This window comes from Microbacterium sp. SL75 (genome assembly GCF_026625865.1).
In the GTDB taxonomy this organism is placed as follows: Bacteria; Actinomycetota; Actinomycetes; order Actinomycetales; family Microbacteriaceae; genus Microbacterium.
This window is the reverse complement of the sequence record NZ_CP113067.1, coordinates 3239586-3354928: the sequence shown is the minus strand read 5'-3', so window position 1 is coordinate 3354928 and position 115343 is coordinate 3239586. Positions and strand designations below refer to the sequence as shown.

General features: G+C 71.3%; 99 protein-coding genes, 2 tRNA genes and 2 pseudogenes (2 of these 103 cut by a window edge). 46 read left to right on the top strand and 57 right to left on the bottom strand.

The features are described from left to right. Window positions 1-425: the 5' portion of a TetR/AcrR family transcriptional regulator gene (locus OVA17_RS15995; protein ID WP_267789418.1), read on the bottom strand. 202 nt of this gene lie to the left of the window's left edge; the window shows 425 of its 627 coding nt (coding positions 1-425); the start codon lies at window positions 423-425; its stop codon lies beyond the left edge, outside the window. On the opposite strand from OVA17_RS15995, the gene OVA17_RS15990 reads away from it, so the two are divergent. The 6 genes and pseudogenes from OVA17_RS15990 (at window position 318) to OVA17_RS15965 (ending at window position 7344) form a co-directional block, all read left to right on the top strand. Beyond that, window positions 318-563: a hypothetical protein gene (locus OVA17_RS15990; protein WP_267787433.1), complete on the top strand. Its 246-nt coding sequence runs from the start codon at window positions 318-320 to the stop codon at window positions 561-563. The two genes, OVA17_RS15995 and OVA17_RS15990, sit on opposite strands and share 108 nt — an antisense overlap. A 105-nt stretch (window positions 564-668) precedes the next feature. Next, window positions 669-2258, top strand: a complete 1590-nt coding sequence (locus OVA17_RS15985; RefSeq protein WP_267787432.1) for a carboxyl transferase domain-containing protein — start codon at window positions 669-671, stop codon at window positions 2256-2258. A gap of 77 nt (window positions 2259-2335) precedes the next feature. Then, a pseudogene (locus tag OVA17_RS15980) lies at window positions 2336-4125 on the top strand (acetyl/propionyl/methylcrotonyl-CoA carboxylase subunit alpha); the annotation flags it as partial. A gap of 740 nt (window positions 4126-4865) precedes the next feature. Beyond that, the gene (locus tag OVA17_RS15975) at window positions 4866-6041 is read left to right on the top strand and encodes an acyl-CoA dehydrogenase family protein (protein ID WP_267787431.1); all 1176 of its coding nucleotides are present in this window, start codon (window positions 4866-4868) and stop codon (window positions 6039-6041) included. After that, window positions 6038-6505, top strand: a complete 468-nt coding sequence (locus tag OVA17_RS15970; RefSeq protein WP_267787430.1) for a MaoC family dehydratase — start codon at window positions 6038-6040, stop codon at window positions 6503-6505. The genes OVA17_RS15975 and OVA17_RS15970 overlap by 4 nt, the downstream gene beginning before the upstream one ends. Then, complete coding sequence (locus tag OVA17_RS15965) at window positions 6502-7344, top strand: HpcH/HpaI aldolase/citrate lyase family protein (protein ID WP_267787429.1); 843 nt, start codon at window positions 6502-6504, stop codon at window positions 7342-7344. Before OVA17_RS15970 ends, OVA17_RS15965 begins: the two co-directional genes overlap by 4 nt. Window positions 7345-7396: 52 nt before the next feature. On the opposite strand, the gene OVA17_RS15960 is transcribed toward OVA17_RS15965, so the two are convergent. Next, the gene (locus OVA17_RS15960) at window positions 7397-7984 is read right to left on the bottom strand and encodes a histidine phosphatase family protein (RefSeq protein ID WP_267787428.1); all 588 of its coding nucleotides are present in this window, start codon (window positions 7982-7984) and stop codon (window positions 7397-7399) included. 183 nt (window positions 7985-8167) lie between these two features. Then, entirely contained in the window at window positions 8168-8980 is an 813-nt protein-coding gene (locus tag OVA17_RS15955) for an alpha/beta fold hydrolase (protein ID WP_267787427.1), read from the bottom strand. A 202-nt stretch (window positions 8981-9182) separates the two neighbouring features. Between OVA17_RS15955 and OVA17_RS15950 the strand changes: the two genes are divergently transcribed. From OVA17_RS15950 to OVA17_RS15940, 3 genes are all read left to right on the top strand, one after another. Beyond that, window positions 9183-10283 (top strand): cupin domain-containing protein, encoded by a 1101-nt coding sequence (locus OVA17_RS15950; protein ID WP_267787426.1) that lies wholly within the window; start codon window positions 9183-9185, stop codon window positions 10281-10283. A 136-nt stretch (window positions 10284-10419) separates the two neighbouring features. Continuing rightward, window positions 10420-11244: a fumarylacetoacetate hydrolase family protein gene (locus OVA17_RS15945; RefSeq protein ID WP_267787425.1), complete on the top strand. Its 825-nt coding sequence runs from the start codon at window positions 10420-10422 to the stop codon at window positions 11242-11244. After that, window positions 11241-12026, top strand: coding sequence for a maleylpyruvate isomerase family mycothiol-dependent enzyme (locus tag OVA17_RS15940; RefSeq protein WP_267787424.1), 786 nt, complete (start codon window positions 11241-11243; stop codon window positions 12024-12026). Before OVA17_RS15945 ends, OVA17_RS15940 begins: the two co-directional genes overlap by 4 nt. Window positions 12027-12361: 335 nt before the next feature. Here the strand turns inward: OVA17_RS15940 and OVA17_RS15935 are convergent, their stop codons facing one another. The 3 genes from OVA17_RS15935 to OVA17_RS15925 are packed head-to-tail and all read right to left on the bottom strand — an operon-like array spanning window position 12362 to window position 16142. Continuing rightward, window positions 12362-12973, bottom strand: coding sequence for a flavin reductase family protein (locus OVA17_RS15935; protein WP_210076552.1), 612 nt, complete (start codon window positions 12971-12973; stop codon window positions 12362-12364). A gap of 17 nt (window positions 12974-12990) precedes the next feature. Then, entirely contained in the window at window positions 12991-14655 is a 1665-nt protein-coding gene (locus OVA17_RS15930; RefSeq protein WP_267787423.1) for a (2,3-dihydroxybenzoyl)adenylate synthase, read from the bottom strand. After that, window positions 14652-16142 carry an FAD-dependent monooxygenase gene (locus OVA17_RS15925; protein ID WP_267787422.1) on the bottom strand — a complete coding sequence of 497 codons (1491 nt, stop codon included), beginning with the start codon at window positions 16140-16142 and terminating at the stop codon, window positions 14652-14654. The genes OVA17_RS15930 and OVA17_RS15925 overlap by 4 nt, the downstream gene beginning before the upstream one ends. A 108-nt stretch (window positions 16143-16250) precedes the next feature. On the opposite strand from OVA17_RS15925, the gene OVA17_RS15920 reads away from it, so the two are divergent. After that, window positions 16251-17090 carry a PaaX family transcriptional regulator C-terminal domain-containing protein gene (locus tag OVA17_RS15920; RefSeq protein WP_267787421.1) on the top strand — a complete coding sequence of 280 codons (840 nt, stop codon included), beginning with the start codon at window positions 16251-16253 and terminating at the stop codon, window positions 17088-17090. A gap of 127 nt (window positions 17091-17217) precedes the next feature. On the opposite strand, the gene OVA17_RS15915 is transcribed toward OVA17_RS15920, so the two are convergent. Continuing rightward, window positions 17218-18066 carry a Sir2 family NAD-dependent protein deacetylase gene (locus OVA17_RS15915; RefSeq protein ID WP_267787420.1) on the bottom strand — a complete coding sequence of 283 codons (849 nt, stop codon included), beginning with the start codon at window positions 18064-18066 and terminating at the stop codon, window positions 17218-17220. A 118-nt stretch (window positions 18067-18184) separates the two neighbouring features. On the opposite strand from OVA17_RS15915, the gene OVA17_RS15910 reads away from it, so the two are divergent. Then, window positions 18185-19387, top strand: coding sequence for an amidohydrolase family protein (locus OVA17_RS15910; RefSeq protein WP_267787419.1), 1203 nt, complete (start codon window positions 18185-18187; stop codon window positions 19385-19387). Between the two features lie 152 nt (window positions 19388-19539). Then, on the top strand, window positions 19540-20346 hold the full coding sequence (locus tag OVA17_RS15905; protein ID WP_267787418.1) for a TrmH family RNA methyltransferase: 807 nt from the start codon (window positions 19540-19542) through the stop codon (window positions 20344-20346). A gap of 201 nt (window positions 20347-20547) precedes the next feature. Here the strand turns inward: OVA17_RS15905 and OVA17_RS15900 are convergent, their stop codons facing one another. Together OVA17_RS15900 and OVA17_RS15895 are read right to left on the bottom strand one after the other, a co-directional pair. Next, window positions 20548-21615: a FecCD family ABC transporter permease gene (locus tag OVA17_RS15900; RefSeq protein ID WP_267787417.1), complete on the bottom strand. Its 1068-nt coding sequence runs from the start codon at window positions 21613-21615 to the stop codon at window positions 20548-20550. A 120-nt stretch (window positions 21616-21735) separates the two neighbouring features. Then, entirely contained in the window at window positions 21736-22737 is a 1002-nt protein-coding gene (locus OVA17_RS15895) for a FecCD family ABC transporter permease (protein ID WP_210076688.1), read from the bottom strand. Between the two features lie 201 nt (window positions 22738-22938). Here OVA17_RS15895 and OVA17_RS15890 point away from each other — a divergent pair, with 201 nt between their 5' ends. Genes OVA17_RS15890 through OVA17_RS15875 form a run of 4 tightly spaced genes read left to right on the top strand, consistent with a single transcriptional unit; the run spans window position 22939 to window position 26907 of the window. Next, window positions 22939-23589 (top strand): isochorismatase family protein, encoded by a 651-nt coding sequence (locus OVA17_RS15890; RefSeq protein WP_267787416.1) that lies wholly within the window; start codon window positions 22939-22941, stop codon window positions 23587-23589. Beyond that, entirely contained in the window at window positions 23586-24899 is a 1314-nt protein-coding gene (locus OVA17_RS15885) for a lysine N(6)-hydroxylase/L-ornithine N(5)-oxygenase family protein (RefSeq protein ID WP_267787415.1), read from the top strand. The genes OVA17_RS15890 and OVA17_RS15885 overlap by 4 nt, the downstream gene beginning before the upstream one ends. Then, window positions 24896-25633, top strand: a complete 738-nt coding sequence (locus OVA17_RS15880; RefSeq protein WP_267787414.1) for an SDR family oxidoreductase — start codon at window positions 24896-24898, stop codon at window positions 25631-25633. Before OVA17_RS15885 ends, OVA17_RS15880 begins: the two co-directional genes overlap by 4 nt. Further along, window positions 25630-26907: an isochorismate synthase gene (locus OVA17_RS15875; protein WP_267787413.1), complete on the top strand. Its 1278-nt coding sequence runs from the start codon at window positions 25630-25632 to the stop codon at window positions 26905-26907. The genes OVA17_RS15880 and OVA17_RS15875 overlap by 4 nt, the downstream gene beginning before the upstream one ends. Here OVA17_RS15875 and OVA17_RS15870 read toward each other — a convergent pair. Continuing rightward, window positions 26838-27653: a siderophore-interacting protein gene (locus OVA17_RS15870; protein WP_267787412.1), complete on the bottom strand. Its 816-nt coding sequence runs from the start codon at window positions 27651-27653 to the stop codon at window positions 26838-26840. The genes OVA17_RS15875 and OVA17_RS15870 overlap by 70 nt on opposite strands. Before the next feature lie 148 nt (window positions 27654-27801). Between OVA17_RS15870 and OVA17_RS15865 the strand changes: the two genes are divergently transcribed. The 6 genes from OVA17_RS15865 to OVA17_RS15840 all read left to right on the top strand — a co-directional run bounded on the left by OVA17_RS15865 (window position 27802) and on the right by OVA17_RS15840 (window position 36845). Next, on the top strand, window positions 27802-28815 hold the full coding sequence (locus OVA17_RS15865; protein ID WP_210076527.1) for an ABC transporter substrate-binding protein: 1014 nt from the start codon (window positions 27802-27804) through the stop codon (window positions 28813-28815). Window positions 28816-28888: 73 nt separating this feature from the next. Next, window positions 28889-30673 (top strand): AMP-binding protein, encoded by a 1785-nt coding sequence (locus OVA17_RS15860; RefSeq protein WP_267787411.1) that lies wholly within the window; start codon window positions 28889-28891, stop codon window positions 30671-30673. Then, on the top strand, window positions 30670-31437 hold the full coding sequence (locus tag OVA17_RS15855; RefSeq protein ID WP_267787410.1) for a thioesterase II family protein: 768 nt from the start codon (window positions 30670-30672) through the stop codon (window positions 31435-31437). The genes OVA17_RS15860 and OVA17_RS15855 overlap by 4 nt, the downstream gene beginning before the upstream one ends. Further along, the gene (locus OVA17_RS15850; RefSeq protein ID WP_267787409.1) at window positions 31434-32252 is read left to right on the top strand and encodes a 4'-phosphopantetheinyl transferase family protein; all 819 of its coding nucleotides are present in this window, start codon (window positions 31434-31436) and stop codon (window positions 32250-32252) included. Before OVA17_RS15855 ends, OVA17_RS15850 begins: the two co-directional genes overlap by 4 nt. An 8-nt stretch (window positions 32253-32260) precedes the next feature. Continuing rightward, on the top strand, window positions 32261-35638 hold the full coding sequence (locus tag OVA17_RS15845) for an amino acid adenylation domain-containing protein (protein WP_267787408.1): 3378 nt from the start codon (window positions 32261-32263) through the stop codon (window positions 35636-35638). Beyond that, window positions 35631-36845 (top strand): hypothetical protein, encoded by a 1215-nt coding sequence (locus tag OVA17_RS15840; protein ID WP_267787407.1) that lies wholly within the window; start codon window positions 35631-35633, stop codon window positions 36843-36845. Before OVA17_RS15845 ends, OVA17_RS15840 begins: the two co-directional genes overlap by 8 nt. Before the next feature lie 643 nt (window positions 36846-37488). Here the strand turns inward: OVA17_RS15840 and OVA17_RS15835 are convergent. Further along, window positions 37489-38334: a hypothetical protein gene (locus tag OVA17_RS15835; protein ID WP_267787406.1), complete on the bottom strand. Its 846-nt coding sequence runs from the start codon at window positions 38332-38334 to the stop codon at window positions 37489-37491. Here OVA17_RS15835 and OVA17_RS16440 point away from each other — a divergent pair. From OVA17_RS16440 to OVA17_RS15825, 3 genes and pseudogenes are all read left to right on the top strand, one after another. Continuing rightward, window positions 38273-38548, top strand: a pseudogene (locus OVA17_RS16440) (phosphopantetheine-binding protein); the annotation flags it as partial. The gene OVA17_RS15835 and the pseudogene OVA17_RS16440 overlap by 62 nt on opposite strands. Window positions 38549-38589: 41 nt before the next feature. Continuing rightward, a complete protein-coding gene (locus OVA17_RS15830) occupies window positions 38590-40359 on the top strand; it encodes a condensation domain-containing protein (RefSeq protein WP_324289940.1) in 1770 nt (589 codons plus the stop codon). 55 nt (window positions 40360-40414) lie between these two features. Beyond that, entirely contained in the window at window positions 40415-43555 is a 3141-nt protein-coding gene (locus OVA17_RS15825; protein ID WP_267787405.1) for a non-ribosomal peptide synthetase, read from the top strand. A 220-nt stretch (window positions 43556-43775) separates the two neighbouring features. Here the strand turns inward: OVA17_RS15825 and OVA17_RS15820 are convergent, their stop codons facing one another. Continuing rightward, complete coding sequence (locus OVA17_RS15820) at window positions 43776-44462, bottom strand: hypothetical protein (protein ID WP_267787404.1); 687 nt, start codon at window positions 44460-44462, stop codon at window positions 43776-43778. A gap of 5 nt (window positions 44463-44467) precedes the next feature. Then, window positions 44468-45331 carry an SGNH/GDSL hydrolase family protein gene (locus OVA17_RS15815; RefSeq protein ID WP_267787403.1) on the bottom strand — a complete coding sequence of 288 codons (864 nt, stop codon included), beginning with the start codon at window positions 45329-45331 and terminating at the stop codon, window positions 44468-44470. A 748-nt stretch (window positions 45332-46079) separates the two neighbouring features. On the opposite strand from OVA17_RS15815, the gene OVA17_RS15810 reads away from it, so the two are divergent. Together OVA17_RS15810 and OVA17_RS15805 are read left to right on the top strand one after the other, a co-directional pair. Further along, window positions 46080-47936 (top strand): DEAD/DEAH box helicase, encoded by a 1857-nt coding sequence (locus OVA17_RS15810; RefSeq protein ID WP_267789416.1) that lies wholly within the window; start codon window positions 46080-46082, stop codon window positions 47934-47936. Window positions 47937-48481: 545 nt separating this feature from the next. Further along, the gene (locus OVA17_RS15805) at window positions 48482-49561 is read left to right on the top strand and encodes a VIT1/CCC1 transporter family protein (RefSeq protein WP_267787402.1); all 1080 of its coding nucleotides are present in this window, start codon (window positions 48482-48484) and stop codon (window positions 49559-49561) included. 795 nt (window positions 49562-50356) lie between these two features. Here OVA17_RS15805 and OVA17_RS15800 read toward each other — a convergent pair. Together OVA17_RS15800 and OVA17_RS15795 are read right to left on the bottom strand one after the other, a co-directional pair. Further along, the gene (locus tag OVA17_RS15800; protein ID WP_267787401.1) at window positions 50357-51403 is read right to left on the bottom strand and encodes an isopenicillin N synthase family dioxygenase; all 1047 of its coding nucleotides are present in this window, start codon (window positions 51401-51403) and stop codon (window positions 50357-50359) included. 229 nt (window positions 51404-51632) lie between these two features. Beyond that, window positions 51633-51718: transfer RNA gene (locus OVA17_RS15795), tRNA-Leu, on the bottom strand. Window positions 51719-51860: 142 nt separating this feature from the next. Between OVA17_RS15795 and OVA17_RS15790 the strand changes: the two genes are divergently transcribed. Together OVA17_RS15790 and OVA17_RS15785 are read left to right on the top strand one after the other, a co-directional pair. Then, window positions 51861-53162, top strand: coding sequence for a M20/M25/M40 family metallo-hydrolase (locus OVA17_RS15790; RefSeq protein ID WP_267787400.1), 1302 nt, complete (start codon window positions 51861-51863; stop codon window positions 53160-53162). 8 nt (window positions 53163-53170) lie between these two features. After that, a complete protein-coding gene (locus OVA17_RS15785; RefSeq protein ID WP_267787399.1) occupies window positions 53171-54016 on the top strand; it encodes an undecaprenyl-diphosphate phosphatase in 846 nt (281 codons plus the stop codon). A gap of 100 nt (window positions 54017-54116) precedes the next feature. On the opposite strand, the gene OVA17_RS15780 is transcribed toward OVA17_RS15785, so the two are convergent. Then, window positions 54117-54983, bottom strand: coding sequence for a PAC2 family protein (locus tag OVA17_RS15780; protein ID WP_267787398.1), 867 nt, complete (start codon window positions 54981-54983; stop codon window positions 54117-54119). Window positions 54984-55111: 128 nt separating this feature from the next. On the opposite strand from OVA17_RS15780, the gene OVA17_RS15775 reads away from it, so the two are divergent. The 9 genes from OVA17_RS15775 to lnt all read left to right on the top strand — a co-directional run bounded on the left by OVA17_RS15775 (window position 55112) and on the right by lnt (window position 65093). Continuing rightward, complete coding sequence (locus tag OVA17_RS15775; protein ID WP_267787397.1) at window positions 55112-55810, top strand: HAD family hydrolase; 699 nt, start codon at window positions 55112-55114, stop codon at window positions 55808-55810. After that, a complete protein-coding gene (locus OVA17_RS15770; RefSeq protein WP_267787396.1) occupies window positions 55807-56826 on the top strand; it encodes a tRNA (adenine-N1)-methyltransferase in 1020 nt (339 codons plus the stop codon). Before OVA17_RS15775 ends, OVA17_RS15770 begins: the two co-directional genes overlap by 4 nt. Window positions 56827-56835: 9 nt before the next feature. Continuing rightward, window positions 56836-57807, top strand: a complete 972-nt coding sequence (locus tag OVA17_RS15765) for an FKBP-type peptidyl-prolyl cis-trans isomerase (protein WP_267787395.1) — start codon at window positions 56836-56838, stop codon at window positions 57805-57807. 88 nt (window positions 57808-57895) lie between these two features. Continuing rightward, window positions 57896-58888 (top strand): helix-turn-helix transcriptional regulator, encoded by a 993-nt coding sequence (locus OVA17_RS15760; protein WP_267787394.1) that lies wholly within the window; start codon window positions 57896-57898, stop codon window positions 58886-58888. After that, entirely contained in the window at window positions 58885-59859 is a 975-nt protein-coding gene (locus OVA17_RS15755; protein WP_267787393.1) for a WYL domain-containing protein, read from the top strand. Before OVA17_RS15760 ends, OVA17_RS15755 begins: the two co-directional genes overlap by 4 nt. An 88-nt stretch (window positions 59860-59947) precedes the next feature. After that, window positions 59948-60199, top strand: a complete 252-nt coding sequence (tatA, locus tag OVA17_RS15750) for a Sec-independent protein translocase subunit TatA (protein WP_094733007.1) — start codon at window positions 59948-59950, stop codon at window positions 60197-60199. 63 nt (window positions 60200-60262) lie between these two features. Beyond that, a complete protein-coding gene (tatC, locus tag OVA17_RS15745) occupies window positions 60263-61024 on the top strand; it encodes a twin-arginine translocase subunit TatC (protein WP_210075391.1) in 762 nt (253 codons plus the stop codon). Continuing rightward, window positions 61021-63504 (top strand): DEAD/DEAH box helicase, encoded by a 2484-nt coding sequence (locus tag OVA17_RS15740; protein WP_267787392.1) that lies wholly within the window; start codon window positions 61021-61023, stop codon window positions 63502-63504. Before tatC ends, OVA17_RS15740 begins: the two co-directional genes overlap by 4 nt. After that, entirely contained in the window at window positions 63501-65093 is a 1593-nt protein-coding gene (lnt, locus tag OVA17_RS15735) for an apolipoprotein N-acyltransferase (protein ID WP_267787391.1), read from the top strand. The genes OVA17_RS15740 and lnt overlap by 4 nt, the downstream gene beginning before the upstream one ends. A 15-nt stretch (window positions 65094-65108) precedes the next feature. Here the strand turns inward: lnt and OVA17_RS15730 are convergent, their stop codons facing one another. From OVA17_RS15730 to OVA17_RS15715, 4 genes are all read right to left on the bottom strand, one after another. Continuing rightward, window positions 65109-65480 carry an RNA polymerase-binding protein RbpA gene (locus OVA17_RS15730; protein ID WP_150956331.1) on the bottom strand — a complete coding sequence of 124 codons (372 nt, stop codon included), beginning with the start codon at window positions 65478-65480 and terminating at the stop codon, window positions 65109-65111. 93 nt (window positions 65481-65573) lie between these two features. Then, the gene (locus OVA17_RS15725; RefSeq protein WP_267787390.1) at window positions 65574-66371 is read right to left on the bottom strand and encodes a glycerophosphodiester phosphodiesterase family protein; all 798 of its coding nucleotides are present in this window, start codon (window positions 66369-66371) and stop codon (window positions 65574-65576) included. Beyond that, entirely contained in the window at window positions 66371-67318 is a 948-nt protein-coding gene (locus tag OVA17_RS15720; RefSeq protein WP_103209654.1) for an SPFH domain-containing protein, read from the bottom strand. The genes OVA17_RS15725 and OVA17_RS15720 overlap by 1 nt, the downstream gene beginning before the upstream one ends. After that, window positions 67315-67806, bottom strand: a complete 492-nt coding sequence (locus tag OVA17_RS15715; protein ID WP_141376818.1) for an NfeD family protein — start codon at window positions 67804-67806, stop codon at window positions 67315-67317. The genes OVA17_RS15720 and OVA17_RS15715 overlap by 4 nt, the downstream gene beginning before the upstream one ends. Before the next feature lie 144 nt (window positions 67807-67950). On the opposite strand from OVA17_RS15715, the gene OVA17_RS15710 reads away from it, so the two are divergent. Beyond that, window positions 67951-68715, top strand: a complete 765-nt coding sequence (locus tag OVA17_RS15710) for an SDR family oxidoreductase (protein ID WP_103209650.1) — start codon at window positions 67951-67953, stop codon at window positions 68713-68715. A 2-nt stretch (window positions 68716-68717) separates the two neighbouring features. Next, a complete protein-coding gene (locus OVA17_RS15705; RefSeq protein ID WP_267787389.1) occupies window positions 68718-70688 on the top strand; it encodes an alpha/beta hydrolase family protein in 1971 nt (656 codons plus the stop codon). Between the two features lie 52 nt (window positions 70689-70740). Here OVA17_RS15705 and OVA17_RS15700 read toward each other — a convergent pair whose 3' ends face one another. Continuing rightward, entirely contained in the window at window positions 70741-71289 is a 549-nt protein-coding gene (locus OVA17_RS15700) for an HdeD family acid-resistance protein (protein ID WP_267787388.1), read from the bottom strand. A gap of 72 nt (window positions 71290-71361) precedes the next feature. Then, the gene (locus tag OVA17_RS15695; RefSeq protein WP_267787387.1) at window positions 71362-72291 is read right to left on the bottom strand and encodes an AEC family transporter; all 930 of its coding nucleotides are present in this window, start codon (window positions 72289-72291) and stop codon (window positions 71362-71364) included. A 97-nt stretch (window positions 72292-72388) separates the two neighbouring features. Between OVA17_RS15695 and OVA17_RS15690 the strand changes: the two genes are divergently transcribed. Next, entirely contained in the window at window positions 72389-73081 is a 693-nt protein-coding gene (locus OVA17_RS15690) for a class I SAM-dependent DNA methyltransferase (RefSeq protein WP_267787386.1), read from the top strand. A gap of 77 nt (window positions 73082-73158) precedes the next feature. Further along, complete coding sequence (locus tag OVA17_RS15685; RefSeq protein WP_267787385.1) at window positions 73159-73932, top strand: dienelactone hydrolase family protein; 774 nt, start codon at window positions 73159-73161, stop codon at window positions 73930-73932. A 374-nt stretch (window positions 73933-74306) separates the two neighbouring features. Here OVA17_RS15685 and OVA17_RS15680 read toward each other — a convergent pair whose 3' ends face one another. Beyond that, the gene (locus tag OVA17_RS15680) at window positions 74307-74948 is read right to left on the bottom strand and encodes a hypothetical protein (protein WP_267787384.1); all 642 of its coding nucleotides are present in this window, start codon (window positions 74946-74948) and stop codon (window positions 74307-74309) included. Between the two features lie 285 nt (window positions 74949-75233). Between OVA17_RS15680 and OVA17_RS15675 the strand changes: the two genes are divergently transcribed. Next, entirely contained in the window at window positions 75234-75779 is a 546-nt protein-coding gene (locus OVA17_RS15675) for a hypothetical protein (protein ID WP_267787383.1), read from the top strand. A gap of 19 nt (window positions 75780-75798) precedes the next feature. Here the strand turns inward: OVA17_RS15675 and OVA17_RS15670 are convergent, their stop codons facing one another. After that, window positions 75799-76167: a hypothetical protein gene (locus OVA17_RS15670; protein ID WP_267787382.1), complete on the bottom strand. Its 369-nt coding sequence runs from the start codon at window positions 76165-76167 to the stop codon at window positions 75799-75801. Window positions 76168-76210: 43 nt separating this feature from the next. On the opposite strand from OVA17_RS15670, the gene OVA17_RS15665 reads away from it, so the two are divergent. Further along, window positions 76211-77152 carry a linear amide C-N hydrolase gene (locus OVA17_RS15665; protein ID WP_267787381.1) on the top strand — a complete coding sequence of 314 codons (942 nt, stop codon included), beginning with the start codon at window positions 76211-76213 and terminating at the stop codon, window positions 77150-77152. A 50-nt stretch (window positions 77153-77202) separates the two neighbouring features. On the opposite strand, the gene OVA17_RS15660 is transcribed toward OVA17_RS15665, so the two are convergent. Further along, complete coding sequence (locus OVA17_RS15660) at window positions 77203-78012, bottom strand: SDR family oxidoreductase (protein WP_267787380.1); 810 nt, start codon at window positions 78010-78012, stop codon at window positions 77203-77205. 76 nt (window positions 78013-78088) lie between these two features. Here OVA17_RS15660 and OVA17_RS15655 point away from each other — a divergent pair, with 76 nt between their 5' ends. Then, the gene (locus tag OVA17_RS15655; protein WP_267787379.1) at window positions 78089-78748 is read left to right on the top strand and encodes a hypothetical protein; all 660 of its coding nucleotides are present in this window, start codon (window positions 78089-78091) and stop codon (window positions 78746-78748) included. Between the two features lie 19 nt (window positions 78749-78767). Here the strand turns inward: OVA17_RS15655 and OVA17_RS15650 are convergent, their stop codons facing one another. From OVA17_RS15650 to polA, 6 genes are all read right to left on the bottom strand, one after another. Then, window positions 78768-79139 carry a hypothetical protein gene (locus tag OVA17_RS15650; RefSeq protein WP_267787378.1) on the bottom strand — a complete coding sequence of 124 codons (372 nt, stop codon included), beginning with the start codon at window positions 79137-79139 and terminating at the stop codon, window positions 78768-78770. 237 nt (window positions 79140-79376) lie between these two features. Then, window positions 79377-80141: an SGNH/GDSL hydrolase family protein gene (locus OVA17_RS15645; protein ID WP_267787377.1), complete on the bottom strand. Its 765-nt coding sequence runs from the start codon at window positions 80139-80141 to the stop codon at window positions 79377-79379. Window positions 80142-80257: 116 nt separating this feature from the next. Further along, entirely contained in the window at window positions 80258-81592 is a 1335-nt protein-coding gene (locus tag OVA17_RS15640; protein WP_267787376.1) for an MFS transporter, read from the bottom strand. Next, on the bottom strand, window positions 81589-82659 hold the full coding sequence (locus OVA17_RS15635; protein WP_267787375.1) for an LLM class flavin-dependent oxidoreductase: 1071 nt from the start codon (window positions 82657-82659) through the stop codon (window positions 81589-81591). Before OVA17_RS15635 ends, OVA17_RS15640 begins: the two co-directional genes overlap by 4 nt. 98 nt (window positions 82660-82757) lie before the next feature. Then, window positions 82758-84434, bottom strand: coding sequence for a DUF885 domain-containing protein (locus tag OVA17_RS15630; protein WP_267787374.1), 1677 nt, complete (start codon window positions 84432-84434; stop codon window positions 82758-82760). Between the two features lie 193 nt (window positions 84435-84627). Further along, window positions 84628-87264: a DNA polymerase I gene (gene polA, locus OVA17_RS15625; RefSeq protein WP_267787373.1), complete on the bottom strand. Its 2637-nt coding sequence runs from the start codon at window positions 87262-87264 to the stop codon at window positions 84628-84630. Window positions 87265-87324: 60 nt separating this feature from the next. On the opposite strand from polA, the gene OVA17_RS15620 reads away from it, so the two are divergent. Beyond that, window positions 87325-87756 carry a hotdog fold thioesterase gene (locus tag OVA17_RS15620; protein WP_267787372.1) on the top strand — a complete coding sequence of 144 codons (432 nt, stop codon included), beginning with the start codon at window positions 87325-87327 and terminating at the stop codon, window positions 87754-87756. Between the two features lie 143 nt (window positions 87757-87899). On the opposite strand, the gene OVA17_RS15615 is transcribed toward OVA17_RS15620, so the two are convergent. From OVA17_RS15615 to pyrF, 26 genes are all read right to left on the bottom strand, one after another. Then, on the bottom strand, window positions 87900-88520 hold the full coding sequence (locus tag OVA17_RS15615) for an ANTAR domain-containing response regulator (RefSeq protein WP_115918621.1): 621 nt from the start codon (window positions 88518-88520) through the stop codon (window positions 87900-87902). Between the two features lie 70 nt (window positions 88521-88590). After that, window positions 88591-88671 (bottom strand) — tRNA-Leu (locus OVA17_RS15610). A gap of 89 nt (window positions 88672-88760) precedes the next feature. Next, a complete protein-coding gene (pyk, locus tag OVA17_RS15605; protein ID WP_210075209.1) occupies window positions 88761-90206 on the bottom strand; it encodes a pyruvate kinase in 1446 nt (481 codons plus the stop codon). A gap of 54 nt (window positions 90207-90260) precedes the next feature. Beyond that, the gene (locus OVA17_RS15600) at window positions 90261-91727 is read right to left on the bottom strand and encodes a glutamate synthase subunit beta (protein WP_267787371.1); all 1467 of its coding nucleotides are present in this window, start codon (window positions 91725-91727) and stop codon (window positions 90261-90263) included. Further along, window positions 91720-96297, bottom strand: coding sequence for a glutamate synthase large subunit (gene gltB, locus OVA17_RS15595; RefSeq protein WP_267787370.1), 4578 nt, complete (start codon window positions 96295-96297; stop codon window positions 91720-91722). The genes OVA17_RS15600 and gltB overlap by 8 nt, the downstream gene beginning before the upstream one ends. 52 nt (window positions 96298-96349) lie before the next feature. Beyond that, a complete protein-coding gene (gene lgt, locus OVA17_RS15590) occupies window positions 96350-97354 on the bottom strand; it encodes a prolipoprotein diacylglyceryl transferase (RefSeq protein WP_267787369.1) in 1005 nt (334 codons plus the stop codon). 10 nt (window positions 97355-97364) lie between these two features. Beyond that, the gene (trpA, locus tag OVA17_RS15585) at window positions 97365-98156 is read right to left on the bottom strand and encodes a tryptophan synthase subunit alpha (RefSeq protein WP_267787368.1); all 792 of its coding nucleotides are present in this window, start codon (window positions 98154-98156) and stop codon (window positions 97365-97367) included. Beyond that, on the bottom strand, window positions 98153-99496 hold the full coding sequence (gene trpB, locus OVA17_RS15580; protein WP_267787367.1) for a tryptophan synthase subunit beta: 1344 nt from the start codon (window positions 99494-99496) through the stop codon (window positions 98153-98155). The genes trpA and trpB overlap by 4 nt, the downstream gene beginning before the upstream one ends. Beyond that, on the bottom strand, window positions 99493-100272 hold the full coding sequence (gene trpC / locus OVA17_RS15575; RefSeq protein ID WP_267787366.1) for an indole-3-glycerol phosphate synthase TrpC: 780 nt from the start codon (window positions 100270-100272) through the stop codon (window positions 99493-99495). Before trpC ends, trpB begins: the two co-directional genes overlap by 4 nt. Continuing rightward, window positions 100272-100502: a DUF6704 family protein gene (locus OVA17_RS15570; RefSeq protein ID WP_103209588.1), complete on the bottom strand. Its 231-nt coding sequence runs from the start codon at window positions 100500-100502 to the stop codon at window positions 100272-100274. Before OVA17_RS15570 ends, trpC begins: the two co-directional genes overlap by 1 nt. Before the next feature lie 241 nt (window positions 100503-100743). Continuing rightward, window positions 100744-101331, bottom strand: coding sequence for a Trp biosynthesis-associated membrane protein (locus OVA17_RS15565; protein WP_210075195.1), 588 nt, complete (start codon window positions 101329-101331; stop codon window positions 100744-100746). Continuing rightward, window positions 101331-101669 carry a phosphoribosyl-AMP cyclohydrolase gene (hisI, locus tag OVA17_RS15560; protein ID WP_267787365.1) on the bottom strand — a complete coding sequence of 113 codons (339 nt, stop codon included), beginning with the start codon at window positions 101667-101669 and terminating at the stop codon, window positions 101331-101333. Before hisI ends, OVA17_RS15565 begins: the two co-directional genes overlap by 1 nt. Next, window positions 101666-102430, bottom strand: a complete 765-nt coding sequence (hisF, locus tag OVA17_RS15555) for an imidazole glycerol phosphate synthase subunit HisF (protein WP_267787364.1) — start codon at window positions 102428-102430, stop codon at window positions 101666-101668. Before hisF ends, hisI begins: the two co-directional genes overlap by 4 nt. Then, on the bottom strand, window positions 102430-103272 hold the full coding sequence (gene hisG, locus OVA17_RS15550; RefSeq protein WP_210075190.1) for an ATP phosphoribosyltransferase: 843 nt from the start codon (window positions 103270-103272) through the stop codon (window positions 102430-102432). The genes hisF and hisG overlap by 1 nt, the downstream gene beginning before the upstream one ends. 46 nt (window positions 103273-103318) lie before the next feature. Next, entirely contained in the window at window positions 103319-103582 is a 264-nt protein-coding gene (locus tag OVA17_RS15545; RefSeq protein WP_094732978.1) for a phosphoribosyl-ATP diphosphatase, read from the bottom strand. Between the two features lie 652 nt (window positions 103583-104234). After that, entirely contained in the window at window positions 104235-104906 is a 672-nt protein-coding gene (rpe, locus tag OVA17_RS15540) for a ribulose-phosphate 3-epimerase (protein WP_267787363.1), read from the bottom strand. An 82-nt stretch (window positions 104907-104988) separates the two neighbouring features. Then, window positions 104989-106359, bottom strand: coding sequence for a transcription antitermination factor NusB (locus OVA17_RS15535; RefSeq protein ID WP_210075187.1), 1371 nt, complete (start codon window positions 106357-106359; stop codon window positions 104989-104991). Beyond that, the gene (fmt, locus tag OVA17_RS15530) at window positions 106356-107273 is read right to left on the bottom strand and encodes a methionyl-tRNA formyltransferase (RefSeq protein ID WP_267787362.1); all 918 of its coding nucleotides are present in this window, start codon (window positions 107271-107273) and stop codon (window positions 106356-106358) included. Before fmt ends, OVA17_RS15535 begins: the two co-directional genes overlap by 4 nt. 50 nt (window positions 107274-107323) lie before the next feature. Continuing rightward, window positions 107324-109306 carry a primosomal protein N' gene (locus OVA17_RS15525; protein WP_267787361.1) on the bottom strand — a complete coding sequence of 661 codons (1983 nt, stop codon included), beginning with the start codon at window positions 109304-109306 and terminating at the stop codon, window positions 107324-107326. Between the two features lie 76 nt (window positions 109307-109382). Beyond that, window positions 109383-110576 carry a methionine adenosyltransferase gene (metK, locus tag OVA17_RS15520; RefSeq protein ID WP_267787360.1) on the bottom strand — a complete coding sequence of 398 codons (1194 nt, stop codon included), beginning with the start codon at window positions 110574-110576 and terminating at the stop codon, window positions 109383-109385. A gap of 116 nt (window positions 110577-110692) precedes the next feature. Continuing rightward, on the bottom strand, window positions 110693-110947 hold the full coding sequence (gene rpoZ, locus OVA17_RS15515) for a DNA-directed RNA polymerase subunit omega (protein ID WP_055837405.1): 255 nt from the start codon (window positions 110945-110947) through the stop codon (window positions 110693-110695). A 103-nt stretch (window positions 110948-111050) separates the two neighbouring features. Further along, window positions 111051-111905 (bottom strand): ABC transporter permease, encoded by an 855-nt coding sequence (locus tag OVA17_RS15510; RefSeq protein WP_267787359.1) that lies wholly within the window; start codon window positions 111903-111905, stop codon window positions 111051-111053. Further along, a complete protein-coding gene (locus OVA17_RS15505) occupies window positions 111902-112945 on the bottom strand; it encodes an aliphatic sulfonate ABC transporter substrate-binding protein (protein ID WP_267787358.1) in 1044 nt (347 codons plus the stop codon). The genes OVA17_RS15510 and OVA17_RS15505 overlap by 4 nt, the downstream gene beginning before the upstream one ends. Continuing rightward, window positions 112942-113769 carry an ABC transporter ATP-binding protein gene (locus OVA17_RS15500; RefSeq protein ID WP_267787357.1) on the bottom strand — a complete coding sequence of 276 codons (828 nt, stop codon included), beginning with the start codon at window positions 113767-113769 and terminating at the stop codon, window positions 112942-112944. The genes OVA17_RS15505 and OVA17_RS15500 overlap by 4 nt, the downstream gene beginning before the upstream one ends. Before the next feature lie 128 nt (window positions 113770-113897). Beyond that, on the bottom strand, window positions 113898-114803 hold the full coding sequence (gene gmk / locus OVA17_RS15495) for a guanylate kinase (RefSeq protein ID WP_267787356.1): 906 nt from the start codon (window positions 114801-114803) through the stop codon (window positions 113898-113900). Beyond that, window positions 114796-115343, bottom strand: partial view of an orotidine-5'-phosphate decarboxylase gene (gene pyrF / locus OVA17_RS15490; RefSeq protein ID WP_267787355.1) — the 3' portion only. 313 nt of this gene lie beyond the right edge of the window; only the last 548 of its 861 coding nucleotides appear in the window; its start codon lies beyond the right edge, outside the window — the gene reads right to left on this strand; its stop codon occupies window positions 114796-114798. Before pyrF ends, gmk begins: the two co-directional genes overlap by 8 nt.

The window sequence follows — 115343 nt, the reverse complement described above, 5'->3', positions numbered from 1 at the left end:
TCGCGGACGGCGCGACGGTCGTCGGGGGATAGGCGGTCGAGGTCGCGATCCTGCACGCGGATCACGTCGGCCTCGGCGAGCGCGAACGTGACGTGGAAGTCGACCAGGGCTTCGAGGACGCCGCCCGGGCCTTTCGTCGTGCGGGGGTCGGTCTCGGGACCGGGGTTCTCGAACGCCGGGGCGGGTGTGTCGGGGCTGCATCGCGCGAGACGGTCGTCGGGTGTCTGGGGATCGTGTCCGACCCCACGTCCGCCCCGCAGCAACCGCTCGCTGACGTCGACCAGGATCGCGCCGAGCAGCGCCTGCTTGCTGGAGACGTGCCGGTACACGGCGGGGCCGCTCACCCCCGCCGCTTCGCCGATGTCGCCGAGGGTGACGCCGTCGAAGCCGCGTTCGGCGAAGAGGCGGGCCGCGGCGGCGAGCAGGGCCGCGCGGCGATCGGCCTTGGCGCGGTCGCGCGCCGTGCCCGCGGGGGCGGGGGAGTCGCCGCGTCGGCTCGTGGCGTACCGGCGATCGCCGGGGGGCCCTCGTTCGCTCTTGTCATCGGCATCCGCTCGGGTTAGCCTGGCATTTCAGTTAGCCAACATTAACTGAAACCCCACCCCGCGGGAACGACCCCGACGGGAACGACGGTGCCGTCGACGATGCGGCACCGAGACGGAGCCGCCATGAGCACAGCACCGGTCATCGACACCGCCGCACCCGCGCCGACCCAACGCGGCCTCGTCGAAGAGCTCCGCGCGATCCTGGCCCGCGCAGCCCGCGGCGGCTCGGACACCGCGCGCGAACGGCACACGGGCCGCGGCAAACTCCTCGCGCGCGAGCGTATCGACCGGCTCCTCGACGAGGGCAGCCCCTTTCTCGAGGTCGCCCCGCTCGCGGCCCACGGCCTCTACGACGGCGAGGCGCCCGGAGCCGGCGTCGTCGCGGGGATCGGGCTCGTGCACGGGCGCCACGTCATGGTGCTCGCGAACGACGCGACCGTGAAGGGCGGAGCCTACTTCCCGCTCACGGTGAAGAAGCACCTGCGCGCGCAGGAGATCGCGCGCGAGAACCGCCTGCCCTGCGTCTACCTCGTCGACTCCGGCGGGGCCTTCCTGCCGATGCAGGACGAGGTGTTCCCCGACCGCGATCACTTCGGGCGCATCTTCCGCAATCAGGCGCAGCTGTCGGCCCTCGGCATCCCGCAGATCGCCGCCGTCATGGGCTCGTGCACAGCGGGCGGCGCCTACGTCCCCGCGATGAGCGACGAGAGCGTCATCGTGCGCGGCCAGGGCACGGTGTTCCTGGGCGGACCGCCCCTGGTCAAGGCCGCGATCGGCGAAGATGTCACCGCCGAACAGCTCGGCGGCGGTGATCTGCACGCCCGCCGCTCGGGGGTGGTCGACCACCTCGCCGACGACGACGAGCACGCGCTCGAGATCGTGCGGGACATCGTCGCCACGCTGCCGCCGACGCCCGCCCCGGTATGGGACGTGGTCGAACAAGCGCCCCCGGCACGCGCCCCCGAGGAGCTCTACGACATCGTCCCCGCCGACGTCTCGCAGCCCGTCGACATGCGCGCGATCATCGACACCCTCGTCGACGCCGATTCCCTGCACGAGTTCAAGGCGCTCTACGGCGAGAGCGTCATCACGACCTTCGCCCGCCTGCACGGACACCCCGTCGCCGTCATCGCCAACGACGGCGTGCTCTTCAGCGAGTCCGCCCTCAAGGCCGCGCACTTCATCGAGCTCGCCGATCAGCGCGGCATCCCCCTGCTCTTCCTCCAGAACATCACCGGGTTCATGGTGGGGCGCGATGCCGAGGCCGGCGGCATCGCGAAAGACGGCGCCAAGATGGTCACCGCCGTCGCCTCCACCCGCGTCCCCAAGCTCACGGTGCTCGTGGGCGGCTCGTACGGCGCCGGCAACTACGCGATGTGCGGGCGCGCGTACGACCCGAGATTCCTCTGGACCTGGCCGTCGAGCCGCATCTCGGTCATGGGCGGGGCGCAGGCGGCCTCCGTCCTCTCGACCGTCACGCGCGAGCAGCGCGCCGCGCGCGGTCAGGAGTGGACGGATGCCGACGACCAGGCGTTCCAGCGGCCCATCCGCGAACGCTACGAAGAGCAGGGCAGCCCCTACTACGCCACCGCCCGGCTCTGGGACGACGGCGTGATCGACCCCGCCGACACCCGCACGATGCTCGGGCTCGCTCTCGATGTCGTCAGCCGGGTGCCGCTGGCAGACCGAGCCTTCGGGCTCTTCCGGATGTGAGCGAGATGACCGAGATCTCCAGCCCGCCGGCGTCGGTCGTGACGTCGATCCCGCGCTCCGGTGCCGACGCGCCCCGGATGTTCGCGTCCGTTCTCGTCGCCAACCGCGGCGAGATCGCGCGCCGGGTGTTCCGGACGCTGCGGCGTCTCGGCATCCGCTCGGTCGCGGTCTTCACCGATGCGGATGCCGACGCCCCCCACGCCCGTGAGGCCGACCGCGCCGTGCGCGTGCCGTCGTATCTCGACGTCGACGCGGTGGTGGCCGCCGCGGTGGCCTCGGGCGCGGGGGCCGTGCACCCGGGCTACGGCTTTCTCAGCGAGAACGCCGGTTTCGCGCGCGCGTGCGCCGCGGCCGGGATCGTGTTCGTCGGCCCGGGAGTTGAGGCGCTCGAGGTGATGGGCGACAAGATCCGCGCGAAGGAGCACGTCGCGGAGCACGACGTGCCGACCGTGCCGGGCTTCTCCGCGATGGGGTTGAGCGACGACGAGATCGCCGCCGAGGCCGACCACGCCGGATACCCCCTGCTCGTGAAGCCGTCCGCCGGCGGGGGCGGCAAGGGTATGACCGTGGCTACCGGCCCCGCCGACCTGGCCGACGCCCTCGCGACCGCCCGCCGGGTCGCCGCCGCGGCCTTCGGCGACGACACCCTGCTGCTCGAGCGCCTGCTGGAGCGCCCGCGCCACATCGAGGTGCAGGTGCTCGCCGACGCGCACGGCACCACCCTCTCTCTCGGCGAGCGCGAGTGCACTCTGCAGCGGCGGCACCAGAAGGTGATCGAGGAGGCGCCCTCGCCCGTGGTCGACCCCGTGACACGCGCGCGTCTGGGGGAGGCGGCCGTCGCCGCGGCGCGGAGCGTCGGCTACCTCGGCGCCGGCACCGTGGAATTCCTGGTCGCGGGCGACCGACTCGACGAGCCGTTCTTCATCGAGATGAACACGCGCCTGCAGGTCGAGCACCCCGTGACCGAGATGATCACCGGCATCGACCTCGTCGAGCAGCAACTGCGGGTCGCGGCGGGCTTCGCGCTGGATCTGCCCGAGATCCGCCTCGAGGGCCACGCGATCGAGGCGCGCGTGTACGCCGAGACGCCCTCGCGCGGCTACCTGCCCTCGACCGGGACCGTGAGTCTGTGGCATCCGGGATCCGCTCGCGTCGACAGCGCCGTCGAGACCGGAAGCGTCGTCAGCTCGCTGTACGACCCGATGATCGCCAAGATCATCGCGCACGGCCCCGATCGCGAGAGCGCGATCGCCCGCCTCGACGCGGCGCTGGCCGAGACGGTCGTGCTCGGCGTCGACACGAACATCGCCGACCTGCGGGCGCTGCTGGCCGACGCCGCCGTGCGCGCGGGGGATCTCGACACCGGGCTGCTGGACCGGCGGGGACCCCCGCGGCCCCGGAACCGTCGCCGACCGCGTTGGCCGCGGTGGCCGCGCGGGCGAGGGCGGATGCCGAGACCCCGGGCGACGGCTCGGTGTGGCATCGCGTCGGAGCCTGGCGTGCCGGGGGAGCGACGCCCGCCCGGACGGTGGCGCTCGAGGACGACGGCGGCCGTGTGCACCTGGTCAGCCCGGCCGAGGTCGATGCCCGTGTGACGGGCGGTCCGGTCGAGTACTGGGTGCACGCCGACGGCGTCGCGCACCGCCTGCGTCTCGTTTCGCGCCGGGCCGCCGCCGAGCGTCGCCGAACCGCCGCGGGCCGCGGCCCCGGGGTCGTGGCGCCCGACCTCGTCGCCCCCCTTCCGGGCACCGTCGTCGCGGTGCACGTCGCCGATGCGGACGCCGTCGAGGCCGGTGCCCGGCTCGTCACGATCGAGGCCATGAAGATGGAGCACACGGTCACCGCACCACACGCCGGCATCGTGCGGCTGCACACGGCGACGGGCGCGCAGGTCGCCCGCGACGCGGTCGTCGCGACGGTGACCCCCGCGGTCTCCGAGCCCGACGGTCACGCCGGAGCCTCGGCATCCGCCGGCGTCGCGCGCAGGACTTCAGCGATTCGCGCAACCTCCGTTACGGGGGCGGCGGGTGGGGCTGAGGATGTGCGGATCGCGGAGGATGTGCGCGCCGACGCGGTGCCCCCGGGTGTCCCTGGGCCCCGCGATCGCGTCGGCGTCGCGGAGGACATGCGCGCCGACGTGATGCGCCCGGGCGTCCCCGACCCCCATGATCGCGTCGGCGTCGCGAGCAGAACCTCAGCGATTCGCGCAACCTCCGTCGCGGGGGCGGCGGGTGGGGCTGAGGATGTGCGGATCGCGGAGGATGTGCGCGCCGACGTGGTGCGCCCGGGTGTCCCCGGCCCCCACGATCGCGCCGGCGTCGCGAGCAGAACCTCAGCGATTCGCGCAACCTCCGTTGCGGGGGCGGCGGGTGGGGCTGAGGATGTGCGGATCGCGGAGGATGTGCGCGCCGACGCGGTGCCCCCGGGCGTCCCCGGGCCCCGCGATCACGCCGGCACCCCGGGATCCGCCGGCACCCCGGGATCCGCCGGCACCCCGGGATCCGCCGGCACCCCGGGATCCGCCCCCACCCCGGCATCCGCGCCCGTCCCGGCATCCGCGCCCGTCCAGGCATCCGCCACCATCCCTTCCCACAAGGAGACCCTCCCGTGAGCATCGACGGCCAGCAGGCCTTCACCGACGACGAGCGCGAACTGAGCGCGATGGTGCGCGAGTTCGCCGACGAGGTCATCGCGCCGCGCTCGTACGAAGCCGACCGTGCGCACGAGCTGCCCCTCGACCTGGTCGAGCAGATGGGCGAGCTCGGGCTGTTCGGGCTGCCCTTCCCCGAGGAGGTCGGCGGACAGGGCGGCGACTACGCGAGCCTCTGCGTCGCGATCGAGGGTATCGCGCGCGTCGATCAGTCGATGGCGATCACCCTCGAGGCGGGCGTGGGGCTGGGCGCCATGCCCATCTACCGCTACGGCACCGAGGATCAGAAGGCCCGGTACCTGCCCGACCTCGTCGCGGGTCGTGCCCTCGCCGGATTCGGACTCACCGAGGCCGAGGCGGGCAGCGACGCCGGGGCCACCCGCACCACCGCGACGCTCGAGGGCGGCGAGTGGGTGATCGAAGGGTCGAAGCAGTTCATCACCAACTCCGGCACCGACATCACCCGGTTCGTCACCGTCACCGCCGTCACCGGCCGCACGGGCGAGCGCTCCGAGATCTCGACGATCATCGTGCCCAACGGCACGCCCGGCTTCACCGTCGGCCCCGCGTACGACAAGGTCGGCTGGAACGCCTCCGACACCCACCCGCTGACCTTCGACGGCGTGCGCGTGCCCGAGGCCAACCTGCTCGGCGAGCGCGGGCACGGGTTCAAGAACTTCCTGCGCACGCTCGACGAGGGCCGCGTCGCGATCGCGGCGCTCGCCACGGGTGCCGCGGAGGGGTGCCTCGAGGCCGCCGTCGACTACGCCCGCAGCCGCACCGTCTTCGGCGAGCGGCTGTCGACGCGCCAGAGCATGCAGTTCCTGCTCGCGCGCATGCATGCCCGCGTCCACACCGCGCGCCTGGCGTGGGTGCACGCCGCGCGGCTGTGCGACGCCGGCAAGCCCTTCACGGTCGATGCGGCCGTGGCGAAGATGACCGCGAGCGACGCCGCGATGGCGAACGCGCGGGATGCGACACAGGTGTTCGGCGGCAACGGATTCATCAACGAGTACCCCGTGGCGCGGCACTACCGCGACTCGAAGATCCTCGAGATCGGAGAGGGCACCACCGAGGTGCAGCTCATGGTGATCTCGCGCGCGCTGGGGCTCGCGGGTACCGTTGCCGCATGATCGAGCAGCGCGGCCTGTATTTGGAGGAGTTCATCGTCGGCGAGAGGTACGCGCACCGCCCCGGGCGCACCGTGACCGATGCCGACAACGTCCTGTTCACGACCCTGACGATGAACGCGCAGGCCCTGCATCTCGATTCCGCCTATGCGGCGACCCAGCCTTTCGGTCGTCCCCTGGTCAACTCGATGTGGACGCTGTCGACCCTCGTCGGCCTCTCCGTCGGGCAGCTGACGCAGGGAACACTCGTGGCGCAGCTGGGGCTGACCGACGTGAGCTTTCCCGCGCCGCTGTTCGTCGGCGACACCCTGGCCGCCGAGACCGAGATCGTGTCGGTGCGGCCCTCCGCCTCCCGCCAGGGGCAGGGCGTGGTCGTCATGGCGCACACCGGGCGCTCGCAGAACGACGAGGTCGTGGCCACCGCCACCCGCACGGTGCTGGTCTGGGCGAGCGAGGGGCGGGCATGAGCGGGATTCACCCCGACGCCCGCTCGGCAACACGCGCGTTCGCCCTCGGACCCGCGTTGTTGTTCGTTCCGGCCGATCGCCCCGAACGGCTGCCGAAGGCCCTCGAGCGGGCGGATGCCGCGATCCTCGACCTCGAGGATGCCGTGTCCGCAGAGGCGAAGGCATCGGCGCGCGAGGCGATGATCGCCGCCGATCCCGACCCCGAGCGCGTGATCGTGCGGGTGAACGCACCGGAGACACCGGACTTCGCGCTCGACCTCGAGGCGCTGGCGCTCACGCGCGTGCGGCGCGTGATGGTCGCGAAGGCCGAGACGCCGGCATCCCTCGATCCCACGGGCGGGTTCGAGGTGATCGCTCTGTGCGAGACCGCGCGAGGGATCGTCAACGCCGAGCAGCTCGCGGCGCTCCCACAGGTCGTGGCGCTGATGTGGGGTGCGGAAGACCTCGTCGCCAGCCTCGGCGGTACCTCGAGCCGTCGTGACGACGGGGGCTACCGCGACGTCGCACGCGTCGCGCGGGCGCGCGTGCTGCTGGCCGCGGGGGCGTTCGACAAGCGGGCCATCGACGCCGTGCACGTCGACATCGCCGACCTGGAGGGGCTCACCGAGGAGGCTCAGGATGCCGCTGCCTCCGGGTTCGCCGCCACGGCGTGCATCCACCCGGGGCAGGTCGCGACGATCCGCGAGGCATACGCCCCGAGCGCCGATCTCATCTCGTGGGCGCGGGGCGTCCTCGACGCGGCACAGGGGGAGCGGGGCGTGTTCCGTTACGAGGGACGCATGATCGACGAGCCGATCCTGCGGCACGCGCGGTCGGTGGTGGCGCGCGCGGGGGAGTGAGGAGATCCCTCAGGTTCTCACGTGACGCCGGGTCTGTGCGGAGACGGGGATCTCAGCTCGCGACGCCGGCGTACGCCAGCATCTCCCAGCGGTCGCCTTCGAGGCGGAACGTCGTCGCCGAGCAGTTCGGCAGGCGCTCGCCCTCGCGGGGAAACTCCCCGTCGGTGGCGAACATGATGACCTCGCGGATGAGTGCGCCGTGGGCGACGGCGATCACGTCGACGCCCGCGGGAGCGGATGCCACGGCCTCGGCGATCGCGGCGAGGGCGCGCTCGCGCACCACCGGCCAGGTCTCGGCGCCGGGGACGTCGGCCGCGTGCCACGGGCCGTAGGTCCGGTAGAAGGTCGGGGCGTCCATCCCCTCGGCGTCGCCGTACGAGCGCTCCTGCAATCCGGGCAAACGGCGCGACACGGTGGTGCCCAGGGCCGCGGCGATGATGTCGGCGGTCTCGGCAGCACGACCCAGGTCGCTCGACACGACGATGACGTCGCGCCCCGCGTACTCGGCGGCGAGCGTGTCGGCGATGCCCCGCGCCTGCAGACGACCGGTGTCGTTCAGGGGGATGTCGGTCGAGCCCTGGATCCGCCCCTCGTAGTTCCACGCGGTCTCGCCATGTCGCACCAGAGTCAGGATGGTCACCGTTCGAGCCTAACCCGGGGGTGGGGTGCGCATCCCGCCGCCTGTACCCCGCCGCCCGCTCCCTCGCACCGCGTGCGGAGGCTCCGGGCGCCCGAGCGCTCCGTCGGACGGCGGAACCGTCCAGACTCGTGGGGCCCCCGGCGCGGTCGGGGCGCGCGCCGGGGGCCGGTCCGGGGGCGGGGGTTACCGAACGACCGCGGCGGTATCGAGCGCGTCGACCACGACGCGGGTGAAGCCTCGCGGATCGGCGAGATGCGCGAAGTGGTCGGCGCCCTGGATGTCGGTGATGCCCGCGCCGGGGATGATGTTCGCCAGATCGTGAGCGGACTGATACAGAAATGACGTGGTCGCCGTGCCCGCGATGAGGTGGGTGGGGTCGTCGATCTCCGCGTAGGGCGCGAGGTCGCTGCCGAGGGCGTCGATCTCGGCGAGCTCGCGCACCCACGTGGGGGTCAGGGGCACGCTGGCGCCCCACAGCGGTGTCTCGCGGATGAACGGGATCGCCTCGGCGGGCACGCGCACGAAGTTCACCAGCGCGTACTCGAGGGCGGCGTCGAGGTCACCGGCATCCACGAGTTCTCGGTATCCGGCGAGGCGGTCGCCCGCGACGGGCCCCTGCACGGCGAGCGGAGGCTCGTAGGCGAGGAGGGTGCCGCCGCCGAGGCCGTGCTCGCGCGCGTAGGCGAGGGTGGCGAGGGCGCCGAACGAGTGACCCAGGAGGTGGGCTCCGTGGCCGGCGACCTCCCTCATCGCGGCGATGTCGGCGACCTCGTGGGCGAGGGAATAGTCGTCGGCATCCCCGGTGCCGCCGCGGCCGCGTCGGTCGTACACGTAGAGCGTGACGTGCTCGGCGAGCGCTTCGCTGACGGGGATCCACTGCTCCTTCGTCGCGATGCTCCCGTGCGTCACGACGAGCGCGGGTCCCCGGCCACGTCGGAAGTACGAGATGGGAGTGCCATCGGACGAAGTGGTCGAGTGGTGCTCGAGTTCGGACATGCTCTGCCTCCTTGCAGATCGGCGTCGATGCTCTCACCGGGACCGTGGCACCGTGCCGCGGCATCCCGTGGCGACATGGTGTAACAAATTCGCGTCTTGCGCAAGGGAAATGTCTCGCCTCGTCGAAACGTGTGACAAAAGTGCGTTGCGCAACGAAGCAAAGTAATGCAACCTGGAACCACGCCGACGTCGAGGAGGACCGATGAGCGAGACCATCACCCCGGTCGAGAACGCGATGCAGCCCGAGGACACCCCCGAACTGCGCGCTCTGTACCGAGGATTCGACGAGCAGCACCTCATTCCCCTGTGGACGCAGCTCGACGACCTCATGCCGCAGACCCCGCAGCCCAAGGCCCTGCCGTGGGTCTGGCGGTGGAGCGCCCTGCAGCCCCTGGCCGAGCGCGCCGGCGACCTCGTGCCCGTCGGGCGCGGCGGAGAGCGCCGTGCGATCGGTCTGGCCAACCCCGGAATGGGCGGACGCGCCTACATCTCGCCGACGCTGTGGGCGGCGATCCAGCAACTCGGCCCCCGCGAAACGGCGCCCGAGCACCGGCATTCGCAGAACGCCTTCCGCTTCGTGACCTCCGGCGAGGGCGTCTGGACCGTCGTCAACGGCGATCCGGTGCGGATGAGCCGCGGCGACTTCCTGCTCACCCCGGGCTGGCATTTCCACGGGCACCACAACGAGACCGACGAGTCGATGACGTGGATCGACGGCCTCGACATCCCCTTCGCCTACCAGATGGACTCGGGGTTCTTCGAGTTCGGTTCCGAGCGGGTCACCGACGAGGCGACCCCCAACTACTCCCGCTCGGAACGCCTGTGGGCGCATCCGGGCCTCTTGCCGCTGGCCGGCCTGCGTCGCACCGTATCGAGCCCGATCGGCGCCTACCGCTGGGAGCACACCGACGCCGCCCTGACCGACCAGCTGCTGCTCGAGAGCGAGGGGATGCCGGCCACCGTCGGTCCCGGTCACGCCGCCGTGCGCTTCGCGAACCCCACCACCGGGGGAGACGTCATGCCCACCATCCGCGCGCAGTTTCACCGCCTGCGCGAGGGGGCCTCGACGCCGGTGCGACAGGAGGTCGGCTCAAACGTCTACCAGGTGTTCGACGGCGCCGGCCGGGTCCTGCTCGGCGACACCGAGCACACCGTCGAGCACGGCGACATCTTCGTCGTGCCCAGCTGGTGCCGCTTCCGCGTGCAGGCCGAAACGCGCCTGGACCTGTTCCATTTCAGCGACACCCCGATCTTCGAGGGGCTGGGGCTGTACCGCGAGTTCGAAGAGGAGACCGACCGATGACCCCCCGCAGAAATCCCTCCGATTCACACCGGGCGAACGGCCCGCGACGAGGGGAGGCTTCGATGACGCTCCGCACAACTCTCCCGGCCCTCGGTGTGATCGCTCCGTATGCCGGAGTCGTCGAGGGGAACCGCCCATGAAGCTCTGCACCATCCTGTGGAACGGTGACACCGCCGCCGCCCGTGTCGAGGGCGATCGCGCTGTCGTGCTGGAGGGGTTCGCCGACGTCGGAGCCGTGCTGCGCGCCGGGACTCCTTCGGCGGTGGCGTCGCTGGAGGGGGCGGTGATCGCGCTGGATGCCGTGCGCTATGCGCCCGTGATCGTGGCACCGAGCAAGATCGTGTGCGTCGGCCTGAACTACCGCGCCCACATCCTGGAGATGAAGCGCGAGCTGCCCGAGTATCCGGTGCTGTTCGCGAAGTTCGCCGACACCCTCGCCGCGGCCGGTGAAGAGATCGCCTTGCCGCCGGAGAGCCCCGAGGTCGACTGGGAGGGCGAGCTCGCGGTCGTCATCGGCGCCACCGTGCGCCGTGCGTCGGACGAGGAGGCCGAAGACGCGATCGCCGGCTACACCATCGCGAACGACGTCTCGATGCGCGATTGGCAATTCCGCACCCGCGAGTGGCTGCAGGGCAAGACCTGGGAGCGCTCGACGCCGCTCGGGCCGGTGCTCGCCACCCCCGAGGAGATCCCCTCCGACGCCCGGATGACCACGACCGTCGACGGCGTGCAGAAGCAGGTCGGCGACATCCACGACCTCGTCCACGGCCCCGTCGACCTCGTGCGCTACGTCTCGACCATCACGACCCTGCGCCCCGGTGACGTCATCCTCACCGGAACCCCCGGCGGCGTCGGGCACGCCCGCGAACCCCGCGAGTATCTGGCATCCGGAAGCGTGGTCGAGGTCACGATCGACGGGATCGGGACGTTGACCAACCGATTCGTCCCGGAAGAGCCGTGAGCGGCGCCCCGCTGAGCCCCGAGCAGCTCGCCCTGCGCGAGCGCCAGGGGGCGGGCGCGCGCTACGACGCCGACGCCGCCCCGCACGCGCACCTCGATCTCGCGCGCCGGGGCACCGCGTACTTCGCCCGGCGGCTCATGCAGCTCGACGACGCCGACCTCGACGCGCCGAGCCTGCTGCCCGGATGGACGCGTCGTCACCTCGTGGCGCATGTCGGCTACAACGCCCGCGCCGTCGCCCGACTCGTCGAATGGGCGCGGACGGGCGTGGAGAACCGCATGTACGCCTCCGACACGCAGCGGTGGGACGAGATCGTGCTCGGCGCGACCCTGCCGACCCGGGCGCTGCGCCACCTCGTCGACCACGCCGCCGTGCACCTCGACGTCGAGTGGCGTGATCTCACCGATGCGCAGTGGGATGCCGAGGTCGTCACCGCGCAGGGACGCACGGTGCCCGCGCGCGAGACGGCGTGGATGCGGGCCAAGGAAGTGTGGGTGCACACGGTCGACCTCGACAATGGCGGCTCGTTCCTCGACTTCCCGCCCGAGATGGTCGACGGCATCATCGCCGACGTGCTGCGCGCCTGGACGCGCCGCACCGAGCCCGGCGCGGTGGTGCTGCGGGCCACCGACCGAGACGCCGCACCGGGGGAGTACGGCGAGGGCGGCCCCGTGGTCGAGGGCGCCGCGGCCGATCTCGCGCGTTGGCTCGCCGGCCGCGGTGCGCGGCGACTGCGGGTCGTGGGCGGTGGGGAGCTGCCGGCGATCGCACGCTGGTTCTGAGGGCGCTCCGTCGCGACCGCGCGCGGAGGTGCTCCGCGTCGGGCGACGCGACTGGCATGCGGATGTCACCCGAGCGGAACTGCGGGACGGCACGCGCGGGGCCCACGCCGAACCATGCGCCCGGGCGTCGCCCGTGACGCACTCGATGACGACGCTGCCGCCGTCGGCCTCGGGTATCCCCGGATCGTGCGGACCTTCGTGTTCTCGAGATCGCCGTTCTCGATCTCGGACACCTCAGGTCGTCCGACGCCGATGCGCTCCGCTCCCAAGCCGGGGTGAGTCGACGTCTCGCACGGCCCCCGTGCAGACCCCATGGGGTCTTACGCGTGGAGCAATCACCCGCCCGGAACCGGCGGCAGCTCGACCACCTCGCCGAGCGGGGTGTAGCGCGGGCCGGCGAGACGGCCGATCGGCCGCAGCAGTTCGGTGTCGATGCTGGCCGCACCGGTCGAGCCGAGCCGCACGACGTCGTCGCGGATCGACCAGGCGACCACCGTGCCGACGACGAACTCGCCGCCCGTCGGGCTGAACGCGGTCGTGGAGTGGTATCGGCACTCCATGCGCACGGGGGCGTCGGCCAGGCCCGGGATGCCGATGACGCGCGACTCTGCGAGGGCGAGACCCAGGCGGTCGGCCTCGCCGACCTCCGGCGGCATCCATTCCGAACTCGCGTGCAGCGCTTCGAGCATCGCCTCGTCGGCGATGTTCACCACGAACTCGCCCTGCTCCTCGATGTTGCGCACGGTGTCTTTGCGGCCGTTCGCACGCTTGTTGACGGTGAAGCCCAGCATCGCGGGATGCTGGCTCACCCAGGTGAACGAACTGAACGGGGCGAGGTTCACGGGCTCCCGCCCGCTCGTCACCCACGCGATCGGGCGGGGCACGACCGATCCGACGAGCAGACGGTACGTGTCGGCGGGGGAGAGCCCCGCGGCGTCGATGAACATCGAACGCTCCTTCCGGTTCAGGATGCGGTGAGCTCGGCGGACCGCTCGGCGACGAGACGTTCGCGCAGGGCCTTCTTGTCGATCTTGCCGACCTTCGTCAACGGCAGTTCGTTCACCGTCACGAGGTGGTCGGGGCGTTTGAATGCCGCGACGCCACAGGCATCGAAGTGCGCCCTCACCGCGCCGAGATCGAGGTCGTGCCCGTCGGACAGCACGGCGAACAGGCACACCGTCTCACCCAGGGTGTCGTGCGGCATGGCCACCGCCGCGGCGAGGCGCACCCCCGCCAGGGCGTAGGCGAGATTCTCGACCTCTTCGGCCGAGATGTTCTCGCCGCCGCGGTTGATCATGTCTTTACTGCGTCCCTCGACGACGAGATTTCCGTCGGGACGTCGGCGCACGATGTCGCCGGTGATGTAGAAGCCGTCGGGGGTGAAGGAGCGCGCGTTCGTCTCCGGAGCGTCGAAGTACCCGCGCGGCGTGTAGGGGCCTCGGGTGAGCAGCACGCCGGGTGCGCCCGGGGCGACGTCGAGCCCACTCGTCTCGTCGACCACGCGGAGCTCGTCGAGGGGCGACACGGGACGCCCCTGCGTACCGACGACGACCTCGACCGGATCGTCGAGCCGCGTGACGTTGATGAGCCCCTCGGCCATGCCGAACACCTGCTGCAGCGTGCCCGGCAGCCCCTTCACGACGCGCTCGGCCAGTTCGTCGGCGAGGCGCGCTCCGCCCACCTGCAGCACGCGGAGGCTCCCGAGCGCGTCGAACCCCACGGCGCCGGCGTGATCGAGCCACGAGGCGACCACCGCGGGCACCGCGGCGGTGTGGGTGACCCCGTGCCGCTCGATGGCCGCGAACGCGCGCTCGGGCCGCGGAGAAACCAACGGCACGACAGCGCCGCCGGCGAGCAGGGTGCCCAGGATGCCGGGGCACGCGAGCGGGAAGTTGTGTCCCATGGGCAGCGTCGCGAGGTATACCGTGTCGCGATCGACCGCCGAGGGCGGCGAGGTCAGGACGATGTTGCAGAGGTAGTCGTCGTGCGTGCGGGCGATGAGCTTGGGAAGGCCCGTCGTGCCGCCCGAGAGCAGGAACACGGCGACGTCGGCGGCATCCGGTCTCGGAAGCGCCCGACCGCGGATCGAGTCGTCGGACGGTGCGCACAGGGCCCTGAGGCTGACGGCGTCGGGAGCGTCGTCACCGTCGCTCAGCACGATCAGGTGCCGCACGGTCGGGCTCGACGCCCGTAGAGCGCGGGCGAGCGCCAGGTGATCGAAGTCGCGCAGGGCGTCGGGAGTGACGAGCGCGACGGCCTCGGATGCCGAGACCAGGTGCCGCAACTCGTGCTCACGGTGGGCGGGCAGCGCCATGACCGGCACGATCCCGGCCCGCAGGCACGCGACCGTCAGAACGACGAACGTCCAGTGGTTCGGCAGCTGCACGACGACGCGATCGTCGGGGGCGAGGCCCAGCTCGATCAGGCGCGCCGCGCACGCCTCGACCCTGTCGTGCAGCTCGGTGTAGGTCAGGGAGACCTCGTCGTCGACGAGAGCGACCCGGTCGGCGTGCACGTGCGCGGCTTCGGCGAACGCGTCACCGAGCGTGCGGCCCTGCCACAGCCCCTCGGCGCGGTACCGCGCGGCGACGTCGGAGGGCCAGGGCGTCGTCCCCTCGCGCGTCTTCATCGCAGCACCGCATCCGCGCGGCCCGAGAGCACAAGGGTCATGGCGCGATCCTCGTCGCATTCGGGCTCGTCGATGATCGCCGCCACGCCGTGTCGCAGGCGGGCGGCCTCGGCGGTGAGCTGGCGATCGAGCGCGCTGCCGCCCGTGACGAGCACCGCCGACGCGTCGGCGTGACCGGCGAGGGCCTCGCGCACCGCGTCGTCGGGACGGATCCCGTCGCCCGCAGCGACCGTGACGACCGGGGGCAGCTGGTCGCGGTCGAGCACACGTCTGTCGAGGAGCCCCGTCACCGCCGACTCGAGGGGCGGGGCGCCGTGCCTGTTCTGCCACTGTCGCAGGGCACGGTCCACGGCATCCGGGTCGCGGCGCGCGATCTTGGCCGCGGGAAGGGCGCGCGAGAAGAAGTGGAAACCGAACTGCCAGGGCTCGAACGCGTGGAAGTACGTCCCGAAGTTCTCCCACCAGGACAGGCTCGGCCGCGCCGCGCCCTGAATGCGGGCGACCTGCGGCTGTCGCACGCCCTCGTACGCGAGGAACGCGGCCTCGACGTCGTCGGGGTGCGCCGCGAGAGCGTCGGCGAGGGCGATGGCGTCTTCGAGCGACATCTTCGTGCCGCTGCCCACCGAGAAGTGCGCGGTGTGCACGGCGTCACCGAGCAGCGCGACGTTGCCGCGGTGCCAGCTGCGCGCGCGGATGGTGCGGAAGTTGCCCCACCGGGAGTTGTTGCCGATCAGGCGCGCGCCGCCGATGAGGGGGGCGAAGATCTGCTCGAGCCGGTGCTGGCTGTGCTCGTCGCTCGGGCCCGGGGGAGTGGTGGGGGCGAAGGCGTCGAGACCGGCGGCGCGCCAGGTGTCTTCGTCGGTCTCGACGATGAAGGTCGACAGGCCGCCGCCGATCGGATAGGCGTGCGCCGCGAAGACGCCGGCGACGTCGTCGGGAAGACCCTCGGCGTGGGTGTGCAGGAACGTGAGGCCCTCGAAGGGGGCGTCGGTGGCGAACCAGATGAACTTCGCCGCGGCCGTCTCGTACGTCACCCCCAGGGTGTCGTCGCCGATCGCGGCGCGCGTCTGCGAGTTCGCTCCGTCGGCGGCCACGATCACGTCGTAGTCGCCGAGTTCGTCGATGCATCGCGGGGCGGAGAAGTGCAGATGCGCCCCGGCGGCGACGGCCCGCTGCTGGAGGGCGGCGAGCAGATCCTTGCGCAGCACGGCGCCCATGCCGTTGCCGGCGAAGGTCATGGTCTCGCCCTTCGCGGTGACGCGGATGGCGTCCCACCGCACCCCCGACGCGTCGAGGGTCTCGCGCAGCGCCGAGTCGGCGGCATCCACCCCGCTCTGCGTCGCGTTCGAGAAGACGACGCCGAAGCCGAAGGCCTCGTCGGCGCGATTGCGCTCGAACAGGTCGACGTGAGCCCCGGGGATGTTCCGCGCGGCCAGGGCGGCGAAGAGCAGCCCGCCCGGGCCGCCTCCGATGATTGCGATACGCATGTCAGCCTCCTCGCTGAGAATGTCGAACCGTCACGACGCAACGAGTATGCAACATAAACGCGTTCTGCGCCATAGCTGCGTTACATGATGGTCGGGTAACGTTCTCGCATGCGCCCCCGCTCTCTCGTCTTCACGCTCTTCGGAGACTACTTCCGCTACTGCGGCGACGGGGAGGCTCCGCTGCGCGGACTCAGCGACGTGCTCCAGCTCTTCGAGGTCGAACCGGCCACCACCCGCGTGGTGATGTCGCGCCTGCGGGCCGAGGGATGGTTCGAGACCCGCCGTGACGGTCGTTTGACCACCTACGTGCTCTCGCCCAAGGCCTGGCAGCTGCTCGACGAGGGACGCGAACGCATCTTCCGTCACGTGTCGGGCGAGTGGGGCGGCCAGTGGACGCTCATCGCGACGCGCGCGGGCGACCGCTCGGCCCGCGACGAGGTGCGCAAACAGCTCACCTGGCTGGGCTTCGGGCAGCTGCAGCCCGCGATCTGGGTCGCACCCGGCGACCGCATGGCCGCAGCGCGCGACCTGATGGAGACCAACGGCGTGAGCTCCGACGTGTTCCTCAGCCGCAGCGGCGACCTCGACCACGACCGATCGATCGCCGCGCGCGGGTGGGACCTCGACGCGCTCGACGCGCTGTACGGCACGTTCGTGGCGCGGCACGACAGCCCGGCCGACGGCGGGACCGACGACGATGCCCTGGTGGCCCGCGTGCGCCTCACCGACGACTACCGCCGCTTCCCCTTCACCGATCCCGACTTGCCGGCCGACCTGCTGCCCGCGGGGTGGAACGCGCCCCGCGCCCACGAGGTCTTCGTGCGACGCCACGACGAGCTGCGCCCCGGGGCGACCTCCGCGATCGAGCGTCTCACCGGCATGACCGTGCGCGGGGCGCACCGGGCGTTCCTCGACGGCGGAGTGGTGGGCTTCACGCGGGAGCGGTGACGGCGGTGGGCGCGGCACCGGATGGCGCGGGCCGCCCCTCCCCGCGGGCGCATGCGGCCGCGGAGTCGTCGCGCGATCACAGCGTCGCCGTTCGCCTGGCAGTTCGCCGCGCGAGAGGAGCCGGGTCTCAGAGCAGGGCCGGCAGTCGGTCGGCGAGAGCGCGCAGCACGTGCGTCGTGCCGCCGTCGATCTTGACCGCCGCGCGCTGGTCGGCGCGGGTCTCGCCGCGGTTGACGATGACCACCGGGAGGCGCCTGCGCCGCGCCCGCTCGACCAGTCGGATGCCGGAGTTGACCACGAGCGACGAACCGGCGATGACCAGAGCCTCGCTCGCGTGGACGAGCTGCTCGGCCTCGCGGAACTTCTCGACCGGGATGTATTCGCCGAAGAACACGACGTCGGGCTTGAGCGTGCCCTCGCACACCGAGCACACCGGGACGACGAACCCGTCGGCCGAAGCCGGGGTCACGTCGCCGTCGGGGCCGAGCTCGACGTTCTCGGGCAGCGTGATCCAGGGGTTGTCGGCTTCGACGCGCTCGGCCAGATCGCTGCGGTCGAACACCTGCCCGCACTGGAGGCAGCCGACCCGGCGCATCGTGCCGTGCAGCTCGACCACCCGGCCGCTGCCCGCGCGCACGTGCAGACCGTCGACGTTCTGGGTGACGACGCCGTTGGCGACTCCCGCGGACTCGAGATCGGCGAGGGCGCGATGGCCGTCGTTCGGCTGCGCGGCCGCGAACACCTTCCAGCCCAGGTGGCTGCCCACCCAGTAGCGGCGACGGGCGTCGGCGCTCGAGAGGAACTGCTGCGCCGTCATGGGCGTGCGCGTGGGTGCACCCTTGCCCCGGTAGTCGGGGATCCCCGAGTCGGTCGACACGCCCGCGCCCGTCAGCACGGCGATCTTGCGGCCAGCGAGCACGTCGACGGCGCGATCGATGGATGCCGAGAACTCGGTCTCCTCCGTCGTGTCGGTCATGCACACCTCCGTGTCGTCGAGTCTACGGCGGGGCACCGCGTCCGGTCCGCGCGTACCGGACGCGGTGCAGCGGGCACACCCCCGGTGGCCGCGGGCCTGTGGCGTCGATACTGGAGGGATGAGCGCTCTCCCCCCACCCGCCATGCTCGAGATCACCTGCCTCCGCCGTGTGCGGCCCTGGGGCGGCGATCCCGTCGACATCGCGATGGCCGACGGGGTCATCACCGCGATCACCCCCGCCGGGACCGCCCCGATCGGGGTGCGCGAGTTCGATGGACGGGGTCTGCTGGCGCTGCCGGGCCTCGTGAACGCCCACGCCCACCTCGACAAGTCGTGGTGGGGACTGCCCTGGCAGTCCTACGGCGGTGAGGGGAGCACCGAGGGGCGCATCCGGCACGAACGCGCCGAGCGCGATCGCCTCGGCATCCCCTCTCTCGAGCGCTCCGCGTACGTGCTGCGCGAGCTCGTCCGCCACGGCACCACCGCGATCCGCACCCACGTCGACGTCGACGCCGAGCTCGGCCTGCGCGGCATCGACGCGGTCGACGAAGCCGCCGCCGCCTATCAGGGGGCGCTCGACGTGCGCATCGTCGCCTTCCCGCAGGACGGAGTCCTCCGTCGCCCCGGTGTCCTCGACCTTCTCCGCGAGGCAGCGACCCGCCCAAGCGTCGAGTGGATCGGCGGGCTGGACCCCGCCACCATCGACCGCGACCCGGTGGGGCAGATCGACGCGATCGCCGAGCTCGCCGCCGACACGGGCGCGGGAATCGACATCCACCTGCATGACCCCGCCGAGCTCGGCGCGTTCCAGATCGAGCTGCTCGTGGACCGCGCCGCGCGTCTCGGGCTCGCGGGCCGCGTGAACGTCGCCCACGGCTTCGCCGTCGCGCAGCTCGACCCGGCGCGTCGCCGCGACCTGCTCGCGGCCATGGCCGAGGTCGGGGTCACGATGACCACGGTCGCCCCGCTCCGCGTGCCGCAGCTGCCCCTCGCCGAGCTCGACGCGGCCGGCGTGCGCTTCGCGTTCGGCACCGACGGCATCCGGGATCTGTGGAGCCCCTACGGCACCGGTGACACCCTGGGTATCGCGTGGCAGTACGCCCGCGCGGCGGGCCTCGCACGTGACGAAGACCTGCTGCGCGTGATGCGGCTGGCGACCAGCGCGGGCGCCTGGGCCGTGGGGCGCGAGGTGCACGACCTCGTCGAGGGCGCGCGCGCCGACATCGTGCTCGTCGAGGCCGAGAACCCCCTCGACGCTCTGGTGCGCGTGCCCGAGCGGATGCTCGTGGTCGCGGGCGGGAGTGTGCTGCACGTCGCGTGAGGCGGGCGCGGTCGCGTCCATCCCGCGGCGAGCCCTGCTCGCCGGTCGAGTGCCCACGACACGCCGCCACGGCCCGCGGGGTCGCGGTGTGTCGTGGACACTCGGCGGGGGCGCGCGCGGCCGGAGCGCGGCTCGGCTGGCACGATGGGACGATGCCCGTCATCCCTCTCGACTCCGCCGACGACCCGCGCCTCGCCGACTACCGCGACCTCACCGATGTGTCGCTGCGCCGGGTGACCGAGCCCGCGGGCGGGCTCTACATCGCCGAGTCCTTGAAGGTGCTCGACCGCGCCCTCCGCGCGGGGCACCGTCCGCGCTCCGTGCTCGTGCAGGACAAGTTCCTCGCCGACGCCCTCGCCCTCGTCGGAGAGGATGCCGAGATCTACGTCGTCGCGGCCGAGATCGCCGAGCAGGTGACGGGGTACACCGTGCATCGGGGGCTCTTGGCGTCCATGCATCGTCCGGCGCTGGCATCCGTCGAAGAGGTCGTGAGAGACGCGCGGCTCGTCGTCGTGCTCGAGGACATCGTCGACCATACGAATATCGGGGCGGCTTTCCGTTCGGCGGCGGCCCTCGGTGCGGATGCCGTGCTCGTCACGCCCCGCTGCGCCGACCCGCTGTACCGCCGGAGTGTGCGCGTGAGCATGGGCACGGTGTTCCAGGTGCCGTGGACGCGACTGCCCGAATGGTCGGAGGCCGCCCCCCTGCTGCACGATGCGGGGCTGCATCTCGCGGCCCTCGCGCTGTCGGACGATGCGGTCACCCTCGACGACTTCTCGGCGGCGGGGCACGAGCGCGTCGCCCTGCTGATGGGGGCCGAGGGCGACGGGCTGTCGCGTCGCGCGCTGGACGCGGCCGACACCGTGGTGACGATCCCGATGGCCGGGGGAGTGGACTCTCTCAACGTCGCCGCGGCGAGCGCGGTGGCTCTGTGGGAGCTGGGGCGCGGGCGGCGCTGAACGATACGCGGCGGCCGACTCCGCGGGCCGCCGTCTCCGCGGGAGGTCGGTCAACCACGGCGTGACCGCCCGACGAAACGCCGCGGGCTGCGCCCGTCCACGGGTCGTGGCCGCGGTCGTCGAGCAGCTCCGGCCGTGCGCCGAGAGCGTCGGTGCACGCGCGCACGCACAGGGCGGCGTCTCGACCCGTCGTCCCGCCGCTCACCGCCGCCGCACACCCACGAGCAGCGTCAGCAGGTACGCGCCGCCGAGCGAGAGGGTGACCAGACCCACGGGAGCAGCGATACCCGCGAGACGCAGCACGAGCGCGACGAGCTGCGCGGAGGCGAGGAGGAACGCCCCGGCGCCGATCGCCGGGATGAGCCCCGTGCCGGGAGCGAGGCGCCGGGCGACGTGGGGAGCCGCGAGTGCGACGAACGCGAGCGGACCGGTGTTGGCGGTCACGACCGCGGTCAAGACGACGGCGAGAGCGACCAGCGTCAGACGCAAACGCACGACCGCGACGCCGTGAGCGGTGGCGACGTCGTCGCCGAGATCGAGGCTGCGCAGCGACCGGGTGGTGAGCAGCGCCGCGACGGCGACGAGCGCGAGGATGGCCGCGCTCGGCCCGAGGCTCTGCCACGACACCCGGTCGAGCGAGCCTGCGCCCCAGAGACCGACCGACATCGCGTCGCCCACGTCGGCGCGGGTAAGGAGGTAGGCGTTGATGGACCCGAGCGCCGCGGCCACCGCGATGCCGACGACGATGAGGCGGAACGTCGACAGCCCGCCCCGATACGCGAGCACCGTCACGAGCGCGGCCGTGAGCAGACCGCCGAGGGATGCCGCGGCGGCGACCGACCAGAAGCCCTTGGCGCCGAGCAGGATCATCGCGATCGCCACGCCCGTGAACGCGCCCACGTCGATGCCGACGAGGTCGGGGGAGCCGAGGGGGTTGCGGGTGAGGCGCTGGACGATCGCGCCCGCGAGTCCCAGGGCGGCGCCGAACACGACCGCGGCGATCGCCGTCGGAAGACGCCACTCGACGAGCACGAGTCGTTCGAAATCGCTGCCGGCACCCAGGGCCACCGCGAGGAGGCGGTCGGGAGCGATGGGGTACTTCCCGAGCGTCAGGGACAGGACCGCGAGCACGACGGCGGCGAGGAACAGCGCGGTCGTGACCACCACGACACGGCGCCGTGCGCCGCGGGGCCGGATGGCGGGATGCCGTGCGGCGGGGGCGGCGGTCGGCTCGCCCTCGCGTGAGGACGGCGGGGGAGCGAGCGTCACAGTCCGCTCACCTCCCGACGGCGGAGCGTCATGATGGGGGACGGCGCGGCGACCGCGTTCACAGTCCGCTCACCTCCCGGCGGCGGAGCGTCATGATGGGGGGCGGCGTGGCGATCGCGTTCACAGTCCGCTCACCTCCCGGCGGCGGACCATCGCGATGAGCACCGGCGCCCCGACGACCGCGACGACCACGCCCACGGGGATCTCCCCGGGTGCGGCGACGAGACGCCCGATGACGTCGGCGACGAGCACGAGCGCGGGTCCGGCCAGCAGCGATGTCGCCAGGATCCACCGCTGGTCGGGGCCGACGATCCAGCGCATCGCGTGCGGCACCATGAGGCCCAGGAAGACGATCCCGCCGGTGAGAGCCGTCGCCCCACCGGCGGTCAGGGCGATCGCGACGACGCCGGCGCCGCGGACCCATGCCGCGCGGGTGCCGAGCGAGGTGGCGAGTTCGTCGCCGAGGGCGAGAGCGTTGAGCCCCGGGGCGCACACGAACGCCAGCACCACCCCGGCCGCGATGACGAGGCCCATGACCTGCGCCTGGTCGTAGCCCGTCGCCACGATCGAGCCGAGCGCCCAGTTGCGCACGGCGGTGAAAGCCGAGGTGTCGCGTAGGGCGATGCCCGTCGACAGGCCGCCGAGGATCGCCGCGATCGCGACCCCGGCCAGCAGCATGCGCGCCGAGCCTCCCGGGCGGCCGGTGCGCCCGATCGCCAGGACGACGGCCGTGGTGACCAGTGCTCCCGCGAAGGCCACGCCCGCCACGGCGGAGGGCGAGGCGACGCCCCACGCCGCGGCGGCGACCGTGACGGCGAAACCGGCGCCGGCGCTCACCCCGACGATCCCGGGCTCGGCGAGCGGGTTGCGCGAGACGGCCTGGATGAGGGCTCCCGCGACGGCGAAACCAGCCCCGGCGAGGATTCCGACCGCGGTGCGCGGCGCACGGAGTCCCCACACCACGGCGGATTGGTCGGAGGTGCTCGGCGAAAAGACGGCGTCCATCAGGGACGGGAAGGAGATCTCCCGACCCCCCAGAGCCAGGCTCAGTGCCACGGCGACGAGCAGCATCGCGCCGAGCAGCGGGATCGCCGCCCGGCGTCGGCGCTGCAGGCGCGGCATCCCGACATCCCGTCGTTCGGGCACGCGGAAGAGCGTCACGTCGCGGGGTCCTCTCGACCGGGGCATGCTTGACAAAGTTTGGTTAGCCTAACTTTACTTACTCGGGCGCCGGCTCGCATCGACGAGCCGCCCCGGCCCCCGATCGGAGGGCCGTCCCCCCAGCTGCACCGACCGCAGCCGACCCGAGACGAGAGGGTGCCCATGGCTCTTCCCCGCATCCGGCCCTACACCGCGCCGACCGAGATCCCCGCGTCGACGCTGGACTGGCGCATCGATCCGGAGCGCAGCGTGCTGCTCGTGCACGACATGCAGGAGCACTTCGCCGGCGCGTTCGTGCGCGGCGCCGAGCCCTTCGCCCCCGCGGTCACGGCGATCCAGAGCCTGCGCGAGGTCGCCGACGCCGCGGGCGTTCCCGTCGTCTATACGGCCCAGCCCGGCGGGCAGTCACCGATCGAACGCGGGCTGCAGCTCGACCTCTGGGGCGCCGGCGTGCCGAGCGGCGACGGCGAGCGCATCGTCGCCGAACTCGAACCGCGCGCGCATGACCACCGCCTCACCAAGTGGCGGTACGACGCGTTCGTCCGCTCGGGCCTCGAAGACCTGCTCGCCGACCTCGGCCGCGACCAGATCATCATCACCGGCGTGTACGCGCACATCGGGTGCCTCATGACCGCGGCGAGCGCGTTCATGGGCGACCGGCAGGCGTTCCTCGTCGCCGACGCCGTCGCCGACTTCTCGCGGGACGACCACGAGATGGCGCTGTCGTACGTCGCCCGCCGCTGCGGCGTCGTCACCACCGCCGACCAGGCGTCGCGGGCGCTCGCCGGCGCCGTGGCGGCGGTTCCCCGATGACCGCGCGCTACGACGCCGTCGGCATCGGCTTCGGTCCCTCCAACCTCGCCCTTGCCATCGCGCTCGAGGAACGCGCAGGCACCGGCCGGATGCGGTTCTTCGAGCGCCAGGAGTGCTTCGGATGGCACCGCGACATGCTGCTTCCCGGCGCGACGCTGCAGGTCAACCACCTCAAAGACCTCGTGACCCTCCGTGACCCGCGAAGCTCCTTCAGCTTCGTCAACTACCTGCACGAGCAGCGGCGCCTGATCGACTACATCAACCTCAAGACGTCGTTCCCCACCCGCCTCGAATTCCACGACTACCTGCAATGGGCCGCCGCGCGCCTCGCCCCCGTATGCGACTACGGCACCGAGGTGATCGAGGTGCGCCCCGTGGGCGAAGGCGACCGGGTCGACCTCCTCGCCGTCGACATCGTGCGCGACGGCGTCCGCGAGAGCGTCGAGGCCGACAGCGTGGTCGTCGGAGCGGGCCTGCGCCCGCGCCTGCCCCGCGGCGTCGAGCCCTCTCCGCGCGTCTGGCACTCCGACGCGTTCCTGTCCGCGCTCGCCGCGCTCCCGGCATCCGCCCATCGCCGATTCGCGGTCGTGGGAGCCGGCCAGAGCGCGGCCGAGATCGTCGAGTATCTGCACGCCGGGTATCCGGATGCCGCGGTGCACGCGATCTTCGGGCGCTTCGGGTTCGCGCCCGCCGACGACAGCCCCTACGCCAACCGCATCTTCGACCCGGCGACGATCGATGAGTTCCACGGCGCCCCCGCCGACATCCGCGAGCGACTGCTCCGCGTGCACGCCAACACGAACTACTCCGTCGTCGATCTCGACCTCATCGAAGCGCTGTACCGCCGGGAGTACTCCGAGCTGGTGCAGGGCAGTCGTCGGCTGCACATCGAGAACGTCAGCTGCGTCGAACGCGTCGTCGACGGCCCCGACGGGGTCGCCCTGACCATCCGCGACGAGTCGCGCGGCACGACCCGCGAGATCGAGGTCGACGCCGTCGTGTTCGCCACCGGCTACGAGCCCGTCTCGGTCGACGACCTTCTGCCCGCGCTCGCCTCGCGATTCGCGCGCGACGAGCAGGGCCGGGTGATCGTCGAACGCGACTATCGCCTGCGCACCGACGACGCGTTCGCGCCCGCCGTGTACCTACAGGGCGGCACCGAGCACTCGCACGGTCTCACGTCGTCGCTGCTGTCGGCGGTCGCGGTGCGCGCCGGCGAGATCGCGGACTCGCTCGACGCGCGACGCGCGGCGGCCCTCGGTCACCGGGATGCGCTCGCCGACGCCCTCGTCGGAAACGGCGTCTCATGAGCGCGGTCGTTGTCACGGGAGCGGCGGGCGGCATCGGTCGCGCGGTCGTCGCCGATCTGGCTGCCCGGGGTTTCTCGGTCGGGGCGATCGATCGCGCACGGCCCGAGATCGTCGAAGGCGTGATCCCGCTGGTCGCCGACGTCACCGACGAGGCCGCCCTGGGGGAGGCCGTCGCCGAGGCCCGCGACCGGCTCGGTCCGCTCGTGGGAGCCGTGAGCGTGGCGGGCGTGTTCCACGTGGCATCCGCGCTGGAGACCTCGATCGACGACCTGCTCGATCTCGTCCGCGTCAACGCCGGGGGCGTGCTCGCCCTCGCGCGCGCGGCGATGCCGCACCTGGTCGAGGCGGGCGGTGGATCGTTCGTCGCCGTCACCTCCAACGCCGCGGCGATCCCGCGCGCGGGCATGGCCGCCTACGGTGCCTCGAAGGCAGCCGCGAACGCCCTCGTGCGCACCCTCGGACTCGAGGCGTCGGCTCTCGGCATCCGGTGCAACATCGTCGCTCCCGGATCCACCGACACCGCGATGCAGCGCGACTTCCACGCGATCACCGGCGCCGGTCGCGACAGTGTGGTGGCGGGAGACGCCGAGGCGTTCCGGCTCGGCATCCCGCTGGGGCGGATCGCCGACCCGGTGGACATCGCCCGGGTGGTCGGATTCCTGGTGTCGGACGACGCCCGGCACGTGACGATGCAGACGCTCACGGTCGACGGGGGAGCGGGGCTCGGAGCATGAGCGCCCTCGCCCCCCTCCCCGGTGGCGCCTCGGCGATCTACCGCGGCAGCAAGCGGACGGTCGTCGCCTTCGGGCGTCGGCGAGCGGATGCCACGGGCCCGGTGCTGCAGCGCATCGCGGCCGCTCACGACGACGGGGTGCCCCTCGTGCTGGGTTCGCTCGGCTTCGACCCCTCACGCGACGCGCACCTCATCGTTCCGGCACGCGTCGCGACGACCGACACGCTGCGCGAGGGCGTGCAGGCGCGCACCGCCGTGGCCGCCACCGCGCCGCGCGACGTCGGTCTGCGCTTCGTGCCCGAGCCGGAGGCGCACGTCTTCGGCGCGCTCGTCGACGAGGCGCTCGACGCCCTGCGGGCAGGGCGGCTCGACAAGGTCGTGCTCGCGCGCACCCTCGTCGCCGATCTTCCGTCCGACGTGCCGCGCGCCGCTCTCGTACAGGCACTGTTCGACGCGAACCCGACCGCGTTCGGCTTCGCCTTCGACCTCGGCACCACCGCCGACCCGCGCGTGTTCTTCGGCGCGAGCCCCGAACTCTTGATCCGCCGGGTGGGAACGGCGGTGCGCAGCGTCCCGCTCGCGGGCTCCCTGCCGCGCAGCGCCGATCCCGAGGTCGATCGGGCGCGGGCCGCGGCTCTGGCAACCTCGACGAAAGACCTCGGCGAGCACCGCTTCGTCGTCGACGCGATCGCGGCCGCCCTCGGCCCGTTCTGCCGCAGCCTACGCGTGCCCGATCGCCCCGACGTCGTCGCGACGCCGACGATGTGGCACCTCGGGACGACGATCGAGGGTGTGCTCGACGACCCGACGGTCACCTCCGCCGAGCTGGCTCTCGCCCTTCATCCCACCCCGGCCGTCGGCGGGGTGCCCACGGCGGACGCGGTCGCGACGATCGAGGCGCTCGAGCCGGTCCCGCGCGGGCCGTTCGCGGGGCCCGTCGGCTGGACCGACGCCGCGGGCGACGGGGAGTGGGCCCTCGGCATCCGCAGCGCCGAGATCGCCGGACGCACGATCCGGCTCTTCGCGGGCGCGGGGATCGTGGCCGACTCCGAGCCCGAGCGCGAGATCGAGGAGACGGGGGCGAAGTTCCGCACCCTTCTGCGCGCGCTCGGGGCCGCGGAGCCGGTGGCTCAGATGTCGGTGTCTGCGGTGCGGGGGGCTTCGTCGCCCGGATCTTCGGAGCCGGGGGCTCCGACACCGGTGTCTCAGATGTCGATGTCGAAGTCGTCGGCGCCGTCGGTCGAGCCGGTCGCCTTCAGGAGCGCGGCGAAGTGATCGAGGCGCTTGGCGTCGATGATGCTGTTGCTCACGCCCTGCTTCCAGTAGCCGAAGACGCGCAGGTCGGCCTTGTCCATGCCGGCGGCGAGGCACCGCGCGCGCAGCGCCCGCATGGCGTCGCGTTCCCCGGCGGCCCACAGCACGGCGCCGACCGGGGCCTCGACGGCGTCGACATCGGCGATGCGCTCGACCGACACGTCGGGCGCGGGCGGCAGCTGCGCCAGCACCACGTCGTCTCGGCTCGTCGTGCGGACGCGCCCGCGGCTGCCCGCGGGCCACGCCGCGAGGATCGAGGCTACGGCCGGGAGCGCGGAGTCGTCGGCGACGAGCTCGATCGGGCGCCCGTCGTGGGCGGGCAGCAGGTGCGTGCGCGGACCGATCACGCGCACGCTGTCACCGGGGCGGATGCCGGCGAGCCACGCCGTCATCGGGGTGCGGTGACCGTGCCGCACGACGTCTACCTCGATCGTGCGCGGCGCCTCGAAACGGCGGACGGTGTACACGCGCGACACGAGCGCGGTGTCGTCGTCGAGCGCGGGGACCTCGATGCGGATCGCCGTGTTCGGCTTCGCCCACTCCGCCGCGTCGGGCGTGCCGCCCAGATCGATCGTCACGCGCGTGACGATCGGCGAGATCTCCGCGGCATCCCGCACGAGAGAGATCTCGTCCGCGAGCCCGTGCGCATGGGCCGGGTGGGCGATCACGTCGCGCTGGTTCTCGGTCAGGCGCAGGCTGCGGCTCATGGGGATCCTCTCGGTGGGCGGCCGGTTTCCTCGACGCCACGAGAAGCGGGCGTCACAGATGGTTAGGTTAGGCTAACCTACATCGGGGCGTGCTCGCCGACCTGCGGCATCCCGCCCCCTCCACAGCTCACCACCCGTAAGGAGTTCCATGTCTCTCGCCCGCTTCCTCCGTCCGGCCCGCGCGGTCGCCGCGGCCGCCGCTCTCGCGGTCAGCGCTGCGCTCCTGTCGGGCTGCGCCACGGGCACGCCCGATGCCGGCAGCACGCCCGCAGCCACCTCGGGCGGGTTCCCCGTCACGGTCGACCACGCCTACGGCGAAGCGACCATCCCCGCGGCCCCGGAGCGCGTGGTGACCCTCGGCTGGATGGAGGCCGACATCGTCACGGCACTGGGCGTCGAGCCCGTCGCGACCTCCGCGTTCCCGTTCGACAAATCCGGCATCGCTCCGTGGCTCGCCCCGAAGCTCACCACGACCCCCGCGCTCATCCAGACCGCCGCGGCCGGGGCCGACCGCGCGCCCCTCGACCTCGAGGCCATCGCGGCGCTGCACCCCGACCTGATCGTCGCGACCTCGTACGTCGACCTCGAAGCCAACTACGCCGGCCTCTCGGCCATCGCTCCGGTCGTGGGCCCGAGCGCGAAGAACATCCACCACCTCGACTGGAAGGTCGAGGCGCCGCTCATCGCCGAGGCGCTCGGCAAGACCGATGCCGTGCAGCCGCTCATCGACGCCGACACGGCCACCTTCGCCGAGGCGGGGGAGAGCCACCCCGAGCTGAAGGGGCTCACCTACACGCTCTCGCTCGCCACGCCCAACGCCCTCAAGGTCGTCAACGACGCCGAAGACGGCAGCGTCCGCGCCTTCGACGCCCTGGGCATGACGTTCAGCCCGACCGCGGCCGCCCTTCCCGCGCTCGATGACGGCTCGGGAGCCGCGGGCCTGTCGTTCGAGACCGTCGACAAGGCAGATGCCGACCGCATGTACGTCGCCTTCCTGAGCCCCGACGTCAAGACCGCGTGGCAGAGCAGCGCCGTCTTCCCGACGCTCACGGCCGTCAAGGACGGTCACCTCGTCGACCTGTCGATGGTGCAGATCGCGGCGCTGCGCAACCCGTCGCCGCTGAACGCCTCGTACGCGCTCAGCGCGATCACGGGCTCCTGACGCACCGGTCGTGGCGGGCCCCGCGCCCGCCACGACCCTTCCCTCCTCGCTTTTCACACAAAGGTTCCCCCCGATGCCGAATCCCTTCGACGACCCCGACGCCCGTTTCCACGTGCTGGTCAACGACGAGGGCCAGCACTCGCTCTGGCCGGTGGGACCACCCCTGCCAGCCGGGTGGACCTCCGTGACCGAGCCGCTGCCGCGCCCCGACGCGCTGCGCGTCGTCGACGACGCCTGGACCGACCTGCGCCCGGCGTCGCTGCGCGTGGAGCACGCCCTACGCGCTGTGCGCCCGTACCCCGACGACGTCGCCGTCGCGTATCGCGCACGCGGGTACTGGATCGGTCAGACCTTCACCGGGCTGCTCGAGCAGACCGTCGCGCGCCACGGCGCGCGCCCCGCGGTGATCGACGGCGATCGCGTGCTCGACTACCGCGGACTCGACCGCGCCGCGCGGGCCCTCGCCGAGCGGCTCGCCGCCGACGGCATCCGCCCGGGGGATCGGATCGTGCTCTTCCTGCCGAACGTCGCCGAGCACCCCGTCGCGGTGTTCGCGCTCGCCCTCGTCGGGGCGCTGCCCGTCTTCGCGCTCCCCGCCCACCGCGAGCACGAGCTCGCCGACGTCGCGACCCGCTCGGCCGCGCGCGCGATCCTCACCCTCGGTCGTCCCGCCGACGCCGACTACGCCGACATCGCCCGCCGCGGCGCACCCGCGGGCGTGCGCGTGCTGCTCGTGGCATCCGCTGATCTCGACGCCCCCGCGCCCGCCGAGCGCCGCGAGAGCCCGTCGCGACCGGATGCCATCGCCTTCCTGCAGCTGTCGGGTGGGACCACGGGCGGGCCCAAGCTCATCCCGCGCACGCACGACGACTACCTCTATTCCGTGCGCGAGAGCGCCGTGATCTGCGGACTCGACGAGAACAGCGTGATGCTCGTCGCCCTACCCGCCTCCCACAACTTCACGATGAGCTCCCCCGGCATCCTGGGCGCGATCGCCGTCGGCGCATCGGTGGTCATGTGTCCTGCGCCGAGCCCCGACATCGCCTTCCCCCTCATCGAGCGGCACGGCGTGACCACCGTCGCCCTCGTGCCGCCGCTGCTGATCGCCTGGCTCGACTCCGCGCGCGGTGAGCGGTTACGCACGCTCCGGTCCGTCCAGGTCGGCGGGGCCAAGCTCAGCGAGGCCGTCGCCCGGCGGGTGCAGCCCGAACTGGGGTGCACGCTGCAGCAGGTGTTCGGTATGGCCGAGGGGCTCGTGAACTACACCCGCCTCGACGACGACGAGGAGACGATCGTCACCACCCAGGGGCGGCCGATCTCGCCCGACGACGAGGTACGCGTCGTCGACGATCACGATCAGCCGGTGCCGACGGGAACACCGGGGCATCTGCTGACGCGCGGGCCGTACACGATCCGCGCGTACCTCGCCGACGAAGCGGTCAACCGCGCCTCTTTCACGGCCGACGGCTTCTACCGGACGGGCGATCTCGTCTCGGTCGACGAGCGGGGGTACGTCCGCGTCGTGGGGCGCGCGAAGGACCAGATCAACCGCGGCGGCGAGAAGGTCGCGCCCGAAGAGCTGGAGAACCTCCTGCTCGGCCATCCCGTCGTGCACGACGTGTCGGTCGTGGGCGTGCCCGACGACACCCTCGGCGAGCGCATCGCCGCCTACGTCATCCCGCGTCGCGACCTCGACCGCGCCCCGCGGGCGATCGAGCTGCGCAGATTCCTCGCGGATCGCGGCGTCGCGCGGTTCAAGCTGCCCGACACGATCGAGTTCGTCACGGCGTTTCCGACCACGGGGGTGGGCAAGGTGAGCAAGGTGCGCCAGCGCACGCCCGAGCGGACCGCCCCGTGACCCCCACGCTCGATCTCGGTGCGCTCGCGCGGGTGAGCGGACCGGCCGACGCCGCCTGGCGGCTCGTATGCCTGCCGCACGCGGGGGGATCGGCAGGGGCCTACGCACGACTCGGCGCCGGTCTCGCCGACCCGCCGCACATCGTCGCCCTGCAGTACCCCGGTCACGAGACCCGCATCGCCGAGGAGCCGCTCACCTCGTACCCGGAGTTCGTCGCGGCGTTCGCGGGCGTGCTCGGACAGCTGACGTCCGACGGCATCCCCACGGTGCTGCTCGGGCACAGCTTCGGCGCGTCGCTCGCGGCGGCGCTGTCGGCCCTGATCCCGGTCGATCTCCTCGTGCTGTCGGGTCGCCCCGCACCGGGGCGACGACGCGGCGGACGCCTCCCCGCCGACGACGACCGCGAGGCGTGGCGCGCGTGGCTGCGTCGTCTGGGCGGTACCCCCGAGGTGCTGCTCGGCGACGAGCCGTTCCTGACGCTCGCGATCCGGGCCCTTCGCGGTGACCTCACCGCCGCGGCCGAGTTCGACCGCCCGGGCGCAGCCGCCGACGCCGAGCGCGGTCCGTTGCGCGCCGGGGGACTGCTCACCGTCGCCGGGCGCGACGACCCCGTCGCCGGTCCCGTCGCGGTCCGCGGATGGATACCGTTGCTGCAGGCCGGCGCGATCGATCACGGAACGCTCGTGCTGGAGGGAGCACACTTCGCCCTCCTCGATCACCCCGAACTGCTGCTGTCGCGCATCCGCACGGCGGTGGGCGCGTGATCGTCGCCGCCCGCGTGCTCGCACCGGGGCACCCGTGGCTGAGCGACCGCGAGCGCGAGCGTCTGAGGGCGATGCGCCCGGCTCGCGCGGCCGAGTTCACCACCGGCCGCGTGCTCGCGCGGGCGCTCGTCGCCGCCGCCACCGGCAGGGGCCCCGCCGACGTGACGATCGACGTACGCCCGCCGGGTGACCCGCGCGCCGGCATGCCGTCGACTCCGGATGCCGCCGGGGGGATCTCGATCGCCCACTCCGGCGGCGTGGTGCTCGTGGCGTACCGACCCGAGGGCGACGTGGGCGTGGACGTCGAGGCGGGGATCGGTGCGGCGAACGACGCCGTCGCCGACTACCTCCCCGTCCGCGAACGTCCGCGGAGCGGCTGGGACGCAGCGTTGCTCGCGCGGGCGTGGGTGCGCCGCGAAGCGGTCGTGAAGTGCCTCGGCACCGGCCTCGTCGCCGAGCCCGAGGCCCTCACCCTCGCCCCCGCCGACGCGGCGCCGGCCGTCGTGACGTGCGCTCTCGACCCCGCGGCCCGGCTGCAGCTCGTCGACCTCGATGTCGGGGGACTGCCGGGCGCCCTCGCCGTGCGCGACGAGGCCCCGCGCGGCGCCCGGGCGGTGCGCGCCCACACCGGGCGCCACGCGGCGCTCCCCGCGGGCGTCGGCATGCCCCCGTTCTTTTCCGAGGTCGTCAACGCCGGTGATCTCGTTCCCGGCGCCGAGGGCGTCGGCATCCGTCTTGCCCCTTTCGCGGGCGCCCCCGCGAACGTCGGCGCCGAGGGCGTCGGCATCCGTCTTTCCGTTCCCGTTGGAGTCTGAGGAGAACCGTGTTCGACCGCACCCGCATCACTGCCGAGATCGCCGCCCAGGTGGGCATCGCCGCGCACGAGATCGAGCCCGACGACGACCTGCTCATGCACGGCCTGCACTCGCTCGCCATCATCCGCCTCGCCGAGCGATGGCGGGCCGAAGGCGCCGAGGTGGGCTTCGGCGCGCTGGCCGCCACCCCGACCGTCGCCGCGTGGGAGCGCCTTCTCGCCGGGGCCGGCGCACCCGTCTCGCGCGAGGTGGCACGCGCCGCCGTGCACGACGACCCCCGCTTCGCGCTCGCGCCAATGCAGCACGCCTACTGGAGCGGCCGGCAGACGCAGCATCGGCTGGGCGGGGTCGCCGCGCACCTCTACGTCGAATTCGACGGCCACGGCATCGACCCCGGCCGTCTCTCGCGCGCGGTGACGGCGCTCGTCACACGCCACCCGATGCTGCGCGCGGCCTTCACCGACGACGCGATGCAGTGGATCGTTCCCGCGGGAGCGGTGTCGTCGACGGTGCGGGTCGACGACCTGCGCGACCTCGACGACGCCGGGGTCGCTCGCGAGCTGGAGCGTCTGCGCGACGAACGATCCCACCAGATGCTCGACGTGGTCGACGGCCAGGTCGTCCAGGTGGCCCTGACCCTCTTGCCCGCCGGGCGCACTCGCCTGCACGTCGACGTCGACATGCTCGCCGCCGACGCGCAGAGCTACCGTCGCATCCTCGAAGACCTCGCTCGCGCCTACGACGACGATGACGCGCTCGGCGTTCCCGCCCACCCCGGCTACCGCGAATACCTCGCCGTCGAGGGCGACCCCGCGGCCCGCGAGCGCGACCGGGCCTGGTGGGCCGAGCGGGTGCCGACGTTCCCCGGTGCCCCGGCGCTCCCGGCGCGGGCGGAGGGCGACCGGCCCGACCCGCACGCGAGCGTCCGCCTCGCCGAGACCTTCGACCACGACCGCGCCGACGCCCTCGCCGCGCGCGCCCGGAGCCTCGGGGTGACGCCGTCGGTCGTGCTCGCCACCGCCTTCGCCGAGGTCGTGGCGCGCTGGTCGACCCAGCAGCGGTTCCTCCTGAACGTGCCGCTCTTCACGCGCGCGCCCGTCGTGCCCGACGTCGACGACCTCGTCGGCGACTTCACCAACTCGGTGCTCCTGGCCGTCGACCACGCCGCTCCGGAGTCGTTCGCCGAGCGCGCCCGGCGGCTGCAGAGCCAGTTGCACGCGGCCGTCGACCACGCCGCGTACGGCGGGCTCGACGTGCTGCGCGACCTCGGCCGTGCAGCCGGCGAACCCGTGCTCGCCCCGATCGTGTTCACCTCGGGCCTCAACCTCGGCCGGCTGTTCTCGGAGCGGGTGCTCGGCGTGTTCGGCACGCCGTCGTGGATCATCTCGCAGGGACCGCAGGTCGAGCTCGACGCGCAGGTGGTGGACGTCGCCGAGGGGATGCTCGTCAACTGGGACGTGCGCCGCGACGCCTTCCCGCCCGGAGTGATCGCCGACATGTTCCGCGCGTTCATCGACCTCGTCGACACCGTGATCGACCACGGCGACGGCGCCGTTCCCCTCCCGGCGGGGCAGCTCGAGCGGCGCACCGCGCACGACGTGCCCGCACCCGCCGCCCGCACCCTGCACGACGCGTTCTTCACCCGCGCCCGCTCGCACCCCGACGGCATCGTCGTCCGCTCCGCGCGCGGCACCCTCACCGCCGGTGAGCTCGCGGAGAAGGCCCTCACCCTCGCGGCGCGTCTCGCCGCGATCGGCGTCGGCGCGGGCGACACGGTCGCGGTGCGCCTGCCCAAGGGCGTCGACCAGGCGATCGCGGTGCTCGGTGTGCTCGCGGCGGGGGCGGCCTACGTGCCGATCAACGTCGACGATCCCGCCGCCCGCCGCGACCGCATCCTCGCGCGCTCCGGCGCCCAGGCGCTCGTGGGCGCGGCCGAGGGCGTCGACGTGCCGGTGCTCGCGGTTGCGGGGGATTCCGTCCCCCTCGCCGCCCCCGTGCCGGTCGAGCCGTCGGCGATCGCCTACGTCCTGTTCACCTCGGGGTCGACGGGCGAGCCGAAGGGCGTCGAGGTGCCGCACTCCGCGGCGGCGGCGACGATCGACGCGATCGCCGCGCACTTCGGCCTCACCGGAGACGAGCGCACGATCGCGCTGTCGTCGCTGCAGTTCGACCTGTCGGTGTACGACCTGTTCGCCCCGCTCGCCCTCGACGGCTCGGTGGTCATGCCCGAGGCCTCCGACACGGGCGACGCTTTCGCGTGGGCCGAGCTCATCGAGCGGCACGGTGTCACGGTGGTCAACGCGGCGCCCGCCCTGCTGCGGATGCTGCTGGATGCGGCATCCGACGATCAGCTCGTGAGCGTTCGCACCGTGATCACCGGGGGCGACTGGGTGCCCGGCTCGACAGCCGCGGCCTTCGCTGCGCGCGTGCCCGGCGTGCGCTTCGCGGGACTCGGCGGCACGACCGAGACGGCGATCCACTCGACCGTTCACGAACCGGATGCCGACCACCCCGAGGCCGTCGTCCCGTACGGCGTTCCGATGGCGGGCGTCCGCTGCCGCGTCGTCAACGAGCGCGGCGAGGACTGCCCCGACCACGTCGTCGGCGAGCTGTGGATCGGGGGAGCGGGCGTGGCGCGCGGCTACCGCGGCGACCCCGAGCGCACCAGCGACCGCTTCGTCGTGCACGAGGGGGTGCGGTGGTATCGCACCGGCGATCTGGCGAGCTACCGCCCCGACGGGGTGATCGAGTTCCACGGGCGCCGCGACCACCAGATCCAGCTGCGTGGATACCGCATCGAGCTGGGCGAGATCGAGCGCGCTCTCGACGGCGTGCCCGGCGTCGATCGCGCGATCGCGTCGCTGCTGCCCGTGCGGTCGGGGGTGCTCGCGGTCACCGTGGCGCGCCGTGCCGGCGCGGTCGTCGACGAGCGGGGCATCCGCGCCGCTTTCGCGGAACGCCTGCCGGCGTACATGCTGCCCGAGGTCATCGTGCTCGTGGACCGCCTGCCGCTGACCGTCAACGGCAAGATCGACCGCGCCGCTCTGGCCGAGGGGGCCGCGCGCGCGGCGATGCCCACGACGGCCGCGTCCGACGAGACGCCGCTCGAGCGCGCCGTGGCCCTGGTCATGGCCGAGGTGGTCGGAACGGCCGACCTGAGCGCCGACGACGACTTCTTCCGCATCGGCGGTGACTCCGTGCGCGCCGTCGCGTGCGTCGCAGCCCTGCGCGACGAGCTGCGGGTGAGCGACCTCACGGTCGCCGAGCTGTTCGAGGCGCGCACGCCTCGCCGGCTCGCCGCCGTGCTCGCCGATCGCGGAGGCGACGACGTGCACGTCATCGCCGAACTGTTCGTCGAGCTCGTGACGGAGGGCGCCGATGTCTGAGCACGCAAACTCCGCACCCCTCACCCCGCTGCAGCGGGCGTACCTCGCCGCGCGCGACGGCGCGGCTCCCCTCGGGGCGACCGGGATGCTCGACGTGCGCGTCTGGGAGAGCGACGTCGACGCCGATCGGCTGCGCGAGGTCGTGGCATCCCTGGTCGCCCGTCACGAGGCGCTGCGACTGCGGATCGACGCGACGGCGGGAACGCAGAGCGTCGCGCCCGAGGCGGACGTGCTGCGGGTGGTCGACCTGCACGGACGCGGCGACGACGCCTTCGTCGATCTGCTGGCGGAGCTGCGGACCGCACCTCGGCCCCTCGACGCGCTGGTCGAGGTCGTGCACGTGCGCCGCGACGACCGCGACGCGGTGGTGCTGTGCTCCGACGCGCTCGCCCTCGACGGGCAGGGCCTCGCACGCGTCATCTCCGAGGCTCGGCGTCTGCTGGCCGACCCGACGCTCTCCCTGCCGCCCGCACCGACGGGGCTGCTCGACGCTCTGCGCGCGTTCCCTGCGGGCGCCGACGCCGACCGGGCGCAGCGCGCGGCCGACGACCTGCCCGCGGCTCCCCGTCTGCCCTGGCGCGCGGCCCTCGACGGCCTGGGACCGATCCGCACGGAGCGGACCTCTCGGGTCGTCGACGCGGCGATCTGGCGGCGAGCGGTGCTCGCAGGCGGAGCGGCGGGCCTGTCGGCGCACTCCGTCGCCGCGGGTGCGATCGGCGACGAGCTGGCCGCGCGGTCCGGCGGCCCGGTGCGGCTGTCGGTGCCGACCGCGGGGGCGGCGAAGATGCGCCGGTGGGGCCGTTCGCCGGCTTCGTCGTCGTGGGCGCCGGAGCCGATCCGGCCGACGCCGTCAGCAGCGCCCGGGTGCTGCAGGCCGAGCTGTTCGCTCGCCTCGACGGACCCGACGGCCCCGCGGTCGCCACCGCTCTGGCCCGACGCGACCGCACGGCGGTCGCCTGCCCGGTCGTCGTCACGAACGGCCTCGCCTGGCCCGCTACCCCCGCCCCGGTCGCCGCATGGACGGCGACGCCCCAGGTCGTGCTCGACATCCGACTCGGTGAGAGTGACGGTGCCCTCGTGCTCACCGCCGACGTCGCCGTCGACGCCCTCGCGCTCGAGACGGCGGACGAGATCCTGGATGCCGTGTCCCGGCGCCTCGACGCAGTGGGTCGTCCGCGGCCCGCCGCGCGCGCGTCGTCGCTCTTGAGCGGCGCGAAGCGCGCCCGCATGGACGCCCTGCTGAAAGCGCGGGGGATCGCCAGCGCTGCCGCTCCGGCATCGGTCGACGAGGTGGTCGCCTCGCCCTCGGAGGAGCGTATGTGGCTCCTGCACGAGCTCGACCCGTACGCGGCGACGGGCGCCGTCGCCCTCGCCGTGCGGTTCGACGGCGACGTCGACGCCGATCGGCTCGCCACGGCGCTGCGCCGCACGATCGAGGACTTCCCGGCGCTGCGCACCGTCTGGGATGCCGTGGAGGGCGGCGTACGCCCGCGGGAGCTGTCCGCCGACGCGGTCCACGTCGAGCGGATCGCGCTCGCCCCCGACGAGGTGCGCGCGTACGTCGTGGGCCGCGCGCGCGTGGCCTTCGACCTCGCCACCGAGGCGCCGCTGCGCGTCTCGCTCATCGACACCGGCTCCGGGGACACCCGCGATCGGGGCACTGCTGCGGGCGCCACCGCAGCAGGAACCTCCGGGGAGGCCCACACCGGTGCGGACGACGCCCATCGACCCGGACTCGTGCTCGGGATCGTGGGGCACCACATCGCCCTCGACGATGCCTCCTGGCATCCGTTCTTCGCCCGGCTGAGCGCTCATTACGACGGCGACGCCCCCGCCATCGATCGGGGCGCCTACCGGCGCTTCGCCGCCGAGAAGGTGCGCTGGCTGCGGGGGACGGGCAGTGCGCCCGTGCTCGAGCGGTGGCGTGCGGTGCTCGACGGGGCGGTGCCGCTGACGCTCCCCGCGGCCTGGCGTCGCTCGGTCGCCGAGCCGACACCGGTCGGGGCCGAGGCACACGGCATCCGGCGCCTGCGCGCCGAGCTGCCGCGGCTCGCCGAGGCGGTCGCCCGCACCGGAGCCGGTGGACTGCACACGCTCGCGGTGGCCGCGGCGGCGGTGCTGACGGCGGCCACGGGGCGCACCGATGGCGTCATCGACCTGCCCGTCCTCGACGTCGAGGGCATGGGAGCGCACGCCGTGGGCGCGCGAGGCAATCTCGTGCCGCTGCGGCTCGGGGTGCGCGGCGACGACACGGTGGCGTCGTTGACCGCCCGCACCGTCGAGGCGGTGCGCGCGGCGACGGCCGGGGGCGTCGTTCCCGTCGAGCTGATCCGCCGCGCGCAGCCCGCGCTGCGCGAGCGGGCCGGGTTCTTGCTCGTCGGCGTCGGCGACGTGCTCGGCTCCGCCCGCATCGGCGGCGCCGCGGCCCGCGAGATCGAGCTGCCGCCGCTGGCGACCGAGCCGGGGATCACCATCGCCCTCCGCGAAGGTACGACGCCCGCGCTGGAGGTGACGTGGTCGTCCGACGTGTCCGAGACGGCGGCGCGCACGGTGCTCGACGCGCTGTGCACGGCCGTCGAGGCCCTCGCGACAGCGGAGGGCGACGAGCCCGCCGGGCGTCTGCTGCGCGACGTCATGCTGCTGCGACCGGCATCTGTCGCGACGGGGGTCGTCGACGCCTCGGCTCCGGTACGCACCGCGACGGTGTCTGCAGACGCCGAGCTCACCGAGCGGGCGGATGCCGTGCTCGAGGCGTTCCGCGGCGCCCTGGAAGCTTTCGACCTGGGGCCCGACGACGACTTCTTCGACGCCGGCGGACACTCCTTGCTGGCCACCCGCGTCATCGCGACTCTTCGCGCGCGCGGTATCGACGGCCTGCGCATCGGCGACTTCTTCGCCCACCCCACCGCGCGGGCGCTCGGTGCGGTGGCGGGTGAGCCCGTGACGGCGAGATCGGGGGCCGCCCGCGCCGACGCTCCCGCACCCCCGGTGCGCCGCGTTCCGCCGAAACGGAGGAGTCCGGTGCGGCCACGCGCGCCGACGCGGTTGCGCTGCTCCCGCAGCAGCGCGGCATCTGGTTCCTCGACCGCTTCGACGACGGCGGTCTCGGCTACGCCATCCCGTACGTGCTGCGCTTCACCAGTGCTCCCGATGCCGCCGCGCTCCGCGCAGCCGTCCGCGACGTGCTCGTGCGCCACGAGGGCCTGCGCGTCCTGGTCGATGTCGTCGACGGCACCCCCCGGCAGCGCGTGGTGCCGACGCACCGGCTCGACGACCTCGCCTGGTGGTCGACGGATGCCGAGGACCTCCGTCGCGGCTTCGACCTCGACCGTGAGATCGGGGTGCGCGCGGTGCACACCGACGACGGCCGGTCGCTGGGTCTGTTGCTGCACCATCTGGTCGCCGACGAGTGGTCCACCGGCATCCTGTTGCGCGATCTCGCCACCGCCTACGACGCGCGTGCCGCCGGACGCGCGCCGGCATGGCCGACCCCCGCGCCCTCGCCGCTCGACCTGGTCACGGAACGCGCCGACACAGACGCGTCCCTGGCGTTCTGGCGTGCGCGGCTCGCCGACGCGCCCGCGGGGCTGCCCCTCGCCGCCGATCGCGCGCCCGATCCCCTCGCCCCGGCCGACGGCGGGTGGCACGCGTTCACGATCGCCGACGGAGCCGCCGCGGGCTTGCGCGGCGTCGCCCGGCGCACCCGCTCGAGCCTGTTCGTGGTGCTCGAGGCCGCGGTCGTCGCCACGCTCGCCCGCCTCGGCGAGAGCGACGACATCCTCGTCGCCGTTCCCGTGGCGGGCCGCGACGAGCGCACGGCCGAAATGGTGGGCATGCTCGCCAACACGGTCGTGCTGCGGCATCGGGTTCCGGCCGACACGTCGCTCGACGCCCTCGTGGTCTCGGCGCGCGAGACCCTCGTCAACGCGCTCGAGCACGAGACGGTGCCGTTCGAGAACGTCGTGCTCGCGGTCGGTCCCGACCGCTCGACCGGCCTGAGCCCCCTCGCCACGACGATGGTGCAGCTGCACAGCGGGGGAGAGTTGCGCGGCACGCTCCCGCACCCGGGCGGCGAGATCGCCTACGAGATCGCCGAGCCCGAGCGCACGCACGCGAAGTTCGAGTTGTCGTTCGAGTTCATCGACGACGCCGAGGGCTTGCGCGGCGGAATCGCGTTCCGCACCGCGCTGTTCGACTCGCGCACGGTCGCCCGTCTCGCCGAACGGCTGCTGGCCGTCATCGGCGCGCTGGCCGACTCCGACGAAACCGCGACCCTCGCCGATCTCCCGATCCCGCGCGGCGAGGCGCGGCCGACCGAGTCGAATGCTCCGGATGCCGAGCCCGTCCGCAGTTCCGGGGCGGGGGCTGCGGCGGGTTCCGTTCCCGCCGCCGCGGGCGCGGGAAACGATCCCGACATCGACACCCTGAACGCGGTCCTCGCGTGCGCGGCCGAGGCGCTCGGCATCCCCGATCCCTCGCCCGAGGCGTCGTTCTTCGCCCTCGGCGGCGACAGCATCTCATCGATCGCGTTCGTCGCGCGCCTCCGGGAGCGCGGTCTCGCCGCCGTCCCGCGCCAGGTGTTCGCGCACCCGGTGCTCGTCGAGCTCGCGCGTGCGCTCCGGCCCGCCGAGACCGCCGCGACCGCGACCGAAAGCACCCCGCTGTCGGCCTCCGGGCTCAGCCCCGAACTCCTCGTCGCTCTGGTGGGGGACCCCCGATGATCGCGGGCGTCGTGACCCCGCGTGCCCCGCGTCCCGCCTCGACAGGAGATTGCCGATGATCGCCGACGTCCTCCAGGCCACCCCGCTGCAGCGCGGACTGCTGGCCCTGGCCGCCGAGACCGACGACGCGTACGTCATCCAGGTGCGTCTCGAACTCGACGGGCGAGTGGATGCCACTCGCTTGCGCTCCGCCGTCGACACGGTCGCTGCGCGTCACCCGGTCGTGCTCGGGCGCTTCGTCGACGAGGGACTGCCGCACCCGGTCCACGTCATTCCCGCGCGGGGCACGATCCCCGTCGAAGAACGCTCCGGCGACGGCATGACGATCGCCGACGAGGAACGCGGGCGCGGGTTCGACGTGCGCACCGGTCCGCTGCTGCGGGTGACCCTCGTCCATGCCGACGCGGGCGACGAGGTCGTGCTCACCGGGCACCACATCGCACTCGACGGGTGGTCGTTCGGCATCGTGATCGACGAGATCCAGCGTGCCTACGCAGACGCCGCGCTCCCCGCGGTGCGCCCCTTCCGCGATCAGGTGCTCCACCTGCAGCAGAAAGACATGACCGCAGCGCTCGACCACTGGCGCGCGCGTCTCGGCGACGGCTTCGTCCCGTTGCAGCTGGCCGACCGTGCGACCGAGCCCGGCGACGGCCGCTTCGGCGCCGCCACGATCGAGCGGCGGGGGTGGTCGGCATCCGACACCGATCGCCTCCTGTCGTTCGCCCGCAGCCACGACGTGACCCTGAACACGCTCGCCCAGCTCGCCACCGCCGTGATGCTGTCGCGCCTGACCGACCGCGACGACGTCGTCTTCGGCACCACCGTGTCGGGCCGCGACCCCGAGCTCGTCGGCAGCGAGAGCATGGTGGGGCTGTTCATCACGACCGTGCCGGTGCGTATCGGCCTCGACGACGCTCCCGTGGCCGCCGTGCTCGAGCGGCTGCAGCACGACTTCGCCCTCGACGTCGCACACGCCCACCCCGGGCTGCGCGCGATCGCCCGCACCGCCGGCGCCGGGTCGCTCTTCGACACCCTGCTCGTCTTCCAGAACGCGCCCGTCTCGCGTCACGACGGCACCGGTTTCGCTCCGGATGCCGCTGTCCGCCACGCCGAAGCGCACAGCCTCACGCACTACCCGCTCGTCGTCGCCCCCGCGGTGATCGAGGGTCGGTTCGTCGTCGATGTCGAGGTGCGCGCTGAGCAGCTCGTCGGGCACTCCGCGTCGGGGCTCGCCGATCTGTGGCAGGCCGCGCTGGACGAGATCATCGCCCGACCCGCCGCGCCGGTCGACGGCATCCGGGCCGAACGGCACGTGGACCGCGCGGCGTGGACGCGGCTGGCCGGCCACGCGTATGCAGTCGGGCGCGACAGCGATCTCACCGCGGGGATGGATGCCGCCGTCTCTCGCCGCGACCCGAGCGCGGCGGACGACCGGGGCGCCCCGCTCGAAGACCGCCGAACCGTTCCCGACCTGTTCGCCGGGACCGTGGCATCCGGCCCCGACGCGATCGCCCTCGCCGATGGCACCCGCGCCTGGACCTACCGCGAGCTCGACGATCGCACGGCCCGCCTCGCCGCCGGACTCGCCGCCGCGGGGATCGGCGGGGGAGACGTGGTCGGCATCGCCCTGCCGCGCTCGATCGAGGTGGTCGAGGCGCTGTTCGGCATCGCCCGGGCCGGTGCGTGCGCGGTGTACCTCGACCCGACGCTACCCGCCGGTCGCCTCGACGCGATCCGCCGCCTGTCCGACCCTCGAGCGGTGATCGGCGTCTCGCCGTGGCACGACGTGCCGAAGGTCGAGCCCGCGGACGCCGCCCCGCCCGTCGTCGAAGTGCACCCCGACGACGCGCTGTACATGATCTTCACCTCCGGGTCGACGGGGGAGCCCAAGGGCGTTGTCGCCACGCACCGCGGCATCGTGGCCCTCCACGCCGACCACGCCGAGCGTGCGTACTCCGGCGCCGCACCGGGGTCGCTTACCGTCGGGCACGCGTGGTCGTTCGGGTTCGACGCGTCGTGGCAGCCGTTGCTGGCCCTGTTCTCGGGACACCGGGTGGAGCTGCTCGACGCCGACACGATGCGCGATCCGGTCAGCCTCGAGGCCGAGATCCTGGGCCGCGGCATCACGATGATCGAGCTGTCGCCCACGCTTTTCGGGTGCCTGCCGGCCGACAGCCCGGTGCACGAGCGCTTGCGCGTGCTGGGACTCGGGGGAGAGGCGGTCGGTGTCGAGGCGTGGCGCACGCTGGGGGATTCGCCGGTGCGCGCGATGAACTTCTACGGACCCACCGAGACGACCGTCGACGCCGTGTCGGCGGTGATGAGCGAGACCGACGAGGTCGTGCTGGGTCGACCGGTCGCCGGGATGCGCGCGTACGTCCTCGACCGGCGGCTGCGGCCCACACCCGTGGGAGCCGTCGGCGAGCTCTACCTCGCCGGCCCGCAGCTCGCGCGCGGGTACGCGGCGCGCGCAGCCCTCACCGCCGAGCGGTTCGTCGCCGACCCCTTCCGGCACGGCGGACGCATGTACCGCACCGCCGACCTGGTCCGCGTGCGACCCGACGGACGACTCGCGTACCTCGGCCGCTCCGACGACCAGGTCAAGATCCGCGGGCACCGCATCGAACTCGGCGAGGTCGCGACGGCAGTGCGCAGCCTCGGCGGGGTGCGCGAGGCCGCGGTGCTCCCGCGGCCCCGCGGGCGCGGGACGGTGCTGCGGGCCTTCCTCGTCACCGACGAGCCGGGTCCCTTCCCCCGATTCATGGATGCCGCCTCCTTCCGCACGAAGCTCGCCGCGGTGCTGCCGGGGTACATGGTCCCCGCCGACGCGGTACTGGTCGAGGCGCTGCCGCTGACGCCGAACGGCAAGCTCGACGCGCGCGCGCTGCAGGCGCTGGAGCCCGCCGTGGCCGTCTCTGCGGGGGGCGTTCTCGCTGAGACCACCTCTGCGCGAGCCGATCTCGCGGAGGTGGCTCTCGCGGAGGCCGTTCTCGATGAGGCCGCCGAAGCCGTGCTCGGTCACCCGGTCGACCGCGACGACGACCTCCTCGACGCCGGAATGGACAGCATCGACCTCGTCTCGTTCACCCACGCCCTCGCCGCGCGCGGGGTCTCCGTGACGATCGCCGACGTGCTGAGTCACCGCACGCTCGCAGAGCTCGCGGGGGCGGTGGAGGGCGCCCCGGCGTTCGCGTGAGCGGGCGGCGGGGGTGGGTCGCGGGGCGGCTCATCCGCGCGCGCGGACTCCGCGCGGGGCCGAGACGGCGGTCGTGAGCGCACTCGCGCCCATCGCTCGTGGAGTTGGAGGGAGCAGATCGCGAGACGGCCGGCTTCGTGACGGGCCTGCCTGCGCTCACTCCGCCCGAGGGAGCTCGCACGCCGTGAGACGGCCGGCTTCGTGACGGGCCCGCCTGCTCTCACTCCGTCCGAGGGAGCTCGCCCTCCGCTCGTTCGCGGATCCAGCGCTCCGACTCCGCGGCGGCCCGCACGCGAGCGTCGGAGTCGTTCTCGAGCGCCTGGACCACGTCAGCGGGAAGCTCGTGCTCACCCGAGAGATACCAGCGCGCGACGACGGAGCCCTCGCGCAGCACGCGGCGTGCGCGATCGTCGTCACGGGGAAGACCCTCGGACGGGGTATCGGCGCGTTCGATCGCGAGCTGCAGGTGCGCCGGGAGCGGGCCCGATGCGGCGGTCGACTCTCCCGCGGTGAACAGCAGCACCACCACGCCTGACCCCGCCCACGTGAGCCAGTCGGTGTCTTCCTTCGCCCACCGCTCGTCGTCGGCAGCCCACGTCGACCAGTCAGGACCCTCGGAGCGGAACGTCCATCGATGCGGATCGTCGTTGAGTGCCGCGGCGACCGACAGCGCAGCCTCCCGCACCGTGCGATCGTCGCCGTCACAGAACACCGACACGTTCGGCGCCCATGCCGTCGACAGCAGGTCCCATCCGTCGGCGCTGAAGCGCCCGCTCTCGACCTCGAGCGTCCATCCCGCGTCGGTGAGCCCGTCGGCGAGACCGTCAGCGTCGCGGAGCAGGGTGTCGGCGTCGGCGACGCGCAGCAGCGCGGCGACGGCCTCGGGGACGAGGGCCTCGAGCGGCACGGCGGTCAGACCCGCGTCTCGCCCGAGGCCGTGGCATCCCGCCCTGGCGCCAGCGTGATGACGGGCAGCGGCTCGGGACGCTTGGCTTGGATGTGGTCGCCCGACGACTGATGCCGCAGACGCCGCAGCACCCACGGCACGAGGTACGACCGCGCCCACACGAGGTCTTTCTCGCGCGCGGCACGCCACGTGGTGGCGTTCAGGGCCTCTGGCTGCATCGGCTGCAGGTCGTTGGGCACGTTCAACGCCCTCAGCACCATGCGCGCCACCTCGTGGTGGCCGAGAGCGTTGTAGTGCAGCCGGTCGTCGTCGAAGAAGCGCATGTCCTGCACCTCTTTCAGTCCCCACTGGTCGGCGACGACGCAGTCGTGGGCGTCGGCGATCGCGCGGATGTTCTCGTTGTAGATTGCGACCTTGCCGCGAATGCCGCGGAACACGGGCGTGAACTCGGTATCGATGCCGGTGAACACGACGACGGTGGCGTTGTTGTCGCGACGCAGGCGGATGACGGCATCTTCGAACTGCTGAGCCACGGCATCCGGATCGGTCCCGGGACGGATGACGTCGTTGCCGCCCGCCGAGAACGTGATGAGGTCGGGCTTGAGCGCGAGCGCGGGCTCGATCTGGTCGGCCACGATCTGCCCGATGAGCTTGCCGCGCACGGCGAGGTTGGCGTAGGCGAAGTCGTCGACCGCCGAGGCGAGGACCTCGGCGACGCGGTCGGCCCACCCCCGATGGCCGCCGTCGGGCAGCGGGTCGCCGATGCCTTCGGTGAACGAATCGCCCAGGGCGACGTACCGGCGCCAGGGGTGCGGACCGGGGTTGTCGGGCGAGGGCGAGGTGCGGGGCGAGTGCGGATCGAGTGTCATCGAAACCTCCGACCCCCAGGCTAACCCCGGCCTCCGACATCGCTCCAGGCTCCGGTGCGGCCTGCCCCGCCACTCGTCGAGACGCCCCGACGGCAGACACGCCCGACGTGCCGTCTCCTCGACGCATAAACGCGATGTCCGCGCGAAAACGCGCGGAGAGAGCGTTTCTGCGTGCGGAGAGCGTTTATCGACGGTGAGACGGCGGAACGACTCACCGGCCGCCGCCACGACCGATCCGCTTCGCCTATCGTGGATGTTCGCGCACACACGGGACGGAGGTTCGATGCTGGAAGAAGAAGCCCGCACCCCGAACCTCCCGCACACCCCCGCAGACCCGGATGCCGTGCCCTCGACACGCATCGCCAGCCCCGGCCCCGTGGCGTCCCCGGGTCCGATCGCGAGTCCGGGGCCCGTCGCGAGTCCGGGTCCCGTCGCGAGTCCTGGGCCCGTCGCGTCTCCGGGGCCGATCGCCAGCCCCGGCCCCGTGGCGTCCCCGGGTCCGATCGCGAGTCCTGGGTCCGTCGCGGCTCCTGGGCCCGTGGCGTCTCAGGGTCCGATCGCGAGTCCCGGCCCCGTGGCGTCCCCGGGTCCCATTGCCAGTCCGGACGCCGCGGCCGGTCCCCGCCCGGTCGCCAGCCCCGGCCCCGCGGCGGTCAGCTCCGCCGCGCCCGCCTCCGCGGACGCCCCCGCCGCCCCCACCCACGCCACCGCGCCCGTCGCCGACCACCCCCTCCCCGGCGAGGCGCCGTTGCCTCTCGACGCCGCGACGGCCGACGGCGTCGAACCCCACTTCGGCTCGTTCGCCGCCGAGCACCTGTCGCCCTCGTTCCCGCAGCGCGCCCCCTGGGGAACGGCGCAGCGCCTGCGCGCCTGGCAGGCCGAGGCGCTCGACCTCTACTTCGGCCTCGACGGGCCCGACGGCGAGGGCAAGGGCCCGCGCGATTTCCTCGCCGCGGCCACCCCCGGCGCCGGCAAGACGACCTTCGCCCTCCGCCTCGCCTCCGAGCTGATGCGTCGTCGCGTCGTCGACCGCATCGTCGTGGTGGCCCCCACCGAGCACCTCAAGACCCAGTGGGCCGAGGCGGCCGCGCGGGTCGGCATCCGTCTCGATCCCTTCTTCTCCAATCGGCACGCCACCCCCTCCCGGCAGTATCACGGCGTCGCGGTCACCTACGCCCAGGTCGCGGTGAAGGCCGAGGTGCATCAGCGTCTGACGATGGATGCCAGAACCCTCGTCATCCTCGACGAGGTGCATCACGGTGGAGATGCGCTGAGCTGGGGCGACGCCCTGCGCGAGGCCTACAACCGCGCGACTCGCCGACTGCTGCTGTCGGGAACGCCGTTCCGCAGTGACACCGCGCCCATTCCGTTCGTGGAGTACCACCCGAACGCGAAGGGCATCCGCCTCTCACGCACCGACTACGCCTACGGGTACCGGCGCGCTCTCGAGGACGGCGTCGTGCGGCCCGTCTTCTTCCTCGTCTATGCGGGGCAGATGCGCTGGCGCACGAAGGCCGGCGAAGAGATGGAGGCCCAGCTCGGGCAGGACAACACCAAGGACATTACCTCGCAGGCCTGGCGCACCGCGCTCGATCCGAACGGCGATTGGATCCCCGCGGTCCTTCGATCCGCGGATCGGCGCCTCACCGAGGTGCGCGAGACGGTCCCGGATGCCGGGGGCCTGGTCATCGCGACGGACCAGACCGCCGCACGCGCCTACGCCGCCATCCTCGAAGACATCAGCGGCGAGAAGGTCACCATCGTCCTCTCGGACGAAGCCGAGGCCTCGGGGCGGATCGAGACGTTCTCGAAGGGCACGAGCCGCTGGATGGTCGCCGTCCGCATGGTGTCCGAGGGGGTCGACGTCCCGCGCCTCGCCGTCGGCGTGTACGCCACGAGCGCTTCGACTCCGCTGTTCTTCGCCCAGGCCATCGGGCGTTTCGTCCGTGCGCGCCGTCGCGGTGAGACCGCGAGCGTGTTCCTTCCCAACGTCCCGCAGCTGCTCGCTCTCGCCGGCGAGATGGAGGCGCAGCGCGAGCACGCCCTCGATCGCGACAGCGACGCGGAAGACCAATGGAACGCCGAAGAAGACATGATGGATGCCGCCGAGCGCGAGGACAAAGCCTCCGACGCGCTCGAGCAGGAATTCGAGTACCAGGCGCTCGGATCCCTCGCGCATTTTGATCGCGTGATGTTCGACGGGCAGGAGTTCGGTCAACTCGCGGTTCCCGGAACCATCGAAGAGGAGGAGTTCCTCGGCATCCCGGGTCTTCTCGAACCCGAACAGGTGCACGAGGTGCTCATGTCGCGCGCCACGCGGCAGTCACGCCACCGGTCCACCCGCGAGGCGACCGAGAAGGAGAGCGGCGTCGAGCCGCCGAGCGTCGACGACGGGGGGCTTCCGGCCCCGCTGCACCGCACGCTGAAAGAACAACGTCAGCTGCTCAACACGATGGTGGGCCTCTATGCCCGCCAGAGCGGCGAGCCGCACGGACTCGTGCACGCCGAGCTCCGGCGCATCTGCGGCGGCCCCGCCGTGTCGCACGCGACGGTCGCCCAACTGCAGGCGCGCATCGACGTCCTGCGCAAGCGCGTGCATTCCTGAGGCGCGCGCAAGCCCCGGCCCCGCGCCGGCCGGCTCCGCGTCGGGGCGGCCGCGGTGGCGACCCTGCGCGGTGGGCCGGCCGCAGTGGCGACCCGGGCGGCGCATCGGCCGCGGGGAGCCGCCGCGAGCGTACCTAACTCCTGAGACTCGCGCCGCTGCGGCTCAGCCCGCCGGCCGGTGATACCCGTAGCCCCCTGAGAATCGGACCCCGGGCCTCGCCGCCGCGGGCGCCGCGCCCGGAACTCAGGAATTGCGTACGCCGCGGCCGTCTATGGCGTCGTTGCGGCGTACCGTCTCGTGACGCTGGCAGCGCCGCGCGCCGGTGATGCGCCGGCCCCCGGTGACGCCGCCGCGCGCGGTGCGATGCGCCGGCCCCTGTGACGCCGCCACCGACCCGCTTTCGCGGTCCCGAAATGCTGGCACCGAAGCCCCGGCATCCGCGGGATCACGCTCTTCGGAGGCCCGAAATGCTGTCAGTGTGAGCCGACGCGCCCGAGAGGGGGAATCCCCCTCACTACGGTGGGGGGCGACCCGAAGGAGCCCCCGTGACGACCCCCGCCACACCCACCGCCCGCGATCGCCGCCGCTGGGCTCGCTATCTCGTCGACGAACGCGCCGAGGCGCGCGTGTACCGCGAGCTCGCGTCGCGCCGCACCGGTGAAGAACGCGACATCCTCCTCGCCCTCGCCGAGGCCGAGGGGCGCCACGAGCAGCACTGGATCGACCTGCTCGGCGAGCAGCCGCCGCGCCTGCCGCAACCCGGCATCGGCACGCGTCTCCTGGCGTGGATGGCCCGCCGATTCGGCTCGATCTTCGTGCTGGCCCTGGCCCAGAACGCCGAGGCCCGCTCGCCCTACGCCGATGAGCCCTACGCCACCCCCGCGATGGCCGCCGACGAGCGCGTGCACCACGAGGTCGTGCGGGGCCTCGCCGCCCGCGGCCGTCGACGCCTCTCGGGGACCTTCCGCGCCGCCGTCTTCGGCGCCAACGACGGTCTTGTGTCGAACCTCGCGCTCGTGATGGGTGTCGGCGCGACCGGTGTCGCCCCGAGTTTCGTGCTGTTCAGCGGCATCGCGGGCCTGCTCGCGGGAGCCCTCTCGATGGGCGCCGGTGAGTTCGTGTCGGTGCGTTCGCAGCGCGAGTTGCTCGAGGCCACCGAAGAGAGCGACTTCGCCGACTCTGCTCTTCCTCACCTCGACCTGGATGCCAACGAGCTCGCGCTGGTCTACCGCACCCGCGGGATGCACCCCGATGAGGCCCTCGAAAAGGCTCGCGAGGTCGTCACCGCGGCCCAGGCGGGTACCGCACCCGCCGCGGCCGCCCCGGGCGAGTCCTCGCACGACGTCGTCGGCAGCGCATGGGGTGCGGCTCTGTCGAGCTTCCTGTTCTTCGCCTCGGGCGCGATCATCCCGGTGCTGCCGTGGATCTTCGGGATGTCGGGCTTCGCGGCCGTGGCCCTCGCCCTCGGCCTCGTCGGCGTCGCGCTGATGGGCACCGGTGCGATGGTCGGTCTGCTCTCGGGCGCCTCACCCCTCAAGCGCGGTCTGCGTCAGCTCGCGATCGGCTTCGGCGCCGCCGCGGTCACCTACGTGCTGGGTCTGCTGTTCGGGGTGTCGGCGGCCTGATTCGCCCCCGCGGCGATCGCGTCCCCGGCGCACATAAACGCGATCGACGCGCAGAAACGCGGGGAGCGCGTGTTTCTGGTCGCTGATCGCGTTTATGCGTGTGGGCGTGAGGTCGTTCGCCGGCGCTCGCCCCCGCGATGCGCGTCCGGCCCGGCGTTGGTCCGGTCCGGTGTTGGTCCGGTGCCGGGTTCGGCCGTTGCGTCGCGCATAAACACGATTTACGCGCAGAAACGCGGGGAGCGCGTGTTTGTGGTCGCTGATCGCGTTTATGCGTGAGGTCGTTCGCCGGGGCTCGCCCTCGCGATGCGCGTCCGGCCCGGCGTTGGTCCGGCCTGGCGTTGGTCTGGTGCCGGGTTTGGCCGTTGCGTCGCGCAGAAACGCGATTTACGCGCAGAAACGCGAGGAGCGCGTGTTTGTGGTCGCTGATCGCGTTTATGCGTGTGGGCGTGAGGTCGTCCTCCGGCGCTCGCCCCCGCCATGCGCGTCCGGCCCGACGTTGGTCTGGTGCCGGGTTCGGCCGTCGTGTCGCGCATAAACGCGATTGGCGCGCATAAACGCGGGGAGCGCGTGTTTTTGGTCGCTGATCGCGTTTATGCGTGTGGGTGCGAGCCGCGTCCGCCGTCGCCCGCGTGTGGGTGCGAGCCGCGTCCGCCGTCGCTCGCGTGTGGGTGCGAGCCGCGTCCGCCGTCGCCCGCCTGTGGGTGCGAGCCGCGTCCGCCGTCACCGGCGCGTGGGCGCGCCGCCCGCCGTCACCCGCGTGCGGGCGCAAGCCCCGCCCGCCGCCCGCGGCTCGGCTCAGCCTCTGCTCGCTGCCGTCACCCGCGCTGCCTCGCGCTGTGCACCGGTGTTCTTGCGCCCCGCGCGCGACCCGGCGAGCTTCGCCGCGATGTGCTCGCGGATCGTCACCGGGTCGTACAGGGCCGGAGCCTCGTCCGAGACGAAGTGCGGCAGCGGGGCGATGACGGCGTCGGCATTGCCGTCGTGGAAGAAGGCGGCGGATCGGCGGCGCTCGATCGTCCCGTCGACGACGGGTGGCTTCACCCGGTGCAGCGTCGACATCCAGCGGTCGTTGGTCAGGCGGGCGGCGACGTCGCCGAGATTGACGAGCAGCGCGCCGCGCGCGGGGGAGACGTCGTTCCACGAGCCGTCCTGGCCGAGCACCTGCAGGCCCGCGACCTGATCCGCCCACAGCACCGTCACGAGGCCGAAGTCGGTGTGCTCGCCCATGCCGGTGAGTTCGGCGCCGAGCTCGATCTCGCCGGGCGGGAGGGCGTAGTTGTTCATGCGCATCACATCGATCGAATGGTCGGTGACGCCGTCGAAGAAGTCGTCGGGCACCCGAAGCGCCGAAGCGAAGATCCGCGTGAGAGTGTGCGCGACCCGGCGCGCTTCGCCGTAGTAGGCGTGCACCGCGGGCTCAAACAGCCGCGTCTCGGCCGGCCAGGTGTTCTCGGCGTAGTCCGCTTCGGTCGCGGTGCTGCCGGGGTACTCGGCGGCAGAGGTTCCCACGTTGAACGCCTCGAAGAAGTCGTTCATCCGCGTCACCGGGTCGACGCCCAGGCTGTAGCTGAGCGACTCGCTCTTCGGCGGGCTGTACCCGCGATTCTCCGCCGCGGGCCGCACGTACGCCTTCTTCGCCTCCAACGGCAGGGCGAAGAACTCGTCGATTCCCTCGGTCAGCTCCGAGATCACGGCATCCGGGATGCCGTGACCCACCACCTGCATGAACCCCACGGTGCGACACGCGTGGTCGACGGCGGCGACCACCGCCGCTCGCGCATCGGGGGAGCCCGGGGCGACCCAGGCGGAGATGTCGATCGTCGGGATGGTGAAAGCGGGCATGCCTCGACGCTAAGCGGCCGATGTCACGCGGGTGTTTCTGCGGAGTCACGGCGGGCGCGGGAAAGACTCTCGGCGAGGGCGACGCGGACAGAACGTGCGGCTGCGCCGGGAACCGCCGGCGCGCGCCCTCCCGCGGCGCCGAGCGCGCACGCTCTCAGGCCACCCGTGACAGAGCCTCCGATAGACGACGAAGAAGGCCCCGGATGAATCCGGGGCCTTCTTCGTTCTGTGCGCGAGGGGGGACTTGAACCCCCACGCCCGTTAAAGGGCACTAGCACCTCAAGCTAGCGCGTCTACCTATTCCGCCACCCGCGCATCTGGGTGATTTGCTGCTTTCGCAACGAAGAACGACATTACCACGCTCCCGACGCCGCCTCGAATCGATGCCGCCCCCCGGGCGCGTCTCACGGCGACGCGGGGGCGGGGGAGCATGCTCGCCCCCGGTACCGTAGTGCGCATGCCCGAGCTCGAAACCGACGTCCCCGAGGTCGCCCGCGTCGCGCGCGACCTGATCCGGTTCGATACCTCGAACTACGGCGGAGGCCGTGCCGAGGGCGAGCGCGAAGCGGCCGAGTACGTCGGCGCATACCTCGAGGCCCTCGGCCTCCCGGTCGAGTACTACGAGCCCATCGCGCGTCGCACGAACGTCTGCGCCCGCATTCCCGGACGCAACCCCCACAAGCCCGCCCTGATCCTGCACGGCCACCTCGACGTGGTGCCGGCGGTCGCCGCCGACTGGAGCGTCGACCCCTTCGCGGGCGAGATCCGCGACGGCGTGCTCTGGGGGCGCGGTGCCGTCGACATGAAGGACATGGATGCCATGATCCTCACCGCCGTCGCCGACGTGCTGCGCGCGGGGGAGCAGCCCGAACGCGACATCATCGTGACCTTCTTCGCCGACGAGGAGAACGGTGGCGTCGAAGGCTCGGCACTCGTGGTGAAGAACCGTCCCGAGTGGTTCGCCGGCGCGACCGAGGCCATCAGCGAGGTGGGCGGATACTCGATCGCGGTGGGCGACCGCCGCGCGTACCTGCTCCAGGTCGGCGAGAAGGCCCTCGTCTGGATCAAGCTCGTCGCCCGCGGCCGCGCGGGCCACGGCAGCGGCCTGCACGCCGACAACGCCGTGACGAAGCTCGCCGAGGCCGTCGCCGCCCTCGGTCGCACCGAGTGGCCGATCCGCCTCACCGACACGACCTCGCAGTTGCTCCAGGGGCTGGCCGAGATCACCGGCGACGATGCGGGCGATCCCGACGCTCTCGCCCTGCGCACCGGCGCGGCATCCAGCTTCATCCGCTCCACCCTGCGCACGACGACGAACCCGACCGGCCTCACCGCCGGCTACAAGCACAACGTCATCCCCGACCGTGCCGAGGCGCTCATCGACGTTCGCGTTCTCCCCGGTACCGAAGAGGCCGCTCTGGTGGACATCCGCCGGATCGTCGGACCCGACATCGAGATCGAGATCGTCCATCAGGACATCGGTCTCGAGGTGCCCTTCTCGGGGGACCTCGTCGACGCGATGATCGCGCAGCTCGGTCGGCACGATCCCGGCGTGCCGGTCGTGCCGTACCTCATGGGCGGCGGCACCGACAACAAGGCCCTCGCCGGCCTCGGCATCGCCGGTTACGGATTCGCGCCGCTGCGCCTCCCCGCCGACCTCGACTTCACCGGGATGTTCCACGGGGTCGACGAGCGCGTCCCCGTCGACGCGCTCCAGTTCGGTCAGCGAGTCCTCGCCGACCTCATCCGCACGTACTGAAGGACCGCATGCATATCTTCGAGGTCATCGTCCTCGGGCTCGTCCAGGGCCTCACCGAGTTCCTCCCCATCTCCTCGAGCGCCCACCTGCGCATCGTGGGGGAGTTCCTCCCGTCGAAGACCGACCCCGGCGCGACGTTCACCGCCATCACCCAGATCGGCACCGAGCTCGCGGTGCTGATCTACTTCCGCAAGAAGATCGTCCGGGTCATCTCACGATGGTTCGGCTCGCTCACCGGCAAGGTGCCCCGCACCGACCCCGACGCCCGCATGGGCTGGCTGGTCATCATCGGCACACTGCCGATCGCGTTGCTCGGCGTGCTGCTGCAGAGCCTCATCCGCGACAACTTCCGGAGTCTGTGGATCACCGCGGTGGTGCTCATCGTCTTCGGCATCCTGCTCGGTCTCGCCGACCACTACGGAAAGCGTCGTCGCGAGCTCGACGACCTGACCTACCCGCACGGTGTCGCCTTCGGCGTCGCCCAGGCCCTCGCCCTCGTTCCCGGGGTCTCGCGTTCGGGAGCGACCACGACCCTCGGTCGTGCCCTCGGCTACAAGCGCACCGCCGCCGCGGAGTACTCGTTCCTCCTCGCGGTGCCGGCGGTCTTCGCCAGCGGGTTCTTCGAGTTGTACAAGAGCTTCGACGAGGGCACCGGCCCGTACACCCTGGGTGAGACCGCGCTGGCGACCGTCATCGCGTTCGTCGTCGGCTACCTCGTGATCGCCTTCCTCATGCAGTACCTCAAGCGCGGCAGCTTCCTGCCGTTCGTGATCTATCGCGTCGCTCTCGGCGTGCTGATCATGGTGCTGCTGACGCTCGGTGTGCTGCCGGCGTACTCCGCCATCACCGGCTGAGTCCCGGATGCCGCGAAGGCGCCGTCCCGCTCGGGGACGGCGCCTTCGTCATGTCGGATGAGGGCGAGAGTGCGTCGCGCGATCGGCGACCGACTCGTACTCAGCGGCGGGGCGGGTCGTCGCGGCCGGGCTTGGTGGGGCCTTCGCCGCCGCGGCGCAGGTAGCGCTCGAACTCCTGGGCGATGGCGTCTCCGGACGCCTCGGGGGAGTCCCACGTGTCACGCGTCTGCTCGAGCTGGCGGATGTACTCGCTCATCTCCTCGTCGTCGGCCGCTGCCGCATCGATCGACGCCTCCCACAGGCGCGACTCGTTCTCGAGGTCTCCCCGCGGAACGGCGATGCCCGTGATCGACTCGAGCTTCTCGAGCAGGGCCAGGGTGGCCTTGGGCGAGGGCGTGTGCCCGGCGACGTAGTGCGGCACGCTCGCCCACAGGCTCGCGGTCGGGATGCCCACGGTCTCCGAGACGTGACCGATGGCGCTCAGGATGCCGACCGGCCCCTCGTACAGGCTCCGTTCGAGCGACAGGGACTGGCGCACGGCCTCGTTGTCGCTGCCGGCGAACACCGAGATGGGGCGCGTGTGGGGTACATCGGACATCATCGAGCCGAGCGCGACGAAGCCCGAGACGTCCTCGCGCAGGGCGACGTCGATGAACTCGGCGGCGAACGCCTGCCAGGCGCGGGCGGGCTCGACGCCCACGAGGAGCCAGATCTCGGCGTCGTCGGAGCGTTCGACGGGACGCAGCAGCGTGGCCTCGGGCCAGCTCAGGGTGCGACGCCCCTCGGCGTCCAATCCGACCTGCGGGCGCGTGTACTGGTAGTCGAAGTACAGTTCGGGGTCGACCGTGTGGACGACCGCGTACTCGACGTCGGCTCGCAGCATCGCCGCTGCCGCCGACGCGGCTTCTCCGGCATCGTTCCACCCGTCGAACGCGGCGACGATGATCCGGCGACCCAGTGCGTCCACGCAACCTCCTCTGCCCCGTCGGGGCTGGCTTCCAGGATAGGCGCACCCGCACGGACCGAGCCGGTCCCGCCCGCGCCGGGCCCAGCGGGCCGGACGGGCGGGAGTCGCGCCCTCAATAGGATGGAACGATGACTTCCCCCGCTCCCGCCGCCGTCCTCTGGGACATGGACGGCACGCTCGTCGACACCGAGCCGTACTGGATGGCCGCGGAGACCCCGCTCGTGGAGCGGTTCGGTGGCACGTGGTCGCACGAGCAGGCTCTCGGCATGGTCGGTCTCGCTCTCGAGGACTCCGCGCGGTTGCTCCAGAACGCGGGCGTGCCGTGGGGTGTCGACGAGATCATCTCGTACCTCACCGACGAGGTGCAGCGACAGCTCGCCGTGACCGGCGTGCCGTTCCGCCCGGGCGCTCGCGAGCTGCTCGCCGACCTGCGTTCCGAGGGCGTCAAGACGGCGCTGGTGACGATGTCGATGCGTCGCATGGCGCTCTCGGTGGTCGACCTCATCGACTTCCCGGCCTTCGACCTCGTGGTGGCCGGCGACGACGTCGAGCGTCCCAAGCCCTACCCCGACCCCTATCTCCAGGCCGCCGCGGCCCTCGGCGTCCACATCGGCGACACCGTCGCGATAGAGGACTCCCCGAACGGACTGCGCTCCGCGATCGCCAGCGGAGCCGTCGCCCTCGGCGTGCCGCTGATGGTGCCGCTCGAGGGGGTCGGCGCCCACGCGCTGTGGCCGAGCCTCGAGGGGCGCACGACCTCCGACCTGCGGGCGCTCCACGCCGCACACACCCCGACCCACGCCGAAGAGACACGAGCCACCCGATGAGCGAGACCCCCCACCTGAGCGGCCCCTTCCGGGTCGGCGACCGGGTGCAGCTGACCGGCCCCAAGGGGCGGATGCACACGATCACCCTGCGCGAGGCAGGCGAGCTGCACACCCACAACGGCGTGCTCAAGCACGAGCTCCTCGTCGGCCAGCCCGACGGCAGCGTGGTGACCAACAGCTCCGGCCACGAGTACCTGGCCGTCCGCCCCCTGCTGCGCGACTTCGTCATGTCCATGCCGCGCGGCGCCGCGATCGTCTACCCGAAGGACGCCGCACAGATCCTCGCGCAGGCCGACATCTTCCCCGGCGCCACCGTCGTCGAAGCCGGCGTCGGGTCGGGTGCGTTGTCGCTGTGGCTGCTGCGCGCGATCGGCCCGGCGGGTCGGCTGCTCTCGTTCGAGCGCCGTGAGGAGTTCGCCGAGGTCGCCCGCGCCAACGTCGAGACGTTCCACGGCGAGCTGCCCGCGACCTGGGAGGTCGTCGTCGGCGATCTGGTCGAGAGCCTCCCGGATGCCGTGGCCCCCGCCTCCGTCGACCGCATCGTGCTCGACATGCTCGCGCCGTGGGAGTGCATCGACGCCGCGGCCGACGCCCTGACCCCGGGCGGTGTCGTGCTCTGCTACATCGCCACCGCCACCCAGCTCAGCCGCGTGGCCGAGTACATCCGCGCGACCGGGCTGTTCACCGAGCCGGATGCCAGCGAGACCATGGTCCGCGGGTGGCACGTCGAGGGCCTCGCGGTCCGCCCCGACCACCGTATGGTGGCGCACACGGGCTTCCTCATCACCGCGCGCCGCCTGGCGCCCGGCGCGATTCCTCCCGAGGTCAAGCGCCGAGCGTCGAAGTCGAGCTACGGCGACGAAGACGTGGAGCTGTGGACCCCCGGGGCCGTGGGGGATCGTCAGATCACCGACAAGAATCTCCGCAAGCGTGTGCGCGAGGCGCAGAAGTCCGCCGAGGGGGTCCGGCAGTCCGTCGCGGGCGCCTCGTCGGAGGAGCCCGGTTCGACCGCCTAAACTGTTCCGGTGCGTAGACTCCCCGCTCTCGTGGCCGTGACCGCCCTGGCCGGATTCGGCCTCGTCGGGTGCTCGGCATCCGCCTCTTCGTCGTGCCCGACGCCCACCGACAGTGCGATCGCCTCGACCACCGACAGTGCGATCGCCTCGGTGGTCGAGGCCAGCGGCGACTTCGGCACCGCGCCCACCGTGTCGGTGCGCTCGCCCTTCATCCCCGAGACCGCCGGTACGCAGACACTCATCCAGGGCGACGGGCAGCGCATCACGAGCGACGACCAGCTCTCGCTCGTCGACGTGACGGTGTTCGACGCCGCCACCGGCTCGCAGCTGGTCGCGACGACCTACGCCGCCGACGTGAAGTCGGCGACGCCCCTGCCGCGCCTGACGCAGGCGATCCCCGCGATCGCGCCGTTGCTGCACTGCGTGGCCGAGGGGTCGCGCGTCGCCGTGGCCATCCCCGGCTCCGAGCTGGGTACCCAGGGTGCTCAGGCTCTCGGCGTCAACGAGGGCGACGGCGCGGTCTTCGTCTTCGATGTGCGCAAGGTCTTCCTCCCCGCGGCCGACGGCGCCGACCAGTACAACGCCGACTCGGGCATGCCCTCGGTCGTGCGGGCTCCCGACGGCACTCCCGGTGTGGTCATGCCCGCCGGTGACGCGCCCACGCAGGTGCGTTCGCAGACCATCAAGAAGGGCGACGGCGACGTGCTGGCCGCCGACTCGTCGGTCGTCATCCACGTCCAGGGCGTCGCGTGGGGCGCGACCACCACCTTCGCCTCGACGTGGAAGAACGGCGCGCCCGGGCAGGCGACCGTGTCGCAGTTGCCGCCGGCCCTCGCCTCGGCACTCGAGGGACAGACCGTCGGTTCGCAGGTGCTCGTCGTCGTCCCGGCCGATCAGACCGCGCAGGATCAGCAGATCCTCAAGGCGCCCGCCAATGCGGCTCTCGTCTACGTCATCGACGTACTCGGGACCGTCAGCTGATCGGCATCCGCTGACGCGGGGTTGTCTCGGGCGGTCGCGGAACGCACTGCTCTGCACCCGCTCCGCGCTCGACGCCTAGGATGGGCGGGTGCCCGCCACCGTGTCCCGCAGCGCTCCCGAGGAGCGTCTGGTGAACCTCGTCGTCGCCCTCATGGCGACCGAGCAGGGGCTGACGAAGGACACCATCTTGTCGTCGGTGGCCGGCTACCGCGAACAGCTCGAAGCGGGCGCGTCGAAAGACGCACTCGAGAAGATGTTCGAGCGCGACAAAGAGAGCCTGCGCGGCCTGGGCGTGCCGATCGAGACGATCGGCAATCGCGCGGACCCCGACGACCTTCGCGAAGCGCGCTACCGCGTGCCGACCGCCGAGTACGCGCTTCCCGAGGACATCACGTTCAGCCCCGCCGAGGTCGCATTGCTGAACATCGCGGGGGGCGTCTGGGGGAGCGAGTCGCTGTCCGCCGACGCGCGCAGCGGACTGCGCAAGATCCGGGCCCTCGGCATCCCCGTCGACGAGCCGATCATCGGCTATGCCCCGCGCATCCGCGTGCGCGACGCCTCGTTCGCCGCCCTCCAGCGGGCGATCGAGCAATGCCGTGTCGTGACCTTCGCCTACCTTCGACCCGGAGAAGCACGGCCGCGAGAGCGACGCGTGCAGCCCCTCGCGCTCGTCGAGTACGAGGCACGGTGGCATGTCTACGGCTACGACCTCAACGTCGACGCGGATCGCACCTTCCTTCTCTCGCGGATCGTCGGCGAGGTGGCGGCCACGCGCAAGAGCTTCCCCGCCGAACAGCGCGAGGGCGCGGGGGAGCGCGCGCTCGACGGCCTGCGCGCCGTCGCCGCCCGTCAACGCGCTCTGCTGGAAGTGCACCCCGGCACCGAGGCGGCGCTGCGGCTCGACCGCCGCGCCCAAGCGGCGCCCCAGGGCATCTACGTCCCGTACGTGGACCTGCACGTCTTCGCCGACGAGCTCGCCTCGTACGGCCCCGAGGTGCGCGTCGTCGAGCCCGCGGACCTGCGCTCCGAGGTCATCCGCCGGCTCGAGGCGACGCTCGCTCTCCACGGGGGTGCCGCGTGAGCACCGACCGTCCCGTCGCCGCTCTCGACCGCGCCGCGCTCCTGCTGCAGCTCGTCCCCTACCTCCTGGGCAAGGGCGAGGTCTCGGTCGCCGAGGCCGCGGCGGAGTTCGAGGTCGCCCCCGACCAGATGCGCGCGATGGTCGAGCGTCTGACCGTGATCGGTCTGCCCGGCGAGCGGGGGTACTGGCAGCTTCCCCACGACCTGTTCGACATCGACTGGGATCTGCTGGATCGCGACGATGTGATCGCCATCACGAACACCGTGGGTCTGGAGCGATCTCCGCGCCTGACCGCACGTGAGGCGGCGGCGCTGCTGGCAGGCCTTCAGCTGGCGCGGAGTCTGCCGGGCTTCGGGGATAGCGAGCTCGTCACCGAGCTCCTGTCGAAGCTCGCGCGGGGCGCCGCGACCGCTCCGGCCGCCGTCATCGTCGCCCCGGGTCCCGTCGACGGCGTGCGCGACGTGGTCGACGAGGCCCTGCGCTCGCGCGTCGCCGTGACCTTCACCTATCACGCCCCCGGTGCCGACCCCATCACCCGAACGGTCGACCCGATCAAGGTGCACATCGCGAACGGGCAGTGGTACCTGCAGGGCTGGGATCACCTGCGACAGGCCGTACGCACCTTCCATCTCGACCGCGTCAGCGACGCGTGCGTCACCGACATCGCGGCCGTGCACGGCGCCGACCCGGTGCCCGAGCTCTTCGCACCCACCGATGACGAGGTCGTCGCACGCTTCCGCTTCCCCCGAGCGGTGGCGCCCCTGTTGTCCGACTACCTCGAGCGCGCCGAGATCGAGGGAGCAGACGATGCTCTGGCCGTCGCCTCCCTCCGGCTGGCGGATGAGCAGAGCCTCAAGCGGCTCGCGGCGCGTCGTGGGGGAGAGGTCGAGTTGCTGGAGCCCGCGGGGGCGCGGCGCGCGGCCGCTGCCTGGGCGGCTGCCGGACTCGCGCAGTACACGCCCGAATCCTGACCGATTCCGCCGGGTTCCCGCGCGGCGGAGCACGCTCCCAGCGCCCGGGTTAGACTGAAGCACCGCCCGAACGAGACGAGGAGTCCCCATGTTCCAGGGTTTGACCGGATGGCACCTGTTGATCGTTCTCGCTGTCATCCTTCTTCTGTTCGGTGCCGCCAAGCTCCCCGCTCTCGCGAAGAGCATGGGTCAGTCGGCACGAGTGTTCAAGAGTGAGATGAAGGAGATGAAGCGCGACGACGAGGTCGCTGCCGCATCCGAAGCCCCGCGCGCCACCGACGTCGGCACTACGCCGACCGTCGCTCCCGAGCCGCGCAGGTCGACCGACCCCACCGTCTAACCCGTGGCGACGGCAGGACCGCCGCGGATCGACGTGCCCGAAGGGCCGCGGCGCGACAAGCGCATGTCGATCGGGGCGCACCTGGTCGAGCTGCGCAAGCGTCTGATGATCGCGGCGCTCGCGCTCGTTGTCGGCATGGTGGTGGCCTTCATCATCACCGATCCGATCATCCACCTCATCACCGAGCCGATCCGCGTGATCGCCGAGCGCCGCGGTGACGACTTCTCGGCGCTGAACTTCACCTCGGTGACCTCGGCTTTCGATCTGCGCATGCGCATCGCCTTCTCGATCGGCATCTTCCTGTCGGCGCCGGTGTGGCTGTGGCAGATCTGGGCGTTCATCATGCCCGGGCTCACGCGCAAAGAGATCCGGTACACGGTCGGGTTCGTGGCATCCGCCGTGCCGCTCTTCTTCGTCGGCTGCTGGGTCGGCCTGCTGATCGTCCCGCACGTGATCGAGCTGATGTGGGGCTTCACCCCCGAGGGCGGCGTCAACTTCTACAACGCCACCGATTACTACGATTTCGTCTTCAAGCTGATGATCGTGGTGGGCGTCGCGTTCGTGCTGCCGGTGTTCCTGGTCGCCCTGAACGTCGCGGGCATCATGAGCGGCAAGGCGATCCTCAAGGGGTGGCGCGTGGCGATCCTCATCGCGACCCTGTTCTCGGCTCTCGCGACCCCCGCGGCCGACATCATCAGCATGCTGATGCTGGCCGGCATCCTGACCGTGCTGTTCTTCGCTGCGGCCGGGGTGTCGATGCTGTTCGACCGGCGCAAGGCCCGCCGACTCGCGGCGTCCGAGATGCCGTCGGGGCCCATCGCGTGAGCTCGCCCAGTCCGGCCGAGCGATTCGCTCGAGCCGCCGCCCGTTCCACGCACCCGCACACGGCGGACTTCGCCGAGATGCAGCGTTTCGAGCTCGACGACTTCCAGATCGCCGGATGCCATGCCCTCGAGGACGGCCGCAGCGTCCTGGTGGCCGCCCCCACGGGCGCAGGAAAGACGATCGTCGGAGAGTTCGCGATCCATCTCGCGATGCTCGAGCCCGGTGACAAGGCGTTCTACACCACCCCGATCAAGGCGCTGTCGAACCAGAAGTTCCACGAGCTGCAAGAGGTCTACGGCGACGACGAGGTCGGCCTGCTCACGGGCGACACGAACATCAACGCCTCGGCGCGCATCGTCGTGATGACGACCGAGGTGCTGCGCAACATGCTCTACGCCGACTCGCCGGCCCTCCGCGGCCTGCGATTCGTCGTGATGGACGAGGTGCACTACCTCGCCGACCGCTTCCGCGGGGCGGTGTGGGAAGAGGTCATCATCCACCTCCCGCCGTCGGTCAAGCTCGTGTCGCTGTCGGCGACGGTGTCGAACGCCGAGGAGTTCGGCGACTGGCTCGACACCGTGCGCGGCGACACCGAGGTGATCGTGTCCGAGACCCGGCCGGTGCCCCTGGAACAGCACGTCCTGGTCCGGGGCGATCTGCTGCCCCTGTTCGACGATCGTGCGGGGGTCGCCACGGCGCAGGTGAACCAGGAGCTGTTGCTCATCCGCGGCGGAAACGCCGGCGGGTACGAGAACAACCGTCGCGCGCAGGAGTACCGCTCCCAGCGGCATGCGGGCGGCCCGCGGCACGCTCACCAGCGTCGCGGCGGACACAAGCCGCTGCGCGCGCAGCAGGGGCCGCGCATCGAGCGCATCGACCGCCCCGAGGTCGTCGAACTGCTGCAGCGGAATCATCTGCTCCCCGCGATCTTCTTCATCTTCAGCCGCGCCGGGTGCGATGCCGCCGTGCAGCAGTTGCGCCGGGCGAACGTGCGTCTGACCTCGGCCGAGGAGCGCGTCGAGATCCGCCAGATCGTCGACGAACTGACATTCACGCTCAAAGACGAAGACCTCGCCGTGCTGCACTTCTGGGAGTGGCGCGACAACCTCGAGCGGGGTATGGCCTCGCATCACGCGGGGTTGCTCCCGGCGTTCAAAGAGGTCGTCGAAGAACTGTTCCGCCGCAAGCTCGTCAAGGTGGTCTTCGCAACCGAGACCCTCGCCCTGGGCATCAACATGCCCGCGCGCACGGTCGTGCTCGAGAAGCTCGAGAAGTTCAACGGTGAGGCGCGCGTCGCCATCACCTCGGGCGAGTACACCCAGTTGACCGGTCGCGCCGGTCGCCGCGGGATCGACGTCGAGGGTCACGCTGTCGTGCAGTTCACCGAGGGGCTCGACCCGCAATCGGTCGCCGCCCTCGCCTCGCGGCGCACGTATCCGCTCAACTCGAGTTTCCGGCCCACGTACAACATGGCCGTCAACCTCATCGATCAGTTCGGTCGCGCCCGCGCCCGCGAGATCCTCGAGTCGTCGTTCGCGCAGTTCCAGGCCGATCGCTCGGTCGTCGGCCTCGCCCGTCAGGTGAAAGAGGCCGAGGAGTCGCTCGACGGCTACGAGAAGGCCATGACGTGCGATCGCGGCGACTTCCGCGAGTACTCCACGATCCGCCGCGAGCTCAGCGACCTCGAGAAGATCAATAGGCGCGATGCCACGGCGCCCCGCCGTCTGCGCGACGAGCGACAGCAGCAGATCCAGTCGCTGCGCAAGCGGATGCAGCGGCATCCCTGCAACTCGTGCCCCGATCGTGAGGCGCACGCGCGCTGGGCGGAGCGGTACTGGAAGCTCAAGCGCACCACCGACAAGACCCGCCATCAGATCGACCAGCGCACGGGCACCGTCGCGCGCGTCTTCGACCGCGTGGTCGAGGTGCTCGCGACCCTCGAGTACGTGGCGATCGAGGAAGACGGCGCAACCGTGCTCACACCGGCCGGCCGCACGATGCGGCGCATCTACGGCGAGCGGGACCTGTTGGTGGCCGAATCGCTGCGGCAGGGCCTGTGGCAGGGACTCGACGCCCCCTCTCTGGCAGCGCTCGCGTGCTGCCTGGTCTACGAACCGCGTCGAGACGAGGCGGGCCCGGGTGAGCGGAGGCTGCCGCGCGGTGCCTTCCGCGAGGCTCTGGACACCACGCAGACCCTGTGGCAGCAACTCGACGACCTCGAGCGCGACCACCGTCTGCCCGGCTCCGAGCCGCCCGCTTCCGGGCTTGCCCCTGCCATGCACGCGTGGGCGAAAGGTCTGCCGCTCGATAGCGTGCTGACGCTCGCGGACATGGCCGCGGGCGATTTCGTCCGCTGGGCGAAGCAGACCATCGACCTGCTCGACCAGATCTCGCTCGTCGCCGAGCCCAAGCTCGCCAAGACCGCTCGCACCGCGCTCGATTCCGTTCGACGCGGCATCGTGGCCTACACCTCGGCATGAGCCGTTCGTCCGTGGCCGTCGATGCAGCGCCGGCCGCAGCCCCCGCGCCACCGCTACGCCTCGCGTTCGCCGCGCCCCTCGCCGTGGTGGCGGGTTTGTTGCTGGTCACCGCCTTCCCGGCCCTCGCCTGGTGGCCGATGGCGTTCCCCGCCGTCGCGCTCGCGCTCGTCACCCTCATCGGTCGCCGGTTCTGGTCGGCCGTTCTGATCGGATTCCTCTTCGGGGTGGCGTTCTTCTCGGTGAACCTGCTCTTCACCGCCCGCTACCTCGGGCCCATCCCGTGGGCGGCCCTGTTCGTACTCGAGGCGTTGCTGACGGCCGTTCTGGCGGCACCGATCGCGCTGGCGTATCGCTGGCTGCCCCGTGTCGCACCGGGGCGTGTGGGACGGCTCCTGCTGCTTCCGGCGCTGGTGGCCGCCCTCTGGACCCTGCGCGAACAGATCGTGGGTTCGTGGCCCTACGGTGGCTTCCCCTGGGGGCGGATCGGCGTCTCGCAGGTCAACAGCCCCTTCGCCGAGGTCGCGTCGTGGGTGGGCATGTCGGGGTTGTCGTTCCTGGTCGTGCTGTTCTGCGCGATGGCGATCGAGTTCGTGCGCGGCGGGCGCATGCGCCGCGTCGCCGGCGCCCTCCCCGCGGCGCTGGTGCTGGTGGTGCTGTTGGCCCTTCCGGCATTCCCCACCACCGACGCGGGCTCGATCCGCGTCGGTGCGGTGCAGGGCAATGGTCCGGCGGGGTACTTCGACCAGCGCTCGCGCAACGCCGTGCTGAATGCGCAGCTCGCGGCATCCGCTCCGCTGTTCGGACAGAAGATGGACGTGCTGCTGTGGCCCGAGGGCGGCGTCGATTCCGACCCGACCTCCAACCCGGCGACGGCGGCGACGCTCGCGGAGCTCTCGCGGCGCATGGATGCGCCCCTGCTGGTCTCGGCGGTCACCGAGCGCGGCTCGGAGCTGTTCAACTCCTCACTGCTGTGGACGGCTTCCGGGCAGGAGGGGTCGACCTATGACAAGCGGCATCCCGTGCCGTTCGGAGAGTACGTTCCCGATCGCGCGTTCTGGGAACCCTTCGCCCCCGATCTGATCGGGCTCATCGGCCGTGAGTACACTCCCGGAACGGCCCCGCCGCTGATCGATCTCAACGGGGTCGGTGTCGGGCTCGCGATCTGCTTCGACGTCATCTACGACGACGTCGTCTGGGACGGCGCGAACGAGGGCGCCGAGGTCTACATGTTCCAGACGAACAACGCCGATTTCCGCGGCACCGACGAGAACCTCCAACAGCTGGCCTTCGCGCAGATGCGCGCGATCGAGACCGGCCGCGCGGTGGTGAACCTGTCGACGGTGGGTACCAGCCAGGTCATCGCGCCCGACGGGTCGACGCTCGACTCCCTTCCGCCGGACACTGCAGGACACATGCTCACCGACGTGCCGCTTCGCACCGGACTGACCCCGGCGGTCGTGATCGGGCCGGCCGTGAAGATCGTTCTCGGGTGGGGGAGCCTCGCGGGGCTGATCGCCGCCGGGCTCGTCCTGGCCATCCGCTCGCGGGCGACGAAGAAGACGCCGACCCCCGAAGGGGCCGGCGTCTGAATCGGCGGGTCAGCGTCAGGCGCTGAGCTTCTCGTTCCCGGCGCCGCGACGAGCGCGGACGAAAGCGAGGCGCTCTTCGAGGAGTTCCTCGAGCTCGGGGATCGTGCGACGCTCCAGGAGCATGTCCCAGTGTGTGCGGGCGGCCTTGTCGGCGCTGTGGTCGACGGTCGCCGTGCCCTCGCCGATGCGCAGGAGAGCCTCGGCGCCGCAGGTACGGCACTCCCAGGCGTCGGGAACCTCGGCGTCGGCAGCGAAGGTCAGGACGGTGTCGCGTCCGCAGGTGCTGCAGGAATAGGTGTGTTGTGCACGGTCGTGGAACACGACGCCGTCTTCGCTCTGGAGGCTTTGGGCGCCGAGTCGGATGCCGCGGAGACTGCGGTCTGCCATTTTGTGGTCCTCTCGTCGGTCCCCATGTATAACGTTCGCACCTGTGCGCTTTATTCGAACTGCGCGCGTCCTGACGAGTTTCACAGTGGATGCTCAGACAGATGCTGTTCCCCGTCTGTTCACGAGCGCGAGGGCGACGTCCGCGCGGTCGGTGACCAGACCGTCGACACCGAGGTCGAGCAGGCGCGACATGTCGTCCTCGTCGTTCACCGTCCACACGTGTACTTCGACACCGGCCGCGTGCGCGTCGCGGATCAGTCCTCGAGAGACGACCCGGATCGGTCCCTGGCGCTCGGGGATCTGAAGGGCGTCGATGTCGTCGAGGATGCCGCGGACACGCCCTGTCCGGCGCAGGGCGCGAGCGGCCAGGAGCCGCGCGATCGTCCCGGATCCGGGGGAGGTGGCGGGTCGCGTCGTAGCGCCCGCCGCCCGGGTCGCGGCCAGAGTGTCGAGGCGTCGCTCGTCGGAGAAACTCGTGATGAGAACGCGCTCGGTGTGCGGGGCGACGAGCCGACCGACCTCGGCCGCCGCGGCCGCGGCCTTCACATCGAGGTTGAAGCGCACCTCGGGGAATGCCTCGAGCGCTTGGGCGAGCGTGACGAGACCCCCGCGCTCGGCCATCAGCTCCTCGATCTCGTGCAGGCGCACGTCGGCGATCGCCCGGGGGTCGCCGGCCACCCGCTGCAGGTCGTCGTCATGGAACAGCACGACCTCGCCGTCGGCGGTGAGGTGGCAGTCGGATTCGACGTAGTCGGCCCCGGCCGCGTGGGCCTCGGCGACCGCGGCGAACGAGTTCTCGACGACGCCCTGGGTGGCGGCATCCGGGGTCACCAGTCCGCGATGGGCGAGCACGCGCGGGGTGGAGCGGGACAGGAAGGGATGCCGTGTCATCAGGGGGCCGAGTCGCTCGAGCCGGGCGCGACGATGGGGGAGTCGTCGCCACCGGTCCGCGAGGCGAATGCTCCCGAGATGCCCTTGAGGGCCTCGGTGAACTCGCTCGGGATGATCCACAGCTTGCTGGAGGAGCTGTCGCTGATCTTCGGCAGCGTCTGCAGGTACTGGTAGGCGAGGAGCTTGTCGTCGGGGCGCCCCTCGTGGATGGCGGTGAACACCGAGTGGATCGCTTCGGCTTCGCCCTGCGCGCGCAGAACGGCCGCCTGCTTGTCTCCCTCGGCCTCGAGGATCGCGGCCTGGCGCCGACCCTCGGCTTCGAGAATCTGGGACTGCTTCGAGCCCTCGGCGGTCAGGATCGCGGCACGGCGATCGCGTTCGGCTCTCATCTGCTTCTCCATCGAGTCCTGGATCGAATGGGGAGGGTCGATCGCCTTGAGCTCGACACGTCCGACCCGGATGCCCCATTTTCCCGTGGCTTCGTCGAGGACGACGCGCAACTGGCCGTTGATGTTGTCGCGGCTCGTCAACGCCTGCTCGAGGTTCAGCCCGCCGACCACGTTGCGCAGCGTCGTCGTCGTCAACTGTTCGACCGCTCCGAGGTAGTTGGCGATCTCGTAGGTGGCGGCGCGCGCGTCGGTCACCTGGAAGTACACGACGGTGTCGATCGAGACGACGAGGTTGTCTTCGGTGATGACCGGCTGCGGAGGGAACGAGACCACCTGCTCGCGCATGTCGATGAGCGGACGCACCCGGTCGACCAGCGGGACGACGAGGTTCAGGCCGGGCGTGAGGGTCTTGTGGTACCGCCCGAGGCGCTCGACCACGCCCGCCCGCGCTTGCGGGATGATGCGGACGGCGCGGAAGAGGACGACGACCACGAAGACCACCACCGCCGCCGCGAGGATCCATCCGATCGTGACGGGGATGATGTTGTCGGCGTTCATGTCGCGACCTCCTTTTCGTGCGCGCGCGGAACGACGGCGCGGACGACGGCGGTGGCGCCGTCGATGCGGACGACCTCGACGCGCGTCGCGGGGTCGAGTCGGATGCCGGTGTCGCTGCGCGCGGTCCACACGTCGCCGTTGGTGAGTTTGACCTGCCCCGGGACAGAGGGCGACACACGCGACAGCACGAGACCCTGGAGGCCGAGCAGGGCGTCGACACCGGACGGGCGTTCGTCGGCGCCGCGGTGCAGACGCCGGAGCAGCGGAGGCCGCAGGAAGGTCAGCAGGGCGACGGCGGCCAGTGCGGCCACGATCGCCTGCATCCACAGCGGCGCGCCAAGCAGGTCGGAGAGGAGCCCCGCGGCGCTGCCCCCCGAGAGCATGAGGAAGGTCAGTTCGCCCGTCAGCATCTCGATGACGACGAAGACGAGGATCAACACGATCCAGCCGATCCAGGCCCACGTGTCGGGAGTGGAGAGAACGTCCATTTCGTGCCTCCTGGCCCGAACGTAGCACCGGGGCGCGCCGCCGGGGTCGGTTCTCATCCAGCACACAGGCTGCCCGCCCCCGGGAGGTGCCGGGTCGGTCGGTAGGCTGGGGAGTCGATCTTTCGAATCGTCAGGAGAACTTCCGTGTCCCAGACCCTTCCGTCCGGCTCCCTGAGCGGCAAGACCGCTCTCGTCACCGGCTCGTCGCGCGGTATCGGCGCCGACACCGTCCGCTACTTCGCCGAGGCCGGCGCGAACGTCGTCATCAACTTCCGCAACAAGGCGCCGCGCGCCGAGAAGCTTGCCGCGCAGCTGCGCGAGCTCGGCGTCGAGGCTCTCGTCGTCGGTGCCGACCTCACCGATCCCGAATCGGTGAAGGCGATGTTCGACGAGGTCGAGCGCACCTTCGGCGGTCTCGACATCCTCGTGCTCAACGCCTCGGGCGGCATGGAGTCGGGCATGGCCGAGGACTACGCGCTGCTGCTCAACCGAGACGCGCAGGTCAACGTGCTCGAGACGGCCCTGCCCCTGCTCACGGCCGAGGCCCGCGTGGTCTTCGTCACCAGCCACCAGGCGCACTTCATCCGCACCACCCCGACCATGCCCGAGTACGAGCCGGTCGCCCTGTCCAAGCGCGCCGGCGAAGACGCTCTGCGCCAGAAGATCCCCGCCCTCGAGGAGCGCGGCATCGGCTTCACCGTCGTCTCGGGAGACATGATCGAGGGCACCATCACGGCCACCCTGCTCGAGCGCGCGAACCCCGGCGCGATCTCGGCCCGCCGCGAAGACGCCGGCAAGCTCTACAACGTCTCGGAGTTCGCGGCCGAGGTGGCCCGCGCCGCGGTCGACCCGGTGCCCGCCGACAACACCCGCCTCGTCGGAGACACGGGTTCGTTCGGAGGCGAGTGATCATGCGGCCGACCGACATCCAGACACTGATCGGGGTCGGTCGGCCCGCGATCGCTGCTACGGGGGCGTTCGCGGTCTTCGCGACCTCGCGCCCCGATCTCGCCGCCGACCGGGCGGTCGGTCAGCTGTGGCGGGTCGACGTGCCGGACGGCTCCCCGCGCCGCATCACGCGCGGGGTAGCGGACCGCGCGCCGCGGCTGTCGCCCGACGACAGCACCATCGCATTCCTCCGTTCCGATGAGAAGGGCCGCGCCCAGATCTTCGTCGTCGCCGCACAGGGCGGCGAACCCGTGCAGGTCACCGACCAGCCCGGGGGAGTGACAGACCTCGCATGGTCGCCCGACGGCTCGCGCCTCGGCTTCACCGCGCGCGTTCCCGAACCCGGGCGGTACGGCACCGTGGAGGGCCGGGATGCCGCAGCCGAACCGCCGCGCCGGATCACTGGCATCCGCTGGCATGCGAACGGTCTCGGCTATCTCGATCGACCCGCGCACGTGTTCGTCGTGGACGCGCCCGCCACCGATGCGGAACCGTTCTACGAGCCGGCACCCGGACTCGACGCACCCGAGAAGACGGTCGTCGCCGCTGCGTCCACCGCGCTGACGCACGGGGAGACGAGCTGGAGCGGCGTGGTCTGGACGAACGACGGCGCCGAACTGCTCAGCGTGCCCGACGTGATCGAGACGGCGCGCCGCGACCTGCGCGATCGGATCGTCGCGATCGCGGTCGACAGCGGCGAACAGCGCGAGATCCTGGGCCGCGCAGAGAACCTCTCCGTAGCGAGCGTCGACGTCGCCCCCGACGGCACCGTCTTCCTGCTCGCGAACGACGTGGGCGACGAGGGCACCGACTTCGTCGCTCCCGGCGTCGCGCTCTTCGCGCTCGACGCCGACGGCCCCCGTCTGCTCACCGATCCCGAGTCGATCGACCTCGGCGAGGTCGGCAGCCACCTCTCGTTCGACGGCGACGACGTCCTCGTGCAGGACCGCACCCGCGGGCGTCTGAGGCTGCTGCGGGTGTCGCGCGGCGGGCGGGTCGATCAGGTGCTGGGTGGCGACCTCGAGGTCTCGGGGCACGCGGTCGCGCGGGGGCGGGTCGTGGCATCCGTGGCGTCTCCCGAGTCTTCCGGCGAGCTCGTGACGATCGACGGGCCCGAGGTGCGGGCGCTCACCGCGTTCGGCGGAGCCGCGCGCGAGACGGGCATCGCGGTGCCGGTCGAACACGAGATCGCCGGCCGTGACGGCTATCCGGTGCACGGGTGGGTCGCGGTGCCCGAGGGGGAGGGGCCGTTCCCCGTCATCCTGCAGATCCACGGCGGGCCCTACGCCTCCTACGGCGTGCACCTGTTCGACGAGACGCAGGTCCTCGTCGACGCCGGCTACGCCGTGGTCTACAGCAATCCGCGGGGGAGCGCGGGGTACGGCCGTGCGCACGGGCGGTCGATCCGTCGCCGCATGGGGACGCTCGACTTCTTCGACGTCATGGACTTCTTCGACGGCGTGGTCGGGGCCGACCCGCGGCTCGACGCGCAGCGGGTCGGCGTGATGGGCGGCTCCTACGGCGGCTACATGACCGCCTGGATCATCGCGCACGACCACCGCTTCGCCGGAGCGATCGTCGAGCGCGGATTCCTCGATCCCGCCGCCTTCCCGGGATCGAGCGACATCGGCTCGTTCTTCGGCGACGAGTACGTCGGCACCGACCCGGCGCTCGTGGCCGCCCAGAGCCCCATGGCCGTCGTCGATCGGGTCGCCACGCCCACGCTCGTGCTGCACTCCGAGCTCGATTACCGCTGCCCGCTCGATCAGGCGACCCGGTATTACGCGGCCCTGAAGCGCAACGGCGTCGACGCCGAGATGCTCGTCTTCCCCGGCGAGGATCACGAGCTCACGCGTTCCGGCCGCCCGCAGCACCGCGTGCAACGCTTCGAGGCGGTCCTCGACTGGTGGAGCCGGTACCTGCCCGTGCGGTGACAGAAGAAGGGGCCCGGATGCCGTGGCATCCGGGCCCCTTCTTCTATCGGCGTCAGACGGCCTTGCCGAACTGGATCGCGCGCACGATCTGGAAGGCGCCGAGGATGACCAGTGAGATGCCGATCAGCAGGAACAGCGTCACCGCGCCCAGCAGCGGCGAGAACAGCAGAACGATTCCGGCGACGATGCTGACGATCGCGAAGAAGACCGTCCACGCGCGCGCCTTCGAGGCGTGACCGGCGGTCGTGAGCGAGACGACGCCCTCGATGATCCACAGGATGCCGACCAGGGTGCCGATGAAGACACCGAACCACGCGGTCGTGGCCGAGAGGTTCGCGAACGAGAAGATGCCCGCGACGATGAAGAGCACGCCGAGGACGAGGTAGCCGATGCGGGCCCAGCCGGAGCGCCAGAACAGGCCGATGCCGATGTTCACCAGGCCCGCGATGATCACGTAGACCGAGATGATGCCGACGGCGACCTCGGCGGTGCGGCCGGGCCAGATGAGGATGAGCAGACCGATGACGAGCGAGAGGACTCCGCTGACGCCGAGCGCAGTGCGGACGGCGCCGACGGCGGGACTGGTCGTGGAGGGCGACATGGCGAGCCTTTCTGAGTAAAAGCTGAGAACAGGTCTCACCCTAGACCCGAGGGTCGACGAGTGCGACCGGTGCTACGCGGGGGAGTGCTCGAGCAGGAGCGCCACGGTGAACAGCACCGGAAGGCAGCCGAGGGTGGAGATGAAGACGACGTCGCGCGACAGGATCTCGCCGACTCCGTAGCGCTGCGCGAAGTTGAAGACGTTCTGCGCCGTCGGGAGAGCCGCGAGCACGACGACGATGAACACCTGGTCGGTGGGCAGGGCGAACAGCGTCGCGACGAGCCACGCCAACGCCGGCATCGCGAGGAGTTTGAGCGCCGAGGCCATCACGACGTCGACACGCCTCCCCGGCTCGGTGAGCACGCGCTGGCCGTACAGCGACATGCCGTACGACATCAGCAGCACCGGCACGCAGGCTCCCGCGATGAGGTGCAGCGGGTCGAAGACGATGGGCGGCAGGTCGACGTCGAGGAGGGCCACGAGGACACCCAGAGCGGAACCGATGAGCATCGGGTTCTTCGCCGTCTGCAAGAGGATGCGCCCGATGTTGCGGGATCCCGAGGTCGCGGCATCCAGGATCGACAGCGCGATGGGCATGAGCACCAGCAACTGGAACAGGATCACCGGAGCCGAGTACGCCGCGTTCCCGAGCATGTACAGCGAGATCGGGATGCCGATGTTGTTGCTGTTCACCTGGCCCGCCGACAGAGCGCCGATCACCGTCTCGCCGACACGGCGACGCAGGACCAGGGCCGAGAAGAGGGCGTAGACGCCGATGATGACCGCGGCGGTGATCATCGACACCGGAAGCAGCGCCGAGAACAGCGTCGCGACGTCGGCCTTCGCGAGCACCGTGAACAGCAGGAACGGCGAGAGGACGAAGAACGTCAGGCGGCTGAGCACGTGTCGCGCGTGCGGGCCCAGCAGGTCGATGCGGGCGATGACGTAGCCGACGACGACAGCGAGTCCGACGACGGCGAATCCGGTGAAGACGCCGCTCATGCGCCGAGGGCTGGCACGGGGGCGGCTGGGGGAGTCATCGCTTCGAGCGTAGCGGGGGTCTTGGTCCCGTCCGTGACGTCGTGGTGGGATGAGGCCCATGTACTCCGAGTTCGCACCCTTCTACGACACCGTCCAGAGCGGGGCGGCCGAGGCCTTCGCCGGGTGGGTCGAACGGCGTGCGGGGGAGTCGGGGGTCGTGCCGGGTTCGCTGCTCGAGCTCGGCTGCGGCACCGGAGCCGTCCTCGAGCTGCTGCCCGCGGAGTGGGAGAAGGTGGGCGTCGACGTCTCGCCCGAGATGCTCGAGATCGCCCGGACGAAGGGAATGGATGCCGCGTTCGTCGCAGCCGACATCCGGTCGCTGTCGCTGGGACGCACGTTCGACGTGGTTGCGTGCGTCTACGACACGATCAATCACCTGCCCGGCAGCGATTGGCCCTCGGTCTTCGCCACGGCCGCGGTGCACCTGGCGGACGACGGGGTGTTCCTGTTCGACATGAACACCCTCGGTCGTTTGAGGATGGATGCCGGCGAGGAGCACACCGCCGAGGCCGACGGGGCAACGGTGTCGATGCGTATTCACGCCGTCGGTGACGACCGCTTCGACTGGCACGTGCGGATCGAGCGCGAGGACACGGTCGTCGAAGACAGGATCGCCGAGTACGCCGTGGCTCTGTCGGAGGTGCGGGCGATGCTGGCAGACGCCGGCTTCGCACGGGTCGAGGCGAGCGGTGGGCGCGATCAGCCGATTTCAGACGACGCGCGGCGGCTGTTCTTCGTCTGTCGGCGCTGAGGGGCAAGACCCGGCTGTCTCCGGCGTCGGGGGTTTAGTCTCCGAACGACACGATTCCTCACCCCCTGGAGAACCGCATGACCATGTACTCCGCCGCCCTCTCCGGCATCCTTGATCGCGAACCCGCCCCGGCATCCGGTATCGAATCGTTTGATGTCGATTACCGCGTCGACGGGGTCGACTACCGCGGATACCTCGCTCGACCGGCAGGGGAGGAGCGACACCCGGGAGTCCTCGTCGTCCACGACTGGCTCGGAGTGACCGACTACGTGCGCATGCGCTGCGACATGCTCGCTCGCCTCGGCTACACGGGCTTCGCGGCGGATGTGTACGGCGCGGACGTGCGCCCGTCGGCGGAAGAGGCCGCGGCTGTCGCCGGAGGGTTCTATCAAGACCGGCCGCTGTGGCGTAAGCGGATGACCGAGGCGTTCGACCAGATGATCTCGCAACCCTCGGTCGACTCGCAGCGCACCGCGGCGATCGGCTACTGCTTCGGCGGTTCGTCCGTGCTCGAGCTCGCCCGCACGGGCGCCGCCGTCGATGCGGTGGTGAGTTTCCACGGCGGATTGCTGACCGGACCGGCGGGCGAGGCGGAACGAATCACCGCGAAGCTGCTCGTCCTCCACGGGGCCGCCGACCCCGTCGTTCCCGACGACGCCCTGCTCGCCTTTGAGAACGACCTGCGCACCGCGCCGTCGGTGGACTGGCAGGTGGTCTCGTACGCCAACGCCCTGCACGCGTTCACGCTTCCGGATGCCGACGCCCCCGAGCACGGAGCGCAGTTCCAGGCCGTCGCGGAGCGCCGGAGCTGGACGGCGATGAAGGCGTTCCTGGCGGAGGTTCTCGGCTGAAGGGCCGGCCGACGCACGCATGAACGCGATCTGCGCACATGAACGCGCTGTGCTCGTGTTTGTGCGCGCGGGAAGCGTTGATGGATGCCGTCGTCGCGCCATGGGGTCGGTGCAGGGTCGAGGTCGATCAGCGGGCTCCGCTGAGGCATGAGCCGCGCCGTCGGGCCCTGATCCCGACGCATAAACGCTCCCAGCGACCAAAAACACGCTGTGCTCGCGTTTCTGGTCGCTCGGAGCGTTTATGCGTCGTCGCGGGACGGCCGGTGGCGCGATGCGTGTGCGCCGATAATGCACATTATGTCAGCTTGAACCGACGAAGCCCTCCCCGTCATGTCCCTGGCGCGATCGGGCAGGCGTCAGGTGATGCTGACACGTCAGAGGCCGAGCACTGCGAGCGCGACGGTCACCGTGGTGTCATCGCTGGGTGCGTAGGACTCGGCGCCCGAGCCGCCGTGCCGACCATCATGCAGTTCGATCGACACTCCGGGCACGTACACATTGGAGTATCCGGGGCTGTCGGGCGCGCCGTCCGTCGTCCACCGGACGCCGAGTCCACGGACATCGTCCAGGCGCGGGTCGTCGATGCGCGTCGGAGTGAGGTGGAGCATCGTGCCCTGCATCTCCAGCGCGTCACGGGTCGGAACGTCATCGGCGGCAGCCACGGTCACGCTGGCGAAGGGGCCTTCGTCGGGCGCGGCCCACTGGCAGAGCACGCCGTCATCGGCGATGCTCTCGCCGACCAGCGTCATGCCGCTCACGAAGGACGCAAGCGCGCCGGCGACCTGATCGCAACTCGTGATGCGTGGGAAGGGGGTCGTCGTGGATAGGGTCCCCACGCCGTCGGAGACGTCCATGTCGTTCGAAGATGAGTCCTCGCCCGGGGTGAGTGCGTCGTGCGTGTCGTCGATGGCGATGGCGCATCCGGCAAGAAGGGATGCGCCGACGAGGCAGGCGGCAAGCGCGGTCGTTGCCCGGCTGGCCGCGCGCCGGCGGGTGAAGATCTGGTTGCGGGTCATCGCGATCCTCGCTTTCGAGATCGTTGTTATCGCCCGATAACTCTATGGCAGGCACACGTGTGCTCGCGAGGTGTCTTGATTAAAGTCTGATGAGTTGATGCCGCTCCGCGGACCTCCCCCAGGCCTCTCGGGCTGGCGTCGAAAGCGACGAAGGGTGGAAACCGGAATGAGCAGCACCATGACGATCGAGCTCGCGTCGGCATCGACCTCGGCGACCACCGGCGGTGCTCTGCGCGTCGACGGCGGGTACGTCGACAGCATCCTGCCCTGACGGGACCCGGCGAGATGAATGTTTCCCGCCTGCACATCCTGGGCGCGAGCGGCAGCGGAACGACCACGCTGGGTCACGCGCTGGCCGCGCGGTGGGCGGTTCCGCACGCCGATGCGGACGACTACTTCTGGATGCCGACCACTCCCCCGTTCCTCCAGAAGAGGGACGAGATGCAGAGGGTCGCGCTGATGCGCGAGATCTTCGTGTCGCGCCCCGCCTGGGTACTCTCCGGGTCGATGCTCGGGTGGGGCGAGTCGGTCGTCGCCGAGTGCGACGCGATCGTCTTCCTCACCCTGGACCCCACGGAACGCCTGCGTCGGCTCGAAGCGCGCGAGGTCATCCGCCGCAGAGGTCAGCCGCACGACGACGAGGCCTGGCGCGTGTTCAGAACGTGGGCCGAGGGGTACGACGAACCCACCTTCGACGGCCGCAACCGTTTCGAGCACGACACGTGGCTCGCGGCGACGGGTAAGCCGGTGCTCCATCTCGACAGCCGGTCGACGGTAGCGGAGCTGGCGGATGCTGTGTGCTCATGGGATCCGCCGGCCGTGCCGTCGTAAGCGCCAAGGAAGACGAGGGCTAGCGCAGCAGGTCCGTTGCTATGCCGATCGCGATGGCAACCGATGCGAGCAGCAGCACGATCGCCACGATGATGTGCCAGCTTCGCGAGCTTCCCGCGCGGCCCCGTGCTCGGGCGCTCCGGAGCAGGTGAACGCTACCCGTGACCAGGACGCCGCACGCGACGATGCCGAGAGCCAGCAGAAGACCTGCCCCGATCTCGGGCGTGTGCAGGTACCCGAGGAGCAGGGCGCCGGAGTAGACGACGGCCGCGGTGATCACGCCCGCGAGCACGCGCGCGCCGATGTCGCGCCAGAACTTCTCCTCGCGCACCCACATGCCGACCCACCCCCAGGGGCTGGTCGGTCGGGTCTCCGTGATGTCGGGCATTTCTGCACCATATCGCCCCGCGGCGACGGGATACGCTGCACGCGTGTGCACACGAATCCTCTGGAACACGAACGACGTCGCCAAGACGGTCAGTCGCTGCATGGACTGGGCGGTGAGCGACGAACCCGAACTGTGGTTCGTTCCCCGCGGCACGGCCCGCGACGGTCGCGCCGATGATCACTCGCTGGCCTGGACGTCGTCGTACTCGAGCGTCGTCACGAGCATGTGGGGCCTCGGCACCGTCGACGGGCTGAACGAGAAGGGACTCGGGGCGCACGCCCTGTACCTCGATCCCGAGGACGTCGCATTTCCCGAGCCGGACGGGCGCCCCTCTGTCGCCAATGCTCTCTGGGTGCAGTATCTGCTCGACAACTTCGCCACCGTCGCCGAGGCCGTCGCGCATATCGGCCGCGTGCGCATCACTTCGCCGGAGTTCCGCGGCATGCAGCTCGGGGTGCACATCGCGATCGAGGATCCGACCGGCGACTCGGCGATCATCGAGCCGCTCGGAGGTGAGCTCGTCGTGCACCACGGCCCCGAGTACACGGTCATGGCCAACTCCCCCACGCTCGACAAGCAGCTGGAGAACCTGTCGCGATACCGACCTTTCGGCGGCGAACTCCAGCCGCCCGGTGACATCACCTCGGCCGACAGGTTCGTGCGTTCGGCGTACTTCCTGCACTACCTGCCCGAGCCGGAGAACACCGAGGAGGCCGTGGCGGGGGTATTCCAGCTCATCGCCAACGTCTCGGTCCCCTACGGCGCACCGTACTCGACGGGCGACGTCTACCCCACGTGGTGGCGCGCCGGCGCCGACCTGACCAATCGGGTCTACTACTTCGGTTCGACGCGGAGCCCCAACATCTTCTGGATCAGTCTCGACGACCTGGCCGACACGGCCGAGGTCCGCAAGATCGATCCGCGCGAACTCTCCCTGGTGGGTGACCAGACCTCCCACCTCGAGCCGGCGGCCCTTCTGTACTGACCGCGGGGCGATCAGGCGGGGCGGGGCGCCCCCGCGAACGGGGCGACCCCTCAGTCGCGTTGCACCCACCCCGACGTCACGTTCAGCACACTCGAACCGTCGAGGTCGCCCAGCGACAGGCCGGCGAACTGGGTCGCGGCATCCGAGGTCTGCCAGCGGAACCGCGGGGCCGAGGTGGTGGCGGCCTCGACGACGGTCTTCGCAGCGTCCTCCGCCGACTGCGCCGATGCGAACGAGGTCGCCGCGCGGTCGAGGTACGCCTGCTGCAGTTCCGCGTACGGGCCGGGGGCGGCGCGGTGCACCGAGTCGACGAACGACGAGGCGACGGCGGCCGGTTCGACGATCGACACATCGACTCCGAAGGGGGCGACCACCGGGGCGAGCGACTGCATGAGACCCTCGACGGCGAACTTCGCGCCGCAGTACGCGTCGGAGAACGGTTGCCCCACCGCTCCCCCGACGCTCGTCACCGTCACGATGCGGCCGCTCCCCCGCTCACGCATATCGGGGAGGACGAGACGGGTCAGACGCGCGACCGAGAGGTAGTTCGTCTCGAGCTGCTCCTGCAGCTCGTCGTCGCTCACCTGTTCGAGGGTGCCCACGGCGCCGCGCCCGGCGTTGTTCACGAGGATGTCCACGGGGCCCGTGGCCTCGATCAGGGCGCGGGCGCCCTCGGCATCCGTCACATCCAGGGCCCGGATGTCGAGCTCGACACCCGCCTCGGATGCCGCGGAGCGCAGGGCGTCGGCGCGCGCGGTGTCGCGGACGGTGGCGACGACCGTCACCCCCCGTTGCGCGAGCTGGATCGCGGTGTGCATGCCGATGCCGCTGGTGGTTCCGGTGACGAGTGCGAGAGTCATGGTCTCATCATGCGCCTCGGATCCCATGGGTTCGGTGTGCGGGGGTTGTCCAGGGGATGCTGCCAGGGTGGGGCGGGTGACCGACGTCCCCGCCTCACCGGTTCGACAGCAATCCGCCCGCCCGTGGCGAGGGCTCGTCATCCTCGTCGCTGCCACGCTGCTGGCGTTAGCCATCGCGATCATCACCGGCGTGGGGGCTCTCTCCCGGCAGGGCGACGGCAAGACCGAGTTGCTCGTGGGGTCATGGGATGCGGGCAAGATCGTCGTGGCAGCGTGGATGGCGTCCGCCGTCGCCTTCTTCGCGCTTGTCTGCGCGATACCGGCACCGCGGTGGTGGTTGGTGCTCTTCCTCCCGCTACGCTTCCTCGCCTTCTGCGCAATCATCCCCGCGGGGATTCTGGTGGCCCTGTTCTTGGAGAGCTCGGTGGTGCCGCTCAACGCGAACGGGTGTGCGACGGGATACGTCGTCCGCGAGAGCACGCCGTGGCGGCACACGACGGTGGATGTCCTCCGGACGGACGGTCTGCTGGCTACCAAGGTGGACAGCGGCTCTCTGCGCGGCGGCGAGCACCCCTTCGCCGCCGGAGACTATCGGGTTGATGTGGACGGTGATACATACCGTGTCGAAGCGGTCCCCGCCGGTAGCCCGTCTTTCGATCTCCCCGTGATCGTCGAGTTGATGCACGAGTCCTGCGGACTCGCTGACCGCGGAGTGCCGCGGTCGCTGAGGGGCTGACGCCGCCCCGGTCTCCCGCTCACTGCGCAGGCAGGCACCCACCGTCGAGGATGTAGCCGCCGATCTCGACCGAGACGGAGGTGCCGGACACCTCTCCGAAAAGGCAGCCGCCCTGCGGCCCGGTCGCCGCGAAAAGCACGCTGTTCGCCTCGGCGCGCACCTGCGGCGACAGCGCTCCCCCCTCGTCGAGCAGCGTGGCGACCTCCTCGGCCGACAGCTCCTTCTCCTTGGCTGCCGTCCGCAGCACGGCGACGATATCGGCCGAGACATCCTCGGCGGCCGCGCGCGCGTCGTCGTCGATGCTCATCCGGTCGCGATACCGTTCGTTCGCCGCCATCGCCGCATCCGGATCGTAGGGAGCGCACTCCGGCGGCAGCTGTACGCCCTCCATCGTGGGGCATGCGTACGACGCAGCGATGCTCGGGGTCGGTGTCGGCCCCGATGCGCCTGCGGCGTGCGCCGCGCAGCTCGTGGTGGTGGCGACGGTCGCGACAGCGACGATGAGCGCAAAAACGGTTCTCTTCATATGTTCCCCCCGCGCACAGTCTCGCAGGGGGCGCATCTCGACGAGGGCATGTGCGCAGAGATCAGCGGATGCCGAGACCCGGCGATCCGAGGACGACGTCGCTCAATCCCCCGGCGTCAGCTCCACCCACCCGCCGCCGAACTTCGCCTGACGGTTGTCGCCCGACGAGGTGCCCGTAAGACGCCGGCGGACCCAGGGGCCGACGTGCTCGCGGTAATAGGCGGTGCCCTTCAGACGCTGGGCTTCGGGGATCTCGCGCAGGTTCCACCACTCCGTGGGCGGGGTGAGGCCGACCGACTCGATCACGCGCGCGGCGACCCGGTGATGACCGCGCGCGTTCATGTGCAGCCGGTCGACCGACCAGAACTCCCCGCCCGCGAGCTTGCGGTCGAACCAGTTGTACGCCGTGATCACATCGGACCGGCCCTCGAGGCGCTTCTCGACGGCGCGCGAGAGGCGATCACCGCGGGCTTCGATGACCTTGCCGAGAGGAAGCCCGGCCGTGGGGTTCGCGCCCGACAGCACGATGAGCTTGACGCCCTCTTCATCGCAGCGGCGCACGACGTGGTCGAAGAGGTCGACGATGCGGTCGATGCCCGTTCGTGGACGCAGCATGTCGTTGCCGCCGCCGTTGAACGACAGGTGCGTCGGCTTCAGCGCCAGCGCGGGCTCGAGCTGTTGAGCGACGATCGGCTCGATGAGCCTGCCGCGGATCGCGAGGTTCGCGTACTCGATCGGCTCCCCCGCGGCATCCGCCCATCCCTGCGCCGCCAGATCGGCCCAGCCCCGGACGGTGCCGTCGGGCAGTTCGTCGCCGACGCCTTCGGTGAACGAGTCGCCGATCGCGACGTAGCGGACGGATGCCATGGCTCGAGCCTACGCGGGCGCGATGCGGTCGCAGGCAACGGCTGCCCTCCGGGACGGGTCCCGTCGTGCGGCCGGAGGCCCGAGCGGAGAACACCTCCGCGACGCCTCGGGGTGATCTAGGCGAGAGCCCGCCCGCGCTGCTCGCGCAGGAACAGTGCCGCCACCACGGCCACCGCGAAGAACGCCGCGAAAACGATGAACAGCAGCGGGGCGCCCCCGAGTCCGAGCAACGGCGGCACGGCGAGCGGCGCGAGAATCGACGCGATCCGCCCGACGCCCGCGGCCCAGCCGGAGCCGGTGGCGCGCAGCGGCGTGGGGTATGTCTCGGGGGTCGCGGCGTAGAGCGCGCCCCAGGCGCCGAGGTTGAAGAACGACAGCGCCATGCCCGCGGCGATCACCGCGACCTCACCGGTTGCCGTGCCGAAGAGCACCGCGGCCACGGCGGAACCGGCGAGGAAAGCCGCGAGTGTCGCGCGCCGCCCCCAGACCTCGATGAGCCAGGCGGCGACCGCGTAACCGGGCAGCTGCGCGAGCGTGATGACGAGGGTGAATCCGAACGAACGCACGAGGTCGTACCCCTGGGCGACGAGGATCGTGGGGATCCAGATGAACGCCCCGTAGTACGAGAAGTTCACGCAGAACCACAGCACCCACAGGGCCACCGTGCGAGCCCGCAGCGCCGGGGCCCAGAGCGCCCTCACGCGCGGACGCGGGGCTGGAGCGGAGGGCGCGACCCCCTCCGTCGAGGCCTCGAGGGCGATGCGACCGGCCGCGGCTTCGAGATCGCGCACGATGACGATCGCCTCGGCGTTGCGTCCGCGCGAAGCCAGCCAGCGCGGCGACTCGGGCAGACCCCACCGCACGATCAGGGCGTACACCGCGGGGATCGCACCGAGCGCGAAGGCCCAGCGCCAGCCGTCGGCGGACGACGGCACGACGAGGTAGCCGATCAGCGCCGCCGCGGTCCACCCGACGGCCCAGAACGCCTCCAGGAAGACGATGAGCCGGCCCCGCATACGCGCGGGCGCGAACTCGCTGACGTACGTCGAGGCCACCGGCAGCTCGGCCCCGAGCCCGAGACCGACGACGAAGCGGAGCACGAGGAGCGCTGCCAGACCGCCCACCAGCGCACTCGCACCGGTCGCTGCACCGTAGACCAGCAGGGTCAGCGCGAAGACGTAGCGGCGCCCGAACCGGTCGGCCAGCAGCCCGCCGACGCTCGCCCCGATCGCCATACCGGCGAAGCCCGCCGACGCGATCCACGACGCCTGCGTCGGCGCCAGCTGCCACTGCACGCTGAGGGCCGCGATGACGAACGAGATGAGGCCCACGTCCATGGCATCCAGGGCCCACCCCAGACCCGACCCGCCCAGGATCCGCCCGTGACGACGGGTGAACGGCAGCGCGTCGAGACGTTCGGACACCCGAATGGTGTCGGTGGTCGTGGTCACCGGATGCCGGGGGCGTCGGCCGACGCGGGGGTGTCGGCGAGCATCACTTCGACGAGAGGACGCACCTTGGTGCCGTACAACTCGATGCTCGACAGGAGCCGGTCGTGCGAGATGGACCCGCTCGCGATCTTCATCTGGAAGCGTGAGTTGCCCAGTGCCCGCACGGTCGCGGCGATCTTGCGGGCGACGGTCTCGGGCGAACCGACGTACATCGACCCCTCGGGCCCCACGTCGTGCTGGAAGCGCATGCGGTTGTACTCGGGCCAGCCGCGCTCACGGCCGATGGTGTTGTTGAGCTCGGCGACGCCCTCGAAAGCCTCGTCCCACGCCTGCTCGTCGGTCTCGGCGACGTGGCCGGGCGAGTGCACCGAGATCGGCATCTGGGGTTTGCCGAGCTCTGCCAGCGAACGGCGATACAGGTCGGCGTAGGGGCGGAATCGGGCAGCCGAGCCGCCGATGATGGCGAGCACGAGACCGTAGCCGTAGCGGGCCGTGCGCACGACCGACTCCGGCGAGCCGCCGACGCCGACCCACGCGGTCAGACCCGTCTCGGTCTTGGGGTACACATCGGCATCCTGGAGCGCGGCGCGCGTGCGACCCGACCAGGTGACGGGCTTCTCAGTCAGCAGGTGCGAGAACAGCTCCAGCTTCTCTTCGAACAGCTGCTCGTAATCGGCGAGGTCGTAGCCGAAGAGGGGGAACGACTCGATGAAGGAGCCCCTCCCGAGGATGACCTCGGCGCGCCCGTTCGAGATGGCATCCAGGGTGGCGAAGCGCTCGTACACGCGCACGGGGTCGTCGCTCGAGAGCACGGTCACCGCGGTGCCGAGGTGGATGTTCTTCGTCCGCGCGGCGGCCGCGGCCAGGACGATCTCGGGGCTGGTGACCGCGAAGTCCTTGCGGTGGTGCTCGCCCACTCCGAAGAACGACAGACCGACCTCGTCGGCCAGAACGGCCTGGTCCACGACGTTTCGGATGGTCTGTGCATCGGACAGCAGCGACCCGTCGGGGGCGCGTGAGATGTCTCCGAAGGTGTCGAGGCCGAGCTCGAGGGAACGGGCGTCCATGGGGTCTCCTTGCATTCGGATGAATGAACTTTACGCGACGACGGGGTATTCCCCCGCATCGCCGAGGGGCGCCGACTCGGCGACGCCCCTCGGGGAGATCAGGCGGATGCCAGCGCTGCGCGCAGCGTGTCGAGACCGACCCCGCCGATGTCCAGCGCGCGCGTGTGGAACTGCTTCATCGAGAAGTCGGAACCGCGGCGTTGCTCCTCTTCGTCGCGCACCTGCTCCCAGATGCGCTGACCGACCTTGTACGACGGCGCCTGTCCGGGCCAGCCGAGGTAGCGGTTCACCTCGAAGCGCACGAACTCCTCGCTCATGTTCACGTTCTTCAGCATGAACGCCAGAGCGTAGTCGTGATCCCACACTCCGGTGCCGTCCAGGCGCGGCTTCTGCAGGTGCACGCCGATGTCGAGCACCACGCGGGCGGCGCGCATGCGCTGCCCGTCGAGCATGCCGAGGCGATCGGCGGGATCGTCGAGGTAGCCCAGCTGCTCCATGAGGCGCTCGGCGTAGAGCGCCCAGCCCTCGGCGTGGCCGCTCGTGCCCGCGAGAAGGCGCCGCCACGAGTTGAGCTGTGCGCGGTTGTACACGGCCTGCGCGATCTGGAGGTGGTGCCCGGGAACGCCCTCGTGGTAGACCGTGGTCAGCTCGCGCCAGGTGTCGAACGTGTCGACGCCCTCGGGGACCGACCACCACATGCGTCCCGGTCGCGAGAAGTCGTCGGTCGGGCCGGTGTAGTAGATCCCGCCCTCGTTCGTGGGCGCGATCATGCACTCGAGGTTGCGGATGGGTTCGGCGATGTCGAAGTGCGTGCGACCGAGCTCCTCGACGGCCTTGTCGCTCGTTCGCTGCATCCATTCCTGCAGGGCCTTCGTGCCGCGGAGCTTGCGCGACTCGTCCTGCTCGAGGAAGGCCACCGCCTCTTCGACGGTGGCGCCGGGCAGGATCTCGTTCGCGATGGCCTCCTGCTCGGCGACCATTCGCGCGAGTTCCTCGACGCCCCACTCGTAGGTCTCGTCGAGGTCGATCTCGGCGCCCAGGAAGTGCCGGGAGTGCAGTGCGTACATTTCGCGCCCGACCGCGTCGGTCTCGCCCGCCACGGGAGCGAGCTCCGACGACAGGAACGACGCCAGCGAGTCGTACGCGACGCGTGCGGCGTTGGCGTGGGTCGAGAGGTCTCGAGCGAGGGATGCCGGCAGCTGGCCCTCGTCGGGAGCAGCCTCGCCCACGAATTCGGCGAAGAACCCCGTGTCGGAGGTGTAGCGGGCGATCTGCGTGACCACCTCGGTCACCTGGCGGCGAGCGGGAACGATGCCCTCGCTGATGCCCTGACGAAGGGTCGAGATGTAGCCGTCGATCGCACCCGGCAGGGCCTTGAGTCGCGCCGAGATGGTCGACCAATCGTCGACGGTCGCCGTCGGCATGAGGTCGAAGGTCGAGCGGATGTCCTGCGCGGGAGACGCGATGACGTTCAGGTCGCGCAGGTGCGTCTTCGCCTCGTGCTGCTCGATCATCAGCGCGAGCTCGCGGCCCAGGTCCATCTTGGTGACGGTGTCGATCGCATCGACTGCGTCGGCGCCGTCGAGGGCCGCTTTGGTCGCGCGGGCGTCGGCGATGAGGGCCTCGGCACCCTGGGGGCTGTAGTCGCCGAAGCGTCCGTTGTGCTCGAAACGCCCGATGTAGGTCGCGAGAGTCGGTTCACGCTCGGCCAGGGTGTCGACCCACGCGTCGGCGATCGTGTCGATCGGCGTGGGGGTGCGTTGTGCGTCAGTCATCCTCCGAGCCTAGGGAAGCTGGGACCGGTCCGCACGTCCCCCCCCCCGTGCGCAGCGGCGCGGAGTGAGCTGACGGGAGGAGATCCGGGAACAGAGGAGCCTGTGGCCATCGTGGGTGCTCCCGTTCTCGGGATCTCCTCCGGTCAGCCGGTTCGCCGGGCCGTAGGTTCGCGGGCGCGGGCGGCCGGAGCCGCTAGTGCCCCGCTTCGTCCCAGTCGCCGCCGCGGCCGATCTGCACGTCGAGCGGCACGGAGAGGTCGGCCGCGTCGGCCATGCGTGCGCGGACGATCTGCTCGACGGCATCCCACTCCCCCGCCGCCACCTCGACGACGAGCTCGTCATGGATCTGCAGCAGCACGCGCGAACGCAGGCCCGCGGCCGCGAGCTCGTCGCGGATGCGGAACAGGGCGACCTTCATGATGTCGGCGGCACTGCCCTGGATGGGGGCGTTGAGAGCCGCGCGCTCGGCGTTCTCGCGAAGGACGCGGTTCATGCTCGTGAGGTCGGGGAACGGGCGGCGCCGACCGAAGATGGTCTCGGTGTAGCCGTCCTGCCGCGCCTGCTCGACCGAGCCCCGCAGGTAATCGCGCACCGCGCCGAAGCGGGCGAAGTACTCGAGCATGAGCTTCTTGGCTTCGGACTGCTCGATGCGCAGCTGCTTCGACAGCCCGAACGCCGAGAGCCCGTAGACGAGGCCGTACGACATCGCCTTGACCTTGGTGCGCATCGCCGGGGTGACGTCTTTGGGTTCGACGCCGAAGACGCGCGCGCCAACGAAGCGGTGGAGGTCTTCACCGGAGTTGAACGCCTCGATGAGCCCCGGGTCGCCGGAGAGGTGCGCCATGATGCGCATCTCGATCTGCGAGTAGTCGGCCGTGAGCAGCGTCTCGTAGCCCTCGCCGACTTCGAACGCGGCGCGGATGCGCCGGCTCTCTTCGGTGCGGATCGGGATGTTCTGCAGGTTCGGGTCGGTGCTCGACAGACGCCCGGTCTGGCTGCCGGTCTGCACGTAGGTGGTGTGGATGCGGCCGTCCGCACCGGTCGCCGCGTCGAGGGCGTCGATGATCTGCTTCAGCTTCGTCGCCTCACGGTGGCGCAGCAGCAGGTCGAGGAAGGGGTGGTCGGCGCTCTCTTGCAGGTCGGCGAGGGCCGCGGCATCCGTCGTGTACCCGCTCTTCGTCTTGCGGGTCTTCGGCAGCTGCAGCTCGTCGAACAGCACCTCTTGCAGCTGCTTCGGCGAGCCGAGGTTGACCTCATGACCGATCGCTGCGTAGGCGTCGCGCGCCAGGGCGTCGGCGCGGGCGGCCAGCTCGCTCGAGAAGCTCGACAGCTTCTCGTGCGAGACGGCGACGCCGGCGAGCTCCATGTCGGCCAGGGCCGTGAGCGTGGGCAGCTCGATGTCGTCCAGCACCTCGGCGACGCGGCCGGGGAGCTCGGCCCGCTGGGCCTCGGCCACCCGGCGGGCGAACCACGACAGCTGCCCGGGGGTCGCCCCCTCGGTCTCGGGGACGAGCTGAGTGGGATCCGCCACGGGGAGCTTCTCGTCGAGCACGCGCTCCACGAGGTCGCCGAGAGTCTTGTCGGGGAAGCTCGGCCGCACGAGCCACCCCGCGAGCACGACGTCGAACGCGAGAGCGCCGACGGTCAGGCCACGGCGGGCCAGCGCCTTGATCTGCGGCTTCGCATCGGCGAACACCTTGGGGGCATCGGATGCCAGCCACGACGCGAGCGCGTCGCCCACGGCATCCGTCCACTCGGTCTCGACCGCGGCGTCGGCCGAGGCGAGACCGATCGCGGTGGGCTGCGAGCCCTCGAGCGTGACAGTGACGCCGACCGGGCCCTCGGCCGCGGCGGCCCAGGCTGCCAGGGCCTCGGCGTCGAGACGCTCGGCGGCCGGAGCGGTCGCGGTGGGGCGCTGTTCCTCTCCCTCGCCGGCGTCGCCACCGAGCGCGTCGAACACGCGCGGCAGCAGGGTGCGGAACTCGAGGCGCGCGAAGATGTCGCGCACCGCCTGGGCGTCGAGCGGGTGCATCTTGAGGTCTCGCGGGCCGACGGGCAGCTCGACGTCGCGCAGCAGACGGTTGAGGGTGCGGTTGCGGCGCACGCCGTCGATGTGCTCTCGCAGATTGCCGCCCACCACACCAGTGATCTTGTCGGCGTTGTCGAGAAGCGCGTCGAGCGAGCCCCACTGCGTCAGCCACTTGACCGCGGTCTTCTCGCCGACCTTGGGCACACCCGGCAGGTTGTCGCTGGTCTCGCCGACCAGCGCCGCGATCTCGGGGTACTGCGCGGGCGGCAGGCCGTACTTCTCGATCACGGCGGCGGTGTCGTACCGCTTGAGCTGCGAGACGCCCTGCACGTTCGGGTAGAGCAGCGTCACGTCGTCGGTGACCAGCTGGATCGTGTCGCGGTCGCCCGAGCACACGAGCACCTCGAAGCCCTGTTGCTCACCCTGTGTGGCGAGGGTCGCGAGGATGTCGTCGGCCTCGAAGTCTTCTTTCGCGAGCACCGGCACGCCCATCGCACGCAGGCAGTCCTGCAGGAGAGGGATCTGGCCCTTGAACTCGGCGGGCGACTCGCTGCGATTCGCCTTGTACTCGGCGTACTCGCGGGTGCGGAACGACTGGCGCGAGGTGTCGAACGCCACGGCGAGGTGCGTGGGCTTCTCGGCCTTGACGAGGTTGACGAACATCGACAGGAAGCCGTAGATGCCGTTGGTGTGCTGGCCGTCCTTCGTCGAGAAGTTGTCGACCGGCAGGGCGTAGAACGCCCGATACGCCAGCGAATGGCCGTCGACGACGAGGAGAGTAGGCTTTTCGGCATCCGTCACCCCTCCAGCGTAACGAGAACCACGGACACTCCCCCGGCCCCGGCCCGATCGAAGGCGATGATGACCTCCACGACCCCCGACACGACTTCCGGCCTCGACTGGGCGAAGGAGCGCGGAATGGGCGCCCTGGCCGAGAAGATGGGCATCGAGTGGGTCGAGTTCTCGGTCGAGCGAAGCGTCGCCATCATGCCGGTCGAGGGCAACACCCAGCCGGTCGGCCTGCTGCACGGCGGCGCCTACGTGGTGCTGGGCGAGTCGCTCGGCTCCATGGCCGCGAATCTGTACGCCGGGGCGGGCAAGCTCGCCGTCGGCATCGACATCAATGCCACGCACACCCGTTCGGCGACATCGGGGATCGTGACGGGCGTGTGCACACCGGTCCACCTCGGCCGCTCGCTCACCGTGCACGAGATCGCCGTCTCCGACGAGCAGGGCCGCCGCTGCTCGACGATCCGCATCACCAACATGATCAAGGACGCCCCGCGTCCCTGACGCCGCGAGGCCCCCGGGCTCGTCGAAGGGTTCTTCTCCGACCCGATGTCACGGTGGACCCCACGATTCAGGCCCCACCCGGTACACGCCGAAACGAAAAATGGATGCCACCGAAGCGGCATCCATTTGACGGAGGGTTCTGACTAGGCCTTCTTGGGGGCCAGCTGCTCGATGATCGCCTTGGCGACGTCCTGCATGGTGAGGCGGCGGTCCATCGACGCCTTCTGGATCCAGCGGAAAGCCTCGGGCTCGCTCAGCCCCATCTTCTCGTTGAGCAGGCCCTTCGCGCGGTCCACGAGCTTGCGGGTCTCGAAGCGCTCGACCATATCGGCGACCTCGGCCTCGAGCGTGATGATCTGCTCGTAGCGAGCGAGGGCGATCTCGATCGCGGGGAGCAGGTCGTTCGGCGTGAACGGCTTCACGACGTACGCCAGGGCGCCGGCCTCGCTGGCGCGCTCGACGAGCTCCTTCTGGCTGAAAGCGGTGAGGAGCACGACGGGGGCGATGTGGTTCTTGCTGAGCTTCTCGGCGGCGCTGATCCCGTCGAGCTGCGGCATCTTGACGTCCATGATCACGAGATCGGGACGAAGCTCGGTGGCGAGCTGGACGGCGGTCTCGCCGTCGCCGGCCTCGCCCACGACGTCGAAGCCGTTGTCGCGGAGGATCTCGACGATGTCGAGGCGGATGAGCGACTCGTCTTCCGCGACCACGACGCGTCGGGGGGCGGCCGGAGCGTTGGCCGGAACGGCTTCTTGATCAGTCACGGAACCATCCTAAGTCTGGTGGGGCGTGAAGCCCCGGATCACAGCCCGATCGCTCGGGTGCTGTCTCGGGTACCGGTGGTGGGACTCGAACCCACACGTCTTTCGACAGAGCATTTTGAGTGCCCCGCGTCTGCCATTCCGCCACACCGGCAGGTGTTGCGTACCCAACTTACCGGCGTGGACGCCGGGGTGGGAACGCGAAGACGCGCGCCGGGCGGACCCGGCGCGCGCCTTCGAGGGTCAAACCTCTTTGTAGACCGGGGCCGCGCCGTGGACGGCGTCGCCGACGCGGTGCACGCGCAGGTCGTTCGTCGAGCCAGCGATTCCGGGAGGGGAACCCGAGATCACGACGACCTTGTCTCCCACCTCGGCCAGCTTGTGGCTCAGGAGATAGTCGTCGACCTGCAGGAACATCTTGTCGGTGTGCGACACGTGCTCGACCAGGGTCGAACGCACACCCCACGTCAGCGCGAGACGACGGCGGATGCCGGGCTCGGGCGTGAACGCGATCATCGGGATGGTCGATCGCAGACGCGACATGCGACGCGCCGAGTCTCCCGACTCGGTGAAGACGCAGAGGAACTTCGCCTCGACGAAGTCGGCGACCTCGACGGCGGCGAGGGTGATGGCGCCACCCTGCGTGCGGGGCTTGTTGGTCAGGGGCGCGATGCGCTCCAGGCCGTGCTCCTCGGTCGAGGCGACGATGCGGGCCATGGTCTCGACGACCACGACCGGGTAGTCGCCCACGCTGGTCTCACCCGAGAGCATGACCGCGTCCGCGCCGTCGAGGACGGCGTTGGCGACGTCGCTGGTCTCGGCGCGCGTGGGAACCGGGCTGGTGATCATCGACTCGAGCATCTGCGTCGCGACGATGACGGGCTTCGCCATGCGGCGGGCCAGCTCGACCGCGCGCTTCTGCACGATCGGCACGGCCTCGAGCGGCAGCTCGACGCCGAGGTCGCCGCGGGCGACCATGATGCCGTCGAACGCGTCGATGATCTCTTCGAGGTTGTCGACCGCCTGCGGCTTCTCGATCTTGGCGATGACGGGCACGTAGCGTCCCTCTTCGGCCATGATCTCGTGCACGCGCTCGATGTCTTTCGCATCGCGGACGAACGAGAGGGCGATGAGGTCGGCGCCGGCGTTCAGGCCCCAGCGGAGGTCCGCCTCGTCCTTCTCGCTCAGGGCGGGGACGTTCACGGCCACGCCGGGCAGGTTGATGCCCTTGTTGTTGGAGACCGGGCCGCCGACGATGACCTTGGTGGTGACGACGGTGCCGTCGGTCTCGACGACCTCGACGCGGACCTTGCCGTCGTCGATGAGCAGGAAGTCGCCGGGGCGAACGTCCTGGGGCAGGCCCTTGAACGTGGTGCCGACGATCTCCTTGGTGCCGAGGATGTCCTCGATGGTGATCTTGAAGATGTCGCCGGGAAGCAGGTCGTGAGGGCCGTTCTCGAACTTGCCGAGACGGATCTTCGGGCCCTGCAGGTCGACCAGGGCGGCGACCGGGCGTCCGGCGTCTTCCGCCGCCTTGCGCACGTTGGCGAAGTTGGCGTCGTGCACGGAGTAGTCTCCGTGGCTCAGGTTCAGGCGGGCGACATCGACGCCGGCGTCGATGATGGCGCGAACCATCTCATACGACGACGTGGCGGGCCCGAGTGTTGCGACGATCTTGGCGCGTCTCATCCGGTTTCAAGCTCCGTGAAATTTTCGGGAAGTGGCCGATCGGCCCTTGCCAGCTTAGGCGGGCAGGAGGCCGATGGCGACATCGGTCGGGCGCACCGGTGCGGGTAGCACCGTCTCGCCCATGAGGAACGTGTCGACCTCGGCGGCGGCCGCGCGGCCTTCGGCGATGGCCCACACGATCAGGGACTGTCCGCGACCGGCGTCGCCGGCGACGAACACTCCCGGGGTGGTGGTGGCGTAGGTCGCGTCGCGTTCCACGTTGCCGCGGTTCGTGAACTGCGTGCCGAGCTGGCTCTCGAGGTGCTCGCGCTCCGGGCCGGTGAAGCCCATCGCGATGAGCACCAGGTCGGCCGGGATCTCGCGTTCGGTGCCGCTCTTGGGGACGCGTCGTCCGTCGACGTACTCGGTCTCGGCCACGCGCAGGGCGCGCACCTCTCCCGCGGCGTTGCCGAGGAACTCCACGGTCGAGGCGAGGAAGGAACGCTCTCCGCCCTCTTCGTGAGCGGATGCCATCTCGAAGAGGTTCGGCATCATCGGCCAGGGCTGCTCGGCCGGGCGCTCGGACGGGGGCTGCTTGCCGATCGCGAGGTTGGTCACGCTCAACGCGCCCTGACGGTGCGCCGTGCCGATGCAGTCGGCTCCGGTGTCGCCGCCGCCGATGACGACGACGTGCTTGCCCTCCGCCGTGATCTGGTGCGGCACCTGATCGCCCGCGACGGCCTTGTTGCCCTCGACGAGGTATTCCATGGCGTAGTGCACCCCGTCGAGGTCGCGGCCCGGGATCGCCAGGTCGCGCGGCACGGTGGAGCCGGTCGCCACCACGACGGCGTCGTAGCGGGCCCGCAGGTCGCTCCACGACACGTCCTTGCCGATCTCGACGCCGGCGCGGAAGCGCGTGCCCTCGGCCTGCATCTGGCGAAGGCGCAGCTCGAGGTGGCGCTTCTCCATCTTGAAGTCGGGGATCCCGTAGCGCAGCAGACCGCCGATGCGGTCGTCGCGCTCGAACACCGCAACGGTGTGACCGGCGCGCGTGAGCTGCTGGGCGGCGGCGAGGCCGGCGGGGCCGGAGCCCACGACGGCGACCGTCTTGCCGGTCAGGCGCTCGGGCGGCTCGGGCTCGACCCAGCCGTTGCCGAACGCCTCGTCGATGATCGAGACCTCGACCTGCTTGATCGTCACGGCCGGCTGGTTGATGCCGAGCACGCACGAGCTCTCGCACGGCGCGGGGCACAGCCGACCGGTGAACTCCGGGAAGTTGTTCGTCGCGTGCAGGCGCTCGATCGCCGCGCGGCCCTCGCCGCGCCACGTGAGGTCGTTCCACTCGGGGATCAGGTTCCCGAGCGGACAGCCCTTGTGACAGAACGGGATGCCGCAGTCCATGCACCGACCGGCCTGGCGCTTGATGACGGCCGAATCACCCGGCTCGTACACCTCTTTCCAGTCCATGATGCGCACCGGCACCGGCCGGCGCTGAGGGAGCTCGCGCTCCGTGACCTTGAGAAAGCCCTTCGGGTCAGCCACCCGTCACCTCCAGAATGCGCTTCCAGACGACGTCGCCGTCGGGGTCGAGCCCCTCGGTGACCGCCTCCTGGCGGGTCTGCAGCACAGCGGCGTAATCGCGCGGCAGCACCCGGACGAAGTTGTCCACCTCGGCCTCGAAGTCGTCGAGCAGACGACGGGCCAGCGTGGAATCGGTCTCTGCGACGTGCTTCTCGAGCAGGTCGCGGAGGATCTCGGCATCCCCCGATCCGAGGGAACCGAGCTCGAGTTCACCGGATGCCATGGCCTCGCGGTTCACCAGATCACGGTCGAGCTTGTAGACGTAGGCCTGGCCGCCCGACATTCCGGCGCCGAGGTTACGACCCGTGGCGCCGAGGATCACGGCGAGGCCGCCGGTCATGTACTCGAGCGCGTGGTCGCCCACGCCCTCGACGACCGCGGTGGCACCCGAGTTGCGGACGAGGAACCGCTCGCCGACGACGCCGTTCAGGAACATCTGCCCCTGCGTGGCGCCGTAGCCGATGACGTTTCCGGCGATGACGTTCTCGGATGCCGCGAACGTCGAGCCACGGGGCGGGCGGACGACGATCGTTCCTCCCGACAGGCCCTTGCCGACGTAGTCGTTCGAGTCGCCCTCCAGACGCAGCGTGATGCCTGCGGGCATGAACGCGCCGAACGATTGTCCGGCCGAGCCCGTCAGACGCACGTCGATGGAGTTCTCCGGCAGACCGTGCTCGCCCCGCGCCTTGGTGACGTGGTGGCCGAGCATGGTCCCCACCGCGCGGGCGGTGTTGCGGATCGGCAGGTCGATCGTGAGCTGACCGCCGTTGGCGATGACGTCCTGCGCGCGCTCGATGAGCTGTACGTCGAAGTGGTCCTCGAGCTCGTGGTCCTGGTTGCGGGCGTGGCGGCGCGGCTCGTCCTCGGCGAAGCGGGGTCCTTCGAGGATCGGCGACAGGTTGAGGCCCCGAGCCTTCCAGTGCTGGATCGCCTCATTGGCATCCAGCAGCTCCGAACGTCCCACGATCTCGTCGATCGAGCGGAAGCCCATCGCGGCGAGGTACTCGCGTACCTCCTGGGCGATGAACTCCATGAAGTTGATGACGTACTCGGCCTTGCCGGTGAAGCGTTCGCGCAGCACCGGGTTCTGCGTCGCGACGCCCACGGGGCAGGTGTCGAGGTGGCACACGCGCATCATGATGCAGCCCGAGACGACGAGCGGGGCGGTGGCGAAGCCGAACTCCTCGGCGCCGAGCAGCGCGCCGATGATGACGTCTCGCCCGGTCTTCATCTGCCCGTCGACCTGCACGACCACGCGGTCGCGCATGCCGTTGAGCATGAGCGTCTGCTGCGTCTCGGCCAGACCCAGTTCCCACGGGGTGCCCGCGTGCTTGAGCGAGTTCATCGGGCTCGCGCCCGTGCCGCCGTCCTGGCCCGAGACCAGGATGACGTCGCTCAGCGCCTTGGCGACACCCGCCGCGACCGCACCGATGCCCGATTGGCTGACGAGCTTCGTGTGGATGCGAGCCGAGGGGTTGGCGCGCTTGAGGTCGAAGATGAGCTGCTTGAGGTCTTCGATCGAGTAGATGTCGTGGTGCGGCGGCGGCGAGATGAGCCCGACGCCGGCGGTCGCGTGACGCGTGCGCGCCACCCACGGGTACACCTTGGTCGGCGGCAGCTGACCTCCCTCGCCGGGCTTGGCGCCCTGCGCGAGCTTGATCTGGATGTCGTCGGCCTTGGTGAGGTACAGGCTCGTCACTCCGAAGCGACCGGATGCCACCTGCTTGATGGCGCTGCGGCGCTCGGGGTCGAGAAGGCGGTCGACGTCTTCTCCGCCCTCGCCGGTGTTCGACTTGCCGCCGATGCGGTTCATCGCGACGGCGAGCACCTCGTGCGCCTCTTTCGAGATCGAGCCGTAGCTCATGGCACCGGTCGAGAACCGCTTGACGATGGCCGAGACCGGCTCGACCTCGTCGATGGGCACCGCGGGGCGGGTGCCGGTGCGCAGCCCGAAGAGACCGCGGAGGGTCTTGAGCTCGTGCGCCTGGTCGTCGATCAGCTGCGTGTACTCGCGGAAGATGTCGTACCGGCGCTCGCGCGTAGCGTGCTGCAGACGGAACACCGTGTCGGGGTTGAACAGGTGCGGGGCCCCGTCGCGGCGCCACTGGTACTCGCCGCCGGTCCACAGCCGCTCGTGCGCCCGCGCCGCCGCGTCCTGCGGGTAGGCGTACTCGTGGCGTGCGGCGTTCTCGGCCGCGATGACGTCGAGGCCCACACCGCCGAGCTTGGTCTCGGTGCCGGTGAAGTAGGCGTCGATGAAGTCGCGCGACAGGCCCACGGCCTCGAACACCTGGGCGCCCGCGTACGACGACACCGTCGAGATGCCCATCTTCGACATGATCTTCAGCACGCCCTTGCCGAGCGCGTAGATCAGGTTCTTGACGGCCTTCTCGGGGGTGACGTTCGTGATGAAGCCGGCGCGCACGAGGTACTCGACGGTCTCCATCGCGAGGTACGGGTTGACCGCCGACGCGCCGTAGCCGATGAGGGTCGCCACGTGGTGCACCTCGCGCACGTCGCCGGCCTCGACCACGAGACCCACCTTCATGCGCGTCTCTTTGCGGATGAGGTGGTGGTGGACGGCCGCGAGCATGAGCAGCGACGGGATCGGGGCCAGATCCTTGTTCGAGTCGCGATCGCTGAGCACGATGAACTCGGCGCCGTCCTCGATGGCCTGGTCGACCTCGGTGCACATCTGCGTGAGGCGCTTCTGCAGCCCCTTGTGCCCGGCCTCGACGCGGTACAGGCCGCGGATCGTCACCGACGACCGCCCCGGCAGGGCCGTGTCGATGTGCTGGATCTTGGCCAGCTCGTCGTTGTCGATCACGGGGAAGTCGAGCGTCACCGTGCGGGTGTGCTCGGGACCCCAGTCGAGGAGGTTGCGCTCGGGGCCGAGACCCAGCGACAGCGAGGTCACGACCTCTTCTCGGATCGAGTCCAGCGGCGGGTTGGTGACCTGCGCGAACTGCTGGGAGAAGTAGTCGAACAACAGGCGCGGGCGGTCGCTGAGCACCGCGACGGGGGCGTCGCTGCCCATCGCGCCGAGAGGTTCGGCACCCCCCTGGCCCATCGGCGTCAGCAGGATGCGCACTTCTTCTTCGGTGTAGCCGAAGGTGCGCTGTCGACGCGTGATCGAGGCGATGGGGTGCACGATGTGCTCGCGCTCGGGCAGCTCGCTGAGCTTCACCCGACCCTTGTCGACCCACTCGCCCCACGGGTGGAGGGCGGCGAGGTCGGACTTGATCTCCTCGTCGTCGACGATGCGGCGCTCGGCGGTGTCCACGAGGAACATGCGACCGGGCTGAAGGCGTCCGCGGCGCTTGATGCGCTCCGGCGCGAAGTCGAGCACGCCGGTCTCCGAGCCGATGACGACGAGGCCGTCGGTGGTCTCGGTCCAGCGCCCCGGACGCAGGCCGTTGCGGTCGAGGGTCGCACCGACGAGGGTGCCGTCGGTGAAGATGAGGGCGGCGGGTCCGTCCCAGGGCTCCATCTGCATGGAGTGGAAGTCGTAGAAGGCGCGCAGGGCGGGGTCGATCGTCGCCTGCTTCTCGTACGCCTCGGGGACCATCATCATGATCGCGTGGGGCAGGCTGCGGCCGGTGAGGGTCAGCAGCTCGAGGACCTCGTCGAAGGATGCCGAGTCGCTGGCGCCCTCGGTGCAGATGGGCAGCAGCGGGCGCACGTCGCCGATCAACTCGGACTCGAGCTGCGACTGGCGAGCCCGCATCCAGTTGCGGTTGCCCTTGACGGTGTTGATCTCGCCGTTGTGCGCGAGCATGCGCAGCGGCTGCGCGAGCGGCCACGACGGGAAGGTGTTGGTCGAGTACCGCGAGTGCACGACCGCGAGCTCGGATGCGAAGCGCTCGTCCTGCAGGTCGGGGTAGAACGGCTCGAGCTGGAGCGTGGTGACCATGCCCTTGTAGCCGAGCGTCCGACTCGACAGCGAGACGAAGTACGCCTCGAGCTCGTGCCGCGCGCGCTTGCGCAGGCGGTACACCCGACGGTCGAGCGCGATGCCCGAGAGCGCCGGCTGGTCGCCCGTGGCGGGGCGTGAGACGAAGAGCTGCTCGAATGCCGGGCGGGCCTCGTAGGCGAGCTTGCCGAGGTTCTCGTGCTCGACCGGCACCTCGCGCCAGCCCAGCACCTCGAGGTTCTCGTGGCGCGCGATCTCTTCGATCCCCGCCTTCATCGCGGCGCGCTCGTCGTGGCCGAGCGGCAGGAACACCATTCCGGCGGCGTACTCCCCCACCGGCGGCAGGTCGAAGCCGACGACCGCGCGCAGGAACGCGTCGGGCATCTGGGTCAGGATGCCGGCACCGTCACCGGTGCCCGCGTCGGAACCGATGGCACCGCGGTGCTCGAGGTTGCGCAGCGCCGTCAGCGCCAGATCGATGATGTCGTGTCCGGCTTCGCCGCGGAGAGTGGCGACCATGGCGAGGCCACAGGCGTCTTTCTCGAACGACGGGTCGTACATTCCCTGGCGGGCGGGGAATGCGCCTCCGACGGTGTCGGAACGCAGGCTGGAAGCCATATCAACCGTCCTCACGTTGATGCTTCGAATGGGACGACGTCGGCCCAGGAAATTAGTTCGTGGCGGGGCTGCTTGTGGCGCTGGTGCCGACGGTGTCGCTCGTCGCGGGCGGCTCGCTCACGTCGACGAAGTCAGAGGGGTCGCCTGAGTCTACAGCCCCCGAAGCCTTCGATTCGCGCCCGGGCACGTACGGCGACGGCTCGTAGCCGTGGTGACGACGCGACTGCACGGCGAAGATGACGATGCCGAGGATGACGCCGAAGATGGCCGCCCACACGTTGGTACGCAGGCCCAGGATGATGTCGCTCGGGTCGACGCGGATGGATTCCCAGACGATACGGCCCGCGGAGTACCAGACGAGGTAGATCGCGAACTGCTTTCCCCACTGCAGGGTGAAGCGCTTCCCGACGTACAGGATCACCGCGGCGCCGAGCAGGTTCCAGATGACCTCGTACGCGAAAGTCGGCTGGAAAAGCGTGCCCGATGGCAGTCCGACGGGGATGGCCGGGTTGCCCGCGGCGATCTCGAGGCCCCACGGGAGGTCGGTGGGCTGGCCGAAGAGCTCCTGGTTGAACCAGTTGCCGAAGCGGCCCATGGCCTGGGCGATGATCAGGCCGGGAGCCAGCGCGTCGGCGAAGGTCCAAAAGCGGATGCCGGTCCATCGGCATCCGATGATGGCGCCGATCGCACCGCCGATGAGGGCGCCGTAGATGGCGATGCCGCCCTCCCAGATGGCCCAGACGGAGCCCGGCTGCGTGATGTTCCACGGGTTGGAGCCGGGGCCGAAGTAGAAACCGGCGTGCGTGGCCACGTGGTAGATGCGTGCGACGACGATCGCGAGCGGAACCGCCAGCAGGCAGATGTCGATGACGACCCACTTCTCGGCACCCCGACGCGTCAGGCGCGCGTTGGTCAGGAAGACCGCGACGATGATGCCCGCGACGATGCACAGGGCATAGAAGTGGATGCGGAGCGGACCGAGGTCGACGTACGAGATGGTCGGGCTCGGGATGCTGGCGAGCACGCCGGAGGCGGCGCTCGAGAGGGCGAACGTCATGGGTTCGAGTCTAGGCGCGCCGCGCGGTGCCCGCAGACAGCTCGCGCGCGAGGGTCGACAGACCCTCGACGCCGCCGTCGCGGAGCGCCTTGACCAGCGCGGTGCCCACGATCGCTCCGTCGGCGTACTCGACGACACCGGCGACCTGCTCGGCGTTCGAGATGCCGATGCCCACGCACGCGTGCTTCGCGCCGAAGGATCGCAGGCGCTCCACGAGCCCGCGGGCCGCGGCATCGAGCTGCGCCCGCTCCCCCGTGATGCCCATGGTGGACACCGTGTACACGAAGCCCGTCGATGCCTCCACGATCATCTTCAGACGCTCGTCCGACGAGGTGGGGGCGGCGAGGAAGATCCGGTCGAGGCCCGAGCGCTCGCTCGCGGCGATCCAGACAGCTGCGGCGTCGGGGGTGATGTCGGGCGTGATGAGCCCCGCCCCGCCGGCCGCGACGAGTTCGTCGGCGTAGCGGTCGACGCCATACTGCTCGACGAGGTTCCAGTAGGTCATGACGAGGATCGGCACGTCGGTGCGCGCGGTGACCTCCCGGATGATCGTGAAGAGATCGCGCATGCGGAACCCGTTGGCGAGCGCCGTCTGCGTGGCCTCCTGGATCACCAGACCGTCCATCACCGGATCGCTGTAGGGAGGTCCGAGCTCGATGACGTCGGCACCTGCTTGCGCGAGGGCGACGATCGCTTCGACGCTCGAGGCGACGTCGGGGTACCCAGCGGGGAGGTACCCGACGAAAGCGCCGCGCCCTTCGGCGTGGGCGGCCTCGATCGCCGCGGAGACGCGCGAGGTCACAGCTCGACCCCGGCACCGCTCGCGGCATCGGGTGCGGTGGTGACGCCGACGGGAGAGCCGGGAGCGGATGCCACGGCCTCTGCCGCGCGCGTCTGCGGGGCGCCCTCGGGCGACGGCGGAGCGTGCTCGGCGTCGTACAGGTCGAAGTAGCGGGCGGCGGTGTCCATGTCCTTGTCGCCGCGCCCCGAGAGGTTGATGGCGATCACGGCATCCGGGCCCAGCTCGCGACCGACGCGGAGAGCGCCGGCCAGGGCGTGGGCCGACTCGATCGCCGGGATGATGCCCTCGGTGCGAGAGAGCAGGCGCAGGGCCTGCATGGCCTCGTCGTCTGTGGCGGGGATGTACTGCGCGCGGCCGATGTCGGCGAGCCACGCGTGCTCGGGACCCACGCCCGGGTAGTCGAGTCCGGCCGAGATCGAGTGGGACTCGATGGTCTGGCCGTCTTCGTCCTGCAGCACATAGGTGCGCGCGCCGTGCAGCACGCCGGGACGACCGCGCTCGATGGAGGCGGCGTGCTGGGGGGTGTCGACGCCGTCGCCGGCGGCCTCCACTCCGTAGAGGGCGACGCCCTCGTCGTCGAGGAACGCATCGAACATGCCGATCGCGTTCGAGCCGCCGCCGACGCACGCGAAGACGGCGTCGGGGAGACGGCCGAGGCGCTCGAGGAACTCGGCGCGGGTCTCTTCGCCGATGATCTTCTGGAAGTCACGGACCATCGCCGGGAAGGGGTGGGGGCCGGCGGCCGTGCCGAAGATGTAGTTGGTCGTCTCGACCGAGGCGACCCAGTCGCGGTACGCCTCGTTGATCGCGTCCTTGAGGGTGCGCGACCCGGTCGTGACGGGGATGACCTCGGCGCCGAGAAGACGCATGCGCGCGACGTTGAGAGCCTGGCGCTCGGTGTCGACCTCGCCCATGTAGACGACGCACTCGAGGCCGAACAGGGCGGCGGCCGTCGCGGTGGCGACACCGTGCTGGCCGGCGCCGGTCTCGGCGATCACACGGGTCTTGCCGAGACGTTTGGTGAGCAGCGCCTGCCCCAGCACGTTGTTGATCTTGTGCGAGCCGGTGTGATTGAGGTCTTCGCGCTTGAGGAAGACGCGTGCGCCGCCGGCGTGCTCGGCGAAACGCGGTACCTCGGTGAGCACCGACGGACGGCCCGCATAGTCGTGCAGCAGAGCGCGCAACTCGGCGTGGAACTCGGGATCGGCCATGGCCGACTCGTAGACCGCGGTCAGCTCGTCGATCGCCGCGATCAGCGACTCGGGCATGTACCGGCCGCCGAAGTCGCCGAAGAACGGCCCCTTCTGACCGCGAAGATTCTGGGTGGGAGCGGTGGTCATGTCGTCTCCTGGAGGAACGCACGGAGCGTGGCGACCGGGTCGCCGGTCACGAGAGCCTCGCCCACGAGCACGACATCGGCACCCGCAGCACGGTAGTGCGCGACGTCGGCGGGAGCGAGGACCGCGGACTCGGCGATCTTGATCGCATCGGCCGGGAAACGATCTGCGAGAGAGCCGAACAGATCGCGGTCGAGCTCGAAAGTGGAGAGGTTGCGGGCGTTGACGCCGATGAGCTTGGCGCCCAGCTCGGACGCACGCTGGAGTTCGTCGGCGGAGTGCGTCTCGACCAGCGCGGTCATGCCCAGGTCGGTGACCAGGCCGTAGAGCTCGGCGAGCGTCTTCTGCTCGAGGGCCGCCACGATCAACAGCACGAGGTCGGCGCCGGACGCACGCGCCTCGAGCACCTGGTAGGGCGTCGCGATGAAGTCCTTGCGCAGCACGGGGACGCTCACGGCCGATCGCACGGCCTCGAGGTCGGCGAGACTGCCCTTGAACTTGCGACGCTCGGTGAGAACCGAGATCGCGGACGCCCCGCCCTCTTCGTACAGGCGGGCCTGGCGAGCGGGGTCGGGAATTGCCGCGAGATCGCCGCGGGACGGGCTCGCGCGCTTGACCTCGGCGATGATCTTCACGCGGTCGGCGGGGGCGAGCATCGCCAGCGCCGACCGCGCAGGCGTCTGTGCGAGAGCATCGCGCTCGACCTCGGCGAGGGGGCGCGACTGGGCGCGTTCCTCGGCGTCTTCTACCGCCCCGGCCGTGAGATCGGCCAGTGCCATCAGTGAGCCTTCGGGTTGGACTTCGCGCCGTTCGCGCCGTAGCCGGCCTTGGTCATGGCCCAGCCGACGATCGCGCCGACCAGGAGCAGACCCACCGAGGCCCATACCAGGACGGGCATGTCGAGCCAGAAGAACAGCGTGCCGAGCGTGAAAGCGACGAGCATGATGATCACGGCCGTCCAGGCGGCGGGCGAGTGTCCGTGGCCGGGGTCGCCGATGGGGTTGCTCATGGGGCTCCTTACAGTCGCGCGCGAGCGCGGGGGAAAGCGTCCGATCAGTCTACCGAAACGCGGGTGCGGTCCCCGCGCCGACGTCTCGATGTCGCGACGTCTCGTGGTTCTGCCGGGCAGACGCCTGCGCGAGCGGAACGGCGCCGTCAGGCAGGTGTTCGTCGTGAGGGGTCCCGGGACCGAGGGACACGGGACGCCCGGGTGTCGGCGACCCCGGCGGGAGCCGGGAGCGTGCGGAACCTCAGGCGGTCGGGTCGTCGCCGCGCGAGAGGTCGTCCCACGAGTCGATCGCGTCGTGCGGGCGGCCTGTCTCGGCCCCCGCCTCGGTCGCGGTGCGGTACTTGCGGCTCGCCCCCGACGCCCAGCGGCGCGCGGTGACGAGGGTGAACAGGGATGCCGCGAGCAGAACGATCTGCGCGAGCAGCGTCACCGTCGGCCACGGTGTCAGCGCCAAGCTCGAGACGAGGGAGGCCACGGCATCCGTTCCCGAGATACCCGTCGCATCGGTGACGGTCGCCGCCGTCGCCGAGACCGGGGTCGCGAAGAGGATCTGCGCGGTGCCGACGCCGAGGAAGACCGCGATCAGCACGCCGAGTGCGCCGAAGACGTAGCGCAGCACGGGCCCGACGATCGAGAGGGCGGCGCCCAGGGCGAGAGCGGCGAGGCTCAGCGGCGTGAGGACCGGCAGCGCTTCGGCCCCCGGGACGGCCAGGGTCTGCTGGGCGCCGTCGTCGAGGGTGACGTCGATCCAGGTCTGCGTCGAGGCGATCACGCAGATGGCTCCGGCCAGGAGCATCGCCAGCACCGCCGAGGAACGGGCGCGACGCATCAGCGCTCCCCCACGACCGGCTGCAGGTCGTCGGCGTCGAAACAGGTGTGGTCTCCCGTGTGGCATGCGGCACCGATCTGGTCCACCTCGATGAGCAGGGTGTCGCCGTCGCAGTCGAGACGCGCCCCCCTGACGAGCTGGATGTGACCCGAGGTGTCGCCCTTGCGCCAGTACTCCTGGCGCGAGCGCGACCAGAAGGTCACACGGCCGGTGGTGAGCGTGCGGTTCAGGGCCTCGGCATCCATCCACCCCACCATGAGCACCTCGCGGGAGTCGAACTGCTGGATCACCGCGGCGACCAGGCCGTCGGCGTCGTACTTCACGCGGTCGACGCTCATCGGCGCACCTCGATCCCTTCGGCCGCCATGGCGTCCTTGACCTGTCCGACGCTCAACTGACCGGAGTGGAAGACGGATGCCGCGAGCACGGCGTCGGCGCCGGCCTGGATCGCCGGGGCGAAGTGCTCGAGCGCGCCAGCTCCTCCCGACGCGATGACCGGGACGGCGGCGACCTGGCGCATGAGGCGGACGAGTTCGAGGTCGAAGCCCTGCTTCGTGCCGTCGGCGTCGATCGAGTTGACGAGCAGCTCGCCGGCACCGCGCTCGACGGCCTCGCGCGCCCATTCGAGGGCGTCGAGGGTCGTCTCGGTGCGGCCGCCGTGGGTGGTCACCACGAAACCCGAGGGGGTGGATGCCGAGCGCTTCACATCGAGCGAGAGCACGATCACCTGCGCGCCGAAGCGGTCGGCGATCTCGCCGACCAGGTCGGGGCGCGCGATCGCGGCGGAGTTCACGCCGATCTTGTCGGCGCCGACCGCCAAGAGCCGCGCGACGTCATCGGCAGAGCGCACTCCCCCGCCGACCGTCAACGGGATGAAGACCTGTTCGGCGGTGCGGCGGACGACATCGTACGTCGTCGATCGCTCGTCGACCGTGGCGGTGACGTCGAGGAAGGTGACCTCGTCGGCACCCTGGTCGAAGTAGAGCTTCGCGAGCTCGACCGGGTCACCCATGTCGCGCAGGTCGAGGAAGTTCACGCCCTTCACGACGCGGCCGCCCGCGACGTCGAGGCACGGGATGACGCGACGCGCGAGGGTCATCAGAGCCTCGCGGCGAGGATCTCGGTGACGAGGATCGCGCGTGCGCCGATCGCGTAGAGCTCGTCCATGACGCGGTTCACGTCGCGGCGCGGGCTCATCACTCGCACGGCGACCCACTCGGGGTCGCGCAGCGGCGAGATCGTCGGGGACTCGAGGCCGGGAGCGACGGCGATGGCCTGGTCGACGAGGTTCGCGGGAAGGTCGTAGTCGACGAGGACGTACTTGCGCGCGGCCAGCACGCCGCGCAGGCGACGCAGCAGCGTCTCGGTGCCCTCGACCTCGTTCGGACCCGAGATGAGGACGGCGTCGCTCTCGAGGAGCACCGGCCCGAAGATCTCGAGCCCCGCCTGACGCAGCGTCGTTCCGGTCGAGACGACGTCGGCCACGGCATCCGCGACACCGAGCTGGACGGCCGACTCGACGGCTCCATCGAGCGGGACGATGTCAACGGCGATGCCGCGCTCGTCGAGGAACGCATCGACCAGCCCGGGGTAGGCCGTGGCGACGCGGAGACCCTCGAGGTCCTGGACGTCGGTGAAGCGACCGGGACGACCGGCGAAGCGGAAGGTGGAGCCGGCGAAGCCGAGCGACTCGACCTCGCGCGCGCCGGGCATGCGGGCGTCGAGCAGCAGGTCGCGGCCCGTGATGCCGACGTCGAGCGCTCCGGAGCCGACGTAGGTCGCGATGTCGCGCGGGCGGAGGTAGAAGAACTCGACCTCGTTGGCGGGGTCGACGGTGTACAGGTCTTTCGAGTCGCGTCGTCCGGTATATCCGGCCTCCGAGAGCATCTCGGCGGCGGTCTCGGCGAGCGACCCCTTGTTCGGCACGGCGATTCGCAGCATGACGGGGGCTTTCGTGTGGGGTGAGCTGTGGGAGGCGGGGCGTGGCTCAGAGATGTCGGTAGACGTCCTCGAGCGACAGGCCCTTCGCGAGCATGAGCGTCTGCAGGTGGTAGAGCAGCTGCGAGATCTCCTCGGCCGCGGCCTCGTCGGACTCGTACTCGGCGGCCATCCACACCTCGGCGGCCTCTTCGACGATCTTCTTGCCGATCGCGTGCACGCCGGCGTCGAGTTGCGCGACGGTGCCCGACCCCTCGGGTCGCTCGACGGCCTTGGCGCTGAGTTCCGCGAACAGGTCGTCGAAGGTCTTCACCTGTCCAGGGTATCGGGTCGGCGGGGGTGGGGCTGTCCGCCCGGGCGTCGGGGTCCCGGCATCCCGGTGCTCTCACGCATAAACGCTCTGCGCGCGCATAAACGCGGGGAGCGCGTGTTTGTGCGCGTGGATCGTGTTTATGCGTGCGGGGTGCGGGCGGCGGGCCGCCGCGCGGGGTGCTACGCGCAGGGCGTGGGGCGTGGGGCGCTGGGCGCAGTGCGTGGGGCGGTGGGCCGGCGTGGGGCGTGGGCAGTGGGCGGGCGCGGGTGCGGGCCGGCGCCGGATGCGGCCGGAGCGGGCTCCCGGGCGCGCATAAACGCTCTCCGCGCGCATAAACGCGGGGAGCGCGTGTTTGTGCGCGTGGATCGTGTTTCTGCGTGCGTGAAGCGGGCGGCGGGCCGCCGCGCGGCGCGGGGTGCGGGCGGTGGGCTGGCGCGGGGCGCGGGGCGCGGGTGGTGGGCCGGCGTGGGGCGTGGGCGGTGGGCTGGCGCGGGTGCGGGCCGGTGCCGGATGCGGCCGGAGCGGGCTCCTGGGCGCGCATAAACGCTCTCCGCGCGCATAAACACGGGGAGAACGCGTTTTCACGCGCGCAGAGCGTTTATGCGTGAGATGCGGCCTGGCCCGGAGCCGGCGGACCGAGCGGGCGCGACCGTCAGTGGCGGTGGCGGGCGGCGGTGGCGCGGAGGGACTGGATCGCGCGGTCGGGGTCATCGGCGCCGAAGACGGCGGAACCGGCGACGAAGGTGTCGGCCCCCGCCTCGGCCGCCTGCGCGATGGTCGACTCGCCGATGCCGCCGTCGACCTGCAGCCACACGCTCGAGCCGCGGCGCTCCGCCTCGTCGGCGAGGGCGCGGAGCTTGGGCATGGTCTCGGGCATGAACGACTGGCCGCCGAAGCCGGGCTCGACGGTCATGACGAGGATCTGGTCGAACTCGTTCAGCGACTCGAAGAGGTTCTCGACGGGCGTGCCGGGTTTGACCGCCACTCCGGCGCGAGCGCCGATCGAACGCAGCCGGCGGGCGAGGGCGATCGGGGATGCCGCGGCCTCCAGGTGGAAGGTCACGGAAGCGGCCCCGAGCTCGGCGTAGTCCGGTGCCCAACGGTCGGGGTCGTCGATCATGAGATGAACGTCGAGTGGGACGGGGCTGGTCTCCTGGATGCGGCCGACCATCTGGGGACCGAAGGTGAGGTTCGGCACGAAGTGGTTGTCCATCACGTCGACGTGCACGAAATCGGCACCCGCGATGCGCGCGAGCTCGGCCTCCATGTTCACGAAGTCGGCGGCGAGGATGCTCGGGTTGATGCGCGGGGCGTCGGTAGGCACCCGACCATTATGGGTGCGCGGCTGTCGCTCCCGGCGGGGGCGCGGCAGCAGGTTCCGGCTACGCACGCGCGGGAAGTCGGAGTCAGCGCTTTCGGAGCAGGGCGATCGACATCGCGTCGGTGCCGTGGCGGTGGGGCCACAGCTGCGCGCGGAGCGAACCGTCGGCCTGCTCGGGCAGATCGATCTCGTCCTGCGCGATCGAACGCACCACGGCGCGGGCATCGAGCTCTTCGGCCGCCTCGCCGAGCGCGCGCTTGACCTCGGCGAGCACCCCCGAGGTCTCGGCGAGGTGCGGCGAGCACGTGACGTACGCCACCACCCCGCCGGGCTTGAGTGCCTCGAACGCCGCGAGCACGAGCTCCTGCTGCAGGGCGGTGAGATCCGGCACGTCGGCGGGGGTCTTGCGCCACCGGGCCTCGGGACGACGACGCAGCGCGCCGATCCCCGTGCACGGGGCGTCGACGAGGATGCGGTCGTACTCGCCCGGCATCCGGGCCGCGCGAACGCGCCCGTCCTCTTCGCTCACCTCGACCTCGAGGGGGACGGATGCCACGGCCTGGCGCACCAGTCCCGCTCGGGCCGGCGCGATCTCGTTGGCGTCGAGGTGCGCGCCGTGCGCCAGCGCCTCGGCCGCGAGGAGCGCGGTCTTGCCGCCGGGGCCCGCGCACAGGTCCAGCCACCGCTCCCCCTCTCGAACCGGCAGCGCTCGGCTGAGGGCCAGCGCTGCGAGCTGAGAGCCTTCGTCCTGCACGCGGATACGGCCGTGCGAGGAACGGATGAGGCCTTCGGGGTCTCCCCCGCGCGTGGTGAAGGCGGTCGGAGCGAATCTCGTGGCGGTCGCGTCTTCGGGTACCTCGGCGAGGCCCGGCAGGGCGATCATCGCGACGCGCGGGGCGACGTTGTCGGCTTCGAGCAGTCCCTCGAGCTCGTCGGCGCGGCCCTCGGCGGTCAACGCGCGGCGCAGCGCCCGCACGATCCATACGGGATGCGAGGTGGTCAGGCCGATGCGTTCGTCGTCGCTGCGGGCGCCGGCGGCGATGCGCTGCATCCACTCTCCGGGGTTGTCGCGCGAGACGCGGCGCAGGACCGCATTCGCGAAGCCCGCAGCCCCCTTGCCGCCGCCGTGACGGCGGGCGAGCTCGACCGATTCGTTCACCGCGGCGTGGGAGGCCACGCGGGTCGAGAGCAGCTGGTGCACACCGAGGCGCAGGGCGTCGAGGACCGCGGGGTCGATGCGGTCGACCGTGCGGTCGGCGGCCACCGCGATGATCGCGTCGTACGTTCCGCGTCGACGGAGGGTTCCGTAGGTCAGCTCGGTCGCGAGTCCGGCGTCCTTGGCATCCAGCCGCTGTCGAGCGATCGCGTGCGGCAGCAGGAGGTTGGCGTAGGCCTCGTCCCCCGACACTGCCCGCAGCACCTCGAAGGCGACGGCGCGTGCTCCCTGCACGCTCATGCGCCCAGCACCGGTTCGCTCGAACGCAGGCCCCGGAACCAGTCACCGGCGGGCATCGCGCCCTTGCCGGACGGCTGGACCGTCTCGAGGCGGAGAGGAGTGGTCCCGGTGCCGACCAGAACGTCTTTTCCGGATGCCACGACCCGGCCGGGCGGCAGCGGCGGGGCCTCGGCGGGAGTCGCGCGCAGCACCTTGAAGCGCGCCCCCTCGAGCGTGGTGTGAGCGCCGGGCTCGGGGGTGACTCCGGCGATCTGGTGCAGGAGGCTCTCGGCATCCCGCGTCAGGTCGAGGGCGCCGTCTTCGAGCGTGAGCTTGGGGGCCAGGGTGGGGTCGCCCTGCTGTGGAACGGCGACCGCGGAGCCGTCGGCGATACCGTCGACGACACGCGCGAGCAGGGGGGCGCCGATCTCGGCGAGGGAGTCGAGCAGGTCGGCCGAAGTGGCCCCGGCAGGGATGTCGTAGCGCTCTTCGGCGAACACGTCTCCGGCGTCGAGCGCGGCCACCAGCTGGAAGACGCTCGCTCCCGTCGCCGTGTCACCGGCCATGAGGGCGCGCTGCACGGGGGCCGCGCCGCGCCAGCGAGGCAGCAGGGAGAAGTGCAGGTTGATCCACCCGTGCGCGGGGGTCGACAGCAGCGGTTCGCGAACGAGACCGCCATAGGCCACGATCACACCCAGCTGGGCGTTGAGGGCGGTGATGCGTTCGGTGACGTCGGCGTCGAGCCGGTCGGCCTTGATGATCGGGATGCCGAGCTCGGCGGCCGCCTGCGCGACCGGTGACGGCGTGAGGACGCGCTTGCGCCCGAGCGGGGCGTCGCTGCGGGTGACGACAGCCGCGATCTCGTGCGGGCCGGATGCCAGGGCTCGCAGCGACGGGACGGCGACGGCGGGTGTGCCGGCGAAGACGAGGCGCATGGGTCTCCTCAGACTCTCGGGAACGGACGGACGGGGTGGGGTGCCGCCGCTCAGAGGTCGGGCTCGGGGATGTCGAGGCGGACTCTGAGCGTACTGCGCGGCTTGGGGCCGCGATCCTTGCGCGACTTGCGCGCCCGGAGGGCATCGGCAATGACCCCCGCGCGCAGCGCATCGGCCACGGCGCGACCGTGGGCGTAGTCGAAGCGCACGAGGGCGCGCGAGGTCGAGGTGTCGGGGTCGGCGGAGGTGTCGACCGGGCCCAGGATCGCGAGAGCGTCGAGGTCGGGCACGCTCTCGCGCAGCGACTCGAGCAGCACGTCGACGCTCCGGGCGTGTCCGTCGACGCTGGCCACGCGCACGGCCGGGGGCATGCGCAGGGGAAGCCGCTCGAGCAGTTCGGCGCGGGCGTAGGCGGGCTGGGTCCAGGTGGCGAGGGCCCGGGCGACGGGGCCGGCGACTCCCACGAGGTGCACCGGAGCGCCAGGGGCGGCGAGGGCCGCGGCATTCGACCACCAGCGCAGACAGTGCTCGGCGATGCGCAGGGCCTCGTTCTGCAGCATCCGGTCGCCGTCGAGCAGGATGACGGCGCGATAGCCTCCGCGAGCGAGGGGCTCCGCGCCGCGCGTGGCGATCACCAGAGCGGGGGCGGCGTCGACCTCGGCCACCGGGTGGGCGCCGTCGGCGACGATCACGCGCGTGTTCGGGAAGGCTCGGCCGAGCTCGTCGGCGGTGCGCTCGCTGCCCGAGGAGGCCATGCGCAGCTTGGTCGAGCCGCAGTGTCCGCACGCCCAGGCGTGGGCGCTGCGGCCGCACCAGGCGCACACGGGAGTGGCGCCGGGCCGGGCCGCGCGCAGGGGGCCCGCGCAGTGCTGACAGCGCGCGGGGCGCCGGCAATCGGCGCACACGAGAGAGGGCGCGTACCCGGGACGAGCGACCTGCACGAGCACCGGACCGTGCTGCAGAGCCTCGCGAGCGGCGGCGAACGCCGACGACGGAACGCGCGACTGCCGCTGTTCTCCCTCTCGCGTCGCGCTGAGCACCACGCGCGGGCTCGGCCTGCGCGTCTGCGGGATGTCGCGGACGTATCCGACCTCGACCAGCCGCTGGACGTCGGTGGTGCGGGTGTGCCCGGCGAACAGCAGGGCCGAGCCCTCGATCTCCTGGCGCACGAGGGCCGCATCGCGCGCGTGGACACCGGGGGCGAGGGGCTCGGCGAGAAGCGTGTCGCCGTCGTCCCAGATCGCCACGAGCGCGGTGTCGTGCGCGGGGGCGTAGACGCCCGAACGGCGGCCGACGACGATGCACGGCACCGGAGCGAGGGTGCGGAGGTACTGCGCATAGCGAGCCGGGCCGGACTGGTCGGAGTCGTCGCGGACGATGGCATCCGGGCTCACGAGTTCGCCCAGCGCCGCCATGAGCTGCGCCTGGTCGCGGTAGTCGGGGACCACGAGCACGGCGCTGCGCCCGCGGGCGAGGGTGTGCACCGCGGCGGACGCGAGGAGGTCGGCCCAGGCTCCGCGCGGCAGTTCGGCGTGCGGATGGGGAGGCGCGTCGAGGGCGATCCGCTCCCCCGCGTCGAGGGCGGCGGCCAGGCCCGCGTACGGAGCGAGGGTCGCCGTGGCGCGCTCGAGGGCGGCGGGAACGACCTCGGGCGGGGTGGGTGCGGGGGCGGCAGCCCACGCCTTCTCGGCGCGGACCATGCGTTTGGGCACCGCGAGGCGCAGCACGTCGCTCACCGACCCCGCCGCACGATCGGCCACCCGCCGCGCCAGCGTGTAGAGCCGCTCGGGCAGCACCGACATGGGCGAGACGACCGCCTCGACCGCTGACAGCGGTCTCTCCGAGCCGTCGTCGGCCACCACGTCGATGACGAAGGCGTCCATCATCCTCCCCGCCGAGCGCAACGGCACCTTGACCCGGACGCCCGGGGCGATGTCGGCGACCAGCGGATGAGGGACGGCGTAGTCGAATAGCCGGTCGAGCTGCGGCACGGGCGACTCCAGCTGCACGCGCGCCACGCGACGCTCGCTCACGAGGAGACTCCCCCGCCGTGAACGCCGTCGCGCGGGAAGACCTGTGGGCGGGCGGAGCGCACTCCCCCGGTCACCGTCAGAGTCCGGCGGCGGTACGCAGCTCGTCGACGCGGTCGGTGCGTTCCCACGTGAAGTCGGGCAGTTCGCGGCCGAAGTGACCGTACGTCGCGGTTCGAGCGTAGATCGGCCGCAGCAGGTCGAGCTGGTCGACGATCGCGGCCGGACGCAGATCGAACACCTCGCGGATCGCGCGCACGATGGCCTCGTCGGTGACGTGTGCGGTGCCGAACGACTCCACGTACAGGCCCACGGGGTTGGCCTTGCCGATCGCGTAGGCGACCTGCACCTCGAGCCGGTCGGCGAGACCCGCGGCGACCGCGTTCTTCGCGACCCATCGCATGGCGTACGCCGCCGAGCGGTCGACCTTCGACGGGTCCTTGCCGCTGAAGGCGCCTCCGCCGTGGCGCGACGCGCCGCCGTAGGTGTCGATGATGATCTTGCGGCCCGTGAGGCCTGCATCGCCCTTCGGGCCGCCGATGACGAACGGACCGGCGGGGTTGATGTAGTACTTCACGTCGGGCAGTTCGAGGCCGGTCTCGGCCAGCACGGGGTCGATGACCGCGGCCTGCACCTCGGCGCGCAGGTCTTCTTGCGAGATGTCGGGGTGGTGCTGGGTCGACAGCACGACGGAGTCGACCGTGCGGGGCACGAGGCCGTCGTAGCCGAGGGTGACCTGCGTCTTGCCGTCGGGGCGCAGGAACGGCAGCGATCCGTCCTTGCGGACGGATGCCAGACGTTCGGCGATGCGGTGGGCGGTCCAGGCGGCCATCGGCATGAGCTGGGGGGTTTCGTTGGTGGCGAAGCCGAACATGATGCCCTGATCGCCGGCACCCTGGAGGTCGCGCGGGTCGACGGAGCCGCGCTCGCGCTGCTCGAACGCCTTGTTGACGCCCGCGGCGATGTCGGACGACTGCGCCCCGATCGAGACGGAGACGCCGCACGACTCACCGTCGAAGCCGGTGTCGCTCGAGGTGTACCCGATGCGGTTGACCACGTCGCGAACGATCGCCGGGATCTCGACGTAGGCGCTCGTTGACACCTCGCCGGCCACGTGCACGAGGCCCGTCGTCACGAGCGTCTCGACGGCCACGCGACCGGTGGGGTCCTCGGTGAGGATGGCATCGAGGATGCTGTCGGAGATCTGATCGCAGATCTTGTCGGGGTGACCCTCGGTGACGGACTCGGACGTGAAAAGGCGCAGGTCGGTCAAGGCGACTCCGGAGAAGTGTGGGGCGGGGATGGGCACAAGTATGCCCCGGGCGGCGATCGGCCGCCCGGGGCATCGTCACATCTGTGAACAGATCACGAGAGTGCGCAGGCTGGGGATCACTCCGCAGCGCGCAGGCGCAGCTTGTCTTCGTGGATCTCGTGCAGAGCGATCGTCAGGGGCTTGTCCTCGACGGTGGAGTCCACGAGCGGGCCCACGTTGTCGAAGAGGTTTCCCTCGTGCAGGTCGGAGTAGTAGTCGTTGATCTGACGCGCGCGCTTGGACGCGTAGATGACGAGCTGGTACTTCGAGTCGACCTTGTCGAGCAGAGCGTCGATGGGCGGGTCGATAATGCCCTTGTCACGTCCGGCCATGGGAACCTCCTGGTGCGGCGGATGAGGTGGATGCGGCGCCGGGAGCGCCGAAGCATTCGACCAGTCTACCGCGCCGGGCTGCAATATCGCGTCGGGACCGCCGTCACGTCCAGCGGCGCAGCAGACGCTTCTCGATCACGCTGAGGATGGCGTTGGACAGCGCCCCCAGAACCGCCAGCAGCGCGATGGTCAGCAGGATGCGGTCGACGCGGCCGTTCTGCTGCGACAGCGTCAGGAGGAATCCGAGGCCCATCGACGCGGCGATGAGCTCGGAAGCGACCAGGAAGAGCCATGACTGCGCCATCGCCAGCCGCAGTCCCGAGACGAGGGAGGGCACGACGGCCGGCAGCTGCACCGCGCGGAACAACTCCCAGCCGCGCAGGCTGAAGGAGCGCCCCATCTCGACGAGCTGCGCGTCGACGTGACGCAGGGCGCCGGCCACGGTCGTGAAGATCGGGAAGAAGGCGCCGACGGCGATGAGGGTGACCTTCGAATCCTCGCCGATCCCCATCCACAGCAGCAGGAGCGGAACGAGAGCGAGTGAGGGGATCGCACGGATGGCGGCGAGAGTGGGGCTCAACAGCACGTCCCCCGCACGGGTGAGGCCCACCAGGGCCGCGACCGCCAGCCCGACGAGCGAACCCACGGTGAAGCCGACCAGCACCCGCTGCATCGAGATGGTGATATGACGCCACAACTCCCCGGACTCCGCCAGACCGACGGCGGCGGTGACGACGGACGCGGGCGGAGGCAGCCGGTACACCGGCACGAGCCCGACCGAGGTGGTGATCTGCCAGACCGCGAGAAGCAGGACGGGGATGACGAGTCCCCCGACCACGTGCACAGCCGGTCGTGACCAGAACGAGCGCGTCGCCGCCACGGTGACTCCCCCCTGGTCTGCGACCCCGGTGCGCCCCGTCCGCGCCTCGACCGCGAAGCGGCTGGCGCCGGCGGTCATCGATCGCCTGTCGCGGAGCGGGCGAAGTCGTCGTGCACGATCGACTCGAGGGCCGTCTGCACGGCCTGGTCACCACCCTGCACGGCATCGGACTGGACGAGCACGGGGGCGATCACGCGCAGCACCGCGAGCTGATCGTCGCCGGGGATACCGCTCACATCGAGGTTCGAGCGTTTGCCGATGACGGTGGTGGCCACCGACGGATCGATGCCGGCGACCTCCGCCAGCAGCGCTGCGGTCTCGTCGGGGTTCTCGAGTGCCCACGTGCGGGCCTGCTCGTATGCGTCGACGACCACCTGTGCGACGTCGGGATGGTTGTCGATGAAGTCCTCGGTCGCGTTGAGGAAACCGTACGAGTTGAAATCGACGTTGCGATACAGCAGCTTCGCGCCCGACTCAGCCTCCGCGGCGGCCATGATCGGGTCCAATCCCGCCCAGGCGTCGACCGAACCGGCGGCCAGGGCCGCGCGACCGTCGGCATGCTGCAGGTTCTGCAGCTGCACGTCATCGAGCCCGAGTCCGGCGGTCTCGAGCGCCTGCAGGAGGAAGAAGTACGGATCCGTACCCGGCGTCGCAGCTATCGACGTGCCGGCGAGGTCGGCGACCGAGGTGATGTCGCTGTCGGCGGAGACGACCAGGGCCGACCATTCGGGCTGGGAGTAGATGTCGATGACCTTGATGGGCGATCCGTTGGCTCGGGCCAGCAGGGCAGCCGACCCCGCGGTGGAGCCGACGTCGATGGATCCCGCTCGCAGGAACTCGTTGGCCTTGTTCGAGCCGGCCGACTGCACCCATTCGACCGTCACCGCGTCGCCGAGGGCCTTCTCGACGAGTCCCTGGTCGCGCACGATCAGGCTGAGCGGGTTGTAGGTGGCGAAGTCCAAGGTCACGGTGTCGGTCGACCACTCCCCCGCCGCGGAGGCACCGCCTGCTCCGGCCGAGGAGGGAGCGTTCTCGCCGGCGAGGCATCCGGTGAGCACGAGGACGAGCGCCCCCGCGATCGCGGTGGCGGGGACGAGGCGGCGGGACAGGGGGCTCATGGGGTCTCCTGGCGAGAGTGATGGACAGTGTGCACGCCGAGCCCGTTCAGGAGTTCGACGCGCAGGGCGGTCAGGGTGTGGTCGGCGCGATCGCGAGGACGGGCGCCCGGTACCTCGATCACGCGCGAGACGGACGACGCGGCATCGTCGTCGCCGAGCGCACGCAGGAGCACGACCCGGTCGGCGAGGTACAGCGCCTCTTCCACGTCGTGCGTGACGAGCACGATGGTGGTGGGGCGGGATGCGTGGATCTCGAGCAGCAGGTCCTGCATACGCAGCCGGGTGAGGGCGTCGAGGGCGCCGAACGGCTCGTCGAGCAGCAGGACCTCGGGGTCGCGGGCGAGCGCTCGCGCGAGCGAGGCACGCTGCGCCATTCCTCCGGAGACCTCGCGCGGACGGTGCGCCGCAGCGGCCTCGAGCCCGACGAGGTCGAGCAGCTCGGCCACGCGGGCCGTTCCGGAGCGCCGGTCGGTGCTGCGCGGGAGCCCGAGCGCGACGTTCTGGGCGAGGGTGCGCCAGGGCAGCAGGCGCGGCTCCTGGAACGCCATCGCTGTGCGGGCATCGGTGGCGCGCACGGCCGTGCCGTCCACGGTGATGCGGCCGGCGGTGGGGCTGTCCAACCCGCCGAGGAGGCGCAGGAGCGTCGACTTGCCGCAACCCGATGGACCGATGACGGTGACGATCTCGGCGGGCGCCAGATCGAGCTGGATGCCGCGCAGCACGGTGCGCGTCGCGCCGAAGGTGCGCTCGACGCCTCGGAGCGAGACGGTTCCGCGGGGCGCGGCGCTACGACCGACAGCGGGAGGACGAACGGCAAGGGGCATGCCCCCACCCTGGCGGCATCGCCGTCGTCCGCCGAGTCAGGTGTAACGTGGCGCAACCTCGCGGGGACCGGCAGCGAGGTCGCGGGAGTCCATCCCGCCGTCGACCGACGGTGCGCGCCGGTGACCGCTCAGCGCTGTGCCGCCGCCAGGGCGACGACCTCCGCAGCGGCCGAGTCGACGTTCTCGTTCACGACGCGGTAGTCGAACTCGTTCTGGGCCGCGAGTTCGACACGCGCCGTGCGCAATCGTCGGGCACGCTCCTCGGCATCCTCGGTCCCGCGCCCGACCAGACGCTGGACGAGCTCGTCCCAGCTCGGCGGCAGCAGGAAGACCAGGGTCGCCGAAGGATCGGCGGCGCGCACCTGGCGGGCACCCTGCAGATCGATCTCGAGCAGGGCGGTGCCGCCGCCGGTGAGCACCTGCTCGATGGGTGCGCGCGGAGTGCCGTAGCGGTTCTTGTTGTGCACGACGGCCCACTCCAGCAGCTCTCCCGAGGCGACCAGACGGTCGAACTCGGCGTCGTCGACGAAGTAGTAGTGCTCGCCCTCGACCTCGCCCGGGCGCGGCGCACGGGTGGTGGCCGAGACCGAGAGGTGGATCTCGGGGTAGTTCTGCTTGATGTGGGCGGCGACCGTGCCCTTGCCGACCGCGGTGGGTCCGGCGAGCACGATGAGACGACTGCGGCCCTCACGCGGCCCGGGCTCGGGCCAGCGCGTGTCGAGGTACTGCCGCAGGGCGTCGCGCTGGCGCGTGCCGAGGCCGCCGAGGCGTTTCACCGGCGAGATCGAGAGCGAGGCGAGGATGCGGTCGCGCTTGCTCTCGCCGATCGCGGGGATCGCCGTGAGGAACTCCGTCACGCGCATTGCACCGGCCGCGGAGAGCGGGTCGGCGAGTCCCCGGCGCAGCAGCTCCTGCGGCGAGATGACGCGCGTCGACACGTCGCGCTTGAGCGCGGCGCGCTCGCGACGGGCCTCGACGGCGCGGCGCGAGGCGGCGGCGCGGTCTACCTCGGGTGGGCGACGGGTTTCAGCCATGCAGGGACTCCCGGTAGAGCGCGGCGCGCTCATCGATGCGGGTGGCGAGACGGTCGGGTCCGACCGCGAGGATGCTTCGGCTCTCGTTGGCCACGACGGCCTTCGCGACGTAACCGAAGAGGCGGCGCAGATCGGCAGGGGCTGCCCCCTGCGCGCCGAAACCCGGAGCGAGGATCGGCATGCCCGCCAGAGCCACGTCTCCGAGGCCGAAAGCGGTGCGGTCCACTGTGGCTCCGACGACGACTCCCACGGGACCCAGGGCCCCGGGTGCGCCGATGTTGGCCTGGTTGACGTCGTGCGCCACGCGCGCGGCGACATGCTCGTGATCGCCCACGGCTTGCGCGTCGTCGACGATCGCGCTCTGCAGCGCACGCGCCTCGGGGTTGCTCGTCGCGGTCAGCACGAACGCGCCCTTTCCGTGGTGCACCGCGAGCGACAGCGTGTCGCGCAACGAGTCGGCACCCATGTACGGCGACAGGGTCACGGCATCCGCCTCGAGGGGCGAGCCGGGTTCGAGCCACGCGTGGGCGTAGCCCTCCA

Bases quoted from the DNA above. Each gene is read 5' to 3' on its own strand.
- OVA17_RS15985 (WP_267787432.1), top strand. From the start codon at position 669: ATGAGCACAGCACCGGTCATCGACACCGCCGCACCCGCGCCGACCCAA.
- OVA17_RS15970 (WP_267787430.1), top strand. From the start codon at position 6,038: ATGATCGAGCAGCGCGGCCTGTATTTGGAGGAGTTCATCGTCGGCGAG.
- OVA17_RS15965 (WP_267787429.1), top strand. From the start codon at position 6,502: ATGAGCGGGATTCACCCCGACGCCCGCTCGGCAACACGCGCGTTCGCC.
- OVA17_RS15955 (WP_267787427.1), bottom strand. From the start codon at position 8,980: ATGTCCGAACTCGAGCACCACTCGACCACTTCGTCCGATGGCACTCCC.
- OVA17_RS15950 (WP_267787426.1), top strand. From the start codon at position 9,183: ATGAGCGAGACCATCACCCCGGTCGAGAACGCGATGCAGCCCGAGGAC.
- OVA17_RS15945 (WP_267787425.1), top strand. From the start codon at position 10,420: ATGAAGCTCTGCACCATCCTGTGGAACGGTGACACCGCCGCCGCCCGT.
- OVA17_RS15935 (WP_210076552.1), bottom strand. From the start codon at position 12,973: ATGTTCATCGACGCCGCGGGGCTCTCCCCCGCCGACACGTACCGTCTG.
- OVA17_RS15930 (WP_267787423.1), bottom strand. From the start codon at position 14,655: ATGAAGACGCGCGAGGGGACGACGCCCTGGCCCTCCGACGTCGCCGCG.
- OVA17_RS15925 (WP_267787422.1), bottom strand. From the start codon at position 16,142: ATGCGTATCGCAATCATCGGAGGCGGCCCGGGCGGGCTGCTCTTCGCC.
- OVA17_RS15920 (WP_267787421.1), top strand. From the start codon at position 16,251: ATGCGCCCCCGCTCTCTCGTCTTCACGCTCTTCGGAGACTACTTCCGC.
- OVA17_RS15915 (WP_267787420.1), bottom strand. From the start codon at position 18,066: ATGACCGACACGACGGAGGAGACCGAGTTCTCGGCATCCATCGATCGC.
- OVA17_RS15910 (WP_267787419.1), top strand. From the start codon at position 18,185: ATGAGCGCTCTCCCCCCACCCGCCATGCTCGAGATCACCTGCCTCCGC.
- OVA17_RS15905 (WP_267787418.1), top strand. From the start codon at position 19,540: ATGCCCGTCATCCCTCTCGACTCCGCCGACGACCCGCGCCTCGCCGAC.
- OVA17_RS15895 (WP_210076688.1), bottom strand. From the start codon at position 22,737: ATGCCGCGCCTGCAGCGCCGACGCCGGGCGGCGATCCCGCTGCTCGGC.
- OVA17_RS15890 (WP_267787416.1), top strand. From the start codon at position 22,939: ATGGCTCTTCCCCGCATCCGGCCCTACACCGCGCCGACCGAGATCCCC.
- OVA17_RS15885 (WP_267787415.1), top strand. From the start codon at position 23,586: ATGACCGCGCGCTACGACGCCGTCGGCATCGGCTTCGGTCCCTCCAAC.
- OVA17_RS15880 (WP_267787414.1), top strand. From the start codon at position 24,896: ATGAGCGCGGTCGTTGTCACGGGAGCGGCGGGCGGCATCGGTCGCGCG.
- OVA17_RS15875 (WP_267787413.1), top strand. From the start codon at position 25,630: ATGAGCGCCCTCGCCCCCCTCCCCGGTGGCGCCTCGGCGATCTACCGC.
- OVA17_RS15870 (WP_267787412.1), bottom strand. From the start codon at position 27,653: ATGAGCCGCAGCCTGCGCCTGACCGAGAACCAGCGCGACGTGATCGCC.
- OVA17_RS15865 (WP_210076527.1), top strand. From the start codon at position 27,802: ATGTCTCTCGCCCGCTTCCTCCGTCCGGCCCGCGCGGTCGCCGCGGCC.
- OVA17_RS15860 (WP_267787411.1), top strand. From the start codon at position 28,889: ATGCCGAATCCCTTCGACGACCCCGACGCCCGTTTCCACGTGCTGGTC.
- OVA17_RS15840 (WP_267787407.1), top strand. From the start codon at position 35,631: ATGTCTGAGCACGCAAACTCCGCACCCCTCACCCCGCTGCAGCGGGCG.
- OVA17_RS15825 (WP_267787405.1), top strand. From the start codon at position 40,415: ATGATCGCCGACGTCCTCCAGGCCACCCCGCTGCAGCGCGGACTGCTG.
- OVA17_RS15815 (WP_267787403.1), bottom strand. From the start codon at position 45,331: ATGACACTCGATCCGCACTCGCCCCGCACCTCGCCCTCGCCCGACAAC.
- OVA17_RS15800 (WP_267787401.1), bottom strand. From the start codon at position 51,403: ATGCCCGCTTTCACCATCCCGACGATCGACATCTCCGCCTGGGTCGCC.
- OVA17_RS15790 (WP_267787400.1), top strand. From the start codon at position 51,861: ATGCCCGAGCTCGAAACCGACGTCCCCGAGGTCGCCCGCGTCGCGCGC.
- OVA17_RS15785 (WP_267787399.1), top strand. From the start codon at position 53,171: ATGCATATCTTCGAGGTCATCGTCCTCGGGCTCGTCCAGGGCCTCACC.
- OVA17_RS15775 (WP_267787397.1), top strand. From the start codon at position 55,112: ATGACTTCCCCCGCTCCCGCCGCCGTCCTCTGGGACATGGACGGCACG.
- OVA17_RS15770 (WP_267787396.1), top strand. From the start codon at position 55,807: ATGAGCGAGACCCCCCACCTGAGCGGCCCCTTCCGGGTCGGCGACCGG.
- tatA (WP_094733007.1), top strand. From the start codon at position 59,948: ATGTTCCAGGGTTTGACCGGATGGCACCTGTTGATCGTTCTCGCTGTC.
- tatC (WP_210075391.1), top strand. From the start codon at position 60,263: ATGTCGATCGGGGCGCACCTGGTCGAGCTGCGCAAGCGTCTGATGATC.
- lnt (WP_267787391.1), top strand. From the start codon at position 63,501: ATGAGCCGTTCGTCCGTGGCCGTCGATGCAGCGCCGGCCGCAGCCCCC.
- OVA17_RS15730 (WP_150956331.1), bottom strand. From the start codon at position 65,480: ATGGCAGACCGCAGTCTCCGCGGCATCCGACTCGGCGCCCAAAGCCTC.
- OVA17_RS15725 (WP_267787390.1), bottom strand. From the start codon at position 66,371: ATGACACGGCATCCCTTCCTGTCCCGCTCCACCCCGCGCGTGCTCGCC.
- OVA17_RS15720 (WP_103209654.1), bottom strand. From the start codon at position 67,318: ATGAACGCCGACAACATCATCCCCGTCACGATCGGATGGATCCTCGCG.
- OVA17_RS15715 (WP_141376818.1), bottom strand. From the start codon at position 67,806: ATGGACGTTCTCTCCACTCCCGACACGTGGGCCTGGATCGGCTGGATC.
- OVA17_RS15705 (WP_267787389.1), top strand. From the start codon at position 68,718: ATGCGGCCGACCGACATCCAGACACTGATCGGGGTCGGTCGGCCCGCG.
- OVA17_RS15700 (WP_267787388.1), bottom strand. From the start codon at position 71,289: ATGTCGCCCTCCACGACCAGTCCCGCCGTCGGCGCCGTCCGCACTGCG.
- OVA17_RS15695 (WP_267787387.1), bottom strand. From the start codon at position 72,291: ATGAGCGGCGTCTTCACCGGATTCGCCGTCGTCGGACTCGCTGTCGTC.
- OVA17_RS15690 (WP_267787386.1), top strand. From the start codon at position 72,389: ATGTACTCCGAGTTCGCACCCTTCTACGACACCGTCCAGAGCGGGGCG.
- OVA17_RS15685 (WP_267787385.1), top strand. From the start codon at position 73,159: ATGACCATGTACTCCGCCGCCCTCTCCGGCATCCTTGATCGCGAACCC.
- OVA17_RS15680 (WP_267787384.1), bottom strand. From the start codon at position 74,948: ATGACCCGCAACCAGATCTTCACCCGCCGGCGCGCGGCCAGCCGGGCA.
- OVA17_RS15675 (WP_267787383.1), top strand. From the start codon at position 75,234: ATGAATGTTTCCCGCCTGCACATCCTGGGCGCGAGCGGCAGCGGAACG.
- OVA17_RS15670 (WP_267787382.1), bottom strand. From the start codon at position 76,167: ATGCCCGACATCACGGAGACCCGACCGACCAGCCCCTGGGGGTGGGTC.
- OVA17_RS15660 (WP_267787380.1), bottom strand. From the start codon at position 78,012: ATGACTCTCGCACTCGTCACCGGAACCACCAGCGGCATCGGCATGCAC.
- OVA17_RS15650 (WP_267787378.1), bottom strand. From the start codon at position 79,139: ATGGAGGGCGTACAGCTGCCGCCGGAGTGCGCTCCCTACGATCCGGAT.
- OVA17_RS15645 (WP_267787377.1), bottom strand. From the start codon at position 80,141: ATGGCATCCGTCCGCTACGTCGCGATCGGCGACTCGTTCACCGAAGGC.
- OVA17_RS15635 (WP_267787375.1), bottom strand. From the start codon at position 82,659: ATGGACGCCCGTTCCCTCGAGCTCGGCCTCGACACCTTCGGAGACATC.
- OVA17_RS15630 (WP_267787374.1), bottom strand. From the start codon at position 84,434: ATGACTGACGCACAACGCACCCCCACGCCGATCGACACGATCGCCGAC.
- OVA17_RS15620 (WP_267787372.1), top strand. From the start codon at position 87,325: ATGACCTCCACGACCCCCGACACGACTTCCGGCCTCGACTGGGCGAAG.
- pyk (WP_210075209.1), bottom strand. From the start codon at position 90,206: ATGAGACGCGCCAAGATCGTCGCAACACTCGGGCCCGCCACGTCGTCG.
- gltB (WP_267787370.1), bottom strand. From the start codon at position 96,297: ATGGCTTCCAGCCTGCGTTCCGACACCGTCGGAGGCGCATTCCCCGCC.
- lgt (WP_267787369.1), bottom strand. From the start codon at position 97,354: ATGACGTTCGCCCTCTCGAGCGCCGCCTCCGGCGTGCTCGCCAGCATC.
- trpB (WP_267787367.1), bottom strand. From the start codon at position 99,496: ATGACCACCGCTCCCACCCAGAATCTTCGCGGTCAGAAGGGGCCGTTC.
- trpC (WP_267787366.1), bottom strand. From the start codon at position 100,272: ATGGCACTGGCCGATCTCACGGCCGGGGCGGTAGAAGACGCCGAGGAA.
- OVA17_RS15570 (WP_103209588.1), bottom strand. From the start codon at position 100,502: ATGAGCAACCCCATCGGCGACCCCGGCCACGGACACTCGCCCGCCGCC.
- OVA17_RS15565 (WP_210075195.1), bottom strand. From the start codon at position 101,331: ATGCGTCGCGCCCGTTCCTCGGCGGTGCTGGCGATGCTCCTGGCCGGA.
- hisI (WP_267787365.1), bottom strand. From the start codon at position 101,669: ATGAGCGTCGACCGCGTGAAGTACGACGCCGACGGCCTGGTCGCCGCG.
- hisF (WP_267787364.1), bottom strand. From the start codon at position 102,430: ATGACCCTCGCGCGTCGCGTCATCCCGTGCCTCGACGTCGCGGGCGGC.
- hisG (WP_210075190.1), bottom strand. From the start codon at position 103,272: ATGCTGCGAATCGCCGTGCCGAACAAGGGGTCGCTCGCCGAGACCGCC.
- OVA17_RS15535 (WP_210075187.1), bottom strand. From the start codon at position 106,359: ATGAGCGTGCAGGGAGCACGCGCCGTCGCCTTCGAGGTGCTGCGGGCA.
- fmt (WP_267787362.1), bottom strand. From the start codon at position 107,273: ATGCGCCTCGTCTTCGCCGGCACACCCGCCGTCGCCGTCCCGTCGCTG.
- rpoZ (WP_055837405.1), bottom strand. From the start codon at position 110,947: ATGGCCGGACGTGACAAGGGCATTATCGACCCGCCCATCGACGCTCTG.
- OVA17_RS15510 (WP_267787359.1), bottom strand. From the start codon at position 111,905: ATGACCGCCGGCGCCAGCCGCTTCGCGGTCGAGGCGCGGACGGGGCGC.
- OVA17_RS15505 (WP_267787358.1), bottom strand. From the start codon at position 112,945: ATGAGCCCCCTGTCCCGCCGCCTCGTCCCCGCCACCGCGATCGCGGGG.
- OVA17_RS15500 (WP_267787357.1), bottom strand. From the start codon at position 113,769: ATGCCCCTTGCCGTTCGTCCTCCCGCTGTCGGTCGTAGCGCCGCGCCC.
- gmk (WP_267787356.1), bottom strand. From the start codon at position 114,803: ATGGCTGAAACCCGTCGCCCACCCGAGGTAGACCGCGCCGCCGCCTCG.